The organism is Duganella aceris (assembly GCF_011090165.1).
GTDB classification, from domain to species: Bacteria; Pseudomonadota; Gammaproteobacteria; order Burkholderiales; family Burkholderiaceae_D; genus Rugamonas; species Rugamonas aceris.
In genome coordinates, this window is record NZ_JAADJT010000004.1 from 1 (window position 1) to 112,987 (window position 112,987).

General features: G+C 65.7%; 106 protein-coding genes (1 of these 106 cut by a window edge). 55 read left to right on the forward strand and 51 right to left on the reverse strand.

The genetic code is table 11. The annotated features are described in order from the left end of the window. The 3 genes from GW587_RS09585 to GW587_RS09595 form a co-directional block, all read left to right on the forward strand. Nucleotides 1–382: hypothetical protein (locus GW587_RS09585; RefSeq protein ID WP_166101664.1), on the forward strand; the 382-nt coding region annotated here is incomplete at its 5' end. 191 nt (nucleotides 383–573) lie between these two features. Further along, nucleotides 574–1,095 (forward strand): FxDxF family PEP-CTERM protein, encoded by a 522-nt coding sequence (locus tag GW587_RS09590; RefSeq protein ID WP_207393420.1) that lies wholly within the window; start codon nucleotides 574–576, stop codon nucleotides 1,093–1,095. 265 nt (nucleotides 1,096–1,360) lie between these two features. Then, nucleotides 1,361–3,094 (forward strand): PHA/PHB synthase family protein, encoded by a 1,734-nt coding sequence (locus GW587_RS09595; RefSeq protein ID WP_166102707.1) that lies wholly within the window; start codon nucleotides 1,361–1,363, stop codon nucleotides 3,092–3,094. Nucleotides 3,095–3,102: 8 nt separating this feature from the next. Here the strand turns inward: GW587_RS09595 and GW587_RS09600 are convergent, their stop codons facing one another. From GW587_RS09600 to GW587_RS09620, 5 genes are all read right to left on the reverse strand, one after another. Continuing rightward, a complete protein-coding gene (locus tag GW587_RS09600) occupies nucleotides 3,103–4,182 on the reverse strand; it encodes a GNAT family N-acetyltransferase (RefSeq protein WP_166101673.1) in 1,080 nt (359 codons plus the stop codon). Nucleotides 4,183–4,326: 144 nt separating this feature from the next. Further along, nucleotides 4,327–5,448 carry a glycosyltransferase family 2 protein gene (locus GW587_RS09605; protein WP_166101676.1) on the reverse strand — a complete coding sequence of 374 codons (1,122 nt, stop codon included), beginning with the start codon at nucleotides 5,446–5,448 and terminating at the stop codon, nucleotides 4,327–4,329. Between the two features lie 80 nt (nucleotides 5,449–5,528). Further along, nucleotides 5,529–6,614 carry a GGDEF domain-containing protein gene (locus GW587_RS09610; protein ID WP_166101678.1) on the reverse strand — a complete coding sequence of 362 codons (1,086 nt, stop codon included), beginning with the start codon at nucleotides 6,612–6,614 and terminating at the stop codon, nucleotides 5,529–5,531. A gap of 105 nt (nucleotides 6,615–6,719) precedes the next feature. Beyond that, nucleotides 6,720–6,989 carry a hypothetical protein gene (locus GW587_RS09615; protein WP_166101681.1) on the reverse strand — a complete coding sequence of 90 codons (270 nt, stop codon included), beginning with the start codon at nucleotides 6,987–6,989 and terminating at the stop codon, nucleotides 6,720–6,722. A 62-nt stretch (nucleotides 6,990–7,051) separates the two neighbouring features. Then, nucleotides 7,052–7,960 (reverse strand): LysR family transcriptional regulator, encoded by a 909-nt coding sequence (locus GW587_RS09620; RefSeq protein WP_166101683.1) that lies wholly within the window; start codon nucleotides 7,958–7,960, stop codon nucleotides 7,052–7,054. Between the two features lie 123 nt (nucleotides 7,961–8,083). Here GW587_RS09620 and gcl point away from each other — a divergent pair, with 123 nt between their 5' ends. From gcl to GW587_RS09635, 3 genes are read left to right on the forward strand one after another with little or no spacing between them, the layout of a single operon-like run. Further along, complete coding sequence (gene gcl / locus GW587_RS09625; RefSeq protein WP_166101686.1) at nucleotides 8,084–9,811, forward strand: glyoxylate carboligase; 1,728 nt, start codon at nucleotides 8,084–8,086, stop codon at nucleotides 9,809–9,811. Between the two features lie 14 nt (nucleotides 9,812–9,825). Further along, nucleotides 9,826–10,605 carry a hydroxypyruvate isomerase gene (gene hyi, locus GW587_RS09630; protein WP_166101688.1) on the forward strand — a complete coding sequence of 260 codons (780 nt, stop codon included), beginning with the start codon at nucleotides 9,826–9,828 and terminating at the stop codon, nucleotides 10,603–10,605. 26 nt (nucleotides 10,606–10,631) lie between these two features. Next, nucleotides 10,632–11,519, forward strand: coding sequence for a 2-hydroxy-3-oxopropionate reductase (locus GW587_RS09635; RefSeq protein ID WP_166101691.1), 888 nt, complete (start codon nucleotides 10,632–10,634; stop codon nucleotides 11,517–11,519). Nucleotides 11,520–11,610: 91 nt separating this feature from the next. Here GW587_RS09635 and GW587_RS09640 read toward each other — a convergent pair whose 3' ends face one another. After that, a complete protein-coding gene (locus GW587_RS09640) occupies nucleotides 11,611–12,675 on the reverse strand; it encodes a substrate-binding domain-containing protein (protein WP_166101694.1) in 1,065 nt (354 codons plus the stop codon). Nucleotides 12,676–12,802: 127 nt separating this feature from the next. Here GW587_RS09640 and GW587_RS09645 point away from each other — a divergent pair, with 127 nt between their 5' ends. Genes GW587_RS09645 through GW587_RS09660 form a run of 4 tightly spaced genes read left to right on the forward strand, consistent with a single transcriptional unit; the run spans nucleotide 12,803 to nucleotide 17,984 of the window. Further along, entirely contained in the window at nucleotides 12,803–13,288 is a 486-nt protein-coding gene (locus tag GW587_RS09645) for a formate dehydrogenase subunit gamma (protein WP_166101697.1), read from the forward strand. Further along, the gene (locus GW587_RS09650) at nucleotides 13,285–14,850 is read left to right on the forward strand and encodes a formate dehydrogenase beta subunit (protein ID WP_166101700.1); all 1,566 of its coding nucleotides are present in this window, start codon (nucleotides 13,285–13,287) and stop codon (nucleotides 14,848–14,850) included. Before GW587_RS09645 ends, GW587_RS09650 begins: the two co-directional genes overlap by 4 nt. A gap of 9 nt (nucleotides 14,851–14,859) precedes the next feature. After that, on the forward strand, nucleotides 14,860–17,715 hold the full coding sequence (fdhF, locus tag GW587_RS09655) for a formate dehydrogenase subunit alpha (RefSeq protein WP_166101702.1): 2,856 nt from the start codon (nucleotides 14,860–14,862) through the stop codon (nucleotides 17,713–17,715). Between the two features lie 14 nt (nucleotides 17,716–17,729). Continuing rightward, complete coding sequence (locus GW587_RS09660; protein ID WP_166101704.1) at nucleotides 17,730–17,984, forward strand: formate dehydrogenase subunit delta; 255 nt, start codon at nucleotides 17,730–17,732, stop codon at nucleotides 17,982–17,984. 114 nt (nucleotides 17,985–18,098) lie between these two features. Here GW587_RS09660 and GW587_RS09665 read toward each other — a convergent pair whose 3' ends face one another. Further along, complete coding sequence (locus GW587_RS09665; RefSeq protein WP_166101705.1) at nucleotides 18,099–19,079, reverse strand: NAD(P)H-quinone oxidoreductase; 981 nt, start codon at nucleotides 19,077–19,079, stop codon at nucleotides 18,099–18,101. A gap of 267 nt (nucleotides 19,080–19,346) precedes the next feature. On the opposite strand from GW587_RS09665, the gene frc (GW587_RS09670) reads away from it, so the two are divergent. From frc (GW587_RS09670) to GW587_RS09685, 4 genes are read left to right on the forward strand one after another with little or no spacing between them, the layout of a single operon-like run. Next, entirely contained in the window at nucleotides 19,347–20,594 is a 1,248-nt protein-coding gene (gene frc / locus GW587_RS09670; RefSeq protein WP_166101707.1) for a formyl-CoA transferase, read from the forward strand. A gap of 22 nt (nucleotides 20,595–20,616) precedes the next feature. Beyond that, nucleotides 20,617–21,138 (forward strand): TIM barrel protein, encoded by a 522-nt coding sequence (locus GW587_RS09675; RefSeq protein ID WP_166101709.1) that lies wholly within the window; start codon nucleotides 20,617–20,619, stop codon nucleotides 21,136–21,138. Then, a complete protein-coding gene (locus GW587_RS09680) occupies nucleotides 21,135–22,079 on the forward strand; it encodes a histone deacetylase family protein (protein ID WP_166101711.1) in 945 nt (314 codons plus the stop codon). The genes GW587_RS09675 and GW587_RS09680 overlap by 4 nt, the downstream gene beginning before the upstream one ends. Before the next feature lie 42 nt (nucleotides 22,080–22,121). Beyond that, nucleotides 22,122–22,511: a DUF1801 domain-containing protein gene (locus GW587_RS09685; RefSeq protein ID WP_166101713.1), complete on the forward strand. Its 390-nt coding sequence runs from the start codon at nucleotides 22,122–22,124 to the stop codon at nucleotides 22,509–22,511. Nucleotides 22,512–22,520: 9 nt separating this feature from the next. Here the strand turns inward: GW587_RS09685 and GW587_RS09690 are convergent, their stop codons facing one another. After that, the gene (locus GW587_RS09690) at nucleotides 22,521–23,444 is read right to left on the reverse strand and encodes a LysR family transcriptional regulator (protein WP_166101715.1); all 924 of its coding nucleotides are present in this window, start codon (nucleotides 23,442–23,444) and stop codon (nucleotides 22,521–22,523) included. A gap of 118 nt (nucleotides 23,445–23,562) precedes the next feature. Here GW587_RS09690 and GW587_RS09695 point away from each other — a divergent pair, with 118 nt between their 5' ends. The 4 genes from GW587_RS09695 (at nucleotide 23,563) to GW587_RS09710 (ending at nucleotide 27,336) form a co-directional block, all read left to right on the forward strand. After that, nucleotides 23,563–23,895: an HAD family hydrolase gene (locus GW587_RS09695; protein WP_166101717.1), complete on the forward strand. Its 333-nt coding sequence runs from the start codon at nucleotides 23,563–23,565 to the stop codon at nucleotides 23,893–23,895. Between the two features lie 206 nt (nucleotides 23,896–24,101). Continuing rightward, complete coding sequence (gene oxlT / locus GW587_RS09700) at nucleotides 24,102–25,433, forward strand: oxalate/formate MFS antiporter (protein ID WP_166101720.1); 1,332 nt, start codon at nucleotides 24,102–24,104, stop codon at nucleotides 25,431–25,433. 104 nt (nucleotides 25,434–25,537) lie between these two features. Next, nucleotides 25,538–26,305, forward strand: a complete 768-nt coding sequence (locus GW587_RS09705; protein ID WP_166101722.1) for a fumarylacetoacetate hydrolase family protein — start codon at nucleotides 25,538–25,540, stop codon at nucleotides 26,303–26,305. A 17-nt stretch (nucleotides 26,306–26,322) separates the two neighbouring features. Further along, on the forward strand, nucleotides 26,323–27,336 hold the full coding sequence (locus GW587_RS09710) for a 2-dehydropantoate 2-reductase (protein WP_166101725.1): 1,014 nt from the start codon (nucleotides 26,323–26,325) through the stop codon (nucleotides 27,334–27,336). Between the two features lie 68 nt (nucleotides 27,337–27,404). Here GW587_RS09710 and GW587_RS09715 read toward each other — a convergent pair whose 3' ends face one another. Further along, nucleotides 27,405–27,572: a hypothetical protein gene (locus tag GW587_RS09715; protein WP_166101728.1), complete on the reverse strand. Its 168-nt coding sequence runs from the start codon at nucleotides 27,570–27,572 to the stop codon at nucleotides 27,405–27,407. Nucleotides 27,573–27,768: 196 nt separating this feature from the next. Then, a complete protein-coding gene (locus tag GW587_RS09720) occupies nucleotides 27,769–28,377 on the reverse strand; it encodes a Crp/Fnr family transcriptional regulator (protein WP_166101731.1) in 609 nt (202 codons plus the stop codon). Nucleotides 28,378–28,514: 137 nt separating this feature from the next. On the opposite strand from GW587_RS09720, the gene oxc reads away from it, so the two are divergent. From oxc to GW587_RS09745, 5 genes are all read left to right on the forward strand, one after another. After that, nucleotides 28,515–30,224, forward strand: coding sequence for an oxalyl-CoA decarboxylase (gene oxc / locus GW587_RS09725; RefSeq protein ID WP_166101734.1), 1,710 nt, complete (start codon nucleotides 28,515–28,517; stop codon nucleotides 30,222–30,224). A 28-nt stretch (nucleotides 30,225–30,252) separates the two neighbouring features. After that, a complete protein-coding gene (frc, locus tag GW587_RS09730) occupies nucleotides 30,253–31,506 on the forward strand; it encodes a formyl-CoA transferase (RefSeq protein WP_166101736.1) in 1,254 nt (417 codons plus the stop codon). Nucleotides 31,507–31,568: 62 nt separating this feature from the next. Continuing rightward, entirely contained in the window at nucleotides 31,569–32,006 is a 438-nt protein-coding gene (locus GW587_RS09735; RefSeq protein WP_166101739.1) for a PAS domain-containing protein, read from the forward strand. Between the two features lie 86 nt (nucleotides 32,007–32,092). Beyond that, entirely contained in the window at nucleotides 32,093–32,578 is a 486-nt protein-coding gene (locus tag GW587_RS09740; RefSeq protein ID WP_166101741.1) for a Dps family protein, read from the forward strand. Between the two features lie 128 nt (nucleotides 32,579–32,706). Continuing rightward, nucleotides 32,707–32,952, forward strand: coding sequence for a hypothetical protein (locus GW587_RS09745; RefSeq protein ID WP_166101744.1), 246 nt, complete (start codon nucleotides 32,707–32,709; stop codon nucleotides 32,950–32,952). A gap of 22 nt (nucleotides 32,953–32,974) precedes the next feature. On the opposite strand, the gene GW587_RS09750 is transcribed toward GW587_RS09745, so the two are convergent. From GW587_RS09750 to GW587_RS09765, 4 genes are read right to left on the reverse strand one after another with little or no spacing between them, the layout of a single operon-like run. Further along, nucleotides 32,975–33,688 carry a glycosyltransferase family 2 protein gene (locus GW587_RS09750; RefSeq protein ID WP_166101746.1) on the reverse strand — a complete coding sequence of 238 codons (714 nt, stop codon included), beginning with the start codon at nucleotides 33,686–33,688 and terminating at the stop codon, nucleotides 32,975–32,977. Then, complete coding sequence (locus GW587_RS09755) at nucleotides 33,685–34,314, reverse strand: class I SAM-dependent methyltransferase (RefSeq protein ID WP_166101749.1); 630 nt, start codon at nucleotides 34,312–34,314, stop codon at nucleotides 33,685–33,687. The genes GW587_RS09750 and GW587_RS09755 overlap by 4 nt, the downstream gene beginning before the upstream one ends. Continuing rightward, complete coding sequence (locus GW587_RS09760; protein ID WP_229259374.1) at nucleotides 34,311–35,132, reverse strand: PIG-L deacetylase family protein; 822 nt, start codon at nucleotides 35,130–35,132, stop codon at nucleotides 34,311–34,313. Before GW587_RS09760 ends, GW587_RS09755 begins: the two co-directional genes overlap by 4 nt. Next, nucleotides 35,120–36,163 carry an acyl-CoA dehydrogenase family protein gene (locus tag GW587_RS09765; protein WP_166101752.1) on the reverse strand — a complete coding sequence of 348 codons (1,044 nt, stop codon included), beginning with the start codon at nucleotides 36,161–36,163 and terminating at the stop codon, nucleotides 35,120–35,122. The genes GW587_RS09760 and GW587_RS09765 overlap by 13 nt, the downstream gene beginning before the upstream one ends. Before the next feature lie 170 nt (nucleotides 36,164–36,333). On the opposite strand from GW587_RS09765, the gene GW587_RS09770 reads away from it, so the two are divergent. After that, complete coding sequence (locus GW587_RS09770) at nucleotides 36,334–38,901, forward strand: excinuclease ABC subunit UvrA (protein ID WP_166101754.1); 2,568 nt, start codon at nucleotides 36,334–36,336, stop codon at nucleotides 38,899–38,901. Next, a complete protein-coding gene (locus GW587_RS09775; protein ID WP_166101757.1) occupies nucleotides 38,894–39,133 on the forward strand; it encodes a hypothetical protein in 240 nt (79 codons plus the stop codon). The genes GW587_RS09770 and GW587_RS09775 overlap by 8 nt, the downstream gene beginning before the upstream one ends. 203 nt (nucleotides 39,134–39,336) lie before the next feature. Here GW587_RS09775 and GW587_RS09780 read toward each other — a convergent pair whose 3' ends face one another. The 3 genes from GW587_RS09780 to GW587_RS31245 all read right to left on the reverse strand — a co-directional run bounded on the left by GW587_RS09780 (nucleotide 39,337) and on the right by GW587_RS31245 (nucleotide 41,135). Next, a complete protein-coding gene (locus GW587_RS09780; RefSeq protein ID WP_166101759.1) occupies nucleotides 39,337–39,825 on the reverse strand; it encodes an FxDxF family PEP-CTERM protein in 489 nt (162 codons plus the stop codon). 266 nt (nucleotides 39,826–40,091) lie between these two features. Next, nucleotides 40,092–40,382, reverse strand: a complete 291-nt coding sequence (locus GW587_RS09785; protein ID WP_166101762.1) for a hypothetical protein — start codon at nucleotides 40,380–40,382, stop codon at nucleotides 40,092–40,094. Nucleotides 40,383–40,460: 78 nt separating this feature from the next. Beyond that, nucleotides 40,461–41,135 (reverse strand): PEP-CTERM sorting domain-containing protein, encoded by a 675-nt coding sequence (locus GW587_RS31245; protein WP_229259375.1) that lies wholly within the window; start codon nucleotides 41,133–41,135, stop codon nucleotides 40,461–40,463. Nucleotides 41,136–41,445: 310 nt separating this feature from the next. On the opposite strand from GW587_RS31245, the gene GW587_RS09795 reads away from it, so the two are divergent. Further along, nucleotides 41,446–42,270: a ParB N-terminal domain-containing protein gene (locus GW587_RS09795; RefSeq protein ID WP_166101765.1), complete on the forward strand. Its 825-nt coding sequence runs from the start codon at nucleotides 41,446–41,448 to the stop codon at nucleotides 42,268–42,270. Between the two features lie 25 nt (nucleotides 42,271–42,295). Continuing rightward, nucleotides 42,296–44,515: an acylase gene (locus tag GW587_RS09800; protein WP_166101767.1), complete on the forward strand. Its 2,220-nt coding sequence runs from the start codon at nucleotides 42,296–42,298 to the stop codon at nucleotides 44,513–44,515. Here the strand turns inward: GW587_RS09800 and GW587_RS09805 are convergent, their stop codons facing one another. The 4 genes from GW587_RS09805 to GW587_RS09820 form a co-directional block, all read right to left on the reverse strand. Continuing rightward, on the reverse strand, nucleotides 44,516–44,908 hold the full coding sequence (locus tag GW587_RS09805) for an HNH endonuclease signature motif containing protein (RefSeq protein WP_166101769.1): 393 nt from the start codon (nucleotides 44,906–44,908) through the stop codon (nucleotides 44,516–44,518). Nucleotides 44,909–44,924: 16 nt separating this feature from the next. After that, nucleotides 44,925–46,106, reverse strand: coding sequence for a trans-sulfuration enzyme family protein (locus GW587_RS09810; protein ID WP_166101771.1), 1,182 nt, complete (start codon nucleotides 46,104–46,106; stop codon nucleotides 44,925–44,927). Then, nucleotides 46,103–47,470: a pyridoxal-phosphate dependent enzyme gene (locus GW587_RS09815; protein WP_166101774.1), complete on the reverse strand. Its 1,368-nt coding sequence runs from the start codon at nucleotides 47,468–47,470 to the stop codon at nucleotides 46,103–46,105. The genes GW587_RS09810 and GW587_RS09815 overlap by 4 nt, the downstream gene beginning before the upstream one ends. Nucleotides 47,471–47,544: 74 nt before the next feature. Next, nucleotides 47,545–47,823 (reverse strand): DUF4148 domain-containing protein, encoded by a 279-nt coding sequence (locus GW587_RS09820; RefSeq protein ID WP_166101777.1) that lies wholly within the window; start codon nucleotides 47,821–47,823, stop codon nucleotides 47,545–47,547. Between the two features lie 159 nt (nucleotides 47,824–47,982). Between GW587_RS09820 and GW587_RS09825 the strand changes: the two genes are divergently transcribed. Beyond that, nucleotides 47,983–48,543, forward strand: a complete 561-nt coding sequence (locus GW587_RS09825) for a thymidine kinase (protein ID WP_166101779.1) — start codon at nucleotides 47,983–47,985, stop codon at nucleotides 48,541–48,543. A 15-nt stretch (nucleotides 48,544–48,558) separates the two neighbouring features. Here the strand turns inward: GW587_RS09825 and GW587_RS09830 are convergent, their stop codons facing one another. Further along, nucleotides 48,559–49,917 carry a cation:dicarboxylate symporter family transporter gene (locus GW587_RS09830; protein ID WP_166101781.1) on the reverse strand — a complete coding sequence of 453 codons (1,359 nt, stop codon included), beginning with the start codon at nucleotides 49,915–49,917 and terminating at the stop codon, nucleotides 48,559–48,561. 22 nt (nucleotides 49,918–49,939) lie between these two features. After that, nucleotides 49,940–51,316, reverse strand: a complete 1,377-nt coding sequence (pcaB, locus tag GW587_RS09835) for a 3-carboxy-cis,cis-muconate cycloisomerase (RefSeq protein WP_166101784.1) — start codon at nucleotides 51,314–51,316, stop codon at nucleotides 49,940–49,942. Nucleotides 51,317–51,437: 121 nt separating this feature from the next. Here pcaB and GW587_RS09840 point away from each other — a divergent pair, with 121 nt between their 5' ends. Both GW587_RS09840 and GW587_RS09845 read left to right on the forward strand, forming a co-directional pair. Continuing rightward, nucleotides 51,438–52,175 (forward strand): GntR family transcriptional regulator, encoded by a 738-nt coding sequence (locus tag GW587_RS09840; RefSeq protein ID WP_166101787.1) that lies wholly within the window; start codon nucleotides 51,438–51,440, stop codon nucleotides 52,173–52,175. Between the two features lie 9 nt (nucleotides 52,176–52,184). Further along, nucleotides 52,185–53,105, forward strand: a complete 921-nt coding sequence (locus tag GW587_RS09845) for an alpha/beta fold hydrolase (protein WP_166101790.1) — start codon at nucleotides 52,185–52,187, stop codon at nucleotides 53,103–53,105. Here GW587_RS09845 and GW587_RS09850 read toward each other — a convergent pair. Together GW587_RS09850 and GW587_RS09855 are read right to left on the reverse strand one after the other, a co-directional pair. Then, entirely contained in the window at nucleotides 53,102–54,472 is a 1,371-nt protein-coding gene (locus tag GW587_RS09850; protein WP_166101793.1) for an MFS transporter, read from the reverse strand. The genes GW587_RS09845 and GW587_RS09850 overlap by 4 nt on opposite strands. A gap of 179 nt (nucleotides 54,473–54,651) precedes the next feature. Beyond that, the gene (locus GW587_RS09855; protein ID WP_166101796.1) at nucleotides 54,652–54,846 is read right to left on the reverse strand and encodes a hypothetical protein; all 195 of its coding nucleotides are present in this window, start codon (nucleotides 54,844–54,846) and stop codon (nucleotides 54,652–54,654) included. Between the two features lie 129 nt (nucleotides 54,847–54,975). On the opposite strand from GW587_RS09855, the gene GW587_RS09860 reads away from it, so the two are divergent. Next, nucleotides 54,976–55,533 carry a hypothetical protein gene (locus GW587_RS09860; protein WP_166101798.1) on the forward strand — a complete coding sequence of 186 codons (558 nt, stop codon included), beginning with the start codon at nucleotides 54,976–54,978 and terminating at the stop codon, nucleotides 55,531–55,533. Here the strand turns inward: GW587_RS09860 and GW587_RS09865 are convergent. The 4 genes from GW587_RS09865 to GW587_RS09880 all read right to left on the reverse strand — a co-directional run bounded on the left by GW587_RS09865 (nucleotide 55,511) and on the right by GW587_RS09880 (nucleotide 59,046). Beyond that, on the reverse strand, nucleotides 55,511–55,945 hold the full coding sequence (locus tag GW587_RS09865) for a copper chaperone PCu(A)C (protein ID WP_166101800.1): 435 nt from the start codon (nucleotides 55,943–55,945) through the stop codon (nucleotides 55,511–55,513). The two genes, GW587_RS09860 and GW587_RS09865, sit on opposite strands and share 23 nt — an antisense overlap. After that, a complete protein-coding gene (locus tag GW587_RS09870; protein ID WP_166101802.1) occupies nucleotides 55,942–56,547 on the reverse strand; it encodes an SCO family protein in 606 nt (201 codons plus the stop codon). The genes GW587_RS09865 and GW587_RS09870 overlap by 4 nt, the downstream gene beginning before the upstream one ends. Nucleotides 56,548–56,633: 86 nt before the next feature. Next, nucleotides 56,634–56,990 carry a DUF2946 family protein gene (locus GW587_RS09875; RefSeq protein WP_166101805.1) on the reverse strand — a complete coding sequence of 119 codons (357 nt, stop codon included), beginning with the start codon at nucleotides 56,988–56,990 and terminating at the stop codon, nucleotides 56,634–56,636. Nucleotides 56,991–57,033: 43 nt separating this feature from the next. Next, nucleotides 57,034–59,046, reverse strand: a complete 2,013-nt coding sequence (locus tag GW587_RS09880; protein ID WP_166101808.1) for a methyl-accepting chemotaxis protein — start codon at nucleotides 59,044–59,046, stop codon at nucleotides 57,034–57,036. 400 nt (nucleotides 59,047–59,446) lie between these two features. Here GW587_RS09880 and GW587_RS09885 point away from each other — a divergent pair, with 400 nt between their 5' ends. Both GW587_RS09885 and GW587_RS09890 read left to right on the forward strand, forming a co-directional pair. Then, nucleotides 59,447–61,696, forward strand: coding sequence for a carboxy terminal-processing peptidase (locus tag GW587_RS09885; protein WP_166101811.1), 2,250 nt, complete (start codon nucleotides 59,447–59,449; stop codon nucleotides 61,694–61,696). A 207-nt stretch (nucleotides 61,697–61,903) separates the two neighbouring features. Beyond that, on the forward strand, nucleotides 61,904–64,060 hold the full coding sequence (locus GW587_RS09890) for a gluconolaconase (RefSeq protein ID WP_371875566.1): 2,157 nt from the start codon (nucleotides 61,904–61,906) through the stop codon (nucleotides 64,058–64,060). A 10-nt stretch (nucleotides 64,061–64,070) separates the two neighbouring features. On the opposite strand, the gene GW587_RS09895 is transcribed toward GW587_RS09890, so the two are convergent. Beyond that, nucleotides 64,071–64,406, reverse strand: a complete 336-nt coding sequence (locus GW587_RS09895; protein WP_166101814.1) for a YnfA family protein — start codon at nucleotides 64,404–64,406, stop codon at nucleotides 64,071–64,073. Between the two features lie 105 nt (nucleotides 64,407–64,511). On the opposite strand from GW587_RS09895, the gene GW587_RS09900 reads away from it, so the two are divergent. Further along, complete coding sequence (locus tag GW587_RS09900) at nucleotides 64,512–65,378, forward strand: phosphatidate cytidylyltransferase (protein ID WP_166101816.1); 867 nt, start codon at nucleotides 64,512–64,514, stop codon at nucleotides 65,376–65,378. Then, nucleotides 65,375–67,168: a bifunctional alpha/beta hydrolase/class I SAM-dependent methyltransferase gene (locus GW587_RS09905; protein ID WP_166101821.1), complete on the forward strand. Its 1,794-nt coding sequence runs from the start codon at nucleotides 65,375–65,377 to the stop codon at nucleotides 67,166–67,168. The genes GW587_RS09900 and GW587_RS09905 overlap by 4 nt, the downstream gene beginning before the upstream one ends. Here the strand turns inward: GW587_RS09905 and GW587_RS09910 are convergent. Continuing rightward, the gene (locus GW587_RS09910; protein WP_166101823.1) at nucleotides 67,119–67,736 is read right to left on the reverse strand and encodes a CDP-alcohol phosphatidyltransferase family protein; all 618 of its coding nucleotides are present in this window, start codon (nucleotides 67,734–67,736) and stop codon (nucleotides 67,119–67,121) included. The genes GW587_RS09905 and GW587_RS09910 overlap by 50 nt on opposite strands. After that, nucleotides 67,733–68,938: a phosphatase PAP2 family protein gene (locus GW587_RS09915; RefSeq protein WP_166101825.1), complete on the reverse strand. Its 1,206-nt coding sequence runs from the start codon at nucleotides 68,936–68,938 to the stop codon at nucleotides 67,733–67,735. Before GW587_RS09915 ends, GW587_RS09910 begins: the two co-directional genes overlap by 4 nt. A gap of 92 nt (nucleotides 68,939–69,030) precedes the next feature. Here GW587_RS09915 and GW587_RS09920 point away from each other — a divergent pair, with 92 nt between their 5' ends. The 6 genes from GW587_RS09920 to GW587_RS09945 all read left to right on the forward strand — a co-directional run bounded on the left by GW587_RS09920 (nucleotide 69,031) and on the right by GW587_RS09945 (nucleotide 75,858). Further along, nucleotides 69,031–70,092 (forward strand): patatin-like phospholipase domain-containing protein, encoded by a 1,062-nt coding sequence (locus GW587_RS09920; RefSeq protein ID WP_166101828.1) that lies wholly within the window; start codon nucleotides 69,031–69,033, stop codon nucleotides 70,090–70,092. Beyond that, nucleotides 70,089–70,823 carry an SDR family NAD(P)-dependent oxidoreductase gene (locus tag GW587_RS09925; protein ID WP_166101830.1) on the forward strand — a complete coding sequence of 245 codons (735 nt, stop codon included), beginning with the start codon at nucleotides 70,089–70,091 and terminating at the stop codon, nucleotides 70,821–70,823. Before GW587_RS09920 ends, GW587_RS09925 begins: the two co-directional genes overlap by 4 nt. Nucleotides 70,824–70,969: 146 nt before the next feature. Continuing rightward, complete coding sequence (locus GW587_RS09930) at nucleotides 70,970–72,805, forward strand: glycoside hydrolase family 16 protein (RefSeq protein WP_371875567.1); 1,836 nt, start codon at nucleotides 70,970–70,972, stop codon at nucleotides 72,803–72,805. 153 nt (nucleotides 72,806–72,958) lie between these two features. Further along, nucleotides 72,959–74,149: an acyl-CoA dehydrogenase family protein gene (locus GW587_RS09935; RefSeq protein ID WP_166101835.1), complete on the forward strand. Its 1,191-nt coding sequence runs from the start codon at nucleotides 72,959–72,961 to the stop codon at nucleotides 74,147–74,149. A gap of 9 nt (nucleotides 74,150–74,158) precedes the next feature. Then, nucleotides 74,159–75,298 (forward strand): acyl-CoA dehydrogenase family protein, encoded by a 1,140-nt coding sequence (locus GW587_RS09940; protein ID WP_166101837.1) that lies wholly within the window; start codon nucleotides 74,159–74,161, stop codon nucleotides 75,296–75,298. After that, nucleotides 75,298–75,858, forward strand: a complete 561-nt coding sequence (locus GW587_RS09945) for a hypothetical protein (RefSeq protein ID WP_166101840.1) — start codon at nucleotides 75,298–75,300, stop codon at nucleotides 75,856–75,858. The genes GW587_RS09940 and GW587_RS09945 overlap by 1 nt, the downstream gene beginning before the upstream one ends. Nucleotides 75,859–76,038: 180 nt before the next feature. Here the strand turns inward: GW587_RS09945 and GW587_RS09950 are convergent, their stop codons facing one another. From GW587_RS09950 to GW587_RS09970, 5 genes are all read right to left on the reverse strand, one after another. Then, nucleotides 76,039–76,965, reverse strand: a complete 927-nt coding sequence (locus tag GW587_RS09950) for a diguanylate cyclase domain-containing protein (RefSeq protein WP_166101857.1) — start codon at nucleotides 76,963–76,965, stop codon at nucleotides 76,039–76,041. Then, complete coding sequence (locus GW587_RS09955) at nucleotides 76,962–81,515, reverse strand: PAS domain-containing protein (RefSeq protein WP_166101859.1); 4,554 nt, start codon at nucleotides 81,513–81,515, stop codon at nucleotides 76,962–76,964. Before GW587_RS09955 ends, GW587_RS09950 begins: the two co-directional genes overlap by 4 nt. 114 nt (nucleotides 81,516–81,629) lie before the next feature. Then, nucleotides 81,630–82,697, reverse strand: coding sequence for a phosphotransferase (locus tag GW587_RS09960; protein ID WP_166101862.1), 1,068 nt, complete (start codon nucleotides 82,695–82,697; stop codon nucleotides 81,630–81,632). A 274-nt stretch (nucleotides 82,698–82,971) separates the two neighbouring features. Then, complete coding sequence (locus GW587_RS09965; protein WP_166101864.1) at nucleotides 82,972–83,175, reverse strand: hypothetical protein; 204 nt, start codon at nucleotides 83,173–83,175, stop codon at nucleotides 82,972–82,974. A 50-nt stretch (nucleotides 83,176–83,225) separates the two neighbouring features. After that, nucleotides 83,226–83,969 carry an SDR family oxidoreductase gene (locus tag GW587_RS09970; protein WP_166101867.1) on the reverse strand — a complete coding sequence of 248 codons (744 nt, stop codon included), beginning with the start codon at nucleotides 83,967–83,969 and terminating at the stop codon, nucleotides 83,226–83,228. Between the two features lie 118 nt (nucleotides 83,970–84,087). Here GW587_RS09970 and GW587_RS09975 point away from each other — a divergent pair, with 118 nt between their 5' ends. Continuing rightward, nucleotides 84,088–84,981, forward strand: a complete 894-nt coding sequence (locus GW587_RS09975) for a LysR family transcriptional regulator (protein WP_166101871.1) — start codon at nucleotides 84,088–84,090, stop codon at nucleotides 84,979–84,981. Between the two features lie 87 nt (nucleotides 84,982–85,068). Next, a complete protein-coding gene (locus GW587_RS09980; protein WP_166101874.1) occupies nucleotides 85,069–86,727 on the forward strand; it encodes an FAD-dependent oxidoreductase in 1,659 nt (552 codons plus the stop codon). Nucleotides 86,728–86,731: 4 nt separating this feature from the next. Here GW587_RS09980 and GW587_RS09985 read toward each other — a convergent pair whose 3' ends face one another. The 14 genes from GW587_RS09985 to GW587_RS10050 all read right to left on the reverse strand — a co-directional run bounded on the left by GW587_RS09985 (nucleotide 86,732) and on the right by GW587_RS10050 (nucleotide 101,437). After that, nucleotides 86,732–87,721: an alpha/beta fold hydrolase gene (locus GW587_RS09985; protein ID WP_371875568.1), complete on the reverse strand. Its 990-nt coding sequence runs from the start codon at nucleotides 87,719–87,721 to the stop codon at nucleotides 86,732–86,734. Between the two features lie 107 nt (nucleotides 87,722–87,828). Then, nucleotides 87,829–88,395, reverse strand: coding sequence for a prepilin-type N-terminal cleavage/methylation domain-containing protein (locus GW587_RS09990; RefSeq protein ID WP_166101879.1), 567 nt, complete (start codon nucleotides 88,393–88,395; stop codon nucleotides 87,829–87,831). A 38-nt stretch (nucleotides 88,396–88,433) separates the two neighbouring features. After that, nucleotides 88,434–89,147: a hypothetical protein gene (locus tag GW587_RS09995; protein ID WP_166101881.1), complete on the reverse strand. Its 714-nt coding sequence runs from the start codon at nucleotides 89,145–89,147 to the stop codon at nucleotides 88,434–88,436. Nucleotides 89,148–89,156: 9 nt separating this feature from the next. Continuing rightward, nucleotides 89,157–89,927: an ABC transporter permease gene (locus tag GW587_RS10000; RefSeq protein ID WP_166102715.1), complete on the reverse strand. Its 771-nt coding sequence runs from the start codon at nucleotides 89,925–89,927 to the stop codon at nucleotides 89,157–89,159. Further along, the gene (locus tag GW587_RS10005) at nucleotides 89,927–90,634 is read right to left on the reverse strand and encodes a type II secretion system protein (RefSeq protein WP_166101883.1); all 708 of its coding nucleotides are present in this window, start codon (nucleotides 90,632–90,634) and stop codon (nucleotides 89,927–89,929) included. Before GW587_RS10005 ends, GW587_RS10000 begins: the two co-directional genes overlap by 1 nt. Further along, a complete protein-coding gene (locus tag GW587_RS10010) occupies nucleotides 90,624–91,175 on the reverse strand; it encodes a hypothetical protein (protein ID WP_166101886.1) in 552 nt (183 codons plus the stop codon). Before GW587_RS10010 ends, GW587_RS10005 begins: the two co-directional genes overlap by 11 nt. Further along, nucleotides 91,172–91,843 carry a hypothetical protein gene (locus tag GW587_RS10015; protein WP_166101889.1) on the reverse strand — a complete coding sequence of 224 codons (672 nt, stop codon included), beginning with the start codon at nucleotides 91,841–91,843 and terminating at the stop codon, nucleotides 91,172–91,174. The genes GW587_RS10010 and GW587_RS10015 overlap by 4 nt, the downstream gene beginning before the upstream one ends. Next, nucleotides 91,840–93,405 (reverse strand): hypothetical protein, encoded by a 1,566-nt coding sequence (locus GW587_RS10020; protein ID WP_166101892.1) that lies wholly within the window; start codon nucleotides 93,403–93,405, stop codon nucleotides 91,840–91,842. Before GW587_RS10020 ends, GW587_RS10015 begins: the two co-directional genes overlap by 4 nt. A gap of 7 nt (nucleotides 93,406–93,412) precedes the next feature. Continuing rightward, a complete protein-coding gene (locus GW587_RS10025; RefSeq protein ID WP_166101895.1) occupies nucleotides 93,413–94,615 on the reverse strand; it encodes a type II secretion system F family protein in 1,203 nt (400 codons plus the stop codon). Further along, on the reverse strand, nucleotides 94,615–96,330 hold the full coding sequence (locus GW587_RS10030; RefSeq protein WP_166101898.1) for a GspE/PulE family protein: 1,716 nt from the start codon (nucleotides 96,328–96,330) through the stop codon (nucleotides 94,615–94,617). The genes GW587_RS10025 and GW587_RS10030 overlap by 1 nt, the downstream gene beginning before the upstream one ends. A 5-nt stretch (nucleotides 96,331–96,335) precedes the next feature. Beyond that, nucleotides 96,336–97,886: a tetratricopeptide repeat protein gene (locus GW587_RS10035; RefSeq protein ID WP_229259376.1), complete on the reverse strand. Its 1,551-nt coding sequence runs from the start codon at nucleotides 97,884–97,886 to the stop codon at nucleotides 96,336–96,338. Further along, nucleotides 97,883–99,718: a pilus (MSHA type) biogenesis protein MshL gene (gene mshL, locus GW587_RS10040; protein WP_166101901.1), complete on the reverse strand. Its 1,836-nt coding sequence runs from the start codon at nucleotides 99,716–99,718 to the stop codon at nucleotides 97,883–97,885. Before mshL ends, GW587_RS10035 begins: the two co-directional genes overlap by 4 nt. Before the next feature lie 73 nt (nucleotides 99,719–99,791). Next, on the reverse strand, nucleotides 99,792–100,712 hold the full coding sequence (locus GW587_RS10045) for an ExeA family protein (RefSeq protein ID WP_166101904.1): 921 nt from the start codon (nucleotides 100,710–100,712) through the stop codon (nucleotides 99,792–99,794). Nucleotides 100,713–100,720: 8 nt separating this feature from the next. Beyond that, nucleotides 100,721–101,437, reverse strand: a complete 717-nt coding sequence (locus GW587_RS10050; protein ID WP_166101907.1) for an ABC transporter ATP-binding protein — start codon at nucleotides 101,435–101,437, stop codon at nucleotides 100,721–100,723. Nucleotides 101,438–101,587: 150 nt separating this feature from the next. Here GW587_RS10050 and GW587_RS10055 point away from each other — a divergent pair, with 150 nt between their 5' ends. The 12 genes from GW587_RS10055 to GW587_RS10110 all read left to right on the forward strand — a co-directional run. After that, nucleotides 101,588–103,291, forward strand: coding sequence for a GspE/PulE family protein (locus GW587_RS10055; RefSeq protein WP_166101909.1), 1,704 nt, complete (start codon nucleotides 101,588–101,590; stop codon nucleotides 103,289–103,291). A 2-nt stretch (nucleotides 103,292–103,293) separates the two neighbouring features. Then, complete coding sequence (locus GW587_RS10060) at nucleotides 103,294–104,529, forward strand: type II secretion system F family protein (RefSeq protein ID WP_166101912.1); 1,236 nt, start codon at nucleotides 103,294–103,296, stop codon at nucleotides 104,527–104,529. After that, nucleotides 104,529–105,032, forward strand: coding sequence for a type II secretion system protein (locus GW587_RS10065; protein WP_207393422.1), 504 nt, complete (start codon nucleotides 104,529–104,531; stop codon nucleotides 105,030–105,032). Before GW587_RS10060 ends, GW587_RS10065 begins: the two co-directional genes overlap by 1 nt. Nucleotides 105,033–105,090: 58 nt before the next feature. Further along, nucleotides 105,091–105,555: a type II secretion system protein gene (locus GW587_RS31740; protein ID WP_166101915.1), complete on the forward strand. Its 465-nt coding sequence runs from the start codon at nucleotides 105,091–105,093 to the stop codon at nucleotides 105,553–105,555. A 19-nt stretch (nucleotides 105,556–105,574) separates the two neighbouring features. After that, a complete protein-coding gene (locus GW587_RS10075; RefSeq protein WP_166102723.1) occupies nucleotides 105,575–106,111 on the forward strand; it encodes a prepilin-type N-terminal cleavage/methylation domain-containing protein in 537 nt (178 codons plus the stop codon). Beyond that, on the forward strand, nucleotides 106,101–106,670 hold the full coding sequence (locus GW587_RS10080) for a prepilin-type N-terminal cleavage/methylation domain-containing protein (protein ID WP_166101916.1): 570 nt from the start codon (nucleotides 106,101–106,103) through the stop codon (nucleotides 106,668–106,670). Before GW587_RS10075 ends, GW587_RS10080 begins: the two co-directional genes overlap by 11 nt. Next, nucleotides 106,667–107,506: a PulJ/GspJ family protein gene (locus tag GW587_RS10085; RefSeq protein WP_229259377.1), complete on the forward strand. Its 840-nt coding sequence runs from the start codon at nucleotides 106,667–106,669 to the stop codon at nucleotides 107,504–107,506. The genes GW587_RS10080 and GW587_RS10085 overlap by 4 nt, the downstream gene beginning before the upstream one ends. After that, nucleotides 107,503–107,946: an agglutinin biogenesis protein MshP gene (locus GW587_RS10090; protein WP_229259378.1), complete on the forward strand. Its 444-nt coding sequence runs from the start codon at nucleotides 107,503–107,505 to the stop codon at nucleotides 107,944–107,946. Before GW587_RS10085 ends, GW587_RS10090 begins: the two co-directional genes overlap by 4 nt. A gap of 10 nt (nucleotides 107,947–107,956) precedes the next feature. Beyond that, nucleotides 107,957–111,073 carry a DUF6701 domain-containing protein gene (locus tag GW587_RS10095; RefSeq protein WP_166101918.1) on the forward strand — a complete coding sequence of 1,039 codons (3,117 nt, stop codon included), beginning with the start codon at nucleotides 107,957–107,959 and terminating at the stop codon, nucleotides 111,071–111,073. Nucleotides 111,074–111,223: 150 nt separating this feature from the next. After that, nucleotides 111,224–112,171: a type IV pilus biogenesis protein PilM gene (locus tag GW587_RS10100; RefSeq protein WP_166101920.1), complete on the forward strand. Its 948-nt coding sequence runs from the start codon at nucleotides 111,224–111,226 to the stop codon at nucleotides 112,169–112,171. Further along, nucleotides 112,168–112,845, forward strand: a complete 678-nt coding sequence (locus GW587_RS10105) for a PilN family protein (protein ID WP_166101923.1) — start codon at nucleotides 112,168–112,170, stop codon at nucleotides 112,843–112,845. Before GW587_RS10100 ends, GW587_RS10105 begins: the two co-directional genes overlap by 4 nt. After that, nucleotides 112,842–112,987 carry the start of a type II secretion system protein M gene (locus GW587_RS10110; RefSeq protein WP_166101924.1) on the forward strand. It continues 643 nt past the right edge of the window, so only the first 146 of its 789 coding nucleotides appear in the window; its start codon is at nucleotides 112,842–112,844; its stop codon lies off the right edge, out of view. The genes GW587_RS10105 and GW587_RS10110 overlap by 4 nt, the downstream gene beginning before the upstream one ends.

A 112,987-nucleotide genomic window follows, 5' to 3' on the forward strand; every position in this document is an offset into this window, starting at 1 on the left:
TACAACCGCCAGCGGCGCCATTCGCGCCTTGGCTATGTATCGCCGGCGTCGTTCGCTGAGAATTTCAGAAAAAAAGCGCTGGCTGCTTGAAACGGACGTGTCCATTATTGACAGTACACCTCAGTGTGCGTCAAGGAGCATAGGCATGCTTGAGGCGATTTTCGAGGCGATTGGATACCTTCTCCGGGAGATTTTTTATCAGCTTTTAGGTACATTGATTCAAAAAATCTTCTACTGGCCCGGCTGGTTGATCCTTCGGCTGATTACATGGGGTCGATATCCGCCCGAACATAAAGTAGAGCACAATCGGTTGGCGGTGAGCTTGTTTGCCATAGTCGCGATGGCTGCCACTCCCATGCTGTTCGCGCTGATTGCGGCATGATCGCCTTGAAGAGCGTAACGTTTGTTTAATATCAAGAAGAAAGCGAATTGGCTTTTGTAATAATTGAATGCTTTCTGGAGGGTACGTTAGCTCACATAAGGCTTCCTTAGGGAACGTTAAGATTATTTTGCTCATCACGAGCAAAGACGCCGAGTCACTGTCGGTACCTCAACTTCTCAAGGAAATCAGCAATGAAAACTAAGACGATATTTGCAGCGTTGGCACTGGCGTTGAGCGCCGGTTTTGCGTCGGCAAACGATATTAGCATCGACGCCGGATCGATCACGCCAAACATGGCGAAACCTTACGGGCACATCTTCCTGCACGAGGAGGGCACCTTCACCGATATGATCGACTTCACCATCCCGGCCGGTAGCCTGGGCTCGTCGGCGAATCCGCTCAATCTGGCGCTGGGCGGCTTCGATGTGTTCAACATCGCCAACCTCGCTTACTCGGTCTACGGCGGGACCTCGGAGGAGATCGGCGGCAAGTGGTACGGCACTTACCTGGGCAACAATACCAGCTACGATCTGCCGCTCGGCATGGGCGGCGCTTACCATATCGTGGTCAACGGCCTCGTGACCACCGAGCAGGGCGGCGCGTATGCGGTGGCGCTGGTGTCCGGTGTTCCGGAACCGGAGACGTACGCCATGTTGTTGGGTGGCCTGGGCCTGATGGGCGTCGTCGCCCGTCGCCGGAAGTCGCGTGCATAAGCCGCTGTGCCTCATGAGGCCGCCTGATGGCGGCTTTTTTTGTGTCATCGCGGATAGTCGTCCGGCTGCATCGTCGCCGGCGTCTTGTCGGGCGCGCTGCCCACACGTCCAGGATGAACTGGCGGTGATCTCTCCTCGCTGCGCGCCTGTAGCGCAGTGTAGTGAGCATGATCAGGAATGTATTTGATCTAAATCAATCGTATCCCGGAGCTGCGCCCACGATAATCATGACAGCGCTCAGCGAGGAGGAAACGTGAATACCACCATGCTCAGAGTTATCTCGAACCGCGCGCCCACGCCGGACGTCGCGCCGCACATGGAGCGGCGCAATCCGCTGGACTTGTTTCTGCAAAGCCAGATCGCGCGCGCAGCCGGCGGCATTTCGCCGATCGCGATGCAACTGGCGTTCCAGGATTGGTGGCGGCATCTGGCGGTGTCGCCCGGCAAGTTGGGCGAGCTGGCCGGTTGGTGGGCGGGAAGCGCGGCCAATCCGGCGCGGGACGATGCCGCAACGGATGCCCGCTTCGCCGACGCCGCCTGGCGCGCGTGGCCGTTTTCCCAGTATGCTCAGGGGTTCAAGCAGCTGGAGCAGTTCTGGCGCCTGGCCACCAGCGAGCTGCCGGGCGTCGCGCCGCACCATGCCGAGGTGGTGGCGTTCACCGCGCGCCAGTTGCTCGACATGTACGCGCCGTCGAATTTTCTGTGGACCAATCCCGAGGTGCAGCGCGCCGCGTTCGCCAGCGGCGGCCGCAGCCTGGTCGACGGCGCGCGCAACTGGGGCCAGGATCTGTGCCGCCGGCTGGCGCCGCCGGGCGCGGCAGTGTCTCAGCCGGTGGATCAGCGCTTCGAGCCGGGCCGGCAGGTGGCGCTGACGCCGGGCATGGTGGTCTACCGCAACGAGCTCATCGAGCTGATCCGGTACGCGCCGCAGACCGATACGGTGTATCGCGAGCCGGTGCTGATCGTGCCGTCGTGGATCATGAAGTACTACATCCTCGACCTGTCGCCGCACAACTCGCTGGTGCGCTATCTGGTCGGCCAGGGACACACGGTGTTGATGATTTCCTGGCGTAATCCGGATGCGCGCGACCGCGATCTGGGCATGGAGGATTACCTTCAGCGCGGCCTGTTCGCCGCGCTGGACCAGACGGCGGCGCTGTGCGGCGGGGCGCCGGTGCACGGGGTCGGTTATTGCCTGGGCGGCACGCTGCTGTCGATCGCCGCCGCCGCGATCGGCGCGGGCGAACAGCCGGCGCATGGCAAGCTGGCCTCGCTGACGCTGTTGGCGGCGCAAACCGATTTCAGCGAGCCCGGCGAGCTGGGCCTGTTCATCGACGACAGCGAGCTGGCCTTCCTTGACGCGCTGATGTGGGACCAGGGCTACCTCGACGGCGACCAGATGGCGGCCTCGTTCCAGCTGCTGCACGCGCGCGATCTGGTCTGGTCGCGCATGATGCGCGAGTACCTGCTGGGCGAACGCAGCGCGCCGAACGACCTGATGGCGTGGAACGCCGACAGCACGCGGCTGCCTTTCCGCATGCACAGCGAATACCTGCACCGGCTGTTCCTGCACAACGACCTGGCCGAGGGCCGCTACCTTGTCGCCGGCAAGCCGGTGGCGCTGTCGGCTATCCACGCGCCGCTGTTCGTGCTGGCCACCGAGCGCGACCACGTCTCGCCGTGGCGCTCGGTGTACAAGATTCACTTGCTGTGCGGCGGGACGATCGACTTCGTGCTGGCCTCGGGTGGGCACAACGCCGGCATCGTCTCGGAGCCGGGCCACGCCAACCGCAGCTATCGCCGTCACGCCGCCAATGTCGCGCCGCTGGGCTACACCAGTCCGGACGAGTGGCTGAACCAGGCCGAGCGCTGCGAGGGGTCGTGGTGGCCGTACTGGCGGCAATGGCTGGTGCGCCGTTCGGACCGGCAGCGCGGCGCGCCGCCGCCGATGGGGCCGGCGTTGGGGCCGGCGCCGGGCCGCTTCGTGGTGCAGCCATGATTCCGGCTTCAGGCGTGGCTGAGACGGCGACACAGGCGTAGCAGGGCGCGCGCGGCCGGGTGCTCGATACGCTGTACCTGTTTCAGCCATCCCACTGCGCGACGCCGCGCCGCCGCCAGCGTGGCGCGCAGCGCCAACCCGGCGTGCCGCAGCCGGGCGCCGTGCGAGCGGTAGAGCAGCAGCTTGTCCAGGCTGCTGTATTGACCAAGGAAGCTACGCTTGTAGTCGTAATCGCCCCACAAGAAATGAAATTCCGCGCCGCGCCGCTCGATGCAGTCGCAGATAAACAGGTAGCAGCACAGAAAGCCCAGGCTGAATTGGTCGTAGCCCGGGTCGTGCGCCATCAACAGCAGGAAATAGTTGTCGCTCACCTGGCACGCGATGGCGCCCGCGCAGACCTGGCCGCCGATGGTGATGACGCCGACGCGTCCATATTCCCGCACCAAATCCTTGATATGGCGGGATTCCCGTTCATCGACCGCCGACGTCTTGTTCTTGCCGGCCATCCGCGCATGATTGAAGTGGATGATGGCGTCGACATCGCGCGGATTGATGTCGGTTTTTTCATGCACGCCGAATTGATAGTCTCCCAGTTCGGCGCGCAGGCTTTTGCCGTGGCGCCGCACGTTGCGCCGGTTGTTCTTGCTCAGGCTTGCGGTATAGGCTTCCGCGTTGGGCGGCAGCGCGATCCAGAGATCCTCAAGGTAGTCGTGTTGTTGGCTGGGATATGCCCACATCGCCCGAGGGATATGCACGGCGCGCAGTACCACGACGCGCGCTTCGGCGATGCTGGAAAAAATGTAGCCGGCGAACAGTTCGATGTCCTCGGCGGCCAGGCGGATCGCTTCGTTGAACACCTCCACCACGCCGTCACGCAGGCTGAAGACGAACAGCGTTCGCAGCCCATCGTCTTGATAGGCGGCGTATGTATTGGCGTCGACAAGATCGCGTTCGAGACAGAACTGCACAAGCGTGGCATAGGGATTGCCATACAACTTCTCCAGCGCCGGCCCGACCCAGTCGGGGACTTGGCCGCGCCAGCAAAACTGCTTCAACGTCGCCGGTTGTGGTGCTTGAAGGTGCGACATGGCGAGTCTCCCCGACATTTGCGGCCCACGTCGCGCGCGGTGTCGGCGGCGAATCAAGCATGGGCCCTCGGAGCTTAAATCATGTCACGGATTGATGGGACCGATGTGCGTTCCGGGGACACAATCGGCATCTTGTGACTTAGCTCAAACGAACCCAAGATGATCGACTCCCACCCTGCGCAGTTTGCGGGTCGTCCGCCAGCGTTTGTATTGGCGGCTGGCCAGTTGCTTAACATGGAACAGCAGATCGCCCGACAAAACCTTGGTGAGGTCGGCCAGCATGGCGCGGTCGCCTGCGCCCGCCATCGCGGCCAGGCCGGCGCGGTCGCCGAACAGAAGCGTTAAAAAAAGCGCCTTGCTACGCGCGCGCGTGCGTCGCCCGATGGCGTGCGGCAGTTGGTAGCTGCTCTTGACCAGGCTGACGTAAAAATGCGCGATCATCAGATCGAAATGCGCTTGCGCCAGCGTGCCGACCGCGCGTTGTTCCAGATGCCGGCGGGCCACCGACAAGGCGGCGAGAAAATCGGTGCACCACTGCTCGGAGATCGATTGGCTGATGCTGGTCGGATGCTGGCGGTAGTCGATCAGCTGAAGCGGGATGTGCACCAGGCTGGCGCACAGGCTCATCACGCGCGGCAACGTGGCGACGTCTTCGAACACCGGCCCCGGCGGGAAAATCGGCGCGGGCAGTTCCGCATACTTGGCGCGCCGCATGATGTGGGCCCAGACGTACATGTGGCGGTTGGCCATGAAGCGGACCAGGATCGCTTCCGCACCGCGCAGAACCCCGGCAGGGTAGTCCAGCGCCATGCCATGGTTTTTCTCAACCGCGTTGGGATGCCACATCCTGAAATCGAATGCGATGACGTCGGGACGGTGCTCGGCGATGGCGTGGTCGATGTGCGCCAGGGCGCCATCGCGCAGCACGTCGTCGCTGTCGAGGAAGGCGATATATTCACCCCGGGCTGCGGCGATGCCGTGGTTGCGGGCGCTGGCGACGCCTTGGTTGGACTGGGTGCGCAGACAAAAATTCGGCCGGTCCCAGCTTGCTTGCAGTTCGGTCAGCAGGGTCAGGGTGGCATCGGACGAGCCGTCGTCGACAACCACCAGTTCATGGTGGTCTTGCATTTGCATCAGCACGGAGCGCACGCATTGCACGATGAAGTGTTGAACGTTGTATGCGGGAATAACAATGCTGATGGTTGGTGTCATGCTCGGAGGCTCCAGGTGAGAGCCTCCGAGGTTCGGGATGCGATCGGTGCTCATGCCTTATTTTCGAGCATTCACCACGCATTAACTAGCTATCTGGAAGTAAATCCAGGTAAGTTCCTGCAAAGAATCTGAAATCAAGCCACTTCGTAGCGATCGCGGCCGGCGGCCTTGGCGCGGTACAGGGCGGCGTCGGCGCGCGCCATCACGGCTTCCATGCTGTCGTTCGACGCCAGCTGGCTGGCGATGCCGATGCTGACCGTGTAGGCAGGCACGTCGTCGCCGCGCGCCGCGCACAGCAGGGCCTGGATGCGCTGCGCCGCAGCCGATGCGCGCTCCGCCGTGGTCTGCGGCAACAGCACGATGAATTCCTCGCCGCCGAAACGCGCCACGTGGTCGATTTCCCGCAGCGCGGTCACGGTGGTGCGCGCCGCATGCACCAGCACCTGGTCACCGACGGCGTGGCCGTAGCGGTCGTTGATGGCCTTGAAGAAGTCGAGGTCGATGCTGAGCAGGGTCATCGGCTGGGCGTGGCGTTTCATCAGCGCCAATTCGCGGGCGTAGGCGGCAGCGAAGCCGCGCCGGTTCAATACGCCTGTCAGCGGATCCGAATTCGACCGGTGTTCCATCACGGTCTGCAGGCGCCGCGTGGCGACCGCCATGAAGCCGACCGCCATCAGCAGCGTCATGAAATTGGCGGTCAATAGATAAATACTTTGGATCGGGCCGTTGCTGGCGTTGCTGGTGCCGACGCCGCCGCTCATCGCCACCACGGCGCGCAGCAACAGCACCAGCGATTGCACCAGCAGCAGCGCGCCGAAGAACCAGCTGGAGAAATGACGTTCGCCACGAAGCACGACCAGCACCAGCTGCGGCACGTAGAACGATAGCGACAACAGGGAAAACACCGCGACCCGCAGCGCGAAGTTCTGGGTGATCAGATACCAGCCGATCAGGCAGCACATGCCGATGGCCCAGGCCAGCCCCAGCCACCACCAGCTGGGCACGCGCCCGTAGAATTTCTGGGTGCCGATCAGCATCAATCCCGCGCTCGCCATCATGGTGGTGTTGCCGACGAAAAGAATCGCCGCCTCCGCAAGCACGCCCTGTGTGCAGAGCAGGACGCCGGTCAGCATCAGGGACAGCATGCCCAGCGCCCACTGGCCCAGTCCCCGCACTTCGGACGGGAAGCTGCGGTAGGCGGAAAACAGTACGATGCTCATCGCCCCCGCCATCAGGGTCGATGTCAGGAGAATAGTGGTTTGGTCAAGCAGGATCACATTGCATGCCGGGAAGTTTCGATGCCCCGAAGGATAGCAGCATTCGGATTACTCCTCGGTGGAAGCCTCTTCGATGGCGACGCGGACCTGATCTGCATACCCGAGCTCGATCACTTTGCCGTTGGCGCCATCGGTGTAATTGATATGGACGCCGTCGTCCTTTTCAACCGCCCAGACCTCGACTTCGACGCGGTCCTGGATGTTGTCGACATTGACCGCGTCGATGGTCTGGCGCGAGCCAGGTTGCAGGTGTTTCACCACGTTCTTGGTGCGGTCGGTGGCGAAAGGGATATAAGTTGCGGTGCGTTGCTCTTGCATGAAGCCTCCGGGATAAAAGCCCATTGTAGGCGTCGTGTCGCAGAGTTGGCGCGCCGTTGCCGCTATGGGCTCAGCCAATAATCCTGCCGCGCATAAATTTCCTTCAGCATGTCGATGAAGAAGCGCACCTTGGCCGGCAGGTGCCGCTGCTGCGGGTAGACGGCGACGATGTCGTACTGCGGCAGCGCGTAGTCGTCCAGCACCGTGATCAATTCCCCCGACGCCAGCTGCGCCTGGATCTCCCACGATGAACGCCACGCCAGCCCCAGCCCCTCGGTGGCCCAGCGGTGCAGCAGTTCGCCGTCGTTGCAGTTCAGGTTGCCGACCGCGCGCACCGTCACTTGTTTGCCGTTCTCCTGGAAGTACCAGCCGCGCTGCTGGCCGCCTTGCAGGTTGAAGGCGAGGCAGTTGTGCTGGGTCAGGTCGTCCAGCGTGCGCGGGATGCCGTGGCGTTCGAAATATTCGGGCGTGCCGCACACCACGCGCCGGTTGCCGGCCAGCTTGACCGCGACGAAGCTCGGGTCGATCACGCCGCCGATGCGGATGCCGACGTCGTAGCCGTCGCGCACCAGGTCGACCACGCGGTCGGTAAGGTTGAACGAGATCTGCACATCCGGATGGGCGCGCACGAAGCCGGCGGCGTGCGGGGCGACGTGTTTGCGTCCGAACGCGGCCGGCGCCGACACGGTCAGGTGCCCGGTGGCGCGGTGCCGCCCCTCGGACACGCTGCGGTCCGCGTGCCCCAGATCGGCCAGCAGCTTGCGGCAATGATCGAGATACAGCGTGCCTTGCTCGGTCAGGGTCAGGTGCCGCGTGGTGCGGTGCATCAGCTTGACGCCGAGACGCTTCTCCAGCGCATCGATGCGCCGCCCCAGCATCACCGGGGTGATGTGCTGCCCCAGCGCGGCGCGCGCCAGGCTGCCTTTCTCGGCCACATCGACGAAGGCTTCGATTTGCGTGAGTTTGTCCATGCGACGATTATTCCATAGTTATTCGGTATCGTGTGTATCGAATAAAGCGAGATTTTGTTGTCTTATCAAGCTTGTCCTTTGCCGTTACGATGGGTCCATCAACTAACCCGCCAGGAGACCGGTATGGCTCGCATGACCGCAGCGCAGGCAGCAGCAATGGTGTTGGAAAAAGAGGGCGTGTTCCAGGTGTTCGGCGTTCCTGGAGCCGCGATCAACCCGTTCTATGCGGCTTTGAAGAAACAGGGCAGCGCCAGGCACATCCTGGCGCGGCACGTCGAAGGCGCGTCGCACATGGCCGAGGGCTATACCCGCGCCAGGGCCGGCAACATCGGCGTCTGCATCGGCACGTCGGGGCCGGCCGGCACCGACATGATCACCGGCCTGTATTCGGCGCAGGCGGATTCCATACCGATCCTCTGCATTACAGGCCAGGCGCCGCGGGCCCGCCTGTACAAGGAGGACTTCCAGGCGGTCGATATCGAATCGATCGCCAAGCCCGTCACCAAGTGGGCGGTGACGGTGCGCGAGCCGGCGCTGGTGCCGATGGTGTTCCAGCAGGCCTTCCACCTGATGCGTTCCGGCCGTCCCGGTCCGGTGCTGATCGACCTGCCGTTCGACGTGCAGATGGCGGAGATCGAATTCGACGCCGACACCTATCAGCCGCTGGAAGCGTACAAGCCGAAGGCGACCCGCGCCCAGATCGAGAAGGCGCTGACGATGATGAACGACGCCGAGCATCCGCTGCTGACGCCCGGCGGTGGCGTCATCAACGCCAACGCGTCCGAGCTGCTGGTGCGGTTCGCGGAGCTGACCGGCGTGCCGGTGATCCCGACGCTGATGGCGTGGGGCTGCATTCCCGACGATCATGAACTGATGGTCGGCATGGCCGGCTTACAGACCAGCCACCGGTACGGCAACGCGACGGTGCTCGCATCCGACTTCGTGTTCGGCATCGGCAACCGCTGGGCCAATCGCCACACCGGCAGTATCGAGGTGTATACCAAGGACCGGAAGTTCGTCCACATCGACATCGAACCGACCCAGATCGGCCGCGTGTTCGGCCCGGACTTCGGCATCGTCTCCGACGCCGGCGCCGCGCTCCAGCTGCTGATCGAGGTGGCGACCGAGTGGAAGGCCGCCGGCAAGCTGAAGGACCGCTCGGCGTGGCTGGCGCAGTGCAATGAACGCAAGCGCACCATGCAGCGCAAGACGCATTTCGAACAGGTGCCGGTCAAGCCGCAGCGCGTGTACGAGGAAATGAACAAGGCGTTCGGCCGCGACACCTGCTACGTCAGCAGCATCGGCCTGTCGCAGATCGCCGCCGCGCAGTTCCTGCACGTGTACAACGCGCGCCATTGGATCAACTGCGGCCAGGCCGGCCCGCTGGGCTGGACCATTCCGGCGGCGCTGGGCGTGGTGGCGGCCGACCCGACGCGCAAGGTGGTGGGGATCTCGGGCGACTACGATTTCCAGTTCCTGATCGAGGAGCTCGCGGTCGGCGCGCAATTCAAGCTGCCTTACCTGCATGTGCTGGTGAATAACTCCTACCTCGGCCTGATCCGTCAGGCGCAGCGCAACTTCGACATGGACTTCTGCGTGCAGCTGTCGTTCGAAAACGTCAACGCGCCGGAGTTGAACGGCTATGGCGTCGATCACGTCGCGGTGGTGGAAGGCCTGGGATGCAAGGCGATCCGGGTGCGCGACGCCGACGATCTGCCGGAGGCTTTCGTCCAGGCGGCGAAGTGGATGGAGGAGTATCGCGTGCCGGTGGTGGTGGAGGTGATCCTGGAGCGCGTCACGAATATCGCGATGGGTACCGACATCGACAAGATCAACGAGTTCGAAGACTAAGGGAGGACATCGACATGACCAAGCTGGCAGCCAATCTGACCATGTTGTTTACCGAAGTGCCGTTCCTGGACCGGTTCGAGGCGGCTGCGCGCGCCGGGTTCAAGGCGGTGGAGTTCCTGTTCCCTTATCCGTACGAGGCCAGCGACCTGGCGCAGCGGCTGAAGGCAAACCAGCTGCAGCTGGTGCTGCACAATCTGCCGGCCGGTAACTGGGACGCGGGCGAACGCGGCATCGCCTGTCATCCGAACCGCGTGGAGGAATTCCGCGACGGCGTGCGGACGGCGATCAGCTATGCGAAGCAGTTGGGCGTCAAGCAGCTGAACTGCCTGGTCGGCATCGTGCCGGCGGACGTGTCGCAGGCGGCCGCCCACCGCACGCTGGTGTCCAACCTGAGCGCAGCGGCGGCGGTGCTGAAGGCGGAGGGCATACGGCTGTTGATCGAGCCGATCAACACCTTCGATATTCCCGGCTTCTTCCTGACCCGCACCGGGCAGGCGGCGCGCATCATCGATGAGACGGGGTCGGACAACATCTTCATCCAGTACGACATCTATCACATGCAGCGCATGGAGGGAGAGCTGGCCAGCACCATCAAGGCCAACCTGACGCTGATCGGGCATGTGCAGCTGGCGGACAACCCGGGGCGCAACGAGCCGGGCACCGGCGAAATCAATTACCGCTTCCTGTTCTCGCAGTTGACGGCGCTGGGTTACGACGGCTGGATCGGCTGCGAATACAAACCCCGCGCCGGCACCGAAGCGGGCCTCGACTGGCGCGCCGCCCACGGCGTCTGACACACTAACTTTCTGAAGGAGTCATCATGTCACGAGTTGGATTTATTGGGCTGGGCATCATGGGCGGGCCGATGGCGCAGCATTTGCAGGCCGGCGGCCACAAGCTGTACCTGCACGATCTGAAAAACCCACCGTTCGCGCTGGTCGAAGGTGGCGCCACCGTCTGCACCTCGGCCGCCGAAGTGGCGGTGCGGGCCGATATCATCATCGTCATGGTGCCGGACACGCCCGACGTCGAAGAGGCGCTGTTCGGCAAGGAGGGCGTGGCCAAGGGCCTGCGGCCTAACACCATCGTGGTCGACATGAGCTCCATCTCGCCGATCGAGACCAAGAAATTCGCCAAGAAGATCAACGCGCTTCAGTGCGAATACCTGGACGCGCCGGTGTCCGGCGGCGAGGTTGGCGCCAAGGCTGCATCGCTGACGATCATGGTCGGCGGATCGGAGGAAGCGTTCGCCATCGTCAAGCCGCTGTTTGAGCTGATGGGCAAGAACATCACGCTGGTCGGCGGCAACGGCGATGGCCAGACCACCAAGGTGGCCAACCAGATCATCGTCGCGCTGAATATCCAGGCGGTGGCGGAAGCGTTGCTGTTCGCCTCCAAGGCCGGCGCCGATCCGGCGCGGGTGCGGCAGGCACTGATGGGCGGCTTCGCCAACTCGCGCATCCTGGAGGTGCACGGCGAGCGCATGGTCAAGCGCACCTTTAACCCCGGCTTCCGCATCGCGCTGCACCAGAAGGATTTGAACCTGGCGCTGCAAGGCGCGAAGGCGATGGGCATCTCGCTGCCGAATACCGCGATGGCGCAGGAGCTGATGAACGCTTGCAGCGCCCACGGCCTGTCGGGCATGGATCACTCGGCATTGTGCCGCGCCATCGAGATCATCTCCAACCACCAGATCGCCGAAGCGTAAAACCGGGGTCAGTTCCGGCATCGCGTCACGGGCTCTGCCGTAGCGAACGCTACGGCAGAGCCCGTGACGCGATGCCGGAACTGACCCCGGTTTAGAACAGCGATTCCAGCGCCACCGGCTGGCCGCTCAATGTTCCGTCGTAGCCGGGCAGGGCGGCCAGCGCGCGTTTGAAGTCGGCGCCTTCCATCACCGCCAGCGCGGCCGCCACCAGCGGCGCGGCCGGCGCTTCGCGCGCGCAGGCGAGGAAATAGCGCTCGCGGATCACCGGCACGAAATCCAGGTCGAAGCGGCGCGCGGCGGTCTCCACCCCGAAGCTGGCGTCGGCCATGCCGCTGGCGACGTAGGCCGCCACCGCCGCATGAGTGAACTCGGCGCTGCCGAAGCCGTGGATCGATTCCGGCGCCACGCCCTGGCCGGCCAGCAGCAGCTCCAGCAGCAGCCGCGTGCCCGAGCCGCGCTGCCGGTTGACGAAGCGTACCCCGGGCCGCGCCAGATCGGCCAGCGATTCGATCCCCATCGGATTGCCCTTGGCGACGAAAATGCCTTGCGTGCGGTACGCCAGGTGGATCAGCATGTGGCGCGACGGATCGAGCCACGGCAGGTACTTGGCCGCCGCCGGCCCCTCGAATTCGCCCACCGGCAGGTGGAAGCCGGCCAGGTCACACTCGCCGCGCGCCAGCGCGGTTACGGCTTCCGTGCTGCTGCGGTATTGCAAGTCAACCAACACGTCCTGCTGTTCCAGCAGATTCACCAGCGCCGCCACCGCGAAGCCGTGCGAGGCGGTCAGCCGCAGCGCCGGCGGCCGTTCGTCCAGCAAACTGGCCAATTCCTGTTGCAATTCCGAGGCCAGACTGTCGAGCATCGGCGACAGCCGCGCACTGATGCGTTTGTCCGCCCAGATCAATTTGTCGGCCAGCGGCGACAGCACCGTCCCTTGACCGCGCGATTTGTGCACCAGCTCGGCGCCGAACTGCTCGTTGAACTCGCGCAGCAGCCCCCAGGCGTGGCGGTAGGAGATGCCGCGCGCGGTCGCCGCCTGGCTGATGCTGCCCGTGCTGCGCACCGCCTCCAGCAGCCCCAGCAGCACCGGCAGGGAAATCGCTTGCCCGCTCGGCTGGCGCAAAACCCAGTCCGGTCGTATCTCTACTTTGATCATATGCAAAATCCTTCATATTGCTTCGATGTTTTTACAGTGCTAGCCTACGCACATGCATTAATAATAAGCGGTATATATGTTTTACAGAACATATGAACGCACACCGTAGACAAAAAACGGAGACACCATGCAACAGCGTATACCCCAGGCCGATATAGCCGCCCAGGCCAGCGCCATCCTCGCCGCCAGCAGCGGCACCCAGGACCAGCTCTTGCCGGTCCTGCACGCACTTCAGGACGCCATCGGCTACGTTCCGCCGGATCAGGTGGTGAATATCGCCAGCACCTTCAACCTGTCGCGCGCCGAAGTGCACGGCGTGATCACCTTCTACCACTACTTCCGCACCGAAGCGCCGGCGCGCCAGGTGGTGCAGATCTGCCGCGCCGAGGCTTGCCAGAGCATGGGCGGCGACGCGTTGCTGGCGCACGCCGAGCAGGCGCTGGGCTGCAAGCTGCACGCGCACAGTGGCGACGGCGAGTTTGCGCTGGAGCCGGTCTACTGCCTTGGACAATGCGCCACCGCGCCGTCGATGATGATCAACGAAGCGCTGCACGCGCGCGTCACGCCGGCCCGCTTCGACAAGCTGCTGGCCAAGGCCAAGGAGGCCGCATGAGCATCCGCATCTACATTCCCGGTGATTCGACCGCGCTGGCGCTGGGCGCCGACGACGTGGCGGGCGCCATCGTGGCCGAAGCGGCGCGCCGTGGCGTCACGGTCGACATCGTCCGCAATGGTACGCGCGGCTTGCTGTGGCTGGAGCCCCTGGTCGAAGTGGAGACGGCGGCCGGCCGCGTCGGTTTCGGCCCGGTCGATGCCGACGACGTGGGGGAGTTGTTCAACGCCGATTTCCACCTGGGCGGCGGCACGCATCGCCTGGCGCTGGGGCTGGTCGAGCAGATTCCCTATCTGGCCAAGCAAAGCCGCCTGACCTTCGCCCGCGCCGGCGTCACCGATCCGCTGTCGCTGGCCGACTACGAGGCGCATGACGGCTACAAGGGCTTGCGCAACGCGCTGGCGATGGAGCCGGCCGCCATTGTCGCCGCCGTGACGGCATCCGGCCTGCGCGGCCGTGGCGGCGCCGCCTTCCCGACCGGGATCAAATGGAACACGGTGATGAAGGCCGCCGGCCCGCAAAAGTACATCGTCTGCAACGCCGACGAAGGCGATTCCGGCACCTTCGCCGACCGCATCGTGATGGAAGGCGATCCCTTTGTGCTTATCGAAGGCATGACCATCGCCGGCTTGGCGGTGGGCGCCGACAAGGGCTACATCTACGTGCGCAGCGAATATCCGCACGCGATCGCCAACCTGAATCACGCCATCGCCAGCGCCGTCAAGGCCGGCCTGCTCGGTTCGAACATCCTCGGCTCGGGACGCGCTTTCGATCTTGAAGTGCGCAAGGGCGCCGGCGCCTACATCTGTGGCGAGGAAACCGCGCTGCTGGAATCGATCGAGGGCAAGCGCGGCATCGTGCGCGCCAAGCCGCCGCTGCCGGCGCTGGCCGGCCTGTTCGGCCAGCCGACCGTGATCAACAACGTGCTGTCGCTGGCGGCGGTGCCGCTGATCCTCGACAAGGGCGCGGCCTACTACCAGAATTACGGCATGGGCCGTTCGCGCGGCACCTTGCCGGTGCAATTGGCCGGCAATATCAAGCAGGGCGGCCTGATCGAACTGGCGTTCGGCGTCACGCTGCGCGACATCCTGTACGAATACGGCGGCGGCAGCGCCTCCGGCCGGCCGATCAAGGCGGTGCAGGTGGGCGGCCCGCTGGGCGCTTATCTGCCGGAGTCGCAGTGGGACACGCCGCTCGATTACGAAGCCTTCGCCGCGCTGTGGGCGGTGCTGGGCCACGGCGGCATCGTGGTCCACGACGACAGCGCCGACATGCGCAAGCTGGCGCGCTATGCGATGGAATTCTGCGCGGTCGAATCGTGCGGCAAGTGCACGCCGTGCCGCATCGGCTCCACCCGTGGCGTGGAGGTGATCGACAAGATCGCCGCCAACGCCGACGGCGAACGTCCACGCCAGGTGATCCTGCTGCGTGAACTGTGCGACACCATGCTCAATGGCTCGATGTGCGCGATGGGCAGCATGACGCCTTACCCCGTGCTGTCCGCCCTGAACCACTTCCCGCAAGATTTCGGCCAGGTCTCCGCAGACCAGCGCGCCGCTTAGGAGAATAGAATGATCGAGACAATTATCGCCCGCGACCTGGGCACGCCGCCGCCGCTGAACCCGAACATGGAGTTCGTCACGCTGACCATCGACGGCCAGCGCGTGACCGTCGCCGCCGGCACCTCCGTGATGCGCGCCGCCGCCGAAAGCGGCACCAGCATCCCCAAGCTGTGCGCCACCGACAGCCTGGAGCCGTTCGGTTCCTGCCGTCTGTGCCTGGTCGAGATCGAGGGCCGGCGCGGCTATCCCGCCTCCTGCACCACGCCGGTGGAGGAGGGCATGGTGGTGCGCACCCAGACCGCCAAGCTGCAAGAGCTGCGCAAGGGCGTGATGGAGCTGTACATCTCCGACCACCCGCTGGACTGCCTGACCTGCCCGGCCAACGGCAATTGCGAGTTGCAGGACATGGCCGGCGTCACCGGCCTGCGCGAGGTGCGCTACGGTTACGAAGGCGCCAACCACCTGAAGCTGAAGAAGGATGAGTCGAATCCGTACTTCACCTTCGACTCGTCGAAGTGCATCGTCTGCAACCGCTGCGTGCGCGCGTGCGAGGAAACCCAGGGCACGTTCGCGCTGACGATTTCTGGGCGCGGCTTCGAGTCGCGCGTCTCCGCCGGCGCCGGCGAGACCTTCATGGAATCGGAGTGCGTCTCCTGCGGCGCCTGCGTCGAGGCCTGCCCGACCGCCACCCTGCAGGAGAAATCGGTCATTTGGCTCGGCCAGGCCGAACACAAGGTCACCACCACTTGCGCCTATTGCGGCGTCGGTTGCTCGCTCGATGCGGAGATGAAGGGCAGCGAAGTGGTGCGCATGGTTCCCAGCAAGGCAGGCAAGGCCAATGAAGGCCATGCTTGCGTCAAGGGCCGCTTCGCTTGGGGCTATGCGACCCACAAGGACCGCATCCTCAAGCCGATGATCCGCTCCAAGATCACCGATCCGTGGAAGGAAGTTTCATGGGACGAGGCGCTCGACTACGCCGCCTCCGAATTCAAGCGCATCCAGGCCAAGCACGGCCAGGATTCGATCGGCGGCATCGTCTCGTCGCGTTGCACCAACGAAGAGGGCTACCTGGTGCAGAAGCTGGTGCGCGCAGCCTTCGGCAACAACAACGTCGACACTTGCGCGCGGGTTTGCCACTCGCCGACCGGCTACGGCCTGAAACAGACCTTGGGCGAATCGGCCGGCACGCAGACCTTCGCCTCGGTCGCCAAGTCGGACGTCATCATGGTCATCGGCGCCAATCCGACCGACGGCCATCCGGTGTTCGCCTCGCGCATGAAGCGCCGCATCCGCCAGGGTGCGAAGCTGATCGTCATCGATCCGCGCCGCATCGACCTGGTGAAGTCGCCGCACATCCGCTCGCAGTACCACTTGCAGCTGCGTCCCGGCACCAACGTCGCAATGGTCAGCTCGCTGGCCCACGTGATCGTCACCGAAGGCCTGCTGGCCGAGCAGTTCATCGCCGAGCGTTGCGATGACCGTGCCTTCAACCAGTGGCGCGAATTCGTCGCGCAGGAATCGAATTCGCCGGAAGCGATGGAGTCGGTGACCGGCGTGCCGGCCGAGCAGGTACGCGGCGCGGCGCGGTTGTTCGCCACCGGCGGCAATGGCGCCATCTTCTACGGCCTGGGCGTGACCGAGCATGCGCAGGGTTCGACCACCGTGATGGGCATCGCCAACCTGGCCATGGCCACCGGTAACGTCGGCCGCGAAGGCGTCGGCGTGAATCCGCTGCGCGGCCAGAACAATGTGCAGGGTTCGTGCGACATCGGCTCCTTCCCGCACGAGCTGCCGGGCTATCGCCATGTCTCCGACACCACGGTGCGGATGCAGTTCGAAGCCGCGTGGGGCGTCGAGCTCCAGGCAGAACCCGGCCTGCGCATTCCGAACATGTTCGAGGCGGCGCTGGACGGCAGCTTCAAGGGCCTGTATTGCCAGGGCGAGGACATCGTGCAGTCGGATCCGAACACGCAGCACGTGATCTCGGCGATGGAGGCGATGGAGTGCATCGTGGTGCAGGATATCTTCCTCAACGAGACCGCCAAGTATGCGCACGTGCTGCTGCCGGGTTCCTCGTTCCTGGAGAAGGACGGCACCTTCACCAACGCCGAGCGCCGCATCTCGCGCGTGCGCAAGGTGATGGCGCCGAAGGCCGGCTACGCCGATTGGGAAGTGACGGTGCAGCTGTCGAACCGCCTCGGCTATCCGATGAACTACACGCACCCGTCGCAGATTATGGACGAAATCGCGCGTCTGACGCCGACCTTCAGCGGCGTCAGCTACGCCAAGCTGGATAAGCTGGGCAGCATCCAGTGGCCGTGCAACGACGCGGCGCCGGAAGGCACGCCGACCATGCACATCGACCAGTTCGTGCGCGGCAAAGGGCGCTTCATCATCACGCAGTACGTGCCGACCGACGAGAAGGTGACGCGCATGTATCCGCTGATCCTGACCACCGGCCGGATCCTTTCGCAGTACAACGTGGGGGCGCAGACGCGGCGCACAGAGAACGTGCAGTGGCATGCGGAGGACCGTTTGGAAATCCATCCGCACGACGCCGAGGAGCGCGGCATCAAGGACGATCAGTGGGTCGGCATCCAGAGCCGCGCCGGCGAGACCGTGCTGCGCGCGCTGGTGACGGAGCGCATGCAGCCGGGCGTGGTCTACACCACCTTCCACTTCCCGGAATCGGGCGCCAACGTGATCACCACCGAGAATTCGGATTGGGCCACCAACTGCCCGGAATACAAGGTCACGGCGGTGCAGGTGATGCCGGTGCAGCAGCAGTCCGACTGGCAGATGGAGTTCGCGCGCTTCCATGAAGAGCAGATGGCCCACAAGGACGCGGCGGCCCAGCCGGCATAAGGAGAACTGAGATTATGAAAATACTCCACCTGGTCACCATGGCCAACCAGATCGGCACCTTCTTCTCCTCCTACCCGGATCAGGAGGAGGCCGGCGGCGAGATCGCCAGCCACTTGCAGCGCTACTGGGCGCCGCCGATGCGGCGGCAGTTGCTGGAGCATGTTGAGTTGAATGAGGGGGAGGGGCTGCATCCGCCTGTGCTGGCGGCACTCCGCGCCAATGTGGCGCGCTTGACGCCGGCCTTACCCCGCAAGGCGGTCGCGGGGTAGCGCATCAATAAATCGGGCACCGTGTCTTGGCGATTCGTGGTGCTGCTGGCCTTTACCCCGCACGGCCAACCGGGGTCAGACCCCTGCGGGGTCTGACCCCCATCGCTGTTGGGGTTAGGCCACCTGCAGCATCACCTTGCCGATGTGCGCGCTGGTTTCCATCAGCGCGTGCGCTTCGGCGGCCTGCTCCAGCGGGTAGGTGCGGTAGATCACCGGCTTGATCAAGCCATCCTCGATCAGCGGCCAGACCCGCGCCCGCAACTGGCGCGCGATCGCCGCCTTGAACGCCACCGGACGCGGACGCAACGTCGACCCGGTCATCGTCAGCCGCCGCAGCAGAATCTGCCCCAGCGGCACCTCGGCCCGCGAGCCGCCCAGCAACGCGATGAACACCAGCCGTCCGTCATCTGCCAGGCAGTTGATCTCGCGCGGCACATACGAGCCGCCAACCATGTCGAGTATCACGTCGACGCCCTTGCCGCCGGTAGCGTCCTTGACCGCCGCCACAAAATCCCCGGTCCGGTAGTTGATCGCCTGCTCCGCGCCCAGCTCAAGACAGGCGCGGCATTTTTCGTCCGAGCCGGCGGTGGCGAACACGCGATGGCCCAGCGCCTTGCCCAACTGGATCGCGGTCACGCCGATGCCCGAGGTGCCGCCCTGCACCAGCAGCGTCTCGGCCGGCGCCAGCGCGCCACGGTCGAACACATTGCTCCACACCGTGAAGAAGGTCTCCGGCAGCGAAGCCGCCTGCAACGGCGTCAGGCCGCGCGGGATCGGCAGGCACAGCGCGATCTCCGCCGCACAATACTGCGCATAGCCGCCGCCCTGGACCAGCGCGCACACCATGTCGCCGATGTGGAAACCGCTGTCGCCGACATGGCCGGCGACGATCTCGCCCGCCACCTCCAGCCCCGGCAGATCCGACGCGCCGGCCGGCACCGGATACTTGCCGGCGCGCTGCAGCAGGTCGGGCCGGTTGATGCCGGCGGCGTGGACTTTGATCAGCACCTGGCCCGGCAACAGCGACGGGCGCGGGCGCTCGCACGGTTGCAGCACCTCGGGGTCTCCGGGCTGGGTGATTTCAATGGCGCGCATGGTGTCCTCTTCTGTGATGGGGAGACCGATGGTAGGCGCGGGGCGGCGCGAATCTCCATGACCGCCGTCAATTTTCCCCAATACAGGGGCGCCGCGGCCATCTTGCGAATCTTGACCGGGGTCAATGAGAGTTTTCTCGGCCGCTGCCTATGATGGGCCATCCATGGCGTCGGGCAGCGTATGCCGCGCCGCAGCACAATGAATGATTCAGCTATGCGGAGCATTGATGCATACTGTCAAAAAAATTATAAATGTTTGGAGACTGTAATGAGCAAAGCGTTAGAAGGAGTGCGTGTCCTCGATTTCACCCATGTGCAGTCGGGTCCGACCTGCACCCAGTTGCTGGCCTGGTTCGGCGCCGACGTGATCAAGGTCGAACGGGCCGGGGAGGGCGACGCCACGCGCGGGCAACTGCGCGACATTCCCGGGGTCGACAGCCTGTATTTCACCATGCTTAACCACAACAAGCGCTCGATCACGCTCGACACCAAGAAGGCCATGGGCAAGCAGGTGCTGGAGACCTTGATCAAGGACTGCGACGTGCTGGTCGAAAACTTCGCGCCCGGCGCGCTGGACCGCATGGGCTTCAGCTGGGAACGCATCCAGGAACTGAATCCGCGCATGGTGGTGGCCTCGGTCAAGGGCTTCGGCCCCGGCCCGTACCAGAACTGCAAGGTCTACGAGAACGTCGCCCAGTGCGCCGGCGGCGCGGCCGCCACCACCGGCTTCGACGACGGCCCGCCGGTGGTCAGCGGCGCGCAGATCGGCGACAGCGGCAGCGGCCTGCATCTGGCGCTGGGCATCGTCACCGCGCTGTACCAACGCAACGCCAGCGGGCGCGGGCAGAAGGTCGACACTTCGATGCAGGACGCGGTGCTGAACCTGTGCCGCGTCAAGCTGCGCGACCAGCAGCGGCTGGACCGCAACGGCACCATGGAGGAATACCCGCAATTCGCCTCCGGCACTTTCGGCGACTCGGTGCCGCGCGCGGGCAATGCCTCGGGCGGCGGCCAGCCGGGCTGGATCCTCAAGTGCAAGGGCTGGGAGACCGATCCGAACGCCTACATCTACTTCATCGCGCAGGCGCCGGTGTGGCCGGCGATCTGCAGGGTGATCGGACGCGAAGGCTGGATCACCGATCCCGACTACGCCACCGCGCGGGCGCGGCTGCCGCGCCTGATGGCCATCTTCGCCACGGTCGAGGAGTGGACCCGCGAGCACACCAAGTTCGAGGCGATGGACATCCTCAACAAGTTCGACATCCCTTGCGGCCCGATCTTATCGATGAAGGAGATCGCCGAGGAACCGTCGCTGCGCGCCAGCGGCACCATCGTCGAGGTCGACCATCCCGAGCGCGGCAAGTATCTGACGGTGGGCAATCCGATCAAGCTGTCCGACAGCCCGACCGAGATCACCCGCTCGCCGCTGCTCGGCGAGCACACCGACGAAATCCTGGGCGAGCTGGGTTACAGCGCGCTGCAGATCGCCGCGCTGCGCGACGAGTGTGTGATCTGATGCGGGCCATGGGAGCAGCATCATGCACACCTCCGCCGCCAACCTGAACACGCAGTTCGGCGAGCTGGTCTTCCTCGACCGTTTCGAAGCGGCGGCGCAAGCCGGCTTCGACGGCGTGGAGTTCCTGTTCCCGTACTCGTACCCGGTGGAGCAGATCGCGCACCGGCTGTGCAGCCACGGCCTGCGGCTGGTGCAATACTGCCTGCCGGCCGGCGACTGGGGCGGCGGCGAGCGCGGCATCGCCTGCCATCCTTCACGCGTGCGGGAATTCCGCTACGGCGTCGAGGAGGCGATCCGCTACGCCCGGCCGCTGGGCGTGCATCAGCTGCGCTGCCTGGCCGGGCTGCCGCTGCCGGAAGTGGCGCCGGCGCTGGCGCGGCAGACGCTGGTCGAGAATCTGCGCTACGCCGCCACGCTGCTCAAGCCGCACGGCATCGCCTTGCTGATCGGGCCGCAGGACGATTTCATCACCGACGACGAGCAGGCGCGCGCGATCATCCGCGACACCGGCTCGGACAATCTTTTCCTGCAGGAGCATGCATGAAGAAAGCGCACACCCGGGTCTACACCCACGCCGATTGCTACGACCACCAGCCGGGCGAGGGCCATCCCGAATCGCCGCAGCGGCTGGCGGTGGTGCTGGAGGCCTTGAAGGGCGGCGAATTCGCCGCGCTGGACTGGCGCGAGGCGCCGTTGGGCACGCGCGCCCAGACCGAGCTGATCCACGATGCCGATTACTACGACGCCGTCTGCGAGGCGGTGCCCCTGCGCGGCACGGTGCCGCTGGACGGCGGCGACACCTTGCTGTCGCCGGGCTCGTGGCGGGCGGTGATGCGCTGCGTCGGCGCCGCCTGCGCCGGCGTCGACGACGTCATGCTGGGCGAAGCGGTCAACGTCTTTTGCGCGACGCGGCCTTGCGGCCACCATGCCGAGCCGGACCGGGCGATGGGTTTCTGCATCTTCAACCAGGCCGCGATCGCCGCCGCGCACGCCAGCCGCGCGTACGAGCTGGAGCGGGTGGCGGTGGTCGATTTCGACGTCCACCACGGCAACGGCACGCAGGCCGCGTTCGCGCCGCTGCCGGGCTTGTTCTACGCCTCGTGCCACCAGTCGCCGCTGTATCCGGGCACCGGGTTGCGCAGCGAGACCGGCAGCCGCAACAACATCCTCAACGTGCCGCTTCCGCCGGGCTGCGACTCGGCCATGTTCCGCGACCGGGTCCGCTTCGACATGCTGCCGGCGTTGCGCGCGTGGAAGCCGCAGCTGCTGGTGATCTCGGCCGGCTTCGACGCGCACCGCGACGACCCGCTGGCCGGCCTCAAGCTCGACGACGACGACTTCCGCTGGATCACCGAGGAATTGATGGCGGTGGCGGCCGAAAGCGCGCAAGGCCGCATCGTCTCCATCCTCGAAGGCGGCTACAGCGCCGCCGGCCTGGCGGGCGGCGCGGCGGCCCACGTCCGCGCGCTGATGGGAGGCTTATAATGGGTGTCCCGGCGCGCCAGCCGCCCCCTCGACGCCATGCGCATGCATACCAAACCCTCGGACACCTCCGCCGCCGTCGATCAGTTCATGACGGCGCTCGATCATCCATTCAAGGCGGAGATCCAGGCGATCCGTGAACTGGCGCTGAGCCTCGGTCCCGCAGTGCGGGAGGGCATCAAGTGGAACGCCCCCAGCTATCGCACCAGCGAGTATTTCGCCACCACCAACCTGCGCGTCAAGGGCGGCGTCGGCGTGGTGCTGCATCTCGGCGCCAAGGTGCGGCGTGAAACGGTATCGATAGACGATCCGCGCCAGCTGCTCACATGGCACGGCGGCGACCGCGCCTCGTTGAGCTTCAGCGGCATGGAGGACTTCGAGGCCAAGCGCCCGGCGTTCAAGGCCATCCTGGAGCAATGGCTGCCTTACGTGTAAAGCAGGGACTCAGCCGGCCGGTGCCAGGTATTGCTCGATCAGCGCCGCGCCGTCGGCGAGCAGGAACTGCTTGAACGCCAGCGCCACCGGCGGCAGGCGTTTGTTCTTGCGATGCACCACGAACCAGTTCAGCATCACCGGGAAACCGGCCACGTCCAGCACCACCAGGCTGCCGGCCTTTAGCTCCTGGCTGATGGTGTGCGCCGATAAAAACGCCACGCCCATGCCGGCTATTACCGCCTGCTTGATGGTCTCGGTGCTGCGGATCTCCATCGTCACGTTCAGCCGCTCCAGATAGGGGCCGAAGCCGTCCTCCATCGAGTTCCATGTGTCCGAGCCGCGCTCGCGCACCACGAACGGTTCGTCGACGATGGTGTCGATGGCGATGCGGCGCTTGCCGGCCAGCGGATGCTGCGGCGGCGCCACGATCACATACGGATGCGGCGCGAACGCGGCGTGCGTGGCGTCGGCCTGCTGCGGCGGCCGCACCATCACCGCCAGGTCGGTGCGGTTGCTGACCAGCTGCTCCAGCAGCTCGGCGCGGTTGTGCACCGTCAGGTTCAGCTTGACGCCGGGATGGCGCCGCGCGAACTCCACCATCAGGCGCGGGAAAAAATAATCGCCGGCGCTGATCACCGCCACGTTCAGCTTGCCGCCGGCGATGCCGCGAAACTGCGTCAGCGCGTCCTCGGCCTCCTGGAACTGCTGGATGATGGCGCGGCTGTGATACAGCAGCTCGGCGCCGCCCGGCGTCAGGTACACCTTCTTGCCCAGCTGTTCGAACAGCACCAGGCCGGCGTGACCTTCCAACGTCTTGATCTGGGTCGACACCGCCGGCTGCGTCAGATGCAGTTCGGCGGCGGCGCGGGAAAAACTCAGGTGGCGCGCCACCGCTTCAAATACTTTCAGCTGGCGCAAGGTCGCGTGTTTCATCGGGTTATGTATTCATGATCGTGGATGGATATGCCAAAAACCTTTAACTATACCTAATCATTGTTACCCCCTACGATGCATTGGTCAACAGACAATTTTGCCAACCGAGGAGAGACCCATGAACGCCATCAGCTATTTGCACACCGACACCGCAGGTCTGGCCGACGCGCAGCGTCAGGCTTACAACGCCGCCTTCCACGAGCTGGGTTTGCGCTGGCATTGGGACAGCAGCGACTACGACTGCCAGATGTGCGTCGAGAGCCAGCGCGCCCACCTGCGCCGCTACGTCGAGAACCAGCATCCGCACATGCTCAAGGTGTACGACGCCGAGTTCCTGGTCAACGCCATCCAGACCACCATGCAGGGCTGCATGGAGACCGCCAGCGCCGCCGGCGCCAACCCCGCCGTCACCAACTGGGCGGTGCTGCAACATGGCGACGTTGGTTTTTGACCAAACGCGCGCCGGGGATACTTTTCGCTTGAAATAAATGAAAGAATGTCGAAACTTAACCGCGGTCAAGGATATCGGTTTTTGCTTCTTCCACAATCATCGCGTCGATCGGATTTTTTAGCGTCCGCGATGACCGGGACAGCAAGCATAGTTGGCGCGGTCAACCAGACACGGTCCAACATAAAAAATTATATGGAGATAACGAAATGAAGCACGATGATGATACCGCGCCGGTAGTCAGGCCTCCTTCGTACCGCTGGATGCAGTTAATCATGGGCATCGTCTGTATGGCCATGATCGCCAACCTGCAATACGGCTGGACACTGTTCGTCAACCCCATCGCCGACAAGTACGGCTGGAGCAAGGCCGCCATCCAGGTCGCCTTTACCATTTTCATCCTGACCGAAACCTGGCTGGTCCCGGTGGAAGGCTGGGCGGTCGACAAGTTCGGTCCGCGTCCGGTGGTGCTGTTCGGCGGCTTGCTGTGCGCGCTGGGCTGGGTGATGAATTCCTTCGCGGATTCGCTGACCATGCTCTACATCGCGGCCGCCATCAGCGGTATCGGCGCCGGCGCGGTCTACGGCACCTGCGTCGGCTCGGCGCTGAAATGGTTCCCGGATCGTCGCGGCCTGGCGGCGGGTTTGACGGCGGCGGGATTCGGGGCGGGGTCGGCGGCGACCATCATCCCGATCTCGATGATGATCGCCAAGAGCGGCTACGAATCCACCTTCTTCGCCTTCGGTATCGGCCAGGGCGCGATCGTGATGCTGCTGGCGCTGCTGATGGTGCGTCCGCCGGCCCACGTACCCGGCGCGCTCAAGAAGCAGACCAAGGTGCAGCAGGCCCGCGCCGACTTCGGCCCCTCGCAGATCATCCGCAAGCCGGTGTTCTGGGTCATGTATGTGATGTTCGTGCTGGTGGCCGCCGGCGGCCTGATGGCGACCGCGCAAATGGGCCCGATCGCCAAGGACTTCAAGATCGACGGCGTCAACTTCAACGTCATGGGCATGGTGCTGCCGGCGCTGACCTTCGCGCTGGCCATCGACCGGGTGCTGAACGGCCTGACGCGACCATTTTTCGGCTGGGTCTCGGACCAGATCGGCCGCGAGCAGACCATGTTCATCGCCTTCGCGCTGGAATCGGTCGGCATCCTGGCGCTGTACTACTGGGGCCGCGACCCGATCATGTTCGTCATCCTGACCGGCCTGGTGTTCTTCGCCTGGGGTGAGATCTACAGCCTGTTCCCCGCCACCTGCGCCGACACCTTCGGCACCAAGAACGCGGCCGGCAACGCCGGGCTGTTGTACACCGCCAAGGGAACCGCGTCGATCTTCGTGCCGCTGTCGAGCATCATCACCGCCTCGACCGGCAGCTGGGAAGCGGTGTTCTTCGTCGGCTGCGGCCTGAACGCGGCCGCCGCCATCATGGCCTGGTGGGTGCTGAAGCCGATGCGCAAGCGCTTCATGGACACCGCCGTCACGCCGGTGGTGTCGCCGGAAGGCGCCGACCTGACGGCCGCCGCACGATTGGCCAACTAGTCTTCCCTTGAACCACCCGCGCCGGCCATTGTTGTTGCCGCCCCCGCTGCTGCTCTAGCGGCGGGGCGGCAGCGCGCCGGCGCCCCTGATAAAACGAGAACAACATGATCAGACGCTGGCTGCGCTTCCAACATTTCGACACCGTCCGCTTCGGCACGGTGGAAGCCGACAAAATCCGCATCTACCAGGGCGACATGTTCGACGCCCCGTCGCCCACCGACTACACGCTGCGGCTGGACGAGGTCAAGCTGCTGAACCCGGTGGTGCCGGGCAAGGTGCTGGCGATGTGGAACAACTTCCACGCGCTGGGCAAGAAGCTCGGCCTGGAGCCGCCGCCCGAACCGCTGTATTTGCTGAAGACCCCGAATTCCTATCTGGCGCCCGGCGCCACCATCCGCCAGCCCCTGTGCGAGGGCAAGGTCGCCTTCGAGGGCGAGCTGGCGATCGTGATCGGCAAGACCTGTTTCAACGTGTCCGAGGCCGACGCCCCGGACCACATCTTTGGCTACACCTGTGCCAATGACGTCACCGTCAACGACATCATCAAGCGCGATCCGACCTTTCCGCAATGGGTGCGGGCCAAGGGTTTCGATACCTTCTGCCCGTTCGGGCCGGTGATCGCGACCGGCCTCGACCCCGCCATGCTGGTGGTGCGGACCATCCTCAACAACGAAGTGCGCCAGGACTACCCGATCAACGACATGGTGTTCTCGGCGGCCCAGCTGGTCAGTCTGATTTCGCGCGACATGACGCTCGATCCGGGCGACATCCTGTTGTGCGGCACCTCGGTCGGCGTCGGTTCGATGCGGCCGGGCAGCATCGTTGAGGTCGAGATCGACGGCATTGGGAAGCTCAGTAACCGTTTTGAGTAAAAACCAAGGAGCCGCAAATGAAAATCGCCATTGTAGGGGCGGGAGCTATAGGAGGATTGGTGGGGGCCAGGTTGGCCCTGGCGGGTGAGCAGGTGACGTTTCTGGTGCGGGGCGCCAATCTGGTGGCGATCCGCAACAAAGGCATCAAGCTGATCGCCCAGGACGGCAGCGAGCAGGTGGCGGCCGATGTGGCGGCGACCGACGACTACGCCGAACCGGGGCCGCAAGACCTGGTGATCCTGGCGCTGAAGGCGCACCAGGTGGCGGCGGTGGCGGAACAACTGCCGCTGCTGTTCGGACCGGAGACTTGTGTGGTGACGATGCAGAACGGTATCCCGTACTGGTATTTCCACCGCCACGGCGGCGAGCTGGAGGGCCGCCAGGTGCGCAGCGTCGACGCCGACGGCCGGCTGACGCAGTTGATTCCGCCGCAACGGGTGATCGGCTGCGTGGTGTATCCGGCCTCGGAGCTGGTGGCGCCGGGCGTGGTGCGGCATGTCGAGGGGGAGCGTTTTCCGCTGGGCGAGCTGGACGGCTCGCACAGTCCGCGGGTGCAGGCCATCGCCGACTGCTTCGCGCGCGCCGGCTTCAAGGCGCCGGTGCTGGACGACATCCGCGCCGAGATCTGGCTGAAACTGTGGGGCAACCTCAGCTTCAACCCGATCAGCGCGCTGTGCCACGCGACGCTGGAAGGCATCTGCCAGTATCCGCTGGCGCGGGAACTGGCGGCCGACATGATGAAGGAGGCCGAAGCGGTGGCGGGCAAGCTGGGGGTGACGTTCCGCGTCACGCTGGACAAGCGCATCGCCGGCGCCGAGAAGGTGGGCCGTCACAAGACGTCGATGCTGATGGATATCGAGGCGGGACGCGGTCCGGAAATCGACGCGTTAGTTGGTTCGGTGATGGAGCTGGGGCGTTTTACCGATACCGCAACGCCGCATATCGACGCGGTCTACGCCCTGGTCAAGCTGCTGGAGCGGACCATGACGGATGAACAAGGGCAAGTCAGGCTGCAAAAAATGGCGGCATAGCCTATCGGGCCCAGCCGCCATCGTAGAGGAACGGACGTCCCACAAGGACGTCCGTTGGGCGTTGCATCTTACATACCCCAGGTGTAGGCGGCGTCGCTCTTGTCGCCCTTGGTGTCCTTGTCCAGGCTCTCGCGCAGGTTGACGGCGAACAGGGTTTCGATGATGAACGCCAGGCTGAATGGAGTTGCTGGGGTGAAGGTTTCTGGCACTGCTTGCTTGGTGGTGATCGTGGTCATGATGATTTCCTCTGAAGTTAAGAATCGTTGCCGACGTTGCTTGGGTTCGGGATGAATTCAGTATAGGTAGCGCACCGCAGCATCGCCAATTGCGACGACGCATATCAGGTATCACCACCATGAATGTGCCCTATGGCAAACGGCCTTTTTCTTGATATTCCTAATTTCAGGTTTCTTGACCGCGGTCAAGACAAGGCTAGATCTTGCCTTGGTTTTTCAGCCGGCTCAGGGTTTCCGGCGACAAGTTGAGGTAGGAGGCAAGTTGTTTCTTCGGCAAGCGTTCCAGCATTTCGCTGTGCTTGCGCATGAAGCGGTGCACGCGCCCCGGCGCGTCGAGCAGGTGCAGGGTGATGGTGTGGCCCATGATCTCGCTCATCAGGTGCATCACCTCGTATTCGAAGCTGTGCTTCAGCTGCGAATGGCTTTCCATGAAGGCAACCCATTGCGGCATCGCCAGCTTGGCGACCCGCGCCTTGGTCACGCAGACGATGCTGTACGGCGTCGGCGTCTTCAGCCGCCAGGCGGCGTAGCTGGTCTCGATGTCGCGCTCGGCCGAGAAGCGCAGGATCATTTCCTTGGCCTCCTGGCTGGTCACCACCCGTTTCAGGATGCCGTCCAGGATGAAGTATTGCTCCATCTCGTGCACACCCTGGTTCAGCAGGAGATCGCCCTTGTTGTAGTCGATCACGGTGAGGTAGGGCTCCAGCGCGGCCATTTCACTTTCGCGCAGTTCTTTCAGCACGATGTTCTGCCGCAATTGCACGCGGAGGATGTTGCGTTCGGGATGGTTGGCTAGCAGCGTCATGGCGAATCGATCGATACTTATTTTGAAATGTTGGACATCTTCCTTTGAAAATTGACCGCGGTCAATGAGCAAAAACAAAGTGCGTCGCTATGATGGCCTCAGCTTCTTTGTTAAACCAAATATAAGAGACAATCATCATGACCAATAGCACACAGTCAGCCGAAACGACCGATGGCTTCCACCTGGTAATCGATGCGCTCAAGCACAACGACATCGACACCATCTTCGGCCTGGTCGGCATCCCGATCACCGACCTGGCGCGCCTGGCGCAGGCGGAAGGCATGCGCTTCATCGGCTTCCGTCATGAACAGCACGCTGGCAACGCGGCCGCCATCGCCGGTTACATGACGCAAAAACCGGGCATCTGCCTGACCGTCTCGGCGCCGGGCTTCCTCAACGGCTTGACCGCGCTGGCCAACGCCACCACCAATTGCTTCCCGATGATCCTGATCAGCGGCTCCAGCGAACGCGAAATCGTCGACCTGCAGCAGGGCGACTACGAAGAGATGGACCAGCTGAACGCTGCCAAGCCGTACGCCAAGGCGTCCTACCGCATCAACAAGGCCGAGGACATCGGCATCGGCGTGGCGCGCGCGATCCGCGCCGCCGTCTCCGGCCGTCCCGGCGGCGTCTACCTCGACTTGCCGGCGCAGCTGCTGGCCCAGGTCATCGACGCCGACCATGGCCGCAAGTCGCTGGTCAAGGTGGTCGATCCGGTGCCGCGCCAGCTGCCGGCGCCGGACTCGGTGCAGCGCGCGCTGACGCTGCTGAAAAGCGCGAAGAAACCGCTGATCCTGCTGGGCAAGGGCGCCGCCTACGCCCAGGCCGACGCCGACATCCGCGCGCTGGTCGAGGAGTCCGGCATTCCCTACCTGCCGATGTCGATGGCCAAGGGCTTGCTGCCCGACACCCACGAGCAATCGGCCTCGGCCGCGCGTTCCTACGTGCTGGCCGAAGCCGACGTGGTGGTGCTGGTCGGCGCCCGCCTGAACTGGCTGCTGGCGCACGGCAAGGGCAAGACCTGGGGCGGTCCGAAGCAGTTCATCCAGATCGATATCTCGCCGACCGAGATCGACAGCAACGTGGCGATCGCCGCGCCGCTGATCGGCGACATCGGCTCTTGCGTGTCGGCGCTGCTGGAAGGCATCCGTAGCGGCGGCCACGGCAAGCCCGACCCGGCCTGGACCGGCTCGATCGCCGAGCGCAAGGACAAGAACCTGACCAAGATGGCCGGCATGCTGAACCAGAATCCGTCGCCGATGAACTTCCACAGCGCGCTGCGCTCGATCCGCGACGTGCTGAAGACCCGGCCCGACATCAACGTCGTCAACGAAGGCGCCAACACGCTGGACTTCGCCCGCAGCATCATCGACATGTACGAGCCGCGCAAGCGTTTCGACTCCGGCACCTGGGGCATCATGGGCATCGGCATGGGCTACGCGATCGGCGCCGCCGTGACCAGCGGCCTGCCGGTGGTGGCGATCGAGGGCGACAGCGCCTTCGGCTTCTCCGGCATGGAGCTGGAAACCATCTGCCGCTACAACCTGCCGGTGGTGACCATCGTCTTCAACAACAACGGCGTGTATCGCGGCACCGACGTCAACCCGACCGGCGGCCCCGACGTGGCCCCGACCGTGTTCGTCAAGAACGCCCGCTACGACAAGATGATCGAAGCCTTCGGCGGCATCGGCTACAACGTCACCACGCCGGAGGAAATGACCAAGGCGCTGACGGAATCGATCGCATCGGGCAAGCCGACGCTGATCAACGCCGTCATCGACGAAACGGCGGGCACCGAGAGCGGCCGCCTGACCAACCTGAACCCCAGCACCGCAGGCAAGAAGTAAGCGTCACTAAAACTACAGGAGACTTACCATGACTAAACCGTTAGAAGGCATCAAGATCATCGACTTCACCCACGTGCAAGCCGGTCCCGCCTGCACCCAGTTGCTGGCCTGGTACGGCGCCGACGTGATCAAGGTCGAGCGTCCGGGCGCCGGCGACGTGACCCGCTCGCAGCTGCGCGACATTCCCGGCGTCGATGCGCTGTACTTCACTATGCTCAACAGCAATAAGAAGTCGCTGACCCTGGACACCAAGACCCCGGAAGGCAAGGAAGTGCTGACCCGCCTGATCAAGCAGTCGGACGTGCTGGTGGAAAACTTCGGCCCCGGCGCGCTGGACCGCATGGGCTTCACCTGGGAGCACATCCGCGAACTCAATCCCGGCATGATCGTCGCGTCGGTCAAGGGCTTCAGCGACGGCCACCACTACGAAGACTTGAAAGTGTATGAAAACGTGGCGCAGTGCGCCGGCGGCGCCGCCTCGACCACCGGTTTCGACGACGGCCCACCGACCGTCAGCGCCGCCGCCCTGGGCGACAGCAACACCGGCATGCACCTGGCGATCGGCATCCTGACCGCGCTGCACGCCCGCAACCGCAACGGCGGCAAGGGCCAGAAGGTGGCCGTGTCGATGCAGGACAGCGTGCTGAACCTGTGCCGCGTCAAGCTGCGCGACCAGCAGCGCCTGGACCGCATCGGCTACCTGGAAGAGTATCCGCAATATCCGCACGGCAGCTTCACCGATGTGGTGCCGCGCGGCGGCAACGCCGGCGGCGGCGGCCAGCCGGGCTGGGTGCTCAAGTGCAAGGGCTGGGAAACCGACAAGAACGCCTACATCTACTTCACCATCCAGGGCCACGCCTGGGCGCCGATCTGCAAAGCCATCGGCAAGCCGGAGTGGATCGAGGATCCGGCCTACATGACCGCCTCGGCGCGCCAGGACAAAATCTTCGACATCTTCGGCACCATCGAGGCCTGGCTGGCGGACAAGACCAAGTTCGAAGCGGTCAACATCCTGCGCAAGTTCGACATTCCTTGCGCGCCGGTGATGACGATGAAGGAACTGGCCAACGATCCGTCGCTGCGCGAGAGCGGCACCATCACCGAAGTCGACCACAAGGAACGCGGCAAGTACTTGACCGTGGGCAGCCCGATCAAGTTCTCCGACCTGAAGGTGGAAATCACCGGCTCGCCGCTGCTGGGCGAGCACACCAACGAGGTGCTGGAAACCCTGGGCTACAGCTCCAAGGAGATCGCCGCGCTGCACGCCGCCTCGGCGGTATAACATCCAGCTAGCCAACAACGGAGGGCGGACTGGTTCCGCCCTCGTTTATTTTGGAGTCAGCCATGCAGAATGTGGATTACCAACAGCTGGTGGGAGCCATCGGCGACGCGGTGGTGGTGTGCGACGCGGCCGGCGCGATCATCGTCTGGAACGATGCGGCGGTGCGGATGTTCGGCTTCACGCGCGATGACGCGCTGGGACAGTCGCTGGACCTGATCATCCCGGAGCGGCAGCGGCAGCGCCACTGGGACGGCTACAACAAATCGATGGCGACCGGCGAGACCCGCTACGGCAGCGACGTGCTGCGGGTGCCGGCGCTGCACAAGGACGGGCGCACGCTGTCGATCGCGTTCACGGTGGCGATGCTGTACGACGACGCCCGCAAGGTGACCGCCATCGTGGCGATGGTGCGCGATGAAACCGTGCGCTGGGCCGACGAGCGCCAGTTGCGCACCCGCGTGGCGCAACTGGAGGCGGCGGCCAAGGCGGTGGCGACGTAGCGGCGCCTCTCCATTCTGGCGAGCAGACGTCTTCGGCCCGTTGCGGATACAATAAAAGGTCTAGTCTCTACAGAAGGAACTGAACGATGGACACCAAAGCACCCAAGATCGATATCGGCCTTTCCGAAGAAAGCCGCGCCAACATCGCCGCAGGCCTGTCCGGCCTGCTGGCGGACAGCTACACGCTGTACCTGATGACGCACAATTTCCATTGGAACGTCAAAGGTCCGATGTTCAACAGCCTGCACCAGATGTTCATGGCGCAGTACACCGAGCAATGGACCGCGCTGGACCTGATCGCGGAACGCATCCGCGCGCTCGGCTACGCCGCGCCGGGCACCTATGCCGAATTCGTCAAGCTGGCGACCATCAAGGAAGTCGAAGGCGTGCCGAAAGCGCTGGACATGGTGCGTCACCTGGTGAACGCCCAGGAAGCCACCGCCCGCACCGCGCGCAAACTGCTGCCGCTGGTGGACGACGCCAACGACCAGCCAACCGCCGACTTGCTGACCCAGCGCCTCGACGTCCACGAGAAAACCGCGTGGATGCTGCGCAGCCTGTTGGAAGAATGATCACAAGCGTTGCATTGGCACAGGCCGCCTCCGGGCGGCTTTTTTGTTGGCTTGATCGATGTGTGCGCTGGCAAACATTTGGCGTCTCATCACTGGAGTATTCTTCAATGAACCAAAGGAGAATCACCATGACAACCGAGGCAATGAAAACCACCTTCAACGACATCAGCGTCGAGGCATCCGCGTTCGAGCAGGACGGCGTCTGGCTGCCCGAATACCGCGTGCTGTGGCAGGAGGGCGAGGCGCCGATGCGGCGCCCCGACATCATGGGCTTCCGCGACCGCCAGACGGCGGTGCTGATGGCGGTCGAATGCGGCATCTACGACATCCGCTGCAAGGAGTACGCGCGCTACAACCGCCGCAACTATCACTAACGCTTCCGTCGCGCGGCCGGCTTCAGGACGCGCCGAATTCGGCGCGGGCGCTGGCCGCGTAGCGCAGCAGCGTGTCGCCGAAGCCGCCGCGCGCCTTGGCGTCGCAGCGCGCGCTGGTGGTGACGCGCGGCGCGGCGCTCCAGGCGAAGCGGGCGCCGATCCGCTCCAGCGCTTCAACCAGCGCCACATCCTCGCTGCATTCCAATGGCTTGAAGCCGCCCGCCAGCCGGTAGGCCGTCGCCGAGACGCCCATGTTGGCGCCATGGATGTGATGGTGCCCATCGGCGTCGGTGTAGCTGTTCTGGAAGTGCAGGCACAAGGCCTCGGCGTTGTCGCAATGCGGCGACCAGTCGTCGACGCCCACCGTGCCGCACACCACGTCCACATTCAAACGTAGCTGTTCCACCAGCCATGCCGGGGAGACCTTGGTGTCGGCATCGGTGAAGGCGAGCCAGCGCGCGCCGTCGCGCAGCAGATGCTCGACGCCGACGGCGCGCGCGGTGCCGACATTGCGCGCGTCGACGCTCAGGTGTTCGATGCGGAATGCGCCGCCCGCGCTTTGCGCGGCATGCTGTTCGACGATCCGGCGCGAGCCGTCGGTGCAGCTGTCCAGCACCACCGCAACGCGCACCGTCTCGCCGTGCAGCGCGGGATGAACGGCGGCGATGCGCGCGGCGCGCAGGCAGTCGTCCAGATACAGTTCTTCATTGTGGGCGGGGATGACGATGCCTATCATGCCAATCCCTCCCGCTGCGCCACCGATGCCGCGTTGTTGGACCAGACGTCGAGCACGAAGTCGTCGTCGGCGTAGCGGGTCAGGTGGTGCAGCGCGGCAGCTTCGCCGAACAACTGGTGCACGACGTCGGTGCCGGTCAGCCGGTCGTCGAACGGACGGCGCCAGTGGCACAGCAGCAGCGCGCCGCCCGGCGCCAGGCTGTCGATGCAGCGCTGGCGCAGCCGCAGCAGGTCAGGCTCGCGCAGGTAGTACAACATCTCGCTGATGACGATCAGGTCGAAGTTGGCGTCGTCGGGCCATTCGTCCGGCATGCGCTGGCAGTCGAGCGTGACGCGGGAAGCGTCGCTCGGATCTTCGCGTTGCAGGCGCTGGCGCGTCAGCCGCACCGCTTCGGGCGACATATCGCTGGCGCTCAGGTGCTCGGCGCGCTGCGCCAGCGCCGCCGTCAGCTCGCCGTTGCCGCAGGCCGGCTCGAACGCGCGGCGATAGCGCTGGTCCGGCAGGCAGGCCAGCAGCACGCTGCGCTTGCGCTGCTCGTACCAGCGTTGGCGGACTTTCCACGGATCGGCATCCTGCTGGTAGATCTGCTGGAAATGCTGGACGCTGGCGTCCGATTGGCTGTTCATGTGAAGTAGATTTCGTAGGGGTGGAGGAGGCGGGCCAGCACGTGCGGCGGCAGTATCGCCGGCTTGCCGGTGGACGGGTCGTCCTGCAGTTGCGTGAGGAAGCAGGCGACCGCCTGGCGCTTGCGCTGCATGACCTCGGGACTCAACTCCAGCCGGCGCGCGCGACGCCATGGCATGCGGGCGTCGCCCGGCGCGGCCCAGTGCCAGCTCCACACCGGCATTTCGACCAGCGTGGCGCGGCACAGACGGGCCGCCAGCGCGGCGGCCAAACCGCAGGCTTCGTGGTCGGGATGGCCGTCCTGGCGCCAGGTGACGAATACCGTATCGCCGGGGCGCAGCAGCTGTTGCAGCAGGGTTTGCAGCTGTTCGATTTCGGCCGAGACGCGGCCATCGGCGATCCGCGCGCGCACCACCTGCGGTGTGGCGGTGTCGAGGCCGAGGACGCGCAATGCGGCCAGCGTTTCTTGGGGACGCAAGCGCGCCAGCGCGGCCGGCGGCAGCAGCGCGGAGCCGGGATGGCTGCCGTCGCCGTCGGTGACCGCCAACAGCACCGTGCGCGTGCCTTGCGCATGCAGCAGCTGCATCAAGCCGCCGCAGGCCAGCACTTCGTCGTCCGGATGCGGCGCGATGATGATGGCGCGGCCGCCGGGCGGCACCAGCGTGGCCGCGCTCACCGGCGGCAGGTCGGCCAGGCCGCCCCAGGCCTGCCAGGCGGCGTCCGGCGTGCCATGGCCTTCGATCCGGCGCGACGGCGGCTCCGGCAAAAACGCTTGCGGCGCCAGTGCGGCGTCAGCTTGGACCGCGCTCATAACAGCCATGGTGAATGCTCCTGTTGGGACAACATGCCGCCCAGCGCCGCCAGATCCCGCTCGGCATGGCTTTGGCGTAAAAAGACCGGAAGATCGGCTGCCAGCCGCGCGAAGTCCGGATCGCGGCACAACGGCGCGGCGCCCAGCGCGCGCGTGACGTGGGTCAGCACCGTGGTCGCCGCCGCTTCAACCGCCAGCCGCGCGCGCAATGCCGGCGTGGATGCGTCGGCATAGGGATCGGCATCGATGGCGGCGGCGGTTTCGCGCAGCAGCGCGGCCGCGCCCTCCATCGCGATGTCGACATGGCCCAGATGCGCGAGCCGATGCGGATCGGCGGCGGCCTGGCCGCGCAGCGCCGCGTGCAGGTAGTCGGCCAGGCCTTGCGCCGCGCCGTACCAGCAGGCGGCGATGCCGGCGCCGCCATGCCAGAAGCCCGGCCGGTTCAGATACGCTTCCGACACGCCGACCGGCATCGCTTTCGCGTCCTGGAAATTGACGTCGACACTGTCGCAGGCGGCCATGCCGACCGCGTGCCAGCCTTCCTGCGTCACCATGACGCCGGGTTGGCCCATGGCCACCGCCGCCAGATGGCGGGCGCCGTTTTCGTCCGTGCAGCTGACCAGCGCGTGGCTGACCGTGGCCGCGCCCGAACACCAGTGCTTGCGGCCCGACAGCACGAAGCCGTCGGCACCGGAGCGGCGCAGCGTGACGCCGGGACCGGGCGGCTCGGCGCACCAGACGCCCCAGGCGGAGCGAGGCGGCGTTGTCGCACCCAGTTCGGCCAGGATCGCCAGCGCGTCGGTATGGCCCTCATATAGCTTGAGCAGGCTCAGATCATGGCGCGCCACCAGCGCCAGGCACTCCCAGCGCCGCAGCGTCTCGCCGCCGCCCGGCAGCGGTAGCCGATCCAGACCGGCGTCGATCAGTTGCAGCAGCTGTTGACCCGGCGGCTGCCGGCGGTCCATGCGCGCCAGCGCCAGGCCGAGCTCCGCCACCGGGGCGGTTGGCGGGTGTTGCGGAGGCATCGGTTGATCGGGCATGGCGTGGTCCACTCGGCGGTTGGTTGTCGTGCGTCGATGGTGCCGCCGCGCGGACCCCGCGTCTGTTCGCCCGCACACCGAGCGCCCATCTGCGCGGCGTGGTGAGGCATCGCACATACCTTCAGACGCGCTTCCCGCATGCTTGGGTTTTATCATCCCAAGGATGCACCATGCCCCGTTCCCGATCCGGTACCGATTTCGATGGATATGTCCAGGTGCGCGGCGCGCGGGAGCACAATCTGAAGAACGTGGATGTCGATATTCCGCGCAATGCGTTGGTGGTGTTCACCGGGGTGTCCGGCTCGGGCAAGTCGTCGCTGGCCTTCGGCACGCTGTACGCCGAGGCGCAACGGCGCTATCTGGAGTCGGTGTCGCCGTATGCGCGGCGGTTGTTCCACCAGATGGCGGTGCCGGAGGTCGACTCCATCGACGGCTTGCCGCCGGCGGTCGCGTTGCAGCAGCAGCGCGGCACGCCCACCACGCGTTCGTCGGTCGGCAGCGTCAGCACCTTGTCCAATTCGCTGCGCATGCTGTATTCCCGCGCCGGCGATTATCCGCGCGGCCAGGAGCTGCTGTATGCGGAATCGTTTTCACCCAATACGCCGCAAGGCGCCTGCCCGCGCTGTCATGGCCTGGGGCGGGTGTACGAGGCGACCGAGCGTTCGATGGTGCCGGACGACAGCCTGACCATCCGCGAACGCGCGGTGGCGGCCTGGCCGACCGCGTGGCATGGACAGAACCTGCGCGATATCCTGGTCACGCTGGGTTACGACGTCGATACGCCCTGGCGCGAGCTGCCGAAGAAAACCCGTGACTGGATCCTGTTCACCGACGAGCAGCCGACGGTCCCGGTCTACGCCGGCCTGACGCCGGCCGAGGCGCGCCGCGCGCACAAGCGCAAGGAGACGCCGAGCTATCAGGGCACCTTCACCGGGGCGCGCAAGTATGTGCTGCAAACGTTCGCCGGCACGGAAAGCGCGATCATGAAAAAACGTGTGGCGCAATATCTGGTGGGGATGGATTGCCCGCAGTGCGACGGCAAGCGCCTGCGTGCCGAGGCCTTGTCGGTGCGCTTCGCGGGCTTTGACATCACCGAGATCGGGCGCTTGCCGCTGAAGCGGTTGGCGCAGTTGCTGCAGCCTTATGCGGAGCGCGGCGCTGGCGTCAAGGCGGCGGCGAAGCATCCTGAAAAAGCCATCGTCACCCAGCGTATCGCGGCCGATCTGCTGGCGCGGCTGGCGGTGCTGCTCGATCTGGGGCTGGGTTATTTGAGTCTGGAGCGCGGCACGCCGACGCTGTCGCCCGGCGAGTTGCAGCGCCTGCGCCTGGCGACGCAGGTGCGTTCGAGCCTGTTCGGCGTGGTGTATGTGCTGGATGAGCCTTCGGCCGGTTTGCATCCGGCCGACACCGAGGCGCTGCTGCGGGCGCTGGACCGGTTGAAGGCGGCCGGTAATTCCTTGTTCGTTGTCGAACATGCGCTCGAGGTGATACGTCACGCGGACTGGATCGTCGATGTCGGACCGAAGGCGGGGCAGCATGGCGGCCAGGTGCTGTACAGCGGCGTGCCGGCCGGACTGGCGGACGTGGCGGAGTCGCGCACCGCGCAGTATCTGTTCCGGTCCGCCGGCCACCATGCGCGTGCCGCGCGCCGGTCCGGCGCGCCACGCGCATCGCGTCAGCCGACTGGATGGCTGCGTCTGCGCGGCGTGGTGCGCAACAACCTGACCGGCCTGGACGCCGATTTCCCGCTCGGCGTATTGACCAGCGTGAGCGGCGTGTCGGGCTCCGGCAAATCCAGCCTGGTGAGCCAGGCGCTGGTGCAGCTGGTGCAGGCACAATTGGGCACGAGCGCGCCGCCGGAGCCGGCCGATGCGGCCGACGAGCTGCATCAGGACGCCGACAGCGGCGTGCTGCAAGGCCGCGTGACCGCCGGCATGGACGGCATACGCCGGCTGGTGCAGGTCGACCAGAAACCGATCGGCCGCACGCCGCGCTCCAACCTGGCCACCTACACCGGCTTGTTCGACCACGTGCGCAAGCTGTTCGCCGCCACCCGTTCGGCGCGCGCGCGGCATTTCGATGCCGGCCGCTTTTCGTTCAACGTCGCCAAGGGCCGCTGCCCGCACTGTTCCGGCGAAGGCTTCGTGATGGTGGAGCTGCTGTTCCTGCCCAGCGTCTACGCGCCATGTCCCGAATGCGAAGGCGCGCGCTACAACCCCGAGACGCTGGCGGTACGCTACCGCGAGCACAATATCGCCGAGGTGCTGGCGATGACGGTCGACGCGGCCTGGGAATTTTTCGAGAAAGAGGCGCCGTTGCGCCACGCGCTGGATGTGCTGCGCGCGGTCGGCCTGGGATATCTGCGGCTGGGGCAACCGGCCACCGAACTGTCCGGCGGCGAAGCGCAGCGCATCAAGCTGGCCACCGAGCTGCAACGCGCCAGCCGGGGCGACACCTTGTACGTGCTGGACGAGCCGACCACCGGCCTGCATCCGTCGGATATCGATTTGCTGCTGCTGCAACTGCACGGATTGGTCGCGGCGGGCAACACGGTGATCGTGGTCGAGCACAATGTCCAGGTGCTGGCCGACAGCGATTGGGTGATCGACATCGGTCCCGGCGCGGGCGAGGAGGGCGGCGGCGTCGTGGCGGCGGGCACGGCGGCCGAGGTGGCGGCCAACCCGGCCAGCCGCACCGGCCCGTATCTGCGGCGCGCGCTGGAGGATAGCCATGGGTGACTGGATCGATGTGCTGCAATGGCCGGCGATGGCGGTCACGGTGGGCGCCGGTGTGCTGGTGTCGTCCGCCCACGCGAATCGGCGCAAGCTGGGTTTCATCAGCTTCCTGGTCAGCAATGTGTTGTGGATCGCGTGGGGCTGGCATGACGAGGCGTATGCGCTGATCGCCTTGCAGCTGTGCCTGACGATGACCAATGTGCGCGGCCTGTTCAAGAACGACCAGGGCGCTTAGTCTGTTACCATTGCCGGCTCCAACATTTTCAGAGCTCAGTCATGGCATCGCAAAAAGTAGTGAAGGTATTGATCGTAATCGCCGCCATCGCCGTGGCCTTGTCCGTCGCGGGCTATGTGATCGTATTCCTGCGCACCGTCTCCGCGCATTAAAAAAGCCGGACGCCGTACCCGACGGCGTCCGGCCGAGGAAAATCCCGTCGTTTACATGAACTTGTCGTTGGCCGCGTCGCGGCGCCGTGTGGCCAGGCCCAGCAGGCCGAGGCCGACCAGCATCAAGCCGTAGGTGGCCGGTTCCGGCACCGGGGTCACCGCCAGGTTGACGCCATAGATGCCGCCGAATTGGCCATCGGATTCGCCGGCGATTTTCACCGTATAGCTCCCGGCCGCCAATGCGGTATAGGTCGGGATCAGTCCGCCGCTGTGGGTGAGGCCGATCTGGGTGTTGCCCTGCCAGATCGAATAGCTCAGATCGCTAATGTGGTAGGCGAAGGCGTTGGTGTTGGTGACGCTGGTGACCGCCAAAATATTGGCCGAGACGCCGAGTGTGCCGTCGGGAACGCTGAAGTTGAACAGATCCTCGAATACAGTGTCCGGACCGTAGCTGATGAAATCACCATAGCTGGCTGGCGCCAGCGGCAAGGTGCCGAGGTTGTAGGTGGTGGCTGATGCGCCCGCTACGGCACAAAGCATGAGGGTTGCGGCGGCGATTTGTTTAAACATTTACGATACCTCCCATATGATTATGAATGTATCTTCGGCCCGTCGGCATACCCCGTGCCGGCTAACAAGCTGAGCAGAAGAGATACCAGCATAGCATTGCCATATGAATAATTTAATTGCATGAATGATATTTTGTGCGGTTAGAAACTATTGAATTTTTCTACTATTTATTGCGATGGCGATAGTCATAAAAAAAGCCCGCAGATTTGCGGGCTTTGCGGTGGTGCGGACGGTGCTCAGACGGGATCGACCAGCTTGAAGCCGCTCCATGCCAGGGTGGTGATCTCCATCACCAGCACCAGCGGTTCCGGCTGGATCGAGGCGGCCAGGCGGTGGATGGAATCGCGGACTTCATTGATCGGCTCGACGCCGCTGTAGCAGTATTCGCCCAGCGGCAGATAGTAGCCCTTGCCGTCATCGGCCTTGATGGCGCCTGCGACATTGTATTTCGCCAACTCCGTATTCAATTGATCGTAGGTGCCGGCTTGCGCTTCCGTGTACGCAACGCGGATGATGTAATTAACCATGTTAAATCCTCATTGTGGGAAACGAATAATCGCATAAAAAAACGCGCCGTAGCGCGTTTTTCATGGGGCGGCGGCGACTCAGACCTGGCGGCGGCGGCGCGCGATGAAGCCGATGGCGCCCAGGCCGGCCAGCAGCATGGCGTAGGTTTCCGGTTCCGGTACCGCGGTCACGGCCGACAAGGCGTTGGTGGTGAAGGTGGTGTAGTTGCCGTACTGGTTGTGGACGTAATCCTGGCCGGTCGGCACGCCGTAGCCGCCGAAGTAGGTGGAAATGCCGACGGTGTTGTTGCCGACCGAGACGTTGCCCAGCGTGATGCTGAAGGTGGCGGTGCTGCCCAGCTGATAGACCGATCCGGTGTTCTGACCCCAGAACGTATAGGCTTGATAACCGGCAGGCGCCACCATGTTTTGCGAGGTATCGCCGCCGTACGACAGATCCAGCGCCGGGCTCGGGCCCTTGGTCCAGACGCCCTGGTTGGCGATGTACGACACCGGCTCGGTCGCGCTGATCACGGTGGCGGCGGTCGGGATGTAAATCGTGAATCCGTCCAGGCCGGTCTGGGTGTAGGCGTAGCCTTGGTTATTGTTGGTGATGCTGTAGTTGAAGGTGTATTCGTTGCTCTGGCCGGTGACCGGCACCACCGTGGTATTCAGCGTGTACTGGCTGGTCAGGGTGACGGTCGCGCCGGCGACGCCGCTGAAGGCCAGGGCGGCGGCGAAAGCGGCAAGCTTGAGGGTGGTTTGCTTCATCATGATATTTCTCCTGAGAATTAATATTTACTCCAATACATCAAAGATATCATGATTGCAGCAAAATGTCATTGCGATAATGAATTTTTTGTTGCGTTGATACAAAAAAGCAAAGCCCCGAACAGGCGGCAAACCAGTCGGGGCTTTTGGTCAATTGGCGGAGAAAGCACTTTTGACTGGTTGGTATATTAATGAAGAATTCTTAAAACTGACTTAGTAACATCGTCAGTTCGATTTTGGTCCTGGCGGCCGGATGGTGTAGCATGCTGGACGGCGCTCGGGCAGGGCCCGCGCCGGTACTTCAAGGATAGCTATGCAAATCAAAATTAACGACGTGTTGCGCGCCTATATCGAACCGCTGACCGAAAGCGAGTATCAGGCATTGGAGCGCAGCATCCTGGTGGAAGGCTGCCGCGACGCCCTGGTGTTGTGGGAAGACGTGCTGGTCGACGGCCACAACCGCTACCAGATCTGCCAGCAGCACGGCATTCCGTTCAAGGTGACGGAAAACACCAGTTTCCGCAGCCTGGACGACGTCAAGCTGTGGATGATCGATAACAACCTTGGCCGCCGCAGCATTTCCGACTTCCAGCGCGGCGTGCTGGCGCTGCGCAAGAAGGAAATCATGGCGGCCCGCGCCGTCGAGCTGGCGACGCAGGCGGCCGCCGAGGACGCCGCGATCGCGCCGCCGGAAGGCGAAGCAACCAAGGCCAAGCCGGCCGCGATGCCGCTCGCCTCGCGCGAAGACATCGCCCGCGCCGCCCGCCTGAGCAGCGCGACCATCGGCCAGATCGAGAAGATCCAGAAGACCGCCACCCCTGAACTGGTGGAGGCGGTGCGCGCCGGGACGATTTCGATCAACGCGGCGGCCACGGTGGCGTCGCTGTCGGAAGCGGAGCAGGTGGCGGCGGTCGCCGGCGGCAAGAAGGAGTTGCAGAAGGCCGCCAAGGAAGTGCGCGAACTGCGCGCCGCCTCGCGTCCGGCCAAGGAGCCGAAGGAGGGCGAATATGGCCGGCCGATGACCGAGGTCGACGAACTGCGCTCGGAAAACGCCGCGCTCAAGGAAAAGAACGCCGCCCTGCGTGCGGAAATCACCGCGCTGCAACTGCGCATCTCGGAACTGATCGACGCCAGCTAATTCACCCCCACCCGGAGCCTTGCCCATGCAGCGACTGCACACCTCGTTAGCTTTGATGTGTTTTATTTCGATCAGCGCGGGGGCGGTGGCTGCGCCGGCCGTGGCCGACAAGGCCCCGGCGGCCGAGACGGCCCGTCTGAAAGCCGCCGCGCAGCGCGTCACCATCCTGCGCGACAAATGGGGCATCCCCCACGTCTACGGCAAGACCGACGCCGATGCGGTGTTCGGCCTGATGTACGCGCAGGCCGAGGACGATTTCCACCGGGTCGAACTCAATTACATCAACGCCATGGGCCGCCTGGCCGAAGTGCAGGGCGAGACCGAGCTGTATCGCGACCTGCGCATGAAATTGTTCATCAACCCGGATGAACTGAAGCGCCAGTACGCGGCCAGCCCGGCGTGGCTGAAGAAGCTGATGGTGTCTTTCGCCGACGGCTTGAACTACTATTTGGCCACGCACTCCGAGGTGAAGCCGGCGCTGATCACGCGTTTCGAACCGTGGATGGCGCTCAGCTTCAGCGAGGGCAGCATCGGCGGCGACATCGAGACCATCGACCTCAAGCAGCTGGAAGAGCTGTACGGCAGGGGTGCCCGCCTGCCGCTGCCGCCGCCGATTTTGGTGTCGGCGTCGGAGGTGGAGCCGGAGAGGGAGCCGGGCGGCTCGAACGGCTTCGCCATCGCGCCGTCGCTAAGCAAGTCCGGCCGCGCGCTGCTGCTGATTAATCCGCACACCTCCTTCTACTTCCGTCCCGAAGTGCAGGTCCACAGCGACGAGGGCCTGAACGCCTACGGCGCCGTGACCTGGGGGCAGTTCTTCGTCTACCAGGGCTTCAACGACCGCCTGGGCTGGATGCACACCTCCGGCGGCGGCGACGTCATCGACGAATACCTGGAAACCATCAGCGAGAAGGATGGCGCGTTCTTCTACAAGTACGGCGACGAGCTGCGGCCGCTGAAGGCGGTCGACATCGAGCTGCCATATAAAAGCGCGAGCGGCACGGCCAGCAAGACGGTCACTGTGTATTACAGCCATCACGGCCCGATCGTGCGCGCCAAGGACGGCAAGTGGATCGCCGTGCGCCTGATGAACGAGCCGCTGAAGGCGCTGACGCAATCCTTCATCCGCACCAAGGCCCGCAACTACAAGGACTTCTACAAGTCGATGGAGTTGCGCACCAACTCGTCCAACAACACCGTGTACGCGGACGCGGACGGCAATATCGCCTACTTCCACGGCAATTTCATTCCGAAGCGCGTTCCGAAGTTCGACTGGAAGCATCCGGTCGACGGCAGCGATCCGGCCACCGAGTGGCAAGGCCTGCACGCGGTCAAGGAGACCATCACGCTGTTCAATCCGAAGAACGGCTGGATCCAGAACACCAACAACTGGCCCTACACGGCGGCCGGTCCTTACAGCCCGAAGGCGAAAGACTATCCGGCGTACATGTCGATGAACCCGGAGAACGCGCGCGGCATCCATGCGGTGCGGGTACTGGAAAACAAGAAGGGCTTCACCATCGCCAGCATGATCGCGGCCGCCTACGACACCCAGCTGACGGCCTTCGAGCCGCTGCTGCCGCAGCTGTTCGCGGCCTGGGACGAGCTGCCGGCCGGCGACGAGTTCAAGGCGCGGCTGGCGCCGCAGATCGCCGCGCTGCGCGGCTGGGACATACGCTACTCATTGACCTCGACGCCGACCTCGCTGGGCATCTTCTGGTTGCAGGACCTCAGCACCACCTACACGCCGGCGGCCAAGGCGCGCGAGGTGCCGGTGCTGGATTACATCCAGGCCGCGATCACGCCGCGTCAGCGGCTGGAGGCGCTGGAGCGCGCATCGGCCAAGCTGGCCGCCGATTTCGGCGACTGGCGCACGCCGTGGGGCGAGATCAATCGCTTCCAGCGCCTGACCGGCGACGTGGTGCAGCCTTTCGACGACAGCAAACCGAGCCTGCCGGTGGCGTTCGCGTCGGCCAACTGGGGCTCGCTGGCCGCCTACGGCATGACCTCCAGGACCAAGACCAAGCGCATTTACGGCGAGCGTGGCAACAGCTTCGTGGCGGCGGTGGAGTTCGGGCCGCGCATCAAGGCGCGCAGCATCCTGGCCGGAGGGCAGAGCGGCGATCCGGCCTCGCCGCACTTCTACGACCAGGCGGAGATGTATGCGCGCGGCGAATTCAAGGACGTCTTGTTCTACAAGGCGGATGTGGAGAAGCACCTGGAGCGCCGCTACCACCCGGGCGAATGATCAGGGCAGCGGATAGCGCAGCGGCGCCGGCTCCGGTTGCGGCGCTTCGGCGGGCGTGAACCATTCCAGGTTGTCGATGGCGTTGTTGCGGACGTTGCCGTCGCGGTGGCGCACCGCCGGCAGGCCGGCGGGATTCGGCAGGAAGGCCTCCGCCACCAGGTCGTGGACAAAAAACTCGCCGATGCGCGCGCCGCCGCGCAGCTTGACCTTCAAGCCCTGCGGGTACAGCGTCGGCTTGAGCACGCTGACTTTGGGGCCGGCGGCGATCAGCACCCGGCCATCCTTCGAGACCTTGTAGAAATCGCTGCCCTTCACCGGCTTGGCGCCGGCGACGAAGAACGAGTAGGCGAAGCCCAGGGCGATGACGCCGACGATGATCAGTATGAGTTCCATGCCCGGATGTTAGCAGTTAAATCGCATCCAGCGAACTGCGAATATCGGCCCTTAAATCCTCTATATCTTCGATTCCCACCGATAGCCGGATCAAGCCGTCGCCGATGCCCAGCGCCGCGCGCTGCGCCGCCGGGATGGAGGCGTGCGTCATCAGCGCCGGATGTTCGATCAGGCTTTCGACGCCGCCCAGGCTTTCGGCCAGCGCGAATACTTCGCAGCGCTCCAGGAATCGGCGCGCGCCGGGCAGGTCGGTGTTCAGGTCGATCGAGATGATGCCGCCGAAGCCGTCCATCTGCCGCTTGGCCAGCGCGTGCTGCGGATGCGAGGCCAGGCCGGGGTAGTACACCTTGCGGACCTCCGGCTGCGCTTCCAGCCAGCCGGCCAGTTCCAGCGCGCTTTGGCAATGGCGTTCCATGCGGATCGCCAGCGTCTTCACGCCGCGCAGCGCCAGGAAGCTGTCGAACGGTCCGGCGATGGCGCCCACCGAGTTTTGCAGGAAGGCCAGCTGCTCGCGCCACGCCGCCTGGTGCGGCTCGCCGCCGACCACCGCGATGCCGCCGATGATGTCGGAGTGGCCGTTCAGATATTTGGTGGTGGAGTGGACCACGATGTCGAAGCCGTGTTCCAGCGGCCGCTGCACCAGCGGGCTGGCGAAAGTGTTGTCGGCCACCGCGATGATGCCGCGTTCGCGGCAAATTTTGGCGATCGCCTGCAGATCCGCCAGTTTCAGCATCGGATTGGTCGGCGTCTCGACCCAGACCATCCGGGTCTCCGGCTTGAGCGCGGCCAGCAGGTTTTCCGGCTTGGTCAGGTCGACGTAGGTGAAGTCATGGCCGGCGCTGCGGCGGCGCACGCGCTCGAACAGGCGGTAGGTGCCGCCGTACATATCGTCGCCGGCGATGATGTGCGAGCCGGCGTCGGCCAGCTCCAGCACCGTTGAAATCGCGGCCAGGCCGGAGGCGAAGGCGAAACCCTGCGCGCCGCTTTCCAGGTCGGCGACGCAGCGTTCCAGCGCCCAGCGGGTCGGATTGTGCGAGCGGCCGTAGTCCAGGCCCTTGTGCACCCCGGGGCTTTCCTGCACAAAGGTGGAGGTGGCGTAAATCGGCGGCATGATGGCGCCGGTCGATGGGTCGGGCGATTGGCCGGCGTGGATCACGCGCGTGGCCAGGGCGGCTTTTTTGGCGGTTGCTTGAGTCAAGATAGCGTCCTTCGCAGATGGTTGAGCAGGTCGTAGCGGGTAATCAGTCCGTAGAAGGTATCGGCGTCGGCCACCACGGCGGTCAGGCCGCGCTCCAGCGTGGCGCGCAGCGCGTGCAGGTCGGCCGACGGCGGCAGCAGTTCCAGCCGCCGCGTCATGGTGGCGCCGACCGGGCTGTTGAAGCGCTCCGGCTGCTGTTCCACCGTCAGCAGCAGGTCGGATTCGTCGATGATGCCGACCAGTTTACCTCCCGACAGCACCGGCAGCTGCGCCACGTCGGCGGCGCGCATGCGGTTGAAGGCGATCATCAGCGTATCCTCGGGCGTGACGCTGATGACTTCCCCGGCGTCGTGGCGGCGGCCGATCAGGTCGCGCAGATCGTGGTGCGGCTTGCGCGGCAGCAGGCCCTGGTCGCGCATCCAGCCGTCGTTGTAGACCTTGGACAGGTAGCGGGTGCCGGTGTCGCAGACGAAGCTGACCACCCGCTTGGGCGTGGTCTGTTCGCGGCAGTATTGCAGCGCGGCCGCCAGCAATGTGCCGGTCGACGAGCCGCCCGGGATGCCTTCCTCGCGCAGCAGCAGGCGCGCGGTGTCGAAGCTTTGCTGGTCGGCGATGGTGTAGGCCTTGGTCACGCCGCTCATGTCGGCGATGGCGGGGATGAAGTCTTCGCCGATGCCTTCCACCGCCCATGAGCCGCTGGTCTCCGAGACGTGGCCGGTGGCGACGTATTCGGCCAGGATGGAGCCCTTGGGATCGGCCAGGATGAATTCGACCTGCGGCGCGACGCGGCGGAAGTAGCGCGTCAGGCCGGTCAGCGTGCCGGACGAGCCGACGCCGACCACGATCGCGTCGACGTTGTGCGCCATCTGTTCCCAGATCTCCGGGCCGGTGGTGGTTTCGTGCGCCAGCGGGTTGGCGGGATTGTTGAACTGGTCGGCGAACCAAGCGCCCGGTGTTTCGGCCGCCAGCCGCGCCGCGTAGTCCTGGTAATACTCGGGATGGCCCTTGCCGACGTCGGAGCGGGTGGTGCGGACCTCGGCGCCGAGCGCCTTCAGGTGCAGCACTTTTTCGGTCGACATCTTGTCCGGCACCACCAGCAGCACGCGGTAGCCTTTCAACCGTCCGACCAGCGCCAGGCCGAGGCCGGTGTTGCCGGCGGTGGCTTCGATGATGGTGCCGCCGGGCTTGAGCCGGCCGTCCCGCTCGGCCGCCGCGATCATGGCCAGGCCGATGCGGTCCTTGATCGAGCCACCGGGATTCTGAGATTCAAGCTTGAGGAAGAGTTGGCAGGGGCCGGTGTCGAGACGGGTGATCTCGGCCAGCGGAGTGTTGCCGATGAGGTTGAATAATGCAGGGTCGCGCATACCTGGTCTCCTGAAGTTTCAGGCAAGTATGCGCTTTTTCGGCCGACGTTGCTCTCCGTGGAGAGCGGCCGGGATTACAGGCTGGTGTCGGCGTCGTGCTTGGTTTTGCGGTAGGCGGCCAGCTCGGCTTTCACCTCGGCGCGGGTTTTGGCTTGTGGTGCTTTGTCGAGGATGGCGTTCGGATATTGTTCGCCGGAGACCACTTCGCCGCGTTCCAGCGCCAGTTTCAGTTCGGCTTTGACTTCGGCGCGGGTTTTGGTCGACACGAAGTCGGTGTTGCCCGAATAGTTTTCCTGGGCCGACACGGCGGCGGAAGCGAACAGGAAGGCGGCGGCGATGGCGATGGTTTTCATGGTGTTGCTCCTATAAGTGGAAAGTCGATGGAGTGATATTAAAGCGTATCCGATTAAATAGATAGCTAATAATATCTATCGCCATGATAGGCGTCGCCAATCGGCGTGGTCCCCGGTTTATAATTCCGCACTTGAAAAGGCACTTTTTAGAAGGCAGCGGTGGCAAAACTTTATTTCCGATACTCTGCGATGAACGCGGGCAAATCCACGGCGATGTTGCAGGTGGCGCATAACTATGAGGAGCAGGGGCAGACCGTGCGCCTGTTCACGGCCGCGATCGACAACCGCTACGGCGTCGGCAAGGTCACCTCGCGGCTCGGTCCGCAGCGCGACACCGAGGTGTTCGACGCCGAGACCAACTTCCTGGAAAAGATCGACCAGAAGATCGCCTGCCTGCTGATCGATGAGGCGCAGTTCCTGACCACGCTGCAAGTGCAGCAGCTGCACCAGCTGGCGCAGGTACGCGGGATTCCGGTCATCAGCTACGGCTTGCGCACCGATTTCCGCGGCGACCCGTTCCCGGGGTCGGCCTATCTGCTGGCGCTGGCGGACGATATCGAAGAATTGAAGAACATCTGTAGTTGCGGCAAGAAGGCGACGATGAATATCCGCGTCGACGAGCACGGCAAGCGCCTGAAGGACGGCGAGCAGATCAGCATCGGCGGCAACGAGAGTTATTTGCAGGCTTGTGGCCGCTGCTTTTACACAGACAGCCACTAATCACCGTGCGCCGGCTTAGCCGGCCTTGGTCATCGGCACGCCGCGTGGTTGCCGCTGGTCGGCGTCGGCCGCCGCCGTATCAGGAAAACGTTCCGGATACAAATGGCGCTCCGCCACGGCGGCGTCGAAAGTGCCCGACCATTTGGCGATCACCACCGTCGCCACGCTGTTGCCGATGGTGTTGCAGGTGGCGATGGCCATCGACATGAAGCGGTAGACGCCGAAGATCACCGCCAGCCCTTCGATCGGCAGGATGCCGGTCGACGTCACCGTCGCCGCGAACACCACGAACGAGCCGCCGGAGACGGTGGCCGCGCCCTTGGACGTCAGCAGCATCAGCAGCAGGATGCCGATCTGCTGCTCCAGCGTGATCGGCACGCCGTAGGCATGGGCGATGAACATCACGCCCATCGACATGAACAGCGAGGTGCCGTCGAGGTTGAAGGCGTAGCCGGTCGGCAGCACCAGGCCCACCGTCTGCTTGCCGCAGCCGAGGCGTTCCAGCTTGATCAGCAGCCGTGGCAGGGCGCTTTCCGACGAGGCGGTGCCGAGCACGATGAAGATTTCGTCCTTGATGTAGCGGAGGAAGCGCCACAGGCTGAAGCCGCACAGCCGGGCGATCGTGCCCAGCACCACCGCGATGAACAGGAATACCACGCCGTAGAAACTCAGCACCAGTTGCGTCAGGGCGATCAGCACGGCGGCGCCGCTGCTGCCGACCGAGTAGGCCACCGCGCCGAAGGTGCCGATCGGCGCCAGCTTCATCACCAGGTTGATGAACGAGAACAGCACTTCGGAAATATAGTCCAGCCCGACGTTGATCTTGACGCGCTTGTCTTCTGGGATGGCCAGGATGCCGATGCCCATCGTGACCGCCAGCACCACCACCTGCAACAGCTCGCCCTTGGCGAAGGCGCCGACGAAATTGTCCGGGATGATGTGCGCCATGAACTCCAGGAAGCCCTGCGGCGCGGCCTTGGCGGCGGCGGGCGGCGGCACGGCGCCGGCGACCGCCGTCATGCCGCGTCCGGTCTCCAGCAGGTTACCGGCGAGCATGCCGATGACCAGCGCGATGGACGACACCACTTCAAAATAGACGATGGCGCGCCAGCCCACCCGGCCCGCGCTCTTGACGTCGCCCGCCGAGGCGATGCCGTGCACGATGGTGAGGAACACCAGCGGCGCGACGCCGCATTTGATCAGCGCGAGGAACATGTCGCCGAGCAGCTTCAGCTGGCTGGCGAACTTCGGAAACGCGAAGCCGACCAGGATGCCGAGCAGCAGCGACACCAGCACTTGCATGCCCAGCTTGCGATACCAGGGCAGCTTCTTGGGCGACGCCAAGACGTCGGCCGGGGTGGAATGGTTTGTCATTTTTTGTCTCCTCCGTGTTAGATCAGGCGCCGACGGCGCGCGATAGCTCGAGCGCCCGGTCCACCATCTGCGGCGCCAGGCCCAGGTAGTTGGCCGGATCGGTCAGGCGGTCGATGGTGGCGCGGTCGAAGTGCGCGGTCACCGCCGGCAGCGCGGCCAGGGCCTCGGCCAGCGTGCCGCCCTGGGTGTTGACGGTGCGGCAGGCGTCGTAGACGATGTCGTGCGCCTGCTGGCGTCCGGTGTGCGGCGCCAGGCCCATCATCACGGCCTCGGCCACGATCAGGCCCTTGGTGATGCCGAGGTTGTGCGTCATCCGGGCGGCGTCGACGATCAGGCCGCCCAGCGCGAACTTGGCCTGGTGCAGCGCGCCGGCCGTCAGGATGAAGCTTTCCGGGATCGCGATCCATTCCGCATGCCACGGGCCGGTGGCGCGTTCGAAATCCTGCACCATGGCGTCGACCATCAGGCCGGCGTGCTGGCGCACCGCCTTGGACGCGGCCAGCATCAGCTCGCTGGAGATCGGGTTGCGCTTCTGCGGCATGGTGCTGCTGGCGCCGCGTCCCTTGACGAAGGGCTCGTAGACCTCGGCGAATTCGGTGGACGCCATGATCATGATGTCCAGCGCGATCTTGCCCAGCGAGCCGGTGATCAGCGCCAGCAGGTTGACCGCCTCGGCGAAACCGTCGCGGGCGACGTGCCAGGTGGTGGCCGGCACGCCCAGTCCCAGTTCCTCGGCCAGCGCTTGCTGCACTGCGAAACCCTTGTCGCCCAGCGAGGCCAGCGTGCCGGCGGCGCCGGCGAACTGGACCACGGCGACGCGCGGGCGCAATTCGGCCAGGCGCTGCTGGTGGCGGTCGAACATCGCCAGCCAGATCGCGACCTTGTAGCCGAAGGTGACCGGCAGCGCCTGCTGCAGGTGGGTGCGGCCGGCCATCGGCGTGTCGCGGTGCTTGAGGGCCAGGTCGGCCAGGATGGCGCGCAGCGCGCGGATGTCGTGGTCGACCACGTCGAGCGCGTCGCGCACCTGCAGCGCGACCGCGGTGTCCATGATGTCCTGGGTGGTGGCGCCCCAGTGCACGTAGCGGCCGGCGTCGCCGCACATGGCGACCAGCTGGTGCACCAGCGGCAGGATCGGGTAGCCGACGATGTCGGTTTCCTCGCGCATGTGGTCGAAGTCGATGCGCTCGATGGTCGATTCGCGGGCGATGATCTCGGCCGCTTCCGCCGGGATCACGCCGGCGCGCGCCTCGGCCTTGGCCAGCGCGACTTCGGTGTCGATGTAGCGCTGGATCAGCGCGTGGTCGGAGAACAGATTGCGCATTTCGGCGGTGCCGAAGGCGTCGCGGAACAGGATGGAATCGACGACGGTGCTGGCCATCGGGATGTGTTTGCTGGACATGGGGTCTCCTCTTTCAGATCGGTGGGGTGGTGGTCCGGATCTCAATATGTCCGGACATGATCGCAATTTAGTATGTCCGGACATATAAATCAAGGACTATTTGTCGTAGAATTCGAGCATCATGGAAAAAAACACCAGCAAGCCGCACTTCGCCGATATCGCCCGCGACCTGACCGAAGGCATCGCCGCCGGCCGCTTTCCCGTCGGCAGCGTGCTGCCGGGCGAGTTGGAGTTGTGCGGCACCTACGGCACCAGCCGTCACACGATCCGCGCCGCGCTGCACGAGTTGCAGCAACTGGGATTGGTGTCGCGAAAAAAGAACGCCGGCACGCGGGTCGAGTCCGCCGCGCCGAAGAACGATTTCCGCCCTTCGCTGGGCTCGCTTGAAGACTTGATCCAGTTCGGCAGCACCAACCGCAGGGTGGTGCAGTCGATCGACGTCAGCGTGGTGGGTGGAGAATTGGCCAAGACGCTGGGCTGTGTCAGCGGCGCGCAGTGGCTGAAGATCTCCAGCCTGCGCGTGGACGGCGAGACGCAGCGGCCGATCGGCTGGACCGATGTCTACGTCAATCCGGAGTTCGCGGACATCGCCGAGGTGGTCAGGGCGGAGCCGGATACCCTGGTCAGCACGCTGATCGAGCGCCGTTACGGCCGGCGCGTGGCCGAGATCCGCCAGGTGGTGAAGGCGGTCAGCCTGGCCGAGCCGGAGGCGCGGGCCTTGCAGGCGCAGGCGGGCATGGCGGGGCTGGAGATCGTGCGGCAATATTTCGATGCGTCGGGGAAGATATTCGAGGCGTCGGTCACGGTGCATCCGAGCGATCGTTTCGCCGTCGCGATGCGTTTGCAGCGGTCGGAATGACGCTTGCCGATGACGATATCCCCGGTCACCGACCTGCCGCCGCTGGATAACCGGCGCGTCCACACCAGCACCGAGGATGTGCTGGTCGACCGCGTGGTGCCGGGCGAGATCCTGGTGATCGCGTTCGGTTTCGTGTCGTGGGAGACGCGGCCGAATTTCGATTTCTACGGGCGGTTGAAAAAGCTGGAGCAGACCAGCGGCCGCCACATCAACAAGGTGCTGGTGCGTGATTCCGGCAACGCCTGGTATCACCGCAATATCGAGGGCCTCGGCGCGCATCCGGACCAGACGGCGGCGAGCCTGCGCGCGCTGATCGCGGCCATCGCGCCGGCCAAGGTCATCACCATTGGCCAGTCGATGGGTGCCTACGCCGCCGTCATGTACGGGCTGCTGCTAAAGGCGGACAGCGTGATCGCCTTCGGCCCGCTCTCCTTCCTCGACGCCGCGCAGGCGCTGCTGTATCACGAGCGCCGCTGGCTGGCGGTGATGCGCGACCTGGCGCGCGATCCGCCGGCGTCCGGCTATTACGACCTGGCGCTGCTGCCGCGCGGGAACACCGCGCTGCACATCCTGTTCGGCACCCGGCCGGATAGCGCGAACGCCACCGAATCCGTCAATCTCGACGCCATGCACGCGCACCGGCTGGCGGCGCTGGGCAACTGCACCTTGTATCCGTATCCGTATTCGGGCCACGCGGTGGTGCAGCACCTGATCGACACCAAACGCATCAACGCGCTGCTGGCGCGCCTGATCGCGGGCGTCGAAATTGAGGAGCAGGGGATGGAGGTGTCGCCCGAATGGCTGGGCTGGGTGGCGGAGAATCTCCGGCTCGGCGGCGATCCGCACGAGCTGGTGGCGATCCTCCAGCAGCATGGATTTTCCTACGACAGCAGCGCCGCCGCGGTGGCCCGCGGCGGCGGTCAAACTTAGACCGGCTTGACGGCGCCGGTCACTGGATCGATGGTGCGCATCACAGGCGTCTTGAACTCGAAGCGCTTGATCTCGCCGACCATGAACAGGTAGCACAGCACCGTCACCAGCGCGTTGGCGCCGACGAACACCAGCGCGCCGGAGAACGAACCGGTCTGCTGCAGGATGTATCCGATCACGATCGGGGTGGTGATGCCGGCGGTGTTGCCGAAGGTGTTGAACAGCGCGCCGCTCATGCCGCCGGCTTCCTTCGGCGAAGTGTCCGCCACCACCGCCCAGCCCAAGGCGCCGATGCCCTTGCCGAAGAAGGCGATCGACATCACCATGATGACGATCCAGTCGGCGTCGACGTAGTTACAGACGATCATCGACATCGACAGCATCATGCCGCACACGATGGGCGTCTTGCGCGCCACCGACAGCGATTTGCCCGACTTGATCAGCTTGTCCGAGATGACGCCGCCCAGCACGCCGCCGCAGAAGCCCGCCACCGCCGGCAGCGCGGCGATGAAGCCGGCTTTCAGGATGGTCATGTGGCGTTCGGTCACCAGGTAGACCGGGAACCAGGTCAGGAAGAAGTAGGTCAGCGTGTTGATGCAATACTGGCCGATGTAGACGCCCAGCAGCATGCGGTTGCCGAGCAGCTGCTTGATGCAGGACCAGGTGTCGAGCTTGGTGGTGGCCGCGACCTTGTCTTTGCTTTCCAGGTCGATCAGCGCGCCGCCGGCGGCGATGTATTCCAGCTCCGCCGCGTTGATGCGCGGGTGGTCCTTCGGGCCGTAGACCATCTTCAGCCAGATGAAGGCCATCAGGATGCCGAGGCCGCCCATGACGAAGAACACGCTCTGCCAGCCGAAGCTGTGCACCAGCCAGCCCATCAGCGGCGCGAACAGCACGGTGGCGAAATATTGCGCCGAGTTGAAGATGGCGGCGGCCGTGCCGCGTTCGGCGGTCGGGAACCAGGCCGAGGCGATACGGCTGTTGCCGGGGAAGGAAGGGGCTTCGGCGGCGCCTACCAAAAGTCGCAATCCGATCAGCGTGGCCAGCGCGGCGGCGCCGGTGAAGAAGCCGACCGTGCCCATCAACATGGTGAACAGCGACCACAGGAAGATGCTGAAGAAATAGGTGATCTTCGAGCCGAAGCGGTCCAGCAGCCAGCCGCCCGGCAGCTGCGCCAGCACGTAGGACCAAGCGAAGGCGGAAAACACGAAGCCCATCTCGACCGGCGACAGGCCCAGCAGCTTTTTCAGCTCGGGGCCGGCGATGGCGATGGTGGCGCGGTCGGCGTAATTAATGGTTGTCACGGCGAACAGGATCGCCAGGATGGTCCAGCGGACTTTTGTTGGGGAAGCTTGATGCGGGGTCATGCGGTCTCCTTACTTTTGATGCGACGATCATAGCCCAGATATCAGACATCATACAACTACATAACTCATAATTTTGAGCGATTAAACGTTTAACTTGTTGATTTTTATATGGGTGCACCAAAGGTGTGCGGGAAATGGTTGTCTGACAACAAGCCGGCCGATCGGTCCGGGCGGAGCTGTCAGCTTGAGGCGGGGTGGCGCTGTTTTTCGGCCTGGCTGCACGCGTCCACGGCTTTTTGCACGCTGCCGCCGTTGCGGGTCATGTCGACCAGGCAGCTGTCGAAGGCGGATTCGTTGAGTACCGAGTTGATCAGGGCGGCGAATCCCATCAGGATCAGGCCCATTGCGCAGCTGATTTTGAACGTTTGTGTCATGTCTATATCTCGGTCTGGTACGACTCCGATGATAGAGAACCGAGTATTAACGCCGCATTAAAAAAGTCCCTTGCGCTGTTCCGCAGGGCGCGATTTGACGCCCTGCGGCGGCCGTGCGAGGATGCGGCCATGAGCAGCCTGTTTGAATGTAACGCGCTCGCGCCGGCGTGGCTGTGCCACCATCGCGACATCCTGTATTACCTGGCGCCATCCCTGCTGCTGGCGCTGCTGATCCGCGCCTTGTCGGCGCGGCATCCTTTCTTTTTCCTGTTCACGCTGGCCGGTACCATCTGTCATGAGCTGGCGCATTTCGTCGCCGGATTGCTGACCGGCGCGCGGCCGGCGGCTTTTACGGTGATTCCGCGCCGGGTCGGGCAGGGCTGGGAACTGGGCTCGGTGCGCCTGACGCGGGTACGCTGGTACAACGCCGCGCCGTCGGCGCTGGCGCCGTTCGTGGTGGTGGTGCTGCCGTTCATGGTGGCGTGGTGGCGCACCCGCAGCGGCTTGCAATTCCAGTGGGTCGACGTGGCGCTGGCGTTCGCGGTGGCGCCGCAATTCCTGGCCTGCTGGCCGTCCAGCGTCGACTGGAAGATCTCGCTGCGCTCGTGGCCGTATCTGCTGATCGCCGGCGCGGCCTGGTGGGCGGCCGGCGTGTCGGGCCTGCTTACTGCCTGGCCGCCGCGTTGAGCGGCTTGACCGGGGCGTCGACCACGATCTGGCTGCGCACCTTCTGCGCATCCTCGATCTCCAGCGTCAGCGGCACTTTGTCGCCTTCCTTCAGCGGTTGCTTCAGTTGCAGCAGCATGATGTGATAGCCGCCCGGCTTGAGTTCGACGGTTTGGCCGGCCGGCAAGTCCAGCGCGGGCAGCTGGCGCATGCGCATCACGTCGTCCGCCATCTTCATTTCATGCACCTCGACCACGCCGGCGGCCGGCGAGCTGGCCGACACCAGCCGCGCGCCTTGGGTCGAGGTTAGCGTCATGAAGGCGCCGGTGGCTTTTTGCTGGGCGACGGTGGCGCGCACCCACGGTTCGCCGACGGTCACCTGGGCCAGCGCGGGAAGGGCTGCGAGCAGCAGCAGGGAGATCAGTTTTTTCATTGGAACAGTCCTTTCAGGAAGCTGGTTTCTTTTTTCGGGTTCATCAACTGGCGCAGGTCGGCGACGCACTGTTGCGCGGTCTGCTCGTGCTTGAGCGCGAGGCGGATCTTGCCGTTGGCGTCGAACACATAGGTCAGCGCGGTGTGGTCCATCGAGTAGGAGCTGCCGGTCGGCACCTTGCGGTAGAAGATCTTGAAGTCGGCCGCCGCTTTGGCGGTCTGTTCCAGCGTGCCGCGCACGGCGACGAAGCCGGGGTCGAAGGCGCGCATGTACTCCGCCAGCAGCGGCCCGGTGTCGCGTTCCGGGTCGACGGTGACGAACACCACCTGGATCTTGTCGCCGTCGGGGCCGAGCAGGCGCTTGATTTCGACCGCGCGCGCCAGCGCGGTCGGGCACACGTCCGGGCACTGGGTGAAGCCGAAGAACAGCAGCACGTACTTGCCTTTGAAGTCGCTCAGCGAGGCCGGCTTGCCGTTGCCGTAGGAGAGTTTGTAGTCGGGGCCGATGCTGCTGCCGGTGATGTCGATGCCGGTGAAGGCCGGCGCCGCATGGGCGGCCAGCGGCAGCGCGGCCAGCGTGGTGAGGAATAAACGTCGTTGCATGATTCGGTGTCCTGCGTATCTGATGAGGCGGGTGCACGGCGGCGGCGCGCGACGGCGCGGCTGGCGTGCTGTGAAGTGCTGCGCGATCAGGAAAGCGCGGGCGGGCCGCGCGGCTGGGCGCTGGACCAGAGCGGACGCGGCGCCGGAACGGCGGCGTGCAGGGTAGGGTAGGCGTCGTGGCCGCGCAGCACGGCCTGCAGGCCCGCCGCGTGGGGCGGCGGCGCGTAGCTGTCGAGGTGGGTGGCGCAGAAGGCGCAATGCTTGCCGGCATGCGCCTGCTGCTTGGCCGGCGCCGGGGTGGCGGCGCTGCACATCTCCAGCAACAGCGTTTCCGGCGACAGCGACGTGACCGCCTTGCCGATCGCCGGCGCGAACAGGTTCAGCAGGATCGCCATGGAGACGATCAGGCTGTGCAGGCGCCGATGCTGGAGGAGTTTACCCATTCGGCAATTATAGAATGAAACCGCCGCCGCCGCCGCCGATGAATTACTTCAGCGCCAGGCGGCGCGACGCGGAGATGCGGGTCGCCGGTTCGATATCGTCGCTGTTCAGCTTGAAGATCTTGACCACTTCCTCCAGCTCGTGCGCCTGGTCCTGCAGCGCGTGGGCGGCGGCGGCCGCTTCCTCCACCAGCGCCGCGTTCTGCTGCGTCACCTGGTCCATCTGGGCGATGGCTTCGTGCACCTGGCCGATGCCGGCGCGCTGCTCTTCACTGGCGCTGCTGATCTCGGACATGATGTCGGTGACGCGGCGCACGCTGTCGACCACTTCCTGCATCGTGGTGCCGGCCTGCTCGACCTGCTTGCTGCCGACTTCAACCTTGCTGACCGAATCGTCGATCAGCGCCTTGATTTCCTTGGCGGCGGTGGCCGAGCGTTGCGCCAGGTTGCGCACTTCGGAGGCCACGACCGCGAAGCCGCGTCCCTGCTCGCCGGCGCGCGCCGCTTCGACCGCCGCGTTCAGCGCCAGGATGTTGGTCTGGAAGGCGATGCCGTCGATGACCGAGATGATGTCGACGATCTTGCGCGACGATTGGTTGATCGAACCCATCGTATCGACCACCTGCGCCACCACCGCGCCACCCCTGGCGGCGATGCCGGAAGCGGCCACCGCCATCTGGTTGGCTTGCACCGCGTTGTCGGCGTTCTGCTTGACGGCGCTGCTCAGCTGTTCCATCGAGGCGGCGGTTTCCTCCAGGCTGGAGGCTTGTTCCTCGGTGCGCTGCGACAGGTCCAGGTTGCCGCTGGCGATCTCGCTGGACGCGGTGGTGATCTGCTCGGCGCCGCGGCGCACCTGGCCCACCACCTTCGACAGATTGTGGCTGATGCCGTTGAGCGAGCGCAGCACCAGGCCGATCTCGTCCTTGTTGTCGATTTCCAGGTGCACGTCGAGGTCGCCCTGGGCGATGCGGGTGGCGGCTTCCTCGGCGCGCGCCAGCGGACGCGACACCACGGTGCGCACCAGCAGGAACAGCACCACCGCGAACAGCAGCAGCGAGAGCAGACCCAGCAGCGCGTAACGGTTGCGCAGTTCGCCGGCCTCCTTGGTGATCTCATAAGTGTAGGTGCCGCCGACGATCAGCCAGTTCCACGCCTTGAAGGTGCGGAACTCGACCATTTTCTCGCGCGGCGTCTCGCCGTCCTTGTCGGCCCAATCGTAAAGAAGGCTGCCTTCCTTGGCCTCCAGCATTTCCTTGATGAACAGGCGGCCGTCGGTGCTCTTGGTGTCGATGACGTTGACGCCTTCCTTGCTCGGGTGGACCAGCTCGACGCCCAGGTTCTTGCCCGGCGCGGCGTTGATCACGTAGATATACCCGGTGTCGCCGATCTTGATGGCCTTGATTTTTTGCTTGAGCATGTCCATGTTCCTGGAGATGTCCAGGCCGATGAACAGCACGCCGATGACCTTGCCGCTGGCGTCCTTGATCGGATCGTATTGGGTGATGAACTGCTTGCCGAACAGCGTCGCCAGGCCGATGTAGTTGTTGCCGGCGCGCAGCAGTGGATAGCTCGGGTGGGCGTGGTCGAGCTGGGTGCCGACCGCGCGCTCGCCGTTTTCCTTCTTCAGCGAGGTGGTCACGCGCACGAACTCGTCGCCGTCGGCGGCGAAGATGGTGGCGACCACGCCGGTGTCGCTGGTGAATTTGTCGGGGATGGTGAAGTCCAGGTTCAACGCCTTGCCGCCGTGCTTGAGCGACGGCGTCGGCTTGCCGGCGATGTCCACCTTCTCGGCCGGGTCGAGCGCGAACTCGCCGCCGCCGAAGCCGGCCGCGAACAGGCGCGCGAAGCTCGATGCCTCGTTGGTCATGGCGGTGTTGAACACTTCAACCGTGTTGCTGATGCCGCTCAGGGTGTTGGCCACGTTGGCCTTGGCGCGCTCCTTGAGCATGGCCGAGGTGCTCAGGCTGATCAAGGTCAGCAGTACGGCCAGGATCAGGGCGATCAAGGCGAAGGTGAACACGGTGATCTTGGTGCCGACACCCCAATTGCGGGGATTCATTATTGTTTTCATGGTTCTCTTTAGAGAAATGTGTTGCGGTTCGAGATGGCTCTGGAAGAGCATGCTCCGGGGGCGGGGGAGCGACTGCGTGGGACGCGCGGCGGAGCGGCGCCGTCAAATGACACTATGCCCGCCATGATAGCAGGAATTTTCTATTCGGCAACAATTTGATAACGGTTTTCCACTATTTTGTTTTGTTAAAACAATGACTTGAACGGAAAATTGCCTAAAAATCAGCACTTTACCCGTGCGGGAAACGACTTGTACTGGTTTCATCTTCAGGTGGGCTTAAGCTTACGCAAGGAAACTGTGTTTTGCCAGTGCCGTGTTGCGGGCCGCTATCCTGTAGAATAAGTTTGCAACACCCAATAATTTGATCACTACGTTTCGGAGTAAGCCGATGAAGAAGCAAACGCTGTTGGTGGCCGTCCTTGCGGCCCTGTCAGTTCAGGCCGGCGCGGCCGTGCCGGAAAAAACGGCGGACACCGTCCTCAAGCCGCAGCCGGGCCAAACCCAGGCCGCCGTCTGGGCCTCGCGGGTCCTGACCAAACTGCACTATAAATCGACGCCGCTGGACGACGCGATGTCGGAGAAGATCTTCGACCGCTACTTCAAGTCGCTGGATTCCGAAAAGATGTTCTTCACCCAGGCCGACATCGACCAGTACGCCGTGGTGCGCACCCGCCTGGACGACGCCATCACCGGCGAGAACCTCAGCGTTCCATTTGCCATCTTCAATCTCTACCAGCAGCGCTTCAACGAGCGCATCGCCTACGCGCGCGAACTGCTGAAGACCAAATTCGATTTCAGCACCGACGAGAGCTACCAGTACGACCGTGAAAAGGTCGAGTGGGCCAAGACCGACGCCGAGGTCAAGGACCTGTGGCGCAAGCGCGTCAAGAACGAGTGGCTGCGCCTGAAGCTGGCCGGCAAGGACGACAAGGCGATCCGCGAAACGCTGGACAAGCGCTACGACAGCTACCTGAGCCCGTCGCGCAAGCTGACCAACGAGGACGTGTTCCAGATCTTCATGAACGCCTACGCGATGTCGATCGAGCCGCACACCAACTATCTCGGCCCGCGCGCCGCCGAAGCCTTCGACATCGCCATGCGCCTGTCGCTGGAAGGCATCGGCTGCATCCTGCAGAGCCGCGACGACTACACCGTGGTGCGCGAAGTAATCGTCGGCAGCCCGGCCGCCTTGTCCGGCAAGATCAAGGTCGGCGATAAAATCGTCGGCGTGGCCAAGGACGACAAGACGCCGATGACCGAAGTGCTGGGCTGGCGCCTGGACGACGTGGTGGCGCTGATCCGCGGTCCCAAGGATTCGACCGTGCGGCTGGAAATCGTGCCGGCCGACGCCGGCCCGGACGGCAAGCATGCCACGATCGCGCTGGTGCGCCAGAAGATCAGCATGGAAGAGCAGTCGGCCAAGAAAACCATCCTGGAAGTCAAGGACGGCAACGTCAAGCGCCGCATCGGCGTGATCTCGCTGCCGACCTTCTACCAGGACTTCGAAGCGCGCCGCAAGGGCGACAAGGACTTCAAGAGCGCGACCCGCGACGTGGCGCGCCTGCTGGCCGAGCTGAAGAAGGACAAGGTCGACAACGTGCTGGTCGATCTGCGCAACAACGGCGGCGGTTCGCTGAGCGAGGCGGTCGAGCTGACCGGCCTGTTCATCGACAAGGGCCCGGTGGTGCAGCAGCGCAACGGCGAAAACAAGGTCGAAATCGAAAGCGACACCAACGCCGGCATGGCGTGGGACGGCCCGCTGGGCGTGCTGATCAATCGCGGTTCGGCGTCGGCGTCGGAGATTTTCGCGGCGGCGATCCAGGATTACGGCCGTGGCATCATCATCGGCGAACCGAGCTTCGGCAAGGGCACGGTGCAGACGCTGTTCGGCCTGGACCGTTTCTCGCAGAACGACAAGGTGCATTACGGCGAGCTGAAATTCACCATCGCGCAATTCTTCCGCATCAACGGCGGCACCACGCAGCTGCGCGGCGTCACGCCGGACATCAAGCTGCCGACCATGGCCGATTCCGACAGCTATGGCGAGTCGAGCTACGACAACGCCTTGCCGTGGACCCAGATCAAGCCGGCGGTCTACATCCCGGCCGGCGAGGTCAAGGAAATCGTGCCGCTGCTGGACAAGCGCCACGAGGCGCGCGTCTCCAAGGACAAGGACTTCCAGTACCTGGCCGAGGACATCGCGCTGGTCAAGAAACAGCGCAAGGAAAACTCGATCTCGCTGAACGAGACCGTGCGCCGCAAGGAACGCGATACGCAGGAAGCGCGCTCCAAGCTGCGTGAAGCGCGCTTGCTGGCGACGCCGGGCGCCGACGATCCGATCCTGGTGCCGGATCCGAAGGATGCGTTGAACAAGGCGATCGCGGCCAAGCCGGCCAGCGGCAAGACCGCGCCGGTGCCGAAGGTGGCGGGCGTCAAGGGCGCGCTGCGCAGCGACGACGGCCTGCAGGGCTCGGAGCGCACGCTGGCGGCCGAGCTGGAAGCGGAGAAAGCGGCCAAGGCCGCCAAGGACGTGCTGCTGAACGAAGCGGTGCACATCCTGGCGGACGAAGTGGGCTTGTTGAAAACCGATACCCGCATGGCCTTGCGCGTGCTGCCGTACGCGGCCGACACCAAATAAAAGGAGAGTCGGAGGGGATATAGCTTTTGTGAATCTCTGCTATTGCTAATATAAATTGGAAATATATTCCGCGTCGCAGCATAATTCATCTGTCTCCTCTATTCTCCTCCAAGGAAATAGATTTAGCCCGCTCTCGCAGCGGGCTTTTTTTTGCCTGAAAGATCGGTTAAGCTGCATTTCTAAAGATCAACTTTAAGGTTCAGGCAAGTGTCTCCAACTCAATTCAAGGTAGTGCTGGCGGCGTTGGCGCTCGGTGGCGCGGCGGTCGGCGGCGGCGCCGCCTGGTGGATGGTGCGCAAACCGGTGCTCACGCCAGAGGCGATCGGCGCGGTGGCGCGGCCCTCCGCTGCACAGGGCACGCCCACCCACTGGAGCGGCCGCGTCAGCACCATCGCCGGCGACGGCTTGCCGGGCGCCAGCAACGGCAGCGGCCAGCGCACCCGCTTCGCCGATCCCTTCGGCGTGGTGCTGGACAAGGAAGGCAACCTCTACGTCGCCGACGGCGGCAGCAACAACAGCATCCGCAAGATCGACCTGGCCGGCGTCGGCAGCACCCTGGCCGGCGGTGAAGAGGGTTACGCCGAGGGCGCCGGCAAGCTGGCGGCGTTCAACACGCCGTCCGGCATCGCCATCGACGCCGCCGGCAACCTGTACGTGGCCGACACCGGCAACAACGCCATCCGCAAGGTGACGCCGCAAGGCGTGGTGTCCACGCTGGCCGGCGACGGCCTGGCGGGCGACAAGGACGGCCAGGGCGCGGCGGCGCAGTTCAACGGGCCGATCGGCGTCGCGGTGGACGCCGCCGGCGTGGTCTACGTATCCGACACTTATAACGACCGCATCCGCCGCATCGCGCCGAACGGCGAGGTCACCACCATCGCCGGCGGCAAGCGCGCCGGCCTGGCCGACGGCGCGGCGGCGCAGGCGCTGTTCGATACCCCGACCGGATTGGCGATCAGCGCCGCCGGCGAGCTCTACATCGCCGACACCGGCAACAGCGCCGTGCGCAAGCTGGACCCGCACGGCAACGTCAGCACCGTCGCGGCGGCCAGCGACGACGACCGCGCCGCGCTGCTGCGCACGCCGGTCGGCATCGCGCTGACGCCGGACGGCTTCCTCTACGTCGCCAGCAATTCGCACGGCCGGCTGGCGCAGATCACGCCGACGGGTGAGGTGGCGGCGGTGCAGGACATCGACCATCCGGCCCAGCCCGGCTACGGCCCGGACGGCGGCGTGCGCCTCTACGCGCCGCGCGGCATCGCGCTGGCCAGGGACGGCGCGTTGTTCGTCACCGACGCCGCCACCTTCCGCCTGCACCACATCGGCATCCCGCCGGCCGGCGAAGCCGCCCCGGCGGACGCCGCGCCGCCAGGCCCGCCGGCGCACGGCGCCACGATGCTGTGGCCGGTCAAGCCGCAGGACCAGGCGCACGAGGTGGTGGGCTTGATGGGCGAAGTGCGCGGCAATTTCGACGGCGAAAGCCGCGACCATTTCCACGCCGGCCTCGACGTGCAGGCCGCCATCGGCACGCCGGTGCTGGCGGTCGGCGCCGGCAAGGTCAGCGATCCGCGCGCCAGCTGGGGCTATGGCGAGCTGTCGGAAGGCCTTGCCTTCGACGGCTTGCAGTACATCCACATGCGCGTCGGCCGCGACCCGCGCGACAAGCTCATCGATCCGCGCTTCCAGCTGCTGAAGAACGACAAGGGCGTGGCCGACGCGGTGCGCGTCAAGCGCGGCACGCGCTTCCTGGCCGGCGAGACGCTGGGCACGGTCAACCGCATGGCGCACGTCCATCTCGACTACAAGCCGAACGGCGACGCGCTCAATCCGCTGAGCTTGCCGTTCATCGATCTGGCGGACACGCTGCCGCCGCAGATCCAGGGCGTCAGCCTGGTCGACGCCGACGGCAAGGTGTTGAAGGCCAAGGCCGGCGCCCGGCTGCTGGTGCCGCGCAGCTTGGGCGAGGTGCAGATCGTGGTCGACGCCTTCGACCAGTCGGACGGCGGGCAGAAACGCCGTCGTCTGGGCTTGTACAAGTTGGGCTACCAGCTGCTGAACGGCGACGGCGGCATCATTCCCGGCATGGAACGGCCGCTGATTACCCAGCAATACGACCGTTTGCCGCGCAACCGCGAAGCGGTGAAGCTGGCGTATGCCGCCAACAGCGGCATCACGGTGCACGGCGCCAAGGAAACCCGCTTCGCCTACGCCATCAACAACACGCTGCGCGATGGCAAGCTGACGCCGGGCGCGTGGAAAGTCGGTGCACTCAGCCCCGGCGACTACATCCTGCGCATCACCGCCGAGGACTACGCCGGCAACGCCGCCACCCGCAACCGCGACCTGGCGATCACCGTCGACTAAGCGGCGGCGACTACAGCGCCGGCGCCGGTTGCAGGGCGATCACCGCCATGCCGGCCAGCGCCAGGGCGGCGCCCAGCAGATCCCAGCGGGTCAGCGCGACGCCGTCGACCAAACGCAGCCACAGCAGCGCGACCGCGATGTACATGCCGCCGTACGCCGCATAGGTGCGGCCGGCGGCCGTCGGATGCAGCGTCAGCAGCCAGGCGAACACGGCCAGCGACAGCGCCGCCGGCAGCAGCAGCCAGGCGCTCTTGCCTTGCTTGAGCGCCAGCCATGGCAGATAGCAGCCGACGATTTCCGCCAGCGCCGTGATGGCGAACAGGCCGGTCAGTTTCAACACTTCCAAATTTATTCTCCTCAACTTCGCGCCAGTCTAACCGAGCGCTGTACAATTGCCTTAAAAATAATTGAGGCAACTATGCAATTTTTTGATTCCCTGCTCGGAACGGAGATGATGTTCTCGCTGGGCATGCTCTATCTGATGCTGGGAATGGCCTCGTTGGGCGTCGGCTTGGGCACGCGCGCACGCCGGCACAGCAAGTTGCGGCTCCAGGTGCAGGCCTGGTGGTGGATCTTCCCGGTGCTGACCGTCAGCCTGTTGCTGCATCCCGCCGGCGCCATGCTGCTGGTGCTGCTGATCGGCTGGCTGGCCTTGCGCGAACTGAGCCCGTTCGCCGGTCCCGGCTTCGCGCCGGCCGCCGTCGCGGTGTTCGCAGCCACGCTGCTGTCGACGTTCTTCTTGCCGCGCACGGCTGACATTCTGTTGCCCTTGGCGATCCTGCCGCTGTTGGCGCACGCTGTGCGCGCGCACGGCGGTCCGGCGCTGCCCTGGTTGCTGTGGCTAATGCTGTGCTACAGCCTGAGCTTCCTGCCGCGCTACGACCTGCTGCCGCTGGCGCCGCACGTGCGGCTGTCGTGGCTGTTCTACCTGTACACGCTGACCGCGCTCAACGACGTCGCCCAGTTCATCAGCGGCACGCTGTTCGGCCGCCACCGCGTCGCGCCGGGCATCAGTCCCAACAAAACCTGGCAAGGGCTGGCGGGCGGCATGGCGGTGACGCTGCTGCTGTCGCTGACGCTGGGCCGCTATCTGCATCTGGCCGACGCCGCCCATCTGGCCGCCTACGCGGTGTTGCTGTCGCTGGGCGGCTTCGCCGGCGACCTGATGTTCTCGGCCGCCAAGCGCAGCCTGGGCATCAAGGATTTCTCGCAGTTGATTCCCGGCCACGGCGGCATCCTCGACCGGGCCGACAGCCTGGTGGTCACCGCGCCGCTGCTGTATTTTTTGCTGACTCACTTTAAAGGAAACCTCGCATGAAAGCTGAACGTTCACTGGCATGGCGCAGCACCGAGTCCGGCTTCGATTGCAGCGACGGCGCCCGGCTGTTCTACCGCGCCTGGGAACCGATGACGCCGCGCCAGGACGGCGCCAGGCGCGCGCTGGTGTTCCTGCACCGCGGCCATGAACATTCCGGCCGCATTCAGCCGCTGGTCGAACAGTTCGGCTTCACCCAGGACTGGGCCTTCGCCTGGGACGCACGCGGCCACGGCTATTCGCCCGGCGAGCGCGGCGACGCGCCCAGCTTCGAAGCGCTGGTCGAAGACTTCGACACCTTCATCCGTCACCTCGGCGTGGCGCACGGCATCGCACCGGAGGACATCCTGGTGGTGGCCAACAGCGTCGGCGCCGTGATCGCCGCCACCTGGCTGCACGACTACGCGCCGCGCGTGCGCGGCGTCATCATGGCCGCCGCCGCCTTCGAGATCAAGCTGTATGTGCCGCTGGCCAAGCCGGCGCTGCGCTTCGCGCGCCGCTTCAAGCCGGAATTGTTCGTCACCAGCTATATCCGTCCCGGCATGCTGACCCACTCGCCGCAGGAAGCCGCCGCCTACGCGGCCGACCCGCTGATCGCCAAGGCCATCTCGGCCTGCGTGCTGCTCGGCCTGGCCGACACCGCCAAGCGCATCGTGCAGGACGCCGCCGCCATCGACACGCCGGTGCTGATGCTGGCCGCCGGCAAGGACTACGTGGTCAAGGAAGGCCCGCAGCGTGTCTTCCATGAACGCCTGTCGTCGCCGCTGAAACGCTACGTGCGCCTGCCCGATGCCTTCCACGCGCTGTTCTACGAGCAGGACACCAGCGTTGCGCTGGCGGAAAGCCGCCGCTTCGTCGACGAATGCTATGCCCGCGCGCCGCTGGCGCCGTCGCATTACCTGAACGCCGATCGCGACAGCCGCAGCGCGCGCCGCTATGCCGCGTTACAGGCCGGGCAGGGCGTCGGCGCGGTCGCGCGCGCCTGGTTCGGGCTGCAACGCGTGATGCTCGGCACGCTGGGCCGGGTCAGCGATGGCATGCGGATCGGTTTGCAACACGGCTTCGATTCCGGCGCCTCGCTCGATTACGTGTACCGCAACCAGGCCGGCGGCCGTTTCGGCATGGGCGCCTTCATGGATCGCGGCTATCTGGACGCGGTGGGTTGGCGCGGCATCCGCCTGCGCAAGCGGCAATTGCAGCAGATGCTGGGCGAGCGCATCGCCGCGCATCGGGGCGACGCGCCGTTGCGCATCCTCGACGTGGCCGCCGGCTCCGGGCGCTACGTGCTGGAGACGGTCAAGCGCTATCAGGACAAGGCGATCGAGGTCACGCTGCGCGACTTCGCCCAGCACAACCTGGACCAGGCGCGGCAGCTGGCGGCGCAATTGCAGCTGTCCGCCAAGGTTGAGTACCAGCTGCGCGACGCCTTCGACGCCGCCAGCTACCCGGCGGCGGAGGGGCAATACGACATCGTCATCGTCTCCGGGCTGCACGAGCTGTTTAGCGACAACGCGCTGGTGTCGGATTCGTTGAAGGGCATCGCCGGGGCGCTGCGGCCGGGCGGTCATCTGATCTATACCGGCCAGCCGTGGCATCCGCAACTGGAGATGATCGCGCTGACGCTGACCAACCATCGCGGCCAGCCGTGGCAAATGCGGCCGCGCCCGCAGGCCGAGATGGACGGCCTGGTCGAGGCCGCCGGCTGCCGCAAGATCGCCACCAGCATCGGCCTGGAAGGGATCTTTACGGTGTCGCTGGCGCGGAAGCCCGCAGCGCCCGGCGCAGGCGGTTGACCACGGTCCAGGCGGACAGCGCGATCACCAGCGCCACGACGCCGTCCAGCAGCGGCGGGGCGGCGCCGTAGGCGAGCAGCAGGCCGAGCAGACTGAACCAGAAGGCGCGGTCGCTCTTGCCCATCGGACCATCGAAGCGCCGCGCCGCGCCCACGCTGAGCGCCAGCACGCCGGCGAACTCCGCCAGCAGTCCGGCGCACACGGCGAGCGCCAGCAGCAGCGCGTGCGGCCCGGCCGCCAGCATGAATGGCAAATACAAAGCGACGTCGGACACCTGGTCGCAGATTTCGTTGAGCAGTGTGCCGAGCCGGGTTTTCTGGCCGGTGGCGTTGGCCAGCATGCCGTCGATGGCGTTGAGGGCCATGCGCAGCAGCAGGAACGGCGCCAGCCCGGCCCACAATCCGGCGCGCTGCGGCCAGCAGGCCAGCGCCGCGCCGTAGGCGACCGACAGCAGCATTGTCGTCAGCGTTATCTGGTTCGGGGTCACGCGGCAGCGTACCAGCGCGCGCATCAGCGGTTGCAGCAGTTGCTGGAATTGTGGCTTCAACTGATAGATCGAAAAGCTCATTGCTGGCTATGCTCCTTGTAAAGTTGGGCGATCTGGCGGCTGCGGCGGTAGCCCATCGCGCAATGCAGGTATATGGCGCGGCCTTGCGCGGCGTGGCCGGCGATGGCTTCCAGGATCGGCCGGGCCGACTGCGCGTTGGGCCTATGCAGGTCGAGCAGGGCGAAGTGATGGTAGCGGCCGTGGCGCAGGGCGGGCGTCTCGCTGAGCTCATTGGCCAGGTCGATGACGGCGCAATCGGGCGGCAGGTACGCGGCTTCGGCGTCGGTCAGGCGGCGGCCGACCCATAGGCCGCCGCCGTGGTGCGAGAACGGCGGCCGGTGCCGCTCGCGCCAGCGCACCGCGTGCCACGTCATCAGATAGCCGCATAGGTAAGGCGCGTACAGCAGCCAGATCGACCATGGGTGGCGGCCATCGCGCTTGCGCAGGAAGCCGGCGTCGCGGCGACGGTAGGCCCGCGCCACCAGCATCAAACTGGCGCTCAGGTACAGCCACCAGGCGCCGCCCAGTGCGAACCAGGCCAGCAGCGCCAGGCCGGACAGCAACGCGTAGCCGAAGCCGACTGGCCGGTCGACGTGGGCGTTGTTGGCATCGGCGTCGGTGCGCGGCGGCAGCAGTCGGATCGCCAGCGCGCCGAGCAAGGCGCCGGCGGCGACGTCGATCACATGATGCTGGTAGGTGAACACGGTGCTGGCAGCGACCAGCAGCAGCCAGCAGGCCAGCGCCGCGCGCATCGGGCCGGTGGCGACGTGGCGCAGCGCGGCCCAGAAGATCAGGCAATAGGCGACGTGCAGCGACGGCATTTGATTGTAGGGCTGGTCCAGCGCTGCCAGTTGCGCGAACAGCCAGGCCGGCAGCGCGGCGTCGACGGCTGGGCGGGGCAGGCTGAAGCGCAGCGGCATGGCGGCGAAGATCAGGCAGGCGGCGATGGTGGTGAAGGCCATCCTGCGGCTCAGCGCCGACAGGCCGGCGCGGTCGCGCGCCAGCAGAAAACTCAGCGCGAAGAACAGGCCGGAGGTCATGTACGGCAGCACCAGCCACGGTAGAAAAGGCAGCGCCGCTTCCCACGCCATCGCCACGTTGCCGACCTCGCCGTGGCGTTGCGCCAGGTGGTTGGTCAGCGGATAACAGGCGCCGAACAGCGCGGCGTTCAGCGCCAGCTGGATCAGGCGATCGCGGATGCCGGGCGCGGCCTGCTGGGTCATTGTCGGACTGTCCTTGTTATTAACTATGTAATTGATGCATTATGTCATGCATGACGCAAGCCGCCCAATCCCCGACGAAATACCAGCGCTGCATGATGCTGTCCGGAGGCGGCTTCCGCTTCGGCTACTACCTCGGCATGCACGCCGCCGCCGTCGAAGCCGGCCAGGAGCCGGACCTGTTGCTCGCCACCTGCGGCGGCGCGGTGGCCGGCGCGATCATCGCCGGCTTGCCGGACAGCGCCGCGCGCAAAGCGTGGCTGGCATCGCCGGAGATGTACGCCTTCTTCTGCGGCCTGCGCAGCAGTCCGCGCGCCGCGCCACTGCGGGCCTTGGCCAACGTCATGCGGCGCCGGCTGGACGGCGGCAAGGCCGCGCGCATCCCCGACCTGTACCACGACTACCTGTTCGAGATCCCCGCGCAGCTGCCGCTGCCGGCACCGCGCGCCGCGCATACCGGCGCCCCGGCGCTGGCCATCCTTGGCGGCAAGCTGCTGTTCGGCCCGGAGCAGGTCGGCCAAATGCGGCGGGGACGGCCGATCTACGCCGTGACGCTGTTCGGCGATGCCCGCACCGCAGCGCTGGCGCACGGCCTGCCATCGGCGGTCGGCGCCGGCTGGACCGACGCCGTCGCGCCCACACTGGAAGTCGACACCGCCATGCCGCGCGCCGACGCGGCCCGCATCTCGATCGCCGACATGTTTTATTTCCGCTGCCAGACCGCCGGCGGCGCCGACTACACCGGCGGCGTGGTCGACCTGTTCCCGGTCGAGCTCGCCTTCAGCCTGGCCGAGCACGTGACGATGGAAATGAAGCAGTCCTACGACCAGCTGATGGCCATCCCCGCCTTGCGCGCCGTGTTCGGCATCGACGGCAACCACCGCCTGCGCCGCGTGCACGGCCACCCGGTCGACGTCTGGGTGGACACCAGCGACGTCAGCCAGGCGTTGCGCGGCAGCGGCGTGCAGAAGCGCATCGACTGGCGCCGCAACCGCATCGCGCTGGCGGCGCCGGCCAGCTATCCGCGATACGTCGCCGACGTCGAAGCGCAGTGGCAATACGGCTACCAGCGCGCGCAGGAGGCCTACACACTGGCGGCCCAAGGTGGCACATTCCGCATGCGCAACGCGGACCAATACAACAAGGCCCTGCCATGAACGTGCTGATCATGGGCGGCACCAGCGGCATCGGCCTCGGCCTGGCGCAACACTACTGGGTGCAGGGCGCGCGCGTGGCGATCTGCGGCCGGCACCCCGGCAAGGTCGCCGACCTGGCGTGGGTGCGCGACCCGCGCATCAGCGTGCACGCTTGCGACGTCGCCGATCGCGCGGCGGTCGAGCGCATGGTGCACGAATTCGCGGCCGGCGGCCTGGACCTGCTGATCGTCACCGCCGGCCAGTACGCCGACGCCGCCGCGATCGCGCAGGACCGCGAACGCGCCTTGCCGGTGCTGCACGTGAACGTCGGCGGCCTCGACAACGCCTTCAGCGCCGCCTCCGCCGCCATGCTGCCGCGCGGGCGAGGGCAGCTGGTGGCGGTGGCCTCCATCGCCGGACTGCAACGCGACTATCCGACCGGCTCGCTGTACAGTGCCAGCAAGCGGGCCGCCATCGCCATCGCCGACGCTTATCGCAAGGCGCTGGCGCCGTTCGGCATCGCCGTCACCGTGATCGTGCCCGGCTATGTCGACACCGCCCGCCTGCGCGAGCTGAACCAGGGCGACGCCGGCCGCAAACCGTTCTTGATGACGGAACAGGACGCGGTCACCCGCATCGCCGCGGCCATCGCCTGCCAGCACGAACGCTGCGTCTTCCCTTGGCAACTGCACGCCCTGGTGCGGGTGTTCAACTGCCTGCCATTGTTCCTCAAGCGCCTGCGCAAAAAATAGGCCCGCGCACGCTAACGCTTTCGTGTTGACAGAAAATATTTATCGGAATATATTTTGTCGACACGATTGGAATCGTTTCCAATTCGTGTATGAGCGCCCAGCCAGCGAGGTGCGGATCGGGCGCACGTCCATCCAAAGGAGACAATGTGAAAAACCAGAAATACGTTCTGTCCGCCATCGCCGCCGGCTTGCTGCTGGCTTATGGCGCGCCGGCCTCGGCCAGCGTCACCAGTCCCGTCATCGGCGCCTTGCTATGGTCCGATGAATTCAACGCCGCCACGCTCAACACCACGCTGTGGACCGCCTACGACGGCAACGGCTGCCAGATCGGCCTGTGCGGCTACGGCAACCAGGAGTTGGAATATTACAGCCCCAACAACCTGTCGATCGTCAACGTGCCGTTCGAAAGCAACACCCGTGCGCTGGCGATCAAGGCCATGAGCCAGACCGTGGGCAGCAACGTCTTCACCTCCGGCAAGATCGACTCGGCCAACAAGGTCCAGGTGCAGTACGGCATGATCGAGATGCGCATCGCCACGCCGCAGCTGGGCACCGGCCTGTGGCCGGCCGCGTGGATGCTCGGCACCAGCCCGCAGGCGTGGCCGCGCAAGGGCGAGATCGACATCATGGAAATGGGCCACAAGGCCAGCAGCAGGGCGGCCGCGTCGCCGACGCCGGCGATCGACAATTTCACCGGCTCCAACGTGATCACCTTCCAGCAGGCCGCTTGCGTCACGGGCAACGAAAGCTGCGCCGCCTCGACCGCGTGGCAGACCAAGAACTGGTATATCCCGAACCAGTCGCTGGCCAACCGCTTCGTGCTGTACCGCTTCTACTGGACCGAAACGCAGATGCGCTTCACCGTGGTCGACAACGGCGTCGAGTACGACATGTACAACAGCCCGCTGCCGGTCAACTCGACCGCGCTGCAATCACCGTTCTATCTGCTGTTCAATCTCGCGGTCGGCGGCAACTTCACCGACGCCGCGACGCCGGCCCAGGTTACCGCGCCGCTGCCGGGCACCATGTACGTTGACTACGTGCGCGTGTATCAGCTGGACGGCAAGGGCAGCGTCAAACTCGGCAACCAGACCGTGCCGGAAGTGGGCAAGTTCGGCGTGTTCACCGATAACACCGTGGTCAACGCCAAGCTGGAGGCCGGCACGACTTCCGACATCTTTGTGTGGAACAACGCCTCGGTGTCGCAGGGCAGTTTGCCGCCGTATGAAGGCAGCAACGGCATCGCCTGGAGCTACAACACGCCGGGGCAGTGGTTCGGCGGCAGCGTGCAGTCGCGCGCGGTGCGCGACCTGAGCGGTTTCCGCAACGGCAATGTCAAACTGAAGATCAAGATTCCGGCCAATGTCGCCTTCACCATCGGCCTGGGCGATACCTACACCAACCAGAACTCGGTCAAGTTCCCGGCCAACGCCACCACCTACGGGCTGGTGCGCAATGGCGAGTGGGGCACGGCCACCATTCCGGTCGCCGACCTGGCCGGCAGCAAGATCGCGCTGCAGTCGATCGTGGATATCTTCCAGATCGCCAGCGACGGCGCGGCCTTGCCGACCTCGGCGTTCCAGATGGCGATCGACGACATCGTCTGGGATAGCGGCGTGCCTGCGCCGACGCCAACGCCAACCCCGACGCCCACGCCGACACCGACACCCACTCCGACGCCTACGCCTACTCCAACCCCAACGCCAACGCCAACGCCAACGCCAACTCCGGCGCCGGCCGTCTCGCAAACCAGCTCGACCATGCTGAAGTTCTCACTGACCTCCAGCAGCTGGGCGGATGTGCACTACACCGTCAACAACGGCGGCGGCATCAACGTGCGCATGACGCAGGCGTCCGGCGTCAACAGCTACACCGCCGCCGGCCTGAAGGCGGGCGACGTGGTGCGCTACAGCTTCACCTACTGGGATACCGCCCATAACTACGCGGTCGATACCGCGCAGCAGAGCTACACCATGCACTAAGCCTCCGACGGCCGTCGTGAAATACGACGGCCGTTGAACAAATCCCGCCATTCTGTCGCCTTATAAAAATGCCACAATCAATCCGGCATTAGAGGTACAATTATTTGAACGATCGTGCTTTTTTAAGGCCCGTTCAAAAAAATAGGAGACAGCATGGATTTGACTTACACGGCTGCGGATCTGGCGTTTCGCGACGCGGTGCGGGCCTTTCTCGACACCAACCTCCCGAGCGACCTGCAGAAAAAAGTACGCAACCATTTGCGCCTGAACCGCCAGGACTACGTCCGCTGGCACCAGATCGTCGCCCGCCAGGGCTGGGCCGCGCCCGGATGGCCGGTCGAGCACGGCGGCACCGGCTGGAGCGCCACCCAGCGCCACATCTGGGAAGAAGAGTGCGCCCGCGCCGGCACGCCGCCGATCCTGCCCTTCGGCGTCAACATGGTCGCGCCGGTTATCATGGCCTTCGGCAACGAGGCGCAGAAAGCCCACTACCTGCCGCGCATCCTCAACTGCGACGACTGGTGGTGCCAGGGGTACTCCGAACCGGGCGCCGGCTCCGACCTGGCCTCGCTGAAAACCACCGCCGAACGCGCCGGCGACCACTACATCGTCAACGGCCAGAAGACCTGGACCACGCTGGGCCAGCACGCCGACATGATCTTCTGCCTGGTCCGCACCGATACGACCGTGCGCAAGCAGGAGGGCATCTCCTTCCTGCTGATCGACATGAAAACGCCGGGCATCACCGTGCGGCCGATCATCATGCTGGACGAAGACCATGAGGTGAACGAAGTCTTCTTCGACAACGTCAAGGTGCCGGTGCAGAATCTGATCGGCCAGGAAAACAAGGGCTGGACTTACGCCAAGTACCTGTTGGGCCACGAGCGCACCGGCATCGCGGCGGTCGGCCGCTCCAAGCGCGAGCTGCTGTTCCTGAAGAAGATCGCGTCCGAGCACTACAAGCACGGCAAGCCGCTGCTGCAAGATCCGGTCTACGCCGCCAAGGTGGCCAACGTCGAAATCGAACTGATGGCGCTGGAAACCACGGTGCTGCGCGTCATTACCCGCGAATCGCATGCGCCGGGGCCGGAGGCGTCGATGCTGAAGGTGCGCGGCTCCGAGATCCAGCAGATGCTGACCGAGCTGATGGTCGAAGCGCTGGGCCCGGACGCGTTGGCCTTCGACACCGACTACCTCGAAGGCAAGGCCGACCACGCCGTCACCGGCGACGACGCCGCCGCGCCGCTGGCCGGCTACTACTTCAATTTCCGCAAGACGTCGATCTACGGCGGCTCGAACGAAATTCAGAAAAACATCATCACCCAGATGATCCTGGGACTGTGAGGAGCGGCGATGGATTTTAACTTCAAGGAAGAGCAGCAGCAGTTCGCCGACGCCCTGCGCCGCTGGGTGGACAAGGACTACGGCTTCGACGTACGCCATCGCATCATCCACTCGGCCTCGGGCGTGTCGGACGTGGCGTGGAATACGCTGGTCGAGCTGGGCATGACGGCCTTGCCGGTGCCGGAGCAGCAGGGCGGTTTCGACGGCACGGCGGTCGACATGCTGCTGGTGATGCAGGAACTGGGACGCGGCCTGGTGGTCGAGCCGTATTTCGCCACCGTGTGGGGCGCGCAATTCCTCAAGCTGGCCGGCAATCAGTACCACTTGCTGCAGGACGTGGCCGAAGGCAAGCTCAAGCTCGCCTGCGCGCTGGGCGAAAAGCACTCGCGGCACGACCTGGCGGACATCAAGACCATCGCCGGCATCAACGGCGAGGGCTACCGCATCGACGGCACCAAGACCGTTGTGATCCACGGCGGCCAGGCCGACGCGCTGATCGTCTCGGCCCGCAGTGCCGGCACGCAGCGCGACACCAACGGCATCAGCCTGTTCGTGGTGCCGGCCGATACGACCGGCATCACGGTGCGCGACTACCGCACCATCGACGGTCAGCGCGCGGCGACGGTGCAGTTCCATCATGTCGCGGTGCCGGCATCGGCGCTGCTTGGCAAGCTGGGCGGCGGCTGGGAGATGCTGGACGAAGCGGCCGACTACGGCGCCAGTCTGCTGTGTTCGGAAGCGGTGGGCGCGATGGACGCCATCTTCGCCGCCACGCTGGAGTATCTGAAGACCCGCAAGCAGTTCGGCACGCCGATCGGCGGCTTCCAGGCCTTGCAGCACCGCATGGCCGACATGTACATCCACCTGGAGCAGGCGCGCTCGATGGCGATGCTGGCGGCGGCGCGCATATCCTGCGGCGACGCCGAGGAGCGGCGCCGGGTGGTGTCGGCGGCCAAGGTGAGGGTGGGGCAGGCGGCCAAGTTCGTCGGCCAGCAGGCGGTACAGCTGCACGGCGGCATGGGCGTGACCGACGAACTCGCGGCCGCGCACCACTTCAAGCGGCTGACCATGATCGAGCTGACGTTGGGCGACGTGGATCACCACCTGGAACGCTTCATCGCCCAGCGCGGCTTCCAGCAGCACTCGTAATGGCGGATCATGTCTTGCAACGCGCCGTGCCCAACGAGCAGTGGCAAATGGTGCTGGAGTTTGCCGGGCCGGAGTATCGGCTATTCGATACCTCAATACTCCGGAACGACAATGGTTGGGTTCAGCTCGCCTACCCGCAACACCTGAAGCGCTACACGGTGACGCCCGACGGCATCCATTGGCCCGAGGGCGGGACGGTGGACGCCGGTTTTCTCCACCAGCGGTCCAAACCGCTGGATCCGGCGGCGCTGCGGCATCAAGTTCTGCGGCTGAGCTACAAGAACCAGGCCCCGACTTCGGAAGACCGGTCGCACCATGTCTACGGCGTCTACCTGGCGCGCTTCAGCCAACAGCCTGTCCACATCGAGGAATCCATCGGCGGCGGCATGGCGGAGCGGGGTGGTGGCCGCGAGTTCTCCATCGAAGAGCTGCTGGCCTGGCCGGAATGGCGGGAGCACTTCACGCTGTCAGGCTGCGCCTGGGCCATCCCCAAGGTTGAACAAGGCGCGCTCGACACTCTGGTCGTCGAGGCCTGCCGGCGCAATGGGCTGCCCGACTAAAAAAGAGCGTTCAAATGAACCTGGATCTCGCCACGGACTGCGGCGATGACGTTGATTATTGTCGACCAGCCCGCCGGCAAACGGCATACACCCAGTTGGTGAGCCGGGCGCTTGAACCCTACGGCGGCGCGCTGCTGGATGGCTTCCGACTACAGGCTCCGTCGGGATGGAAAAGTACGCTCAGCCGTCCAGGCTGATGCAATACCGGTTCCGCCCGGTTTGTTTGGCGCGGTACAGGTTGGCGTCGGCGGTGCGGATCAGGGTGCTGGGGTCGCTGCTGTCGATCGGCGGCATGGCGCTGGCCAGGCCCATGCTGACGCTGATGTGCGGCGCCGTCGGCGAGGCGGCGTGCGGCAACGCCAGCTTGCGCACTTCGTCCAGGATCCTGGCCGCCACCACCTCGGTGCCGTCCAGCGCTTCCTGCGGCAGCAGCAGGATGAATTCCTCGCCGCCGTAGCGCGCCAGCAAATCCTGCGGCCGCGTGGCGCACCGCTTCATCGCCGCGCTGACCTGCTGCAAACAGGCGTCGCCGGCCTGGTGTCCGTAGTGATCGTTGTACAGCTTGAAGTGGTCGATGTCGATCATGATCAGCGACAGCGCCATGCCGGCGCGCGCGCAGCGGCGCCATTCGGCGTCGACGGTGTCGTTGAAGCTGCGGCGGTTGGCGACTCCGGTCAAACCGTCGGTCATGCTGAGCTCGCGCATCGCGTCGGCCTGACGCTTGATCGTCAACTGGCTGCGCACGCGCGCCCGCACCACCGCCACGTTGAACGGCTTGCTGATGAAGTCGACCGCGCCGGCCTCCAGCGCGCGCGTCTCGTCCTCCGGCTGGATCAGCGCGGTGACGAAGATGATCGGGATATCCTGCAGACGCGGCGAGCCGCGCAGCGCGGCGCACACCGCGTAGCCGTCCATGCCTGGCATGACCGCGTCCAGCAGGATCAGGTCGGGCTGCTGCTCGAGCGCGATCTGCAACGCCGTTTCGCCATCCATCGCGAACAGCACTTCGTGCTCGTCGCGCAAGGCATGGTGCAGGATCTGGATGTTCTCCATGGCGTCGTCCACCACGAGGATGCGTCCGTTCCTGGCCAGGTCGGTCCAACTCATGCACTTTCCTTTCGATGCAACATCTCTTCCACCATTCGGTATGCGGCTTTGAAGTTCAGGGTCTCCACCGCTTCGGCCAGCGCTCGGGCCTGGTCTTGGGCTGCCAGGGCGGGGCGCAGGGCCTGGAAGTGTGCAAGTGCTTTCATGTTGTTATTCTGAAGCAAACTTTGCAGCTCCGCTAGCTTTTGCGCCAGATCGGACGAAGAAGTGTTGCTTACCGGAATATCCTGTTGCGGCGCGCGCAATTGGCGGGCAGTGCGGTTGACCAGTTCCAGCGCCTGTTCCAGCCGTTTCAGGGCGGCCGGCAGCGCCAGGCTGTCGGCGGCGTCGTGCAGCGCGGCCTCGGTGTGGGCGGTCAGGCGGGCAACGTCGGTCGCGCCCAGGTTGGCGGCCACGCCGCGCAGCCGGTGCAGCGCCTGCGCGGCCTGCTGGCGCTGGCCGGCGGCCAGCAGCGCGCGCACCTCGGCCACGGTGCCGCCTTGCGAATGTTCGAAACGTTTCAGCAGCGCCACCAGCGCGTCGTGGTTGCCGCCCAGGCGCGCCAGCGCGGCGTCGATGTCGATGCCGGGCAGCGGTGAGGTCGGCGGCACCGAGGCTTCGACGCTGCGCGGCGGCGGCGCCGGCACCAACGGCACCATCTCGCGGGTGGCGTCGCGCAGGGCCACCATCCGGTTCAGCACCGCGATCAATTCATCGACGTCGATCGGTTTGGCCACGTGCGCGTTCATGCCGGCCTCGGCTGCTAGGCGGCGGTCGTCGTCCAGCACGTTGGCGGTCATGGCGATCACCGGCAGCGTGCGCTGCCCGGCGGCGCGGATGGCGGCGGTGGCGTCGTAGCCGTTCATCACCGGCATCTGCACGTCCATCAGCACCACGTCGAAGCGGTCGGCGGCGGTGGCCAGCAGATCGACCGCCATCTTGCCGTTGGACACCACCTCGACCACGGCGCCGGCGTGCAGCAGGATGTATTCCGCCACCTCCTGGTTGATCTCGTTGTCCTCCACCAGCAGGATGCGCATGCCGGCCAGGCGGCCGTGCAGCGGCGAGTGCGGCGACACCGTCACTGCCGCCGCCTCGCCGGCGCCGGAGCGCAGCGCGGCGACCCTTTCCCGCAGCCGCGCCGGGCTGAGCGGCTTGGATAGCACCCCGGCCAAGCCCAGCTGCCCGGCCTGCTGCGCCAGTTCCGCCGCGCGGTGTTCGGAGGTCATCATCAGCACCGGCGGCAGCGGCAGCGACAGGCTGGCGTGGATATGGGCCAGCATCGCCGGGCCGTCCATGCCGGGCATGTCGCGGTCCAGCAGCAGCAGGTCGTAAGGGCGTTCGGTGCGCAGGCTGTCCTGCAGCAGCGGCAGCGCCTGCGCGGCGTCGGCGGTGCAGGCGCAGGTCCAGCCGAAGCTGCGGCTGGCGGCGCGCAGCGCTTCGCGCACGGTGGGATTGTCGTCGACCACCAGCACCGACAGCGGCGCGTCCGCAGCCAGCGCGTTGACGGCGGCGGCCGGCGCCCCGGTGCACTCGAGCGGCACGCAGAACAGGAATTCGGCGCCGTGGCCGGGCTCGCTGCGGACGCTGATCGCGCCGCCCATCATGTCGGCCAGCCGGCGGCAGATCGCCAGTCCCAGGCCGGCGCCGCCGAACTGGCGGCTGGTGCTGCTGTCGGCCTGCGAGAAGGCGTCGAAGATGCCGGCCTGCTTGTCGGCGGCGATGCCGATGCCGGTGTCGCGCACGTGGAACTCGATCAGCGCCGCGCGCCGTTGCTCGGGCGCCAGCCGCGCCGATTCCGCCGCCAGCCGCACCGACAGCACCACCTCGCCATGGGCGGTGAACTTGATGGCGTTGCTGACCAGGTTGAGCAGCACCTGCTGCAGCCGCATCGGATCGCCGGCCAGCGTGGCCGGCATGTCGGGGGCGATCTCATAGACCAGCTCGACGCCCTTGTCGCTGGCGCTGCCGCTCAGCAACACGCTGATGCTGTCGAGAACGTGCTGCAGCTGGAAGCCGGCGTGCTCCAGCACCAGCTGGCCGGCCTCGATGCGCGAGAAGTCCAGCACGTCGTTGACCAGGCCCAGCAGCGACTGCGTGGCGAACTGGATCTTGTCCAGGTAGCCGCGTTCGCGCGGCGCCAGCGGCGCCTCCTCCAGCAGGCGCGCCAAGCCGATGATGGCGTTCATCGGCGTGCGGATCTCGTGGCTCATATTGGCCAGGAATTCGCTCTTGGCGCGGCTGGCCGCCTCGGCGCGGTCGCGCGCGACGATCAGCTCCTCGTTGACGCCCTGTAGATGCAATTCTGTTTCCTTAAGTTCAGTCACATCGGAGACTAGCACAAAGAAACCCTGTACCTCGCCCGAATTGTCGACATCCGGGATGTAATTGATCCAGGTGTGGCTGATCGCCCCCGCCGGCCATTGCAGGCGGCCGGCGAAACCCTGCGGCTCGCCGCCCAGCGCGGCCTCGACGTAGGGCCGGCTTTCGTCGAACTGGCGCGCGCCCAGCACTTCCGGCATGTGCGCGCCCATCAGTTGTTCGTTGTCCAGGCCGTGCCATTCGCGGAAGAAGCGGTTGGCGAAGCGGCAGCGCAGGCCGGCGTCCCAGTAGGCCACCATGCCGGGCAGGTTGTCGGTCACGGCGCGGACGAAATGCTCGCTTTGCTCCAGCCGCGCGGCGGTGGCGCGCAGCGCCTCCTTGGCCTGCTTGCGCTCGGTGATGTCGAAGGCGATGCCCAGCACATGGGTGGCGCGGCCGTACTCGTCGCGCAGCGCCACCTTGCGGGTGGTCAGATAGCGCGTCTCGCCGTCGGCCGGGGTGAACGCCTCCTCGGCGATCTCGGCCACCGTGCCTTGTTCCGAGTCCAGCACCCGGCGGTCGGCGGCGTTATATAAATCCGCCTGTTCGGCCGGCACCAGCTCATAGTCGTTTTTGCCGATGAAGTCGGCGCCGCCGGTCACGCCGAACATGGTGGCGCCGTGGCGGTTCAGCATTTCGTAGCGCAGGTCGTCGCCGCGCTTGAGGAAGATCATCGCCGGAATGTTTTCCACGATCGAGCCGAGCAGCTGGCGCGAACGGTGCAGCTCCGCCTCCGCCCGCTTGTGGTCGGTCACGTCCAGCAACAGGCCGGTGATGCCGATGATCTTGCCGTCGTTGCCGAACTGCGGGTAGTAGCTGACCACCCAGTGGCACAGCTGGTTGGGCGAGGCGGCCGGATAGCCGCTGCGCTGCTGGTTGGTCAGCGGCCGGCCGGTGTCGAGCACGGTGCGGTAGTCGGCCAGCACGGTGCTGCGCACGCCGTTGTCGGGGATCATGTCGGCCATGTGGCGGCCCAGGTGGTCGACCACCCGGTGGGCGTTGAGCGCCGCCAGGTAGTCGTTGATGCGCACCACCCGCAGTTCGGCGTCGACATAGCTGAGGCCGACCGGCGCGGTGGCGTACAGCGTCTCCAGCTGGGCGCGGTTCTTCTCCAGCTGGCTGGTGCGTTCCACCACCAGGCTTTCCAGCTCGTGGCGGTGGCGTTGCAGGTCGCCCTCCAGCGCGTGGAAGGCCTGGACCACCGCTTCCGCCTCGCTGAAGGTCATGGTGGGCAGCGTGAATGGCTGGCCGCCGGCCAGCGCCTGGGCCGGGCCGACCAGGTCGCGCACCGAACGGGCGATGCGGCCGCCGACCGACCACGCCAGCGAGAAGCCGGCCAGCAACACCGCCGCCATCGTCAGCGAGATCAGCGTGACGGCGGCCAGCAAGTCCTCCAGCGCCTTGGCCTGCGGGGTGGCGATGGCCACCGTCACGCCGCTGACCGGCGCCCGGCTCAGGCCGAGATACACCGGCACCTGGTTGGCGTCCTCGGTGTCGAGCAGCGCTTCCGGCGCCAGGCGCAACTGCGCGCGCAGCTTGGGATCGGCGGCGTGGCCCAGCAGCAGGCGCGGCCCGCCGGACTGGGCCAGGATATCGCCGTCGGCGTCGTACAGCGTCATGGCCTGGTCGGACGTGATCTGTTCGTCGCGCAGGATGCTGGAGAGCCGGTCCGGCTTCAGCAGCGCGGTCATGGCGTACACCACATGGCTGTCGACGAACACCGGGACGTCGACCGCCAGCAGCGCGCCGCCCTCGACCACCACCACCGACAGCTGCGGCCGGCCGTTGTGGAACAGCGCCGCCAGGCGGGCGGCGTTGTTGACCGGATGCAGCGTGTCCGGCAACGGCGCGCCGACATGCATCATGGCCTTGCCGGCGGCATCGCTGAGCAGGAACTGGGAGGCGGGAAATTGCGGGCTGAGCAGGGCGCCGGCCTGCAGCCGCAGCGCGTTCAGGTCGCCGCCGCGCACGCTGGGCGAGCCGGCCAGGGCGAACACCGCGCCTTCGCTCTGCACCAGGTCGCGGTCGACGGCGGCGGCCACCATGCGTGCCGACTGCTGGGTGTCCTGTTTCAGCGTGTTGCGTTCGCGGCTGTAAAACTGGCTGACCACGGCGCCGAAGCCGACCACCGTCGGCAGCGCGCACGCCAGCACCAGCAGCGCGATCTGCGAACGGATGGAGGGCAGGCTGGGACGTTTTTTTTCTGGCACGCGCTGGGTCCTGGTTGCGCCGGAGCATGGCGATGCCGGCTACAGGATAGTAGCCGACGCTGCCGTTTTCAGAAAGTAATTTTGTCCATGGCGGAGCACGGCCGCCACACCGCGTCAGATCGGCTTGCCGCCGGCGTAGGCCCAGCCCAGTTCGGCCATCGGCCGCGCCATCTTGCCCGATTCCAGCGCCTGGGCGCTGGCGGCGGTGCCGTCGACGTAGCGCTTCATGATGCCCTGCATGATGCTGGCCAGGCGGAACATATTGAAGGCGAGGTAGAAGTTGAAATCCTCCAGCCGGATCGTCTTGCCGGTGCGCTCGGCGTAGCGGGCGATGTAGTCCTGCTGGGACGGGATGCCCAGCGCCGCCAGGTCCAGCCCGGCGATGCCGCGGAACTGGCCGGGCGGGATGTGCCAGCTCATGCAGTGGTAGGAGAAATCGGCGAACGGATGGCCCAGCGTCGACAGTTCCCAATCCAGCACCGCCAGGATGCGCGGCTCGGTCGGGTGGAACAGCATGTTGTCGAGACGGAAGTCGCCGTGCACGATGGCGGTGTCTTCGCCCGGCGGGATGTGGTGCGGCAGCCAGGCGATCAGCTGGTCCATCGCTTCGATGGTCTCGGTTTGCGCGGCCAGGTATTGCTTGGTCCAGCGCTCGATCTGGCGCGCGAAGTAGTTGCCGGGCTTGCCGTAGTCGGCCAAGCCGATGGCCGCGTAGTCGACCGTGTGCAGTTGCGCGATCACGCGGTTGAGTTCGTCGTAGATGGCGCCGCGCTCGGCCGGCGTCATGCCGGGCAGCGACTGGTCCCACAGTACCCTGCCTTCGACGAATTCCATCACGTAGAAGGCGCGGCCGATGACGCTTTCATCGGTGCACAGCGCGTACTGGCGCGCGGCGGGGAAGCCGTGTTTGCTCAGCGCGTCCATGACGCGGTATTCGCGCTCGATGGCGTGGGCCGACGGCAACAGCTTGTCGGCCGGCGCCGGCTTGGTGCGCAGCACATAGTGCTGGCCGCCGATGCTGAGCTTGAAGGTCGGATTCGACTGGCCGCCCTTGAACTGCTCGACCGTCAGTTCGCCTTGCGGATAGCCGTCGACATGCAGGCGCAGGTAAGCGTCCAGCGCCGCCACATCGAATTGGTGGCGCGCCGACACGGCCTTGGTGCCGATGAATTCTTCGAACATGCTGTCTCCTGCTTTTTTGTGGGTATCCCCCATTCTAAATCAACAAAAGTACGCGCGTGCTTTTTATTTAATCGGGCAGCGCCCGCTGTGTGATGCGTAGATTGTCCGGCGCGAAAATCCGCGCATAGCGTCGATCATCTCGATCACCGGACCGACCCGGCGCGCGTGCGGCAGTTTCTGCCGGATCAGCTCGACCACCGGCTCGGTGGCGTAAAGGCTATCGTCTTGCCGGTGATCGCCTCGATCGCCACCTCGTTGCTGCTGATCCCGGTGATCAGATCGACCACCGGCACGCCGCGTCGCGCTGCGCGCCGAGCCGGGCCGCTTCCGGAAGGAGCGCGCAGATGCGCCACGCCTTGCGGGCCCGCGCCAACGGCTCATACATCGCCGCGCGGCCGTCGACCACCTTGACCGGATACCACACTCGCCCGGTCTCGGTGCCCGCAAGCTGCGGATTCAGCAGACAGACGACTAGCATCGAGGCTGGACGGTGACGCATGGCACGCTCCTTGATTCCACTTACACGGCTTAGAACTCCTGCACGGTCGGACGCAACACGATTTCGTTGATGTCCACGTCGCCGGGTTCGTCGATGGCGTACGCGATCGCGCGCGCCACGGAGTCGGCCGGAATCGCCGACTTGTAGAAATCCTTGACGAACTTGCTGCTTGCATCGTGCGAGCTGCCCAGTTGCAGTTCCGAATCGACGGCGCCCGGCTCGATGGTCGTGGTGCGGATCGCGCCCCCGACTTCATGCCGCAGGCCTTCCGAAATCGCGCGCACCGCGAACTTGGTGCCGCTGTACACCGTGCCGCCCGGGCTGAACACCTTCAGCGCGGCCACCGAGGCGATGTTGATGAAGTGGCCGCTGCCTTGCGCCTGGAACACCGGCAGCGCGGCGGCGATGCCGTACAACACGCCCTTGACGTTAATGTCGATCATGCGGTCCCATTCGTCCACCTTGACCTCGCTCAGCGGGGCGATCGCCATCAGGCCGGCGTTGTTGACCAGCACATCGATGCGGCCGTACACGCGCACGGCGGTGTCGATCAGTTCCTTCACCTGCGCCGCGTTGGTCACGTCGGTGGCCACCACTTCGGCCTTGCCGCCGGCGGCACGAATGTCGTCGGCCAGCGCCTGCATCTTGTCGACGCGGCGCGCGCCCAGCACAACCGAGGCGCCACGCGCCGCCAGCATGCGCGCCGTGGCGGCGCCCAAGCCGCTGCTGGCACCGGTGATCACGACGACTTTACCTTGGATATTGTTGCTCATGATATTTCCTTTTAGTGGTTGGCGGGAATGTCCCCGATGAAATGAGTATAGGAGGGGCCACCGCACCGATAAATGGAAATGATATGATTTCTAAATTCCCATTTTTGGAATTGTCATCGTGCTCAATCGTCTGGAAATGTTGCGGATCTTCGTCTCGGCCGCCGAGGCGCAAAGCTTCAAGGAAGCGGCCGCGCGGCTCGGCATTTCGCCGCAGGCGGTGACCCGCGCGGTGCAGGACCTGGAAAAGGTGCACGGCGAATTGCTGTTTCACCGCAACACGCGCGGCGTCCAGATCACGGCCTACGGCGGCGAACTGGCGACCCGCGCCAAGACCAGCGTGCTGCAGCTGGACGATCTGTTCCTGGAGCGGCCGGCGCGCGAAGCGCAGGAGGTCGAGGGCGCGGTGCGCCTGACCGCGCCGGTGATGCTGGGCCGGGTGCTGCTGATGCCGGTGCTGAAGCGGCTGGCCGCCAGCCATCCGCTGCTGCGCTTCGACCTGCACCTGAGCGACGCGCACGCCGACGTGGTGGACGACCGGATCGACATCGGCGTGCGCTTCGGTCCGCTGCACGACAACCGCTTCGTGGCCCGGCGCGCGGCGTCGCCGGCGTTTCATGTGGTCGGCACGCCGGCGCTGATCGAACGCCACGGCGCGCCCACCAGCATCGAGCAATTGCACCAGCTGCCGACCACCGAATTGCGCGACGCCAGCGCCGGCCGGGGCTGGCCTTGGTACTTCGCCGGCGGCGCGCAGATCGTGCCGGCGGCGCCGCGCTTTTCCAGCAACGACGGCGACGCCGAGTGCGAAGCCATCCTGGCCGGCATCGGCTTCGGCCAGATCCCGGCCTACCTGGCCGATCCGCACATCGCCGCCGGCCGGCTGGTGCCGGTGCTGCGCGAGTTCATGCCCGACCCGTGGGACGTCTATGTGTACCGGCCGCAACGCGGACCGGTGCCGGCGCGCATCCGCCTGGTGTTCGACAACTGCGTGGCGGCGCTGGGGCCGGCATGAAGGGGGGGCCAGCGGGGGAGGAGCCCGGCCGGTCCGACCTGATAAACTAGCAAGCATTCTTCAACTATTCATGCCTTTGGAATCGCCATGACCACTTTTGCAGAACAGCCGCCGCTGCCGACCGAGTCGCTGGAAAAGCGCCGCCACCAGATCTATCCGGTGCTGGGCGAAGCGGATTTGCGCCATGTGCGCCGCTTCGGCGTCGAGCGCGCGTTCGGCGACGGCGAGACGGTGTTCCAGGCCGGCCGGCCGCCGCCGGGCATGCTGTTCGTGCTGGAGGGCGCCATCGCCATCCTGCGCCACGACGGCTTCGCCAACGACACGCTGATCGCGACCCTGCGCCAAGGCCAGTATTCCAGCGAGATCGGCCAGCTGTCCGACCGCCCGGCGATGTCGAACGGCGTCGCCGTCGGCGCGCTGAAGGTGTTGCTGCTGTCGTCGGAGTCGCTGCGCGCGCTGGTGGTGGCGCATGCCGACCTGGGCGAGCGGCTGATCCGTTCGCTGATCCTGCGCAGCGTCACCTTCCTGGAACAAAACTCCGGCGGGCCGGTCATCGTCGGCCCGCGCGGCCACGGCCGGGTGCACATGCTGCAAAGCTTCCTGACCGCCAACGCCCATCCGTACACGGTGCTCGATCCCGCTGTCGACGCGCGCGCCGCCGCGCTGGTCGCCGAGCATCGGCCGGGGCCGGAGGATTGGCCGCTGGTGATCTGCCCGGATGTCGGCGTCAAGAAGAATCCCTCGGTGGTGGAACTGGGCCGCTGCATCGGCATGCTGCGCCACCTGAGCGAGGACACGGTGTGGGACGTGATCGTGGTCGGCGGCGGTCCGGCCGGGTTGGCGACGGCGGTGTACGCCGGCTCGGAGGGCTTGTCGGTGCTGGTGCTGGAAACCCGCGCCTACGGCGGCCAGGCCGGCGCCAGCGCGCGCATCGAGAACTACCTCGGCTTCCCGACCGGCATCTCGGGCGGCGCGCTGACCGGCCGCGCCTATGTGCAGGCGGAAAAATTCGGCGTCGAGATCGCGATTCCCGCGCCGGCCGGACGCTTGGTGTGCGACAGCCAGCCGCTGCAGGTCGAGATGTGCGGCAGCCTGACCATGCTGAAGGCCAGGTCGGTGGTGCTGTCCTGCGGCGCGCGCTACCGTCGGCCGTCGCTGGCCAATCTCAAACAGTTCGAGGGCAAGGGCGTGTACTACTGGGCCTCGTCGGTGGAGGCGCAGTTGTGCAAGTCGGAGGAGGTGGTGCTGGTCGGCGGCGGCAATTCGGCCGGTCAGGCCGCCGTGTTCCTGGCGGCGCATGCGTTGAAGGTGCACATCGTGATCCGCAAGGGCAGCCTGTCGTCGACCATGTCCAGCTATCTGATCGAGCGCATCCTGGCGCATCCGAACATCGAGCTGCACACGCATACCGAAATCGTCGCGCTGGAAGGCGACGAGGACGGCCTGAAACAGGTGCTGTTCTCGCACAACGGGGTGGAGGAGATGTGCGACACGCGCCGGCTGTTCCTGTTCATCGGCGCCGACCCCAACACCGGCTGGCTGGCCGGCTGCGGCGTCGAAGTCGACAAGAACGGCTTCATCCGCACCGGTATCGACAGGTCCAGCTCGGCCTCGCTGCAGACCAGCGTGCCGGGCGTGTTCGCGATCGGCGACGTGCGCGCCGGCTCGACCAAGCGGGTGGCGGCCGCGGTCGGCGAGGGCGCGGCGGTGGTGGCGCAGATCCACCAGTTCCTCGCCGCGCGCTGAGGCCTTATTTCGCCGGCTTGAGGGTGCGGCCGAGGAAGTCGCGCATCAGCTTGCCGATCTCGGCGCTGTCCTCCTCCAGCGCGAAGTGGCCGGTGTCGAGCAGGTGCAGCTCCGCCTTCGGCAAGTCGCGCAGGTAGGGATGGGCGCCGGCCGCCGGGAAGATCTTGTCGTTCTTGCCCCAGGCGATCAGCATCGGCGGCTGGTGCTTGCGGAAATAGGCTTGCCATTCCGGGTAGTGGCCGGGATTGGTGCCGTAGCTGTAGAACATCTCGATCTGGATGTCCTTGTTGCCGGGGCGGTCCAGATAAGCCTGGTCGACGGTCCAGGCGTCCGGGCTGATGTGCTGCACGTCGCGGATGCCTTCGGTGTACTGCCACTTGGTGCCGCTCAGTTCCAGCAGCGGCCGCAGCTTGGCGGCGTTGGCCTCGGTCTTGGCGCCCCAGTAGACTTTGACCGGCGCCCAGAATTCATTGGCCAGGCCCTCGTCGTACGCATTGCCGTTCTGTACCACGATCGCCGTGACGCGCTCGGGGTGGGCCGCCGCCAGGCGGTAGCCGATCGGCGCGCCATAATCCTGCACGTACAGCGCGTAGCGCGAGATGCCGATCGCCTGGGTGAATTTGTCGATCACGCCGGCCAGGTTGTCGAAGCTGTACTTGAACTTGTCCATCGGCGGCATGTCGCTCTGGCCGTAGCCCGGATAGTCGGGCGCGATGATGTGGTAGCGGTCGGCCAGCAGCGGGATCAGGTTGCGGAACATCTGCGACGAGGTCGGGAAGCCGTGCAGCAGCAACAGCGTCGGCGCGTCCTTCGGCCCGGCCTCGCGGTAGAACACGTTGACGCCGTCCACCTTCACCGTCCGGTAGGCAACGCTGGCGGTGTTGGCGACGTTCGGGGCATCCTTGGCGGCGGCGGGCGCCGCGTGGGCGACTTGTACCAATAGGGCCAGGCTCAGCGCGGCGGCGGCCTGGGGAAGAATGCGGAAAGTAGTCACGGCGATATCCTCTATGAAAGTCAAACTCGGTTGGAGTGTTGACATTGTAGGAATCTCGCCGCTGCGCGGGAACGACTTGCGGCGCAATAGACTATTTCGCCGGATGGCTAGAAGAACAGCGCGGTGCGCTGGATGATGCCGCCGTTGTTGGTGTAGGCGCCGGTGGCGCGCACCGAGCCGGTGTTGAATTTGCCGTCGTCGAGCTTGCTGTCGACCTGCTCGGCGAACGAGTCGGGCAGGTTGTCGAGCCGCACGCCGTTGCCGCCGCGTCCGGCGACCACGTCGTTGTAGAGGTACACCGCGCCGCCCTGCGCGCTGGTCATGAAGTCGGTGGTGCCGTTGAACGAGCCGGTGATGAAGCCGGCCAGCGCCAGGTGCTGCGGCGCCAGCTGGTATTCGGCGATCTGGCCGTCGCCGTTGCCGTTGCCGGTGGCGCCGGGGGCGTGGGTGGTGGCCTGCACGTCGTCGCCGGGCAGCGCGCGGAACTTGTCCTGGTAGGCGTTGACCGCCGCCGTCAGCGAGGTCGATTGCTGGATGATGTTCTTGACGCGGGCGCTGTCGATCAAGCCCTGTCCCTTCAGCACTCCGCCCAGCAGCAGGCCGATGATGACGAGCACGATGGCGATTTCAACCAGGGTAAAGCCGCGTTGGCGTCGGACTGGAATGGCTTGCATGGTGATCCTTTCTTGTGTGTCGTTATTTTACAGTAAGCTTATCGCGCGGAACCGGCGTTCAGCCGGTCCAGGCGGTCGGCCAGGAATTGTAGTTCGCGCGGATCGGTGATCAGGCCGCTGCTCAGCAGGCCGCCGATCAGCCGCCGCGCGGCGTCCAGCTCATTCATGTCCTCCAGAATGAACACTTCCAGTTCGCGCGCCCACGGCGGCACTTGCGGTCCGGTGGCGCGCAGCCGGATCGCCTCGGCGTAGCGGCGCGCCAGCGGCAAATCATGCAGCCGGTGCCTGGCCACCAGCGCCGCGTGCGCCAGCCACGGCCAGCGCCGGTTGGGGTCTTCGCCGAAGCGGGCGTAGACGAAATCAAGCATCAGCCGCGCCCGCGCCGGATCGCCGACCGCGCCATACACCTCGCTGGCGGCCAGCAACGGATACTGGCTGCGCGGGTCCAGTTCCAGCGTCCGTTGCAGCCAGGCCGCGACGCGCTGGTAATCCATGTCGCGCCAGGCGATGCTGACGCCGGCCTGGTCGTCGTGCGCCTGCAGGTACAGCATGGTTGCCTTCGACAGCGCCACCGGATCGCCCAGCGCCATCAGTCGCAGGGCGGCCGGCGACGGCGCCGGCGGCAGGTCGTGCGGCCGTGCGCGCGGCGGCGGCCGGCCCGCTTGCCACAGCACTTGCAGCAACAGCGCCAGCGCCAGCGCGGCCAGCACGGCGCGCGGCACGGCGCTGAGCGGTTTGAGGGCGGCGCTCATCTGCGGGCCTCAGAGCGGCTTGCGGTACAGGTCGAACAAGGCGGCCGCCGCCAGCAGCGCGACATAGATCGCGGTCTGCGCCGCGATCGCCGCCAGGTCGGCGCCGCCGCCGTCGTGGTACACCAGCCAGTCGCTGCGGGTGAAGCGGTCCAGGTGCGGCAGCAGCAAGGCCAGGCCGTCGATGCCGGTCTCGAGCGCCCGCTGGCCGACGCCGCGCGCGCCCATGGCGCCGTGGCCCAGCAGCTGCAAGGCGCCGATCACGCGCGCCAGCAGGTAGAAGCAAAACGTCGCGGCCAGCGCCGGCAGCACCTGGTTCAGGCTCAGGCTGCACAGCAGCGCGAAGGCGGCCACGATCCAGCATTCGCCCAGCAGCGACAAGGCCCACAGGCCCGCCTGGTCCGGCGGCGCGAAGAACAGGCCGAGCGCGCCGAACAGCAGCGCCGGCAGCAGCGCCAGCGCGCCGAAGCCGGCCAGCTTGCCGAACAGGTAGACCGCGCGCGGCATCGGCAACGCCAGCAGCAGTTGCAGCCCTTGGTCGTGCGCTTCGCGCAGCATGCTGGTGACGACGAAGGTGACGACCAGGAACACAGCCGCCAGCCGCAGCACCGCGCCCAGCAGCGCGGCCTGCAGCTGCCGGCTTTCGGTCAGCGCCAGTTCGCCGAGGAAGCCGCTGAGGCCGACCGCCGCCAGCGCCATCAGCAGCAGCAGCCACAGCAGCCGGTTGCGCAAGGCTTCCAGCAGCGTGTAGCGGGCGATGGTGAGGGCGGCCCGGGTGTTCATCACGGCAGGCGCTGCACCGCCACCATGCGGTTGAACAGGATGTTGGGCGAGATCCAGTTGACCATGTCGTCGAACGCGCCGCCCGGCGCCAGCGGATTATCGGCGGTGTCTCGGTTGATCAGCAGGATGCCGCCGCTTTGCAGATTGGTTTTTTCATCGACGTTGTCGACGCCGGCGTCGGCGATCTGGGTGTTCTGGTCGCTGGTGCCGCCGTAGCCGTTGCGGCCGAACGAAATGATGGCCACCGGCACGTCGTTGATCCCGGTCGCCTGAATCAGCTGGCCGGAACTGTCGCGGGTCTTGACGGTGATGTCGCGCGCGCTGCCCAGTTTGAAGGTGACCAGGCTGTCGCTGAAGGCCGGCGTGACGGTGTAGCCGAGGACGCGGTTCCAACCGTCCAGGCGCGGCACCGCCAGCGTGGCCCACGGCAGCAAGCCGGTCCGCTTGCGGCAGGTGCTGCCGATGCGGTCCTCCAGGCCGTTGCTGGACGAAATGGCCGGGCAGGGCAGATAACCCCTGCTCATGGCGAAGCCCAGCAAGGCTTCCTTCGCGTCCTCCATCGTGCGCCGCGTTTCGGTGACGCGTTTTTGTTCCAGCAGCGTGCCGAGCGGGGCGATCATGCCGCCGATCACCAAGCCCACGATCAGCAGCACGATCGCGATCTCGATCAGCGTGAAACCGCTCTGACGATGACGGCTAGGGTTCATTGATGTCCTTGATCTTTTCCTGGTCCGCGTCGTAGCGCTGGCCCGTTTTCAATCGTACTTTCCGCCCCGACGGCAGCGTGACCACCGCCGACGGCGCGTTGCCGCGGGCGATACGCACATTGCCCTGGCTGCCGGCCTGCGGCACGCCATTGAGCCAGACGGTGCTGCGGCCGCTGCTGTTGCGCAGCATGCCGTTCAGCTCCAGCATCTCGCGCGGGGCGGCGGCCTGGGCCGCGCCGGCGTCCGGTGTTCCCGGCGTCGTTCCCGGCGGCGCGGCCGGCGGCATCCCGGGCGGCATTCCGGGGGAACTCGGCTCGGCAGCGGCCGGCATACCGTTCGCTGCGGGGAGCCCGGGCATGGACTGCCCGGCGGACGGGCCGTTCACCGCCGGCGCCGGCGCGGTGCGCCGGGCATCGATCTCGCTGCGTTCGGCGCGCGAGAAAAACAGTCGTCCCAGCGCCTGCCCGCTCTGCGCCGTCGCCGCCATCGGCGCCCACAGCAGCAAGGTCAGCGCGGCGGCAAGCCGTATCGGTCGGGTCATCGCTTGCCTTTCTTGCGTTCGGCCGGCGGCGCCTTGGGCGCCTTCTCCAGGCTGATCCAGTTGAGGGTGCAGTCGGCGCCGAGCGCCGGTCCGCTGTCGGCGACCCGGCCCAGGCGCTTGACCGCGCAATTTTGCACCGCGAAGAAACTGGTCTGCCGCAGATCCGCGAGGAAATTCAGCAAATCCTCTTCGTGCAATAATTCCATGTGCAGGCGCATGCGGCTGCCGTGCAGCTGATAGTCGCCCAGGTCCAGCTGCGCCTCCATCCGCACCGCCTGTTGCGGCTCGATCTCGTAGCTCAGCGGCGGCAATTGGCGCCGCTCCTGCGCCATGCGGATCGCGTCCACCCATTCCAGGCGCCGCTCGGCGCCGATCAGGCCGCGCCGCTCCAGGTTGATGTAGCGCGGCTGGAAATTGCGGATGTCGCGCTTTTCATTGTCGATATGGACGTACAGCGAATAGGCCTCGTCGCGCGCGCGCTGCGCCAGCGCCATGCGTTCGTCGGCTTCCTGCAGCTTCCACAGGCTGATCAGCACGGCCGTCAGGCAGAACACCGCGCACGCGATCGCGGTCAGCACGGCGGTGCGGATCAGGCCGAACTCGCCGATCCAGGTCGGCAGCGCGACCAGCGCCGGGGTTTTCTTGCCGGTGGCGGATTTGGGCGTCATGGCTTCCAGCTCAGGTTGAGCGCGAACCGGGCGCGGGTTTCAACGGTGGATTGTCCGGCCTTGCCGCTGAGCTTGACCGACGAGCGGGTGTCGAGCGGCGGCCGCTCGATCGCCACCGTGACGTGCGGATTGCGCGCCAGCTGCATGGCGAAGCGGTTCATGGTGTCGACGGCGGTGCGGTAGTCGTCGCCGTCGGCGATGATCTCCGCCTCCAGCAGCAGCGCCTGCGGCGGCTTGACGGGGATGCCCGCCATCAGCGACGAGATCGGCATGCTTTGCACTTCGCCCTGGACCGGCGCCGCGCTGTCGGCGCCGGCGCTGACCTTCCAGTCCAGCTGCAGCAGCTGGATGCCGGGCGACTGCTCCAGCGCCTCGCTCAGCACCAGCATCATGTCCAGCGGCGACGGCGCCTGGGTCGCCAGCATGCGCTCGACATTGACGGCGGCGCGCATGTTGGCGGTGCTGGTCACGCGCGGCGGCATGGCGGCCATCACCGCGCGGTAGCGCTGCGTGTACAGGCTGGACTCGGCGCTGAGCCGGTCGCTGTCGGCATTGGCCTGATAGTACTGCCACAGATTGACGCCGACCCAGACCACGCAGGCGGCGGCCACCGTGGCGCTGCCGGCGTACAGCGCGACCTTGGTGCGCCACAGATGGAAATAGCGCTGCCATTTGCCGAGCGTGTAGCGGCTGGCCGGGGCCAACCGCGCCAGCAGCGCCAGCAGCATCGGGTCGGCCAGCCGCGCCGCCAGCTCGGCCACGGCGGCGTCGCCGGTCTTGAGGCCGGCCAGCGTCTCGGCGTGGCGCAGCGCGATGAAGCGGAACGCCGTTTCCGGGCCGTCCTCGCACTGTTGTTCCAGCATCGCGTGGCCGGAGGCGGGCGCCACCAGCGCCACCTGCAGCACGCTGCCACGGCCGATCAGGCGCACGCTGGTCAGGAATTGCTGGGTCTTGGTGATTTCGGCGCCGATGTCGACCGGGGCGCCGTCGCGGTCGATTGCCAGCGTCAGGCGCGAAAACTTGAGCCGGCCCTGGTGGAAATAGCTCTGGCGCCAGCCGGCCGATTGCTGGGTGACCAGCAACAGATGTTCGTCGCGCAGCCCCAGTTTGCGCACCAGTTCGGTACTCAGCAGCGTGGTCGAGTACAGGCCGGCCAACGGCATTTTCAATTGTTCCAGCGCTTCCGCCCACGGCTGCACCGCCGACGGATTGGTCAGCGCCGACAACAGCACCACGTCGTCGCGGCGGCCGGTGGCCTCGCGGCCCTGCACCTGGACGTGGCGGAACGGCGTTTCGCGATACTGCTGCAGCACCCGGCGCTGCAGCAGCTTGCGGCCGGCGCGGCCGCCCACGTGCGGCGCGTGGACGCGCTGGAAGTCCTCCTCGATCACGTCGGCCAGCAGATAGGCCGGCATTTCACCGTGGTTGTCGACGTAGTCGAGGAAGGCGTCGACTCCGGCGCGGTCGTTGTTGAACACGCCGCCGCCGGCCAACCGCCCGCCTTGCCACAGGTAGGCGTGCAGCTGGTCGCCGGTCAGATAGAATAAATGTTTGCTGAACACGGTGGCCTCAGGTCCTGATCTTGCTGATCGTATCGTAAATCGGGCCCATCACCGACAACATGATCCAGCCCACCATCAGGCCGAGGATCACCGTCATCGCCGGTTCGATCAGCGACTGCACCTTCTCGATCATTTCCTTCACTTCGCGGTTGTAGAAATAGCTGACGTTGTGCAGCGCGCCGTCGAGCGCGCCGGTGGCTTCGCCGACCTTGAGCATGCGGATCACCAGCGGCGGAAAAATCCCGGTCTGCTGGAACGCGGCGGTGATGCCCTGGCCTTCGGAAATCAGCTGCGCGGCGCGGCGCAGGCCGGCCGCCACCACGCGGTTGCCGACGATGCCTTCGGACAGGCGGATGCATTCGAGGATGGTGATGCCGGAGGCATACATCATGGCGAAGAAGGTGGCGAAGCGCGCCAGAATGATCTTGTGCAGCACCGGTCCGACCATCCAGACCCGCAGCTTGAAGCCGTCGGCGGCGTAGCGCGCCTGCTCGCTGCGCGCCAGCCAGGAGCGGCCGCCGATCCAGGCCGCCACCGGCAGCGCGACCAGGATGTACCAGTAATTGATGAAAATATTCGACACGAAGATCAGCGCGCGGGTGTGGATCGGCAGCGTGTTGCCCATGTTTTTGACGAAGGCCGTCAGCTGCGGCACCAGGTAGATCATCAGAAAAAAGGTCACGCCGGTGACGAACAGGCCGACGGCGGCCGGATACATCACGATCTTCTTGGTCTGCGAGGCCAGCTCGTCCTGCCACTTCAGGCTTTCCGACAGGTTCTTGAACACCTCGGCCAGCTTGCCGCTCTGCTCGCCGGCGGTGATCAGGCTGGTGAAGGTGAGGTCGAACACCTCCGGATACGCGGCCAGCGCGGCCGACAGCTGCTGGCCGCCCTCGATGTTTTCGATCAGCCCGGTGATCATCTCGCGGAAGCGCGGATGGTCGATGCTTTCGCGCAGGTCGTTCAAGCCTTCGAGGATGGGCACGCCGGCGCCGGTCAGCTGCTCCATGTGGAAGCAGAAGTTGATCAGGTCGCGGCGCGTGATGACGCGCTTGAGCGCCAGCACCCGCGAGCGCGAGACGCGGCAATCGATCAGGTCCAGGCCCATGCGGTGCAGGCGCAGCTCCAGGTCCGGCTCGTTGGAGGCGTCCATGTTGCCGGGCTGGATCTGGCCGCCGGCGTCCATCGCGCGGTAGAAGTATTGGGGCATCAGTGGATCCGCTCGCTCAGGCGTTCGGTCAGGTCCACCACGCGGCCGACTTCCTCCAGCGTGGTGACGCCCTCGATCACGCGGCGCACGCCGTCGTCGATCAGGCTGTGGAAGCCGCCGCTGGCGGCCGCCGTCTTCAGCTCGCGCGAGGAGGCGCGGCGCGCCACCATCTCGTCCAGCGCCGGCGTCATCTTCAGCAACTCGATGATGGCGATGCGGCCCTTGTAGCCCTGGTGCGCACACTGGTCGCAGCCGACCGCGCGGTACAGCGTCTGCGGACCGACGTCTTGCCCCAGGCCGAGCAGGCGGCGCTCGACGTCGTCGGCCACGTGCGGCTCGCGGCAGCTCGGGCACAGCCGGCGCACCAGCCGCTGCGCGATGATGCCGATGATGTTGCCGGCCATGATGTCCGGCACCACGCCGATGTCGAGCAGGCGCGGGATCGAGCCGATCGCCGAATTGGTGTGCAGCGTCGAGTACACCTGGTGGCCGGTCATGGCGGCGGAGAAGGCCATTTCGGCGGTCTCCTTGTCGCGGATCTCGCCGACCAGGATGATGTCCGGATCCTGCCGCATCATCGAGCGGATGCCCTCGGCGAAGCCCATCTTGACCGATTCGTTGACCGAGGTTTGCCGGATCATGTTCATCGGATACTCGACCGGATCCTCCAGCGTCATGATGTTGACGCTCTCGGTGTTGATGTGGTTGAGGATCGAATACAGCGTGGTGGTCTTGCCGGAGCCGGTCGGCCCGGTCACCAGGATCACGCCGTCGGGGCGCGCGATCATCAGCTTGAGCAGGCTCAGTTCATCCTCGCCCAGGCCGAGGCCGTCGAGCGGCACGATGCCTTTTTGCCGGTCCAGCACCCGCAGCACGAAGTTCTCGCCGTGCGTGGTCGGCTGCGCCGAGGCGCGGAAGTCGATCTGGCGGCCGGAGAACTTGATCGAGATGCGGCCGTCCTGCGGTGCGCGGGTCTCGGCGATGTTCATGGTCGACATCACCTTCAGCCGCACCGCCATCGCCGGCCAGTAGGATTTGTGCAGGCTGCGGATCTGGCGCAGGATGCCGTCGATGCGGTAGCGGATGCGCAGGAACGATTGCTCCGGCTCGAAGTGCAGGTCGGAGGCGCTGTTCTGCACCGCGTCGGCCAGGATGGCGTCGATCAGGCGCACCATCGGCTGGCTGTACTCGTCCGAGGTGGTGCCCAGGCTGGCGTAGTTGACTTCGCCGGTCTCGATCTCGTGCAGGATGCCGTCGATCGACAGCTCGAAGCCGTAGTACTGGTCGATGGCGCGCTGGATGTCGGACTCGTTGACCAGCAGCGGCGTGATGGTGATGCCCTTGACCAGCATGGCGCTGATCTGGTCCAGCGCGACGATGTTGCTGGTGTCGGACATGGCCAGGATCAGGTTGTCGGTGGCGCGTTCGTAGACGATCGGGAACACCCGGTAGCGCTTTGCCACTTCCTTCGGGATCAGCTTGAGCGCGATCGCGTCCACCACCAGGCTGTTGAGGTCGGCGCTTTGCTGGTTGAGGTTTTCCGACAGCGCCTCGCGCACCGTGGCCTCGGTGACGAAGCCCAGCGTGATCAACAGTTTTCCCAGCGGCTCGTTGCTGCGTTTTTGCTCGATCAGCGCGATGCGCAGCTGGTCTTCGCTGATGACGCCTTTTTGGATCAGCAGTTTGCCGAGTGGGAGTTTTGCTTGTTCCGCCATGGTTCTTAATGCGCCGTGGCGCCCAGTTCATGCATGCGTTGGCGCAGCGCGTTGCGGTCGAAGCCGACCGCCTTGTCCTGCGCCAGCGCCAGCGCGCGCTGGTAATAGGTCAGCGCCAGCTTGCCCTGGTTCAGCCGGTCCAGGCCGATGGCCAGGTTGAAGGCGTAATCCGGGTTGTCCGGCGCGGCGCTGAAGGCGCGGAAATAGGTTTGCTGTGCTTCCGACCAGCGGCCCTGCTGGGCGTACAGGTTGCCGAGCGCGAACAGCAGCGGCGCCGCTTCCGGGTTGGCCGCCAGCGCCGCCTTGAGCCGGCTTTCGCTCTGGCCGGCGTCGCCCTGGCGCAGGCCGATCAGGCCGGCGGTGGCGGCGCTGTCGGCCGGATCGAGCTCCAGCAGGCGCTGGTAATAGGACGCCGCCTTGTCGCCCTGGTTCTGGCGCGCCGACAGCGCGGCCAGGCCGAGCAGGGCGTCGCGGCTGTTGCCGTCCTGACGCAGTGCGGTTTCGTATTGTTGCTGGGCCGCCGTCAGGTCGCCCCGGTTGAAGGATTGGTAGGCGCCGTCAAGCGCCGGCGACACCGCCGACGGTTGCACCGCGCGCGCGACGCGGATCTCGCCGTTGTCGGCCGCCGCGATCGGCGGCAGCTTGTCGGCGCGCGGCGCGCTCTGTTGCGCCTGGATCGCTTGCTGCGCGATCGCCAGTTCCTGCTCGGTGCGGGTCAGGCGACGCTCCAGATCATCGCGGCCGGCAGGGCTGGCCGGCGCCGGCGCGGCGCCGGCGGCCGGATCGATGGCGGGAGATGCGACGTCACCGGCGCCGGGGACGGTGTCGGCGGCCACCAGCAGCGGCGCCGGCGCGGTGCTGGTGGCGTCGGGCGGCGGCATCGGCACCGGCGGCAGGCGCGAACCGGCGCCTGGCGCCATCACGGCTTGCCAGTAATAGAACCCGAAGCCGCCCAGGATCAGCAGCAGCATCGCTATCAGGCCGGCCAGGCGCATGCGTTCCGGATCGATGCCGGTGGGCTCGGCGGCGGCCGCCGCGCGGGCGCGCGCCGCGCCGCGCGGTTTGCGGGCGTCGGCTTTCGCGCTCCGTGCCGCCTGGGCTGCGCCGGCGGGTTTGCCGGCGGCGGCCGAGGGCGGCGCCGCGGCGGATGGCACGGCCGTCGGCGGGTTGGCGGGCGGTGTGGTGGCTGCGGGCGCCGGCGGGGGGAACGGCCGTGCCGGAGCGGGCGGGGCGGCGGGATCGGGGGCCAGGTCCAGTGTCAGCCCCGCTGCCTGATGGTCGCTGGGCGCCGGATCGGGATTGGGTGACGGGCGCGGCTCGGCGCCGGTGGACGGCGCCGGCGGCGTCAGCGGTTCCAGGCTGAAGGCGGCCATCGGTTCCAGATCCAGGCTCAGCTCGCGCTTGGCCAGCGGCGCCGCCGCCGGTGCCGCCACTGGTTCCGGTGTCAGCGCCAGGATGTCGTCGAACGCCTGCGACGGCTTGTCCAGCTCTTCTTCGGGGACCGAGTTTTGTTTGGCGCGCTCGGCTTTCTTCAGCGCCTGCATTAACAGACTCATAATCCATTCGCCTTGGTGGTGGGAACCGGAACCGGATAGGCTTCGTTGTCGGGCTGCTGGCCCGGCAACATGTAGCGGTAGTCCTTGTAGTCGCCGTTGACGCTGGCGTCCTTGACCACGACCGGGCGCATGAAGATCACCAGCTCGGTCTTGGTGCTGTTCTCGTTGCGGTAGGCGAACAAGTTGCCGACCAGCGGCAGGCTGCTCAGTCCCGGCAGGCCGTCCTTGGTGTTGTCGACCGAGTCCTGCATCAGTCCACCCATGACGGCGATCTGGCCGCTGCTGACCTTCATGATCGATTCCAGCTCGCGCGCCTGGATCACCGGCACCTTGCTGACGACATTGCCGGCCGCCAGCGCCGGATTCGGATCCTGCACGTAGCCGACGATGCGGGTGATGGTCGGCCGCACGTTCAGCGTCACCTCGTCGCTGTCGGAGATCTGCGGCGTGACGCTCATGACGAAGCCGACCGGCACCGTCTCCAGGTGCGATTCATAGGTGGCCGGCGAGGTGGGCGTGCCGTTCACGCCCAGCACGGCCGGCGTGACCTTGATGGAGAAGAAGACATTGTTGTCGACCACCTTCAGCAGCGCGGTCTGGTTGTTGAGCACGCTGATCTTCGGGCTGGACAGCACTTTGACCTTGCCGAACGACTCCAGCAGCTGGATGGTGGTGGCGATATTGCCCAGGCGACTGGTCGGGTTGGCGTAGTCCAGCAGGAAGATGCCGGGCGTGGTCTTGGGCGTGACGGCGCTGGGCAGCGCCACGCTGCCGACCTGGCCCTGGTTGAGCTTCAGTCCGCCCTTGCCGAGATACGACCAGTTGATGCCTTGCTGGTACTGGTCGCCGAGCCGCACTTCGATGATGGTGGCCTCGATCAACACCTGGCGCTTGGCGGCGCCCAGCACCACATCGAGGAATTGCTGGATTTTTTCATGCTGGCGCCCGGTCGCGCGCACCGCGATCAGCCCGCCCTCGGGGTTGACGATGACCGAACTGCCGGCCGCCGGCCGTCCCGCCGCCGCCGGCGCGGCGCCGAATTGCTGAGCGGACTGCGGCTGCTGTGGGCCGGCCGGCGCATCGGCGGCGGTGTCGTTCAGGTTGGACGACCGTAACATGTCGCGGATGTTCTTTTCCAGGTTGGCCCAGAAATTGTTGTCCGAACGGTTATTCACCACGGTGGTCGAGTTGTTGCTGCCGTTTCCGTTGGCGCCGTTCGACCCATTGCCGCCGTTGCCACTCTGGTTGGACGGGTTGTTGGCCGCGCCCCCGGCGTTGGCTTGCTGATATTGCTGCATGCCGTTGTTGTTGGAGTCGCTGCCGGAACCACCGGCGCCGGTGGTGGAGATCTGGGTCGCGATGTTGACGCTGCTGATGGTGCTGCGCGCGATGTTGACGTAATCGACCTTGTAGTTGCGCCATTCCGGCGTATCCGGCAACACCGTCAGCGTGCCGGCGTTGATGTCGTAGCGCATGTCGACCTGGCGCTGGATGCGGTTCAGCAACTGTGGCAGCGTTTGGTCGAGCGCGTTCAACGTGACCGTTCCCTCGATGCCTGGATGGACGTCGACATTCAGGCCAGCGTCGCGGGCCAGCGCGAACAATAGCGACTGCACCGGCACCTTGTGCACGGTCACGCTATAGGTCTCCACCTTGGCGGTCGGCTTCGGCGGCGGTGGCACCATGCTTTGCCGCACCTGGTCCGGAATGGTGCCGGACGGCGGCGGGGCCTCGGTGATATGCGTCGGCGCATTCGGAATGACGTGGCTGGCGCAGCCGCTCAACAACACGCTGCACACCACGGGGACGAGGGACGGGCGGAGTTTTTTCATCTGTGCTTTCGTACCTGGGGGAGCGGCGCCGTTATTCTTTTTGTTGTGCTTTTGCAATTTTCTATTCATGATCTTATAAATCCCGCGCCACCGCAAGGATGGTCAGGCATATTCCAACAATAAACATTCCTAGCAAGCACCCCATAACAACGGCCTTGACCTGCCAACGCGCCGCCAGCCCGCGCCGGCGGCGGAACGGCGACTCGGCGATGGCCTGGCGGGCGTGACGCGCGCCGACCACGGCGACGTCCTCGGCGAACGCGGCCAGCAGCGCCTTGTCGGCCAGGATATTGATGCGGCGGACGATGCCCTCCGAGCGCTCGGCGATCAGTTTGGCCGCCGCCGGCGTGAAAATGGCCGGGCCGGCGTGGCCGGCGGCGCGCAGGCGGAAGTCGAGGAACTCGCCGATCAGCGTCGCCTCCATGGCCGGCACGTGGAAGCTGTGGGTGATGCGTTCCTTTAACTGGCGCATGCTGGACAGCTCCAGATGCTGGTCGAGCTCCGGCTGGCCGAACAGCACGATCTGCAGCAGCTTGCTGCGCGCGGTTTCCAGGTTGGTCAGCAGCCGGATCGCTTCCAGCGTATCGAGCGGCATCGCCTGCGCCTCCTCGACCAGCAACACCACCTGGCGCCCGGCCCCGTGTTTGGCGATCAGCTCGGCGTGCAGCAGGCGCTGCACCTCGTCGGTGCGCAGGCCCCGGGTTTCCAGGCCCAGCTCGGCGGCGATCGCGTATTGCACCTCCAGCGGGTTCAGGTTGGGGTTGACCAGGTAGATCGCGTCGATGTGCGGCGGCAGCCGGCTTTCCAGCATGCGGCACAACATGGTCTTGCCGGTTCCGACCTCGCCGGTGACCTTGATCATGCCTTCGCCGCTGCCGACCGCGTAGATCAAGGCGTCGAGGATGTCGCCACGGGTGTTGCCCGAATAGAAAAACGCCGGGTTCGGGGTGATGCCGAACGGCGTTTCGCGCAGGCCGAAGTGCGATTGGTACATGGCGCCGCTCACGCGATGCAGGCCAGGAAGGCTTGTTCCAGCGTGCCGGCGCCGTAGCGCTCGCGGCATTCGGCCGGGGTGCCGCTGAAGCGGATGCGGCCGTCGTGCAGGATCGCCATGCGGTCGCACAGTTCGTCGACGTCGGCCAGCGCGTGCGAGGTCAGGAACAAGGTGCCGCCGGCCTGTTGTAATTGACGCAACTGCGCCTTGAGCAGCGCGCGCGCCTTCGGATCAAGCCCGCTCATCGGCTCGTCCAATATATATAGCTGCTTGCGCGATAAAAGGCAGGCGGCCAGCCCGAGCTTTTGCGTCATGCCCTTGGAATACTGGCGCACCGTGCGCTTCAGCGCGGCCGGCTCCAGGTCCAGCGCGGCCAGCATGGCGGCCACGGCGTCGGCGTCGTAGCGCAGTCCCTGCAGCGTCAACAGGTAGCGGATGAAGTCGGCGCCGGTCAGGTAGTAGGGCGGGGTGAAGCGTTCCGGCAGGAAGCCCAGCGGCACGCGCGCGGCCGGATCGCGGTGCGGCCGGCCGAAAATCTCGATGGCGCCGCCGTCCAGCCCGCAGAAGTCCAGCAGGCACTTGATCAGGCTGGTCTTGCCGGCGCCGTTGACGCCGACCAGGCCGAAGCACTGGCCCGCCTGCAATTCCAGGTCCACGCCCTGCAACACGCTGGCCGCGCCATAGCGCTTGACGACTTGCTGGAAACGGAGGGCCGGTACGGTCATGGCGGGGATGATGTGTGTCTGAGGAAACGAACCACACTGTAGCGCATTCGTGCGCAGAAAGCGACACCCTGTCGCCTATGCATTCGCGATTGCCACATTCTGGAATAGAATGGCCGCAAGTTTATTTGCGGCATCAATCAAGGAGCGGGTATGGCAAGGCCAGAGAAAGTCCGGTTGGGAGAGATCCTGGTACAGCAAAAGCTGCTGTCGGAGGAGCAACTGGGGTTGGCGCTGACCGAGCAAAAGCGCAGCGGCCGCAAGCTGGGCCGCGTGTTCATCGAGAACGGCTATGTCACCGAGGAACAGATCGCCGGCGCGCTGGCGCGCCAGCTGAACATCCCCTACCTGAACCTGAAGTTCTACAACATCAATCCGGAGATCGTGCGCCTGCTGCCGGAAACCCAGGCCCGCCGCTTCCGCGCGCTGGTGCTGGAGGACCGGCGCGGCACGCTGCTGGTCGGCATGTCGGATCCGACCGACCTGTTCGCCTACGACGAGATTTCCCGCATCGTCAAGCAGAACATCGAGCTGGCGGTGGTCAACGAGACCGAGGTGCTGGGCGCCATCGACCGCATCTACCGCCGCACCGAGGATATCTCCGACCTGGCGCGCGAGCTGGAGCAGGACCTGGGCGACGTTTCGGTCGACTTCGGCGCGCTGGCGGCCAATCCGAACCTGGAAGAAGCGCCGGTGGTCAAGCTGCTGCAATCGGTGTTCGACGACGCGGCGCAGGTGCGCGCTTCCGACATCCATATCGAACCGCAGGAAAGCCGGCTGCAGATCCGTTTCCGCATCGACGGCGTGCTGCACCTGCAGACCGAGGCCGATATCAAGATCGCGCCGTCGCTGGCGTTGCGGCTGAAGCTGATGTCGGACCTGGACATCTCCGAGAAGCGCTTGCCGCAGGACGGCCGCTTCGCGGTGCGGGTCAAGAACCAGCGCATCGACGTGCGTATCTCCACCATGCCGACCCAGTACGGCGAGTCGGTGGTGATGCGTTTGCTGAGCCAGGGTTCGACCCAGTTGCGGCTGGACGCGATCGGCATGCCGCGCGGGCTGGTGGAGAAGTTCCGCGCCATCGTCCAGCGCCCCAACGGGCTGGTGCTGGTGACCGGGCCGACCGGTAGCGGCAAGACCACCACGCTGTACTGCGCGCTGGCCGAGTTGAACTCGGTCGAGAAAAAGCTGATCACGGTCGAGGATCCGGTCGAGTACCGGCTGCCCGGCGTCAACCAGGTGCAGGTCAACGACAAGATCGAGCTGAACTTCGCGCGCGTGCTGCGCTCGGCGCTGCGGCAGGATCCGGACATCGTGCTGGTGGGCGAGATGCGCGACCAGGAAACCGCCCAGATCGGCCTGCGCGCCGCGATGACGGGTCACCTGGTGCTGTCGACGCTGCACACCAACGATGCCGCCAGCACGCCGTTGCGGCTGATGGACATGGGCGTGCCGCGCTACATGGTCGGCAGTTCCCTGCAGGCGGTGCTGGCGCAGCGGCTGGTGAGGGTGATCTGCGAAAGCTGCACCGGGCCGTACGAACTGACCCCGACCGAGCACGAGTGGCTGCGCATGGAGCTCAACGACAAGGTCGACAAGGCGCGCTATTTCCACGGCAAGGGTTGTTCGCATTGCAACGGCATGGGATATCGCGGCCGGACCGGCGTCTATGAGCTGCTGGAGATGACGCGCGATGTGGTCGACGCCGCCAACGATGCCGATCCGGCTGTCTTCCTGAAAGCCGCCGCCGCGCAGATGGCGGGCGAAACCTTGCGCCGCCACGCGGTGCAGCTGGTGATCCAGGGCCGCACCACGGTGGCCGAGGCGATGCGCATCAGTAACCAGAGCGAGGAATAAACGTGCCGTTTTTTGCCTATAAGGCGCGCGATGCGCGTGGTCAACTGCTGCAGGGCGTGCTGGAGGCGGCCGACAGCGGCGCCGTGGCCAACCATCTGGTCGGTTCCGGCGCGACGCCGGTGGAGATCCTGCTGACCAAGAAGGCCGCCAGCGCCGGCGCCGCCGGCGACGCGTGGTGGGAAACGATGATGGAGAAAAAGGTCACCTCGATGGACGTGCAGCTGTTCAGCCGCCAGCTGTACACCCTGCTCAAGTCGGGCGTGCCCATCATGCGTGGGCTGGCGGGCTTGCAGGAGTCGGCGATCAGCAAGTCGTTCGGCAAGGTCATCAAGGATTTGCGCGAATCGCTGGATGCCGGCCGCGAGCTGTCGGCGGCGATGCGGCGGCATCCGGGCGTGTTCAACGATTTCTACCTGTCGATGGTGCGGGTGGGGGAGATGACCGGGCGGCTGGAGGAGGTGTTCCTGCGCCTGTTCGACCATCTGGAGTTCGACCGCGAGATGCGGGCGCGGGTCAAGAGCGCGACCAGGTATCCGATCTTCGTGATGATCGCCATGGTGCTGGCGATTGTGATCGTGAATATTTTCGTCATCCCGCAGTTCGTCAAGGTGTTCGAGAGTTTTCATGCCGAATTGCCGCTGATGACCCGGCTGCTGATCGGCACCTCCAAATTCACGCTGGATTACTGGCCGCATTTGCTGGTGCTGACGGTGGCGGGGGTGTTCGGCTTCCGTTTCTGGATCAACACCGTCGCCGGACGCTTCAAGTGGGACCGCTCCAAGCTGAAGTTCCCGATCGCCGGCAAGATCATCCAGAAGGCCACGATGGCGCGCTTCGCGCGCAGCTTCGCGCTGTCCAGCCGCAGCGGCGTGCCGATCGTGCAGGCGCTGACGGTGGTGTCGCAGACGGTGGACAACGCTTATCTGTCGTCGCGGGTGGAGCAGATGCGCGACGGCGTCGAGCGCGGCGACAGCATCCTGCGCACCGCCGCCGCCGCCGGGGTGTTCACGCCGGTGGTGCTGCAAATGATCGCGGTGGGCGAGGAGTCCGGTTCGCTGGACGAGCTGATGGACGAGATCGCCCAGATGTACGAACGCGAAGTGGACTACGAATTGAAGACGCTGGCGGCGCAGATCGAACCGATCCTGATCACTTTCCTCGGCGTGCTGGTGCTGATTCTGGCGCTGGGCATCTTCGTGCCGATCTGGGATCTGGGCAAAGTGGCGTTGCCGCACTGATGCGCGCGCCACGACGCCGGGGCGGCTTCAGCCTGTTCGAGTTCGCCGTGGTGGTGATCGTGTTCGGGCTGGTGCTGATGGTGGTGTTGCAGCGCGTGAGCTTTTACGGCAAGCAGGGCGACAAGGCGGGCGTGCAGGCGCTGGTGAACAATATGCGCAGCGCGCTGAAATCGCGCGAGATGTCGTTGCAGGTGCGCGGCGACAGCGATGGCATCGCGAAACTGGAGGGCTCGAACCCGATCGGCTTGCTGCAGCGGCCGCCGGAAAATTATCGCGGCGAGCTCGGACCGTCCGACGGAAAAGCGGTCGAAGCGGGCAATTGGTACTTCGATGTTGTACAGCACCAACTAATTTATGTTCTTGTTAGCAACAATGTGTCATGTAATGACACAGATCGCATATGTTTCAAGGTAGAATCGTTTCGCTTGTTCCCAAAAAATGCCAGCGTAAAAAGCGCACCCGCCGATGGAGCCGGTGTCGCGTTGAATCAAGTCCAAAACTAGAGCCGAGAGCCGATCCGAAGACAGTACGACGTTGCCCATTTTAAAGTTGGAGTCTCACATGCAAACCAAACCATCCCGCTCGTTCGCCCGCAACGCACAGGGCGGCTTTACGCTGATCGAACTGATCGTCGTGATCGTCATTCTCGGCATCCTGGCCGCCACCGCGCTGCCGCGTTTCGCCAACCTGGGCGCCGATGCGCGTCTGGCGAAGATGAACGGCGCGCGTGCCGCCATCAGCAGCGCTTCGGCGATGTACCACGGCCGCTGGCTGGCCGCCGGATCGCCATCCACCGGCACGTCGTCGTATGACACTCCGGCGGTGACGGTGAACAACACGACCGGCTACCCGACGTTCGCCGGCATTGCCGCCGCTGTGGACCTGACCGGCTTCGATGCATCTACCTTCGCTACCGATGGTGTGTTGCGTCCGGGCCCGACCGCTACCGACTTCACGGGCTGCTCCGTGACTTACGTACCGTCCAGTGGCGCCGTCACTATCGCCGCCGTCATCGGATCTTGTTAAGCCCTGCGGGCCTGGCGTGATGCCACAAGGACCGCGCCGGACCGCGCAGTCCGGCTTTACCCTGGTCGAGCTGGTGACGGTGCTGGTGCTGGTGGGCATTCTGGCCGCCGTCGCCATGCCGCGTTTCGCCACCGGCGGTTTCGACGGCCGGGCCTACAGCGACCAGGTCAAGGGTCTGATGCGCTACGGTCAGAAAATCGCCATCGCCCAGGGCCGCAACGTCTTCGTGCGGCTGAACGACACCAGCGTGGCGCTGTGCTACGACGCCGCCTGCAACGCCAGGGTGCCGCCCGCATCCGGAAACAACTCCGGCTCCAGGGCGACCTTGGCCGCTTGCGGCAATCTCACCAGCTGGGCCTGTGAAGGCCTGCCCAACGGGGTGACCATGACGCCGGCCGCAAGCACTTTCTCCTTCGACGCCACCGGCGCGCCCTTCGCGCAAGCGGACGCCGTGAACGCCGTGACCTCGACCTTCGCCACGCTGGCGATCAGCGTCACCGGCGGCGGCACCGCGTATCCCATCACCGTCAACGCGGCGACCGGCTATGTCAATTAAACGCCGCCAAGCCGGACTCACGCTGATCGAGCTGGTCATGTTCATGGTCATCGTCGGCATCGCGGTCGCGTCCGTGTTGCAGGTGCTGGCCATGAGCGCGCGCTCCAGCCCGGACCCGATGCGGCGCAAGCAGGCATTGGCCATCGCCGAAGGCATGATGGAGGAGGTGAGGCTGGCGCGGTTCACGTTCTGCGACGCCAGCGACCCCAAAGCTGAAGACCCCAACACGGCTAATCCGGCAGATTGCGGATTGGCAGAAAGCATGGGACCGGAGCCGATCAATACGCGTCCGTTCGATAATGTCAACGACTACGTCGGTGGTGGCGGCAGCGCGACCTATATGGCGGATGCCGCCGGAAATCCGTTCCCGGCCGGCTACACGGCCATCGTCGCGATCGCTGCGGACCAGCCGCTGGGCCCGGCCGGCGCGCAGATCACCTCCAGCGCCACGCCGGCCAGCATGAAAGTGCTGCGCATCACAGTCACCGTCACCTACGACAACACCAACAGCGTGGTGCTGGACGGCTACCGCACCCGCTATGCGCCGAGGTCGATATGATGCGCCGCTCGCGCCGCATGGGCGGCTTCACGCTGGTGGAAGCGATCATCGTCATCACCATCACCGGCATCCTCGGCGGCGTGGTGGCGCTGTTCATGCGCAACTCGGTGGAAAACTACGTCGACAGCGCGGCGCGCGCGGAGATGACCGATGTCGCCGACCTGGCGCTGCGCCGCATCAGCCGCGAACTGCGGCTGGCGCTGCCGAACAGCATCGTCGTCGCCAACAACCAACGCACGCTGCAATTCCTGATCACCAGCACCGGCGGCCGCTACATCGACGTCGCCGATGCGCCGCCGGCCACGCTGCTGCCGCTGGATTTCAATCCCGCCACCGCCTCGCTGGCGTTCAACATGGCCGGCGCCGCGCCGACCGGCCGGCAGGCCATCGTGCCCGGCAACTTCATCACCGTCTTCAACGTCGGCGTCGCGCCCGCCAACGCTTACACGGGCGGAAATATCGCCCGGGTCGCGGCGGTCAACGGCACGCTGATCACGCTTGCCAGCAATCCGTTCGCCGTCGCCTCGCCGTCGATGCCGTCGCCGACCAACCGCTTCCAGGTGGTGACCGGCACCGTTACCTATGTCTGCACGCCGGCGGCGGGCGGCGCCGGCAACCTGACCCGCTTCGTCTCGCCCAACATCCTGGACGGCACCGGCACCGGCGCGCTCGGCACCGGCGCGCTGCTGGCCAACATGGTGTCCGGCTGCCGCTTCGATTACTCGGTGCTGGCCAACACCAACGCCGCGCTGGTCGGCGTGACGCTCGGGCTGGCGCGCGCCAACGGCGAAAACATCAACCTGGTGCGCCAGGTCCACGTGGACAATACGCCGTGAAGTCCAGCCAGTCATCCATCGCGCGCGCCCGCCGCAGCGGCGGCTTCAGCATCGTCTCGGCCATTTTCCTGATCGTGGTGCTGTCCGGACTGGCCGTGGCCGCCGTGTCGCTGACCGCCAGCCAGCAGACCAGCTCCGCGCTGGACCTGCTCGGCTCGCGCGCCTACGAAGCCGCGCGCGCCGGCGTCGAATACGGCTTGTACCGGCAGCAGATCGACAACGACTGCGCGGCGACGCGCAACTTCGTGCCCGGCGGCTCGCTCACCGCCTTCACGGTAACGGTGCAGTGCACCGTGGTGCCCACGCCCGGCATGGGCGCGGTCATGAACCGCACCATCGTCACCGCGACCGCCTGCAACCAGCCGGCCGGCGGCGCCTGTCCCAATCCGGCGCCCGCCAACATCGACTACGTCCAGCGCGTGGTCACGGTTCAATTCTGAGGAGGCGACGATGACCCGGCCGACATTGCCCAAAGTGTTGCCGCTGCTGCTGGCGCTGCTGTGCTGGCTCGTCGCCGGCGCCGCCCGCGCCGATTCGCCGATCACGCTGTTCAAGAGCTTCGCCGGCAACGTCAGTTTCACCGGCACGCAGAAGACCTTGCGCACCGCCAGCAATGCCTCCAACCCGTGCAGCATCGGCAGCTCGGTGACGATGCAGTTGCGCGGCATCCCCAGCGGCGCCGCCATCCTGAACGCGCAACTGTACTGGGCCGGCTCCAGCTCCACGCCGGACTATGCCGTCACCTTCGACGGCACCGCCGTCTCGGCGCCGAGCAACCGGCGCTACACCACCAACTCGGTCGGCTACGACTTCTTCTCCGGCGCGGTGGACGTGACGGCGCAGGTGCAGGCCAAGGGTAACGCCGACTACACCGCCGGCGATCTGACGATCAACAGCGGCGCGCCATATTGCGCGGTGGAGGGGGTGTTGGGCGGCTTCCAGCTGCTGGTGGTGTACTCGCAATCGAACGAAACCTTCCGCGTGCTGAACTTGTACGAGGGCTTCCAGTACATCCGCAGCTCCGGCGTGACGCTGACGCTGAGTAACTTCAAGATCCCGACCCCGATCGGCAGCCTGACCGGCAAGATCGGCCACATCACGTGGGAAGGCGACAGCTCGCTGTCGGGTGGCGGCGAGATACTGCAGTACAACGGCGTCGAGATGACGGACGCGCTGAATCCGTCCGGCAACCAGTTCAACTCGATCAGCAACATCAACAACGACAGCGCCTCGTACGGCATCGACTTCGACGCCTACACGGTCTCGTCGCCGACCATCCAGGCCGGCCAGACCTCGGCGCGCAGCGACTACAAGTCCGGCTCCGACCTGGTGCTGATGAACGCCGAGGTGATCGCCGCGCCCAACGTGCCGGCGGCCGACCGCGCGATTTCGATGACGCTCAGCAGCCCACTGGTGCCTTCGCAAAACAGCAACTACCTGATCAGCGTCAGCAACAACGGCCCGCTGACCGAGGGCGGTCCGGTGACGGTGGCGGTGGCCTTGCCGTCGGCGCTGATCTACGCCGGCGCCACCGGCACCGGCTGGAGTTGCAGCCCGGCCGGCCAGACCATCATGTGCACCTACAGCGGCAGCATGGCCGCCAACACCACATTGCCGTTGATCACGCTGCGCGTGACGGTGGCCGCCGCCGCGAACGGCCTGGTCACGACCAGCGCGGCGGTCGGCGGCGCGCTGTTCGATTACTACGACGGCAACGACACCTCGACCGTCAGCTCGCAAATCGGGGCGGCGGCGTTCACGCCGAGTTACTACTTCACCGACAGCAAATGCGTCAACGCGGAACCGTTCTACAGCGCGGCGCAAACCTGCAAGCCGATCGACTTCACCGGCCAGCAATATCTGGCGAACAAGGACATCGAGATGTACCTGACCTTCGTGGTCGGCAACGTGCCGACCGCGCTGTCGAACTCGGACACCACGCTGAAGATCAAGTACGCGCTGTCCTGCTACGACCCGGCGCAGGACGCGGGCGTGCGCGCCACCTTCAAGACCAAGAGCAGCGGCGCCGTCACCACGCTGCCGCTGTGCGCCAAGTCGGGCGCGCTGCCGGCGCAAAGTTCCAGCGTCTGGAGCGGCCTGACCGATGTGCTGATCAAGGCCGGCCAGACCACCTCGGACGAGGTCTACCTGTTCCACTACGCCGACGTCGGCCGCATCGAGTTCCTCACCAGCGACAACACGGCGCGCCTGGGCACGTCGGGACCGTTCGTCGAAAGGCCGGTGCAACTGACGCTGAGCGGACCCGCCGCCAACAAGGCCGGCAGCCCGGCCGCCATCACCGACCCGGTGTTCGTGACCGCCGGCACCTCCTTCCAGATGTCCGTCATCGCGCTGATGTACGGGCTGCCGGCCTTGCCGGCGCCGAATTTTGGCAAGGAAAGCTCGCCGGTGCAGATCAAGCTGACCCCGCTGCCGGCGCGCGATTCCAGCGGCAGCCGCTTCGCCGACATGATGGTCGACCCGGCGGCGCCGGACGCCGAGTTGACGCTGGCCGGAACGCTCGGCGCCTTCAGCGGCGGCATCGCCAGCGGCAGTTTCGTCTACGCCGACGTCGGTACGCTGGAAGTGACCGCCGCCATCATGCCGCCGGCCCCCGGCGTCAAGGGCAGCTACCTCGGCACCGGCGATATCCAGAACGCGGTGCTCAATATCGGCCGTTTCGTGCCGGATCATTTCGATACCGTCATCACCACGCCGCCCATGACCTGCGATCCGGCCGGCATGACCTGTCCGGCCAACGCGCCGGGCATGGCGTATTCCGGCCAGTCGTTCACGGTGCAGGTGTTGCCGCGAAATACGCTCAGCAAGACAACGCTGAACTACCGCGGCATCTTCGCGCGCGGCGTGACGCTGTCGGCCTACTCGGCGCCGGGCACCACCACCACCGTCAATCCGCCGGCGTCGCCGAGCGGCTCGGTGTTGAGCGCGAACAGCATCGCCAGCAGCGCCTTTGTCCGAAGCGCGGACGGGGCCAGCCTCGGTCCGACGGCGCCACCGGTCTACACCTTCCCGCGCATGTTCTCCGGGACGGCGCCGTTTGCCAACAACTGGGTGACGCCGACCGCGATCTATCTGCGCGCCACCGAAACGTCCTCGCCCAACGACGGCGTGACTTCGCTGCGCAGCAGTCCGGTCGAGGCGGGCATCATGATAGTCACCGGCCGCATGCTGGTGCCGAACGCCTACGGCTCGTCACAGCTACCGCTGTTGTTGAACCTGTCGGCCCAATACTACGGCCAGACCGTGGTCAACGGCGTGACCACGGCCGCCTGGCGCACCAATGCCGCCGACAGCGTCACCAAGGTGACGCCGTCGTCCGGCATGCTGTTCTCCAGTTGCGCGCTGGCTTGCCCGACCATACTCGATGGGGCGGAGAGGACGCTGGCGGCCGGCGCCGCCAAGGTGTCGCTGAAGGCGGGCAGCACCACCGGCAAGAGCGGCGGCAGCGCGGTGCTCAATCCGTGGCCGTACCTGCCGAGCACCATCGGGCGGGTGACCTTCGGCGTCTACCGCAGTCCGCTGATTTTCTTACGGGAAGTGTATTGATTCCGCCTCATTTTATTTTCGTTGTGCAAATTAAGCGCAAAAAGTTGGGGCCATGCACTTAATTGCCCCAAAACAGTAGTGAAACTTGAATATAATCAACGATATGCGGCCGACATTGAAAGCCGCGCTTAATCATTCGAGACATTCGGCATGGGTTTATTTGGAAAAGCGGGTAAGAGCGAAGGATGGCTGGCCATCGCCATGGTCGCCGACGGCGTCCAGGCGGCGGTGGTGCAGCGGCGTCCGGGCGCGCTGCCGCTGGTGCGGCTGGCCGTGTCGTATCCCGGCGGCGCCGAGCAGAACGGCGCCAGCCTGGCCAAGCTCGGCCGCGAGCTGCACGCGGACCGCTATCGCTGCACCAGCCTGCTCGGCGCCGGCGCCTACCAGTTGCTGATGGTCGAAGCGCCGAATGTTCCAGCCGACGAAATGAAGACCGCGCTCGGCTGGCGCGTCAAGGACATGATCGACTTTCCGCTTGAAGACGCGACCATCGACATGGCGCTGCTGCCGCCGCCGGCCAGCGCCGGCGCTTCCCACAGCCGCCAGGCGTTCGCGGTGGCCGCGCGCAACGGTCCGATCGAGCAGCACCAGCGGCTGTTCGCCGACAGCAAGATTCCGCTGGAGGCGATCGATATCGGTGAAATGGCGCAACGGAATATCTCGGCGATGCTGGAGCCGGAGGGGCGCGGCGTGGCGTTGCTGGCGTTCGACCAGGACGGCGGTCTGCTGACCGTGAGCTTCCAGGGCGAACTGTATCTGGCGCGCCGCATCGATGTGCCACTGTCGCAGCTGATGGATCCGGACGCGGAGCGCCTGCAGCAGGCGCACGACCGCATCACGCTGGAATTGCAGCGCTCGCTGGACCACTTTGAGCGGCAGTTCCATTTTGTCGCCGTGGCCAAGCTGGTGCTGGCGCCGGTCGGTGACGGCAAGCTGCTCGCTTATCTGAGCAGCAATCTGTATCTGCCGGTCGAGCAGCTCGACCTGGCCAAGGTGCTGGACCTGAGCGAAGCGGAGCACCTGCGCGACGCTGTCGCCCAGAACAGCTTCCTGGCGACGCTGGGCGCCGCCTTGCGCGAAGAGGAACGCAAGGCATGAGCCAACAAATCAACCTGTTCAACCCGCGCTTTCAGCGGCAGAAGAACTATTTTTCCACCACCATGCTGGCGTCGGCGTTGGGCGGGGTGCTGGCGGTGGTGGTCTTGACCAGCCTGGTGGTGAGCCAACAGACCGCCGCGCTCAGCGCCGAGGCGGCGCAGGTCAAGGCCGACTTGACTGTGCGCGAGACGCGCAAGACCACCGTCGTGGCCGCCTTCGTGCCGCGCCGTAAAAGCGAGACGCTGCAGCAGGAGGTGGATCAAGCCGGCCTGCAACTGCGCAACCTGCAGCAGGTCGCGGGCTTGCTGGAACAGGGGAAACCGGCCGATACGCCCGGTTATTCGGCCTACTTCCAGGCGCTGGCGCGCAAGCGCGTCGACGGCCTGTGGCTGACCGGCGTGACCATCCATGGCAGCGGCCACAGCATCGGCCTGCAGGGCAGGGCGCTGAAGGCCGGCTTGTTGCCCGGCTATCTGGACGGTCTGGCCGGGGAGGCGGTGTTGCGCGGTAAAAGCTTCGGCCGGCTGGAGATGAGCGAACCCAAGCCGGAAGCGCTGGGAACGGCGCAGGCCGCACAAACCACAGCGGCGCCGGCGCCGGCGCCGACGCCGCGCTACGTGGAATTCAGCCTGCAATCGGCCCCGGTCGAGCACGCTGCGGGAGGGCGGCCATGAAACAATATTGGATCAAGCTGGACCAGTGGGCGATGGCGCTCAGTTTGCGCGAGCGGCTGATGGCGTTCGGCGCCGCCGGCGCGGTGCTGGTGTTCCTGGCCTATCAACTGGTGCTCGAACCCGGTTGGGCCAAGCAGCGCGC

Bases quoted from the DNA above. Each gene is read 5' to 3' on its own strand.
- GW587_RS09590 (WP_207393420.1), top strand. From the start codon at position 574: ATGAAAACTAAGACGATATTTGCAGCGTTGGCACTGGCGTTGAGCGCC.
- GW587_RS09595 (WP_166102707.1), top strand. From the start codon at position 1,361: ATGCTCAGAGTTATCTCGAACCGCGCGCCCACGCCGGACGTCGCGCCG.
- GW587_RS09600 (WP_166101673.1), bottom strand. From the start codon at position 4,182: ATGTCGCACCTTCAAGCACCACAACCGGCGACGTTGAAGCAGTTTTGC.
- GW587_RS09605 (WP_166101676.1), bottom strand. From the start codon at position 5,448: ATGAGCACCGATCGCATCCCGAACCTCGGAGGCTCTCACCTGGAGCCT.
- GW587_RS09610 (WP_166101678.1), bottom strand. From the start codon at position 6,614: ATGAGCATCGTACTGTTTTCCGCCTACCGCAGCTTCCCGTCCGAAGTG.
- GW587_RS09615 (WP_166101681.1), bottom strand. From the start codon at position 6,989: ATGCAAGAGCAACGCACCGCAACTTATATCCCTTTCGCCACCGACCGC.
- GW587_RS09620 (WP_166101683.1), bottom strand. From the start codon at position 7,960: ATGGACAAACTCACGCAAATCGAAGCCTTCGTCGATGTGGCCGAGAAA.
- gcl (WP_166101686.1), top strand. From the start codon at position 8,084: ATGGCTCGCATGACCGCAGCGCAGGCAGCAGCAATGGTGTTGGAAAAA.
- hyi (WP_166101688.1), top strand. From the start codon at position 9,826: ATGACCAAGCTGGCAGCCAATCTGACCATGTTGTTTACCGAAGTGCCG.
- GW587_RS09635 (WP_166101691.1), top strand. From the start codon at position 10,632: ATGTCACGAGTTGGATTTATTGGGCTGGGCATCATGGGCGGGCCGATG.
- GW587_RS09640 (WP_166101694.1), bottom strand. From the start codon at position 12,675: ATGATCAAAGTAGAGATACGACCGGACTGGGTTTTGCGCCAGCCGAGC.
- GW587_RS09645 (WP_166101697.1), top strand. From the start codon at position 12,803: ATGCAACAGCGTATACCCCAGGCCGATATAGCCGCCCAGGCCAGCGCC.
- GW587_RS09650 (WP_166101700.1), top strand. From the start codon at position 13,285: ATGAGCATCCGCATCTACATTCCCGGTGATTCGACCGCGCTGGCGCTG.
- fdhF (WP_166101702.1), top strand. From the start codon at position 14,860: ATGATCGAGACAATTATCGCCCGCGACCTGGGCACGCCGCCGCCGCTG.
- GW587_RS09660 (WP_166101704.1), top strand. From the start codon at position 17,730: ATGAAAATACTCCACCTGGTCACCATGGCCAACCAGATCGGCACCTTC.
- GW587_RS09665 (WP_166101705.1), bottom strand. From the start codon at position 19,079: ATGCGCGCCATTGAAATCACCCAGCCCGGAGACCCCGAGGTGCTGCAA.
- frc (WP_166101707.1), top strand. From the start codon at position 19,347: ATGAGCAAAGCGTTAGAAGGAGTGCGTGTCCTCGATTTCACCCATGTG.
- GW587_RS09675 (WP_166101709.1), top strand. From the start codon at position 20,617: ATGCACACCTCCGCCGCCAACCTGAACACGCAGTTCGGCGAGCTGGTC.
- GW587_RS09680 (WP_166101711.1), top strand. From the start codon at position 21,135: ATGAAGAAAGCGCACACCCGGGTCTACACCCACGCCGATTGCTACGAC.
- GW587_RS09685 (WP_166101713.1), top strand. From the start codon at position 22,122: ATGCATACCAAACCCTCGGACACCTCCGCCGCCGTCGATCAGTTCATG.
- GW587_RS09690 (WP_166101715.1), bottom strand. From the start codon at position 23,444: ATGAAACACGCGACCTTGCGCCAGCTGAAAGTATTTGAAGCGGTGGCG.
- GW587_RS09695 (WP_166101717.1), top strand. From the start codon at position 23,563: ATGAACGCCATCAGCTATTTGCACACCGACACCGCAGGTCTGGCCGAC.
- oxlT (WP_166101720.1), top strand. From the start codon at position 24,102: ATGAAGCACGATGATGATACCGCGCCGGTAGTCAGGCCTCCTTCGTAC.
- GW587_RS09705 (WP_166101722.1), top strand. From the start codon at position 25,538: ATGATCAGACGCTGGCTGCGCTTCCAACATTTCGACACCGTCCGCTTC.
- GW587_RS09710 (WP_166101725.1), top strand. From the start codon at position 26,323: ATGAAAATCGCCATTGTAGGGGCGGGAGCTATAGGAGGATTGGTGGGG.
- GW587_RS09715 (WP_166101728.1), bottom strand. From the start codon at position 27,572: ATGACCACGATCACCACCAAGCAAGCAGTGCCAGAAACCTTCACCCCA.
- GW587_RS09720 (WP_166101731.1), bottom strand. From the start codon at position 28,377: ATGACGCTGCTAGCCAACCATCCCGAACGCAACATCCTCCGCGTGCAA.
- oxc (WP_166101734.1), top strand. From the start codon at position 28,515: ATGACCAATAGCACACAGTCAGCCGAAACGACCGATGGCTTCCACCTG.
- frc (WP_166101736.1), top strand. From the start codon at position 30,253: ATGACTAAACCGTTAGAAGGCATCAAGATCATCGACTTCACCCACGTG.
- GW587_RS09735 (WP_166101739.1), top strand. From the start codon at position 31,569: ATGCAGAATGTGGATTACCAACAGCTGGTGGGAGCCATCGGCGACGCG.
- GW587_RS09740 (WP_166101741.1), top strand. From the start codon at position 32,093: ATGGACACCAAAGCACCCAAGATCGATATCGGCCTTTCCGAAGAAAGC.
- GW587_RS09745 (WP_166101744.1), top strand. From the start codon at position 32,707: ATGACAACCGAGGCAATGAAAACCACCTTCAACGACATCAGCGTCGAG.
- GW587_RS09750 (WP_166101746.1), bottom strand. From the start codon at position 33,688: ATGATAGGCATCGTCATCCCCGCCCACAATGAAGAACTGTATCTGGAC.
- GW587_RS09755 (WP_166101749.1), bottom strand. From the start codon at position 34,314: ATGAACAGCCAATCGGACGCCAGCGTCCAGCATTTCCAGCAGATCTAC.
- GW587_RS09760 (WP_229259374.1), bottom strand. From the start codon at position 35,132: ATGGCTGTTATGAGCGCGGTCCAAGCTGACGCCGCACTGGCGCCGCAA.
- GW587_RS09765 (WP_166101752.1), bottom strand. From the start codon at position 36,163: ATGCCCGATCAACCGATGCCTCCGCAACACCCGCCAACCGCCCCGGTG.
- GW587_RS09770 (WP_166101754.1), top strand. From the start codon at position 36,334: ATGCCCCGTTCCCGATCCGGTACCGATTTCGATGGATATGTCCAGGTG.
- GW587_RS09775 (WP_166101757.1), top strand. From the start codon at position 38,894: ATGGGTGACTGGATCGATGTGCTGCAATGGCCGGCGATGGCGGTCACG.
- GW587_RS09780 (WP_166101759.1), bottom strand. From the start codon at position 39,825: ATGCTTTGTGCCGTAGCGGGCGCATCAGCCACCACCTACAACCTCGGC.
- GW587_RS09785 (WP_166101762.1), bottom strand. From the start codon at position 40,382: ATGGTTAATTACATCATCCGCGTTGCGTACACGGAAGCGCAAGCCGGC.
- GW587_RS31245 (WP_229259375.1), bottom strand. From the start codon at position 41,135: ATGATGAAGCAAACCACCCTCAAGCTTGCCGCTTTCGCCGCCGCCCTG.
- GW587_RS09795 (WP_166101765.1), top strand. From the start codon at position 41,446: ATGCAAATCAAAATTAACGACGTGTTGCGCGCCTATATCGAACCGCTG.
- GW587_RS09800 (WP_166101767.1), top strand. From the start codon at position 42,296: ATGCAGCGACTGCACACCTCGTTAGCTTTGATGTGTTTTATTTCGATC.
- GW587_RS09805 (WP_166101769.1), bottom strand. From the start codon at position 44,908: ATGGAACTCATACTGATCATCGTCGGCGTCATCGCCCTGGGCTTCGCC.
- GW587_RS09815 (WP_166101774.1), bottom strand. From the start codon at position 47,470: ATGCGCGACCCTGCATTATTCAACCTCATCGGCAACACTCCGCTGGCC.
- GW587_RS09820 (WP_166101777.1), bottom strand. From the start codon at position 47,823: ATGAAAACCATCGCCATCGCCGCCGCCTTCCTGTTCGCTTCCGCCGCC.
- GW587_RS09830 (WP_166101781.1), bottom strand. From the start codon at position 49,917: ATGACAAACCATTCCACCCCGGCCGACGTCTTGGCGTCGCCCAAGAAG.
- pcaB (WP_166101784.1), bottom strand. From the start codon at position 51,316: ATGTCCAGCAAACACATCCCGATGGCCAGCACCGTCGTCGATTCCATC.
- GW587_RS09840 (WP_166101787.1), top strand. From the start codon at position 51,438: ATGGAAAAAAACACCAGCAAGCCGCACTTCGCCGATATCGCCCGCGAC.
- GW587_RS09845 (WP_166101790.1), top strand. From the start codon at position 52,185: ATGACGATATCCCCGGTCACCGACCTGCCGCCGCTGGATAACCGGCGC.
- GW587_RS09850 (WP_166101793.1), bottom strand. From the start codon at position 54,472: ATGACCCCGCATCAAGCTTCCCCAACAAAAGTCCGCTGGACCATCCTG.
- GW587_RS09855 (WP_166101796.1), bottom strand. From the start codon at position 54,846: ATGACACAAACGTTCAAAATCAGCTGCGCAATGGGCCTGATCCTGATG.
- GW587_RS09860 (WP_166101798.1), top strand. From the start codon at position 54,976: ATGAGCAGCCTGTTTGAATGTAACGCGCTCGCGCCGGCGTGGCTGTGC.
- GW587_RS09865 (WP_166101800.1), bottom strand. From the start codon at position 55,945: ATGAAAAAACTGATCTCCCTGCTGCTGCTCGCAGCCCTTCCCGCGCTG.
- GW587_RS09870 (WP_166101802.1), bottom strand. From the start codon at position 56,547: ATGCAACGACGTTTATTCCTCACCACGCTGGCCGCGCTGCCGCTGGCC.
- GW587_RS09875 (WP_166101805.1), bottom strand. From the start codon at position 56,990: ATGGGTAAACTCCTCCAGCATCGGCGCCTGCACAGCCTGATCGTCTCC.
- GW587_RS09880 (WP_166101808.1), bottom strand. From the start codon at position 59,046: ATGAATCCCCGCAATTGGGGTGTCGGCACCAAGATCACCGTGTTCACC.
- GW587_RS09885 (WP_166101811.1), top strand. From the start codon at position 59,447: ATGAAGAAGCAAACGCTGTTGGTGGCCGTCCTTGCGGCCCTGTCAGTT.
- GW587_RS09900 (WP_166101816.1), top strand. From the start codon at position 64,512: ATGATGTTCTCGCTGGGCATGCTCTATCTGATGCTGGGAATGGCCTCG.
- GW587_RS09905 (WP_166101821.1), top strand. From the start codon at position 65,375: ATGAAAGCTGAACGTTCACTGGCATGGCGCAGCACCGAGTCCGGCTTC.
- GW587_RS09910 (WP_166101823.1), bottom strand. From the start codon at position 67,736: ATGAGCTTTTCGATCTATCAGTTGAAGCCACAATTCCAGCAACTGCTG.
- GW587_RS09915 (WP_166101825.1), bottom strand. From the start codon at position 68,938: ATGACCCAGCAGGCCGCGCCCGGCATCCGCGATCGCCTGATCCAGCTG.
- GW587_RS09920 (WP_166101828.1), top strand. From the start codon at position 69,031: ATGATGCTGTCCGGAGGCGGCTTCCGCTTCGGCTACTACCTCGGCATG.
- GW587_RS09925 (WP_166101830.1), top strand. From the start codon at position 70,089: ATGAACGTGCTGATCATGGGCGGCACCAGCGGCATCGGCCTCGGCCTG.
- GW587_RS09935 (WP_166101835.1), top strand. From the start codon at position 72,959: ATGGATTTGACTTACACGGCTGCGGATCTGGCGTTTCGCGACGCGGTG.
- GW587_RS09940 (WP_166101837.1), top strand. From the start codon at position 74,159: ATGGATTTTAACTTCAAGGAAGAGCAGCAGCAGTTCGCCGACGCCCTG.
- GW587_RS09945 (WP_166101840.1), top strand. From the start codon at position 75,298: ATGGCGGATCATGTCTTGCAACGCGCCGTGCCCAACGAGCAGTGGCAA.
- GW587_RS09950 (WP_166101857.1), bottom strand. From the start codon at position 76,965: ATGAGTTGGACCGACCTGGCCAGGAACGGACGCATCCTCGTGGTGGAC.
- GW587_RS09960 (WP_166101862.1), bottom strand. From the start codon at position 82,697: ATGTTCGAAGAATTCATCGGCACCAAGGCCGTGTCGGCGCGCCACCAA.
- GW587_RS09965 (WP_166101864.1), bottom strand. From the start codon at position 83,175: ATGCTAGTCGTCTGTCTGCTGAATCCGCAGCTTGCGGGCACCGAGACC.
- GW587_RS09970 (WP_166101867.1), bottom strand. From the start codon at position 83,969: ATGAGCAACAATATCCAAGGTAAAGTCGTCGTGATCACCGGTGCCAGC.
- GW587_RS09980 (WP_166101874.1), top strand. From the start codon at position 85,069: ATGACCACTTTTGCAGAACAGCCGCCGCTGCCGACCGAGTCGCTGGAA.
- GW587_RS09990 (WP_166101879.1), bottom strand. From the start codon at position 88,395: ATGCAAGCCATTCCAGTCCGACGCCAACGCGGCTTTACCCTGGTTGAA.
- GW587_RS09995 (WP_166101881.1), bottom strand. From the start codon at position 89,147: ATGAGCGCCGCCCTCAAACCGCTCAGCGCCGTGCCGCGCGCCGTGCTG.
- GW587_RS10000 (WP_166102715.1), bottom strand. From the start codon at position 89,927: ATGAACACCCGGGCCGCCCTCACCATCGCCCGCTACACGCTGCTGGAA.
- GW587_RS10005 (WP_166101883.1), bottom strand. From the start codon at position 90,634: ATGAACCCTAGCCGTCATCGTCAGAGCGGTTTCACGCTGATCGAGATC.
- GW587_RS10010 (WP_166101886.1), bottom strand. From the start codon at position 91,175: ATGACCCGACCGATACGGCTTGCCGCCGCGCTGACCTTGCTGCTGTGG.
- GW587_RS10015 (WP_166101889.1), bottom strand. From the start codon at position 91,843: ATGACGCCCAAATCCGCCACCGGCAAGAAAACCCCGGCGCTGGTCGCG.
- GW587_RS10025 (WP_166101895.1), bottom strand. From the start codon at position 94,615: ATGCCCCAATACTTCTACCGCGCGATGGACGCCGGCGGCCAGATCCAG.
- GW587_RS10030 (WP_166101898.1), bottom strand. From the start codon at position 96,330: ATGGCGGAACAAGCAAAACTCCCACTCGGCAAACTGCTGATCCAAAAA.
- GW587_RS10035 (WP_229259376.1), bottom strand. From the start codon at position 97,886: ATGAGTCTGTTAATGCAGGCGCTGAAGAAAGCCGAGCGCGCCAAACAA.
- mshL (WP_166101901.1), bottom strand. From the start codon at position 99,718: ATGAAAAAACTCCGCCCGTCCCTCGTCCCCGTGGTGTGCAGCGTGTTG.
- GW587_RS10045 (WP_166101904.1), bottom strand. From the start codon at position 100,712: ATGTACCAATCGCACTTCGGCCTGCGCGAAACGCCGTTCGGCATCACC.
- GW587_RS10050 (WP_166101907.1), bottom strand. From the start codon at position 101,437: ATGACCGTACCGGCCCTCCGTTTCCAGCAAGTCGTCAAGCGCTATGGC.
- GW587_RS10055 (WP_166101909.1), top strand. From the start codon at position 101,588: ATGGCAAGGCCAGAGAAAGTCCGGTTGGGAGAGATCCTGGTACAGCAA.
- GW587_RS10065 (WP_207393422.1), top strand. From the start codon at position 104,529: ATGCGCGCGCCACGACGCCGGGGCGGCTTCAGCCTGTTCGAGTTCGCC.
- GW587_RS31740 (WP_166101915.1), top strand. From the start codon at position 105,091: ATGCAAACCAAACCATCCCGCTCGTTCGCCCGCAACGCACAGGGCGGC.
- GW587_RS10075 (WP_166102723.1), top strand. From the start codon at position 105,575: ATGCCACAAGGACCGCGCCGGACCGCGCAGTCCGGCTTTACCCTGGTC.
- GW587_RS10080 (WP_166101916.1), top strand. From the start codon at position 106,101: ATGTCAATTAAACGCCGCCAAGCCGGACTCACGCTGATCGAGCTGGTC.
- GW587_RS10085 (WP_229259377.1), top strand. From the start codon at position 106,667: ATGATGCGCCGCTCGCGCCGCATGGGCGGCTTCACGCTGGTGGAAGCG.
- GW587_RS10095 (WP_166101918.1), top strand. From the start codon at position 107,957: ATGACCCGGCCGACATTGCCCAAAGTGTTGCCGCTGCTGCTGGCGCTG.
- GW587_RS10100 (WP_166101920.1), top strand. From the start codon at position 111,224: ATGGGTTTATTTGGAAAAGCGGGTAAGAGCGAAGGATGGCTGGCCATC.
- GW587_RS10105 (WP_166101923.1), top strand. From the start codon at position 112,168: ATGAGCCAACAAATCAACCTGTTCAACCCGCGCTTTCAGCGGCAGAAG.